Origin of the sequence: Novosphingobium sp. YAF33, assembly GCF_052113265.1 — a bacterium.
Lineage (GTDB): Bacteria > Pseudomonadota > Alphaproteobacteria > Sphingomonadales > Sphingomonadaceae > Novosphingobium.
In genome coordinates this window covers 280,054-394,459 of sequence record NZ_JBFRCW010000007.1, presented here as the reverse complement: position 1 = coordinate 394,459, position 114,406 = coordinate 280,054, and the positions used below count along the sequence as shown (strand labels likewise).

At 66.2% G+C, this 114,406-nt stretch carries 96 protein-coding genes (2 of these 96 running past the window's edge); 55 read left to right on the top strand and 41 right to left on the bottom strand.

Annotation, left to right across the window (positions count from 1 at the left end):
- On the bottom strand, window positions 1-1,312 hold the start of the coding sequence (locus AB4Z00_RS17370; RefSeq protein ID WP_442046716.1) for a valine--tRNA ligase. 1,358 nt of this gene lie to the left of the window's left edge; the window shows 1,312 of its 2,670 coding nt (coding positions 1-1,312); its start codon is at window positions 1,310-1,312; its stop codon lies beyond the left edge, outside the window.
- A 180-nt stretch (window positions 1,313-1,492) separates the two neighbouring features.
- On the opposite strand from AB4Z00_RS17370, the gene AB4Z00_RS17365 reads away from it, so the two are divergent.
- The 5 genes from AB4Z00_RS17365 (at window position 1,493) to AB4Z00_RS17345 (ending at window position 6,011) form a co-directional block, all read left to right on the top strand.
- On the top strand, window positions 1,493-2,608 hold the full coding sequence (locus AB4Z00_RS17365) for an ABC transporter permease (protein WP_132263443.1): 1,116 nt from the start codon (window positions 1,493-1,495) through the stop codon (window positions 2,606-2,608).
- Window positions 2,605-3,534, top strand: a complete 930-nt coding sequence (locus AB4Z00_RS17360) for an ABC transporter ATP-binding protein (RefSeq protein WP_243654090.1) — start codon at window positions 2,605-2,607, stop codon at window positions 3,532-3,534. Before AB4Z00_RS17365 ends, AB4Z00_RS17360 begins: the two co-directional genes overlap by 4 nt.
- Window positions 3,535-3,544: 10 nt before the next feature.
- Window positions 3,545-4,483, top strand: coding sequence for an MlaD family protein (locus AB4Z00_RS17355; protein WP_132263441.1), 939 nt, complete (start codon window positions 3,545-3,547; stop codon window positions 4,481-4,483).
- 32 nt (window positions 4,484-4,515) lie between these two features.
- A complete protein-coding gene (locus AB4Z00_RS17350; protein WP_243840862.1) occupies window positions 4,516-5,163 on the top strand; it encodes an ABC-type transport auxiliary lipoprotein family protein in 648 nt (215 codons plus the stop codon).
- 293 nt (window positions 5,164-5,456) lie between these two features.
- Window positions 5,457-6,011, top strand: a complete 555-nt coding sequence (locus AB4Z00_RS17345; RefSeq protein WP_132263439.1) for an outer membrane protein — start codon at window positions 5,457-5,459, stop codon at window positions 6,009-6,011.
- 99 nt (window positions 6,012-6,110) lie between these two features.
- Here the strand turns inward: AB4Z00_RS17345 and AB4Z00_RS17340 are convergent, their stop codons facing one another.
- The 5 genes from AB4Z00_RS17340 to crcB are packed head-to-tail and all read right to left on the bottom strand — an operon-like array spanning window position 6,111 to window position 9,424.
- A complete protein-coding gene (locus AB4Z00_RS17340; RefSeq protein WP_442046745.1) occupies window positions 6,111-6,806 on the bottom strand; it encodes an ATP12 family chaperone protein in 696 nt (231 codons plus the stop codon).
- On the bottom strand, window positions 6,803-7,012 hold the full coding sequence (locus tag AB4Z00_RS17335; RefSeq protein WP_132263437.1) for a hypothetical protein: 210 nt from the start codon (window positions 7,010-7,012) through the stop codon (window positions 6,803-6,805). The genes AB4Z00_RS17340 and AB4Z00_RS17335 overlap by 4 nt, the downstream gene beginning before the upstream one ends.
- Window positions 7,009-7,659 (bottom strand): HAD-IA family hydrolase, encoded by a 651-nt coding sequence (locus AB4Z00_RS17330; protein ID WP_132264174.1) that lies wholly within the window; start codon window positions 7,657-7,659, stop codon window positions 7,009-7,011. The genes AB4Z00_RS17335 and AB4Z00_RS17330 overlap by 4 nt, the downstream gene beginning before the upstream one ends.
- Window positions 7,660-7,667: 8 nt before the next feature.
- Complete coding sequence (locus AB4Z00_RS17325; RefSeq protein ID WP_442046715.1) at window positions 7,668-9,017, bottom strand: RluA family pseudouridine synthase; 1,350 nt, start codon at window positions 9,015-9,017, stop codon at window positions 7,668-7,670.
- Window positions 9,014-9,424 carry a fluoride efflux transporter CrcB gene (gene crcB, locus AB4Z00_RS17320; RefSeq protein ID WP_442046714.1) on the bottom strand — a complete coding sequence of 137 codons (411 nt, stop codon included), beginning with the start codon at window positions 9,422-9,424 and terminating at the stop codon, window positions 9,014-9,016. Before crcB ends, AB4Z00_RS17325 begins: the two co-directional genes overlap by 4 nt.
- Before the next feature lie 117 nt (window positions 9,425-9,541).
- On the opposite strand from crcB, the gene AB4Z00_RS17315 reads away from it, so the two are divergent.
- The 7 genes from AB4Z00_RS17315 to gatB all read left to right on the top strand — a co-directional run bounded on the left by AB4Z00_RS17315 (window position 9,542) and on the right by gatB (window position 15,595).
- Window positions 9,542-10,192, top strand: coding sequence for a hypothetical protein (locus tag AB4Z00_RS17315; RefSeq protein ID WP_442046713.1), 651 nt, complete (start codon window positions 9,542-9,544; stop codon window positions 10,190-10,192).
- A gap of 236 nt (window positions 10,193-10,428) precedes the next feature.
- The gene (gene rpsU, locus AB4Z00_RS17310) at window positions 10,429-10,635 is read left to right on the top strand and encodes a 30S ribosomal protein S21 (RefSeq protein WP_007688176.1); all 207 of its coding nucleotides are present in this window, start codon (window positions 10,429-10,431) and stop codon (window positions 10,633-10,635) included.
- A 258-nt stretch (window positions 10,636-10,893) separates the two neighbouring features.
- The gene (locus AB4Z00_RS17305) at window positions 10,894-11,463 is read left to right on the top strand and encodes an FKBP-type peptidyl-prolyl cis-trans isomerase (protein ID WP_132263430.1); all 570 of its coding nucleotides are present in this window, start codon (window positions 10,894-10,896) and stop codon (window positions 11,461-11,463) included.
- An 11-nt stretch (window positions 11,464-11,474) separates the two neighbouring features.
- Window positions 11,475-11,978 (top strand): FKBP-type peptidyl-prolyl cis-trans isomerase, encoded by a 504-nt coding sequence (locus tag AB4Z00_RS17300; RefSeq protein WP_132263428.1) that lies wholly within the window; start codon window positions 11,475-11,477, stop codon window positions 11,976-11,978.
- Window positions 11,979-12,113: 135 nt separating this feature from the next.
- Entirely contained in the window at window positions 12,114-12,416 is a 303-nt protein-coding gene (gatC, locus tag AB4Z00_RS17295) for an Asp-tRNA(Asn)/Glu-tRNA(Gln) amidotransferase subunit GatC (RefSeq protein ID WP_134093159.1), read from the top strand.
- Complete coding sequence (gatA, locus tag AB4Z00_RS17290; protein WP_442046712.1) at window positions 12,416-13,915, top strand: Asp-tRNA(Asn)/Glu-tRNA(Gln) amidotransferase subunit GatA; 1,500 nt, start codon at window positions 12,416-12,418, stop codon at window positions 13,913-13,915. The genes gatC and gatA overlap by 1 nt, the downstream gene beginning before the upstream one ends.
- Window positions 13,916-14,092: 177 nt before the next feature.
- Entirely contained in the window at window positions 14,093-15,595 is a 1,503-nt protein-coding gene (gene gatB, locus AB4Z00_RS17285; RefSeq protein ID WP_442046711.1) for an Asp-tRNA(Asn)/Glu-tRNA(Gln) amidotransferase subunit GatB, read from the top strand.
- 179 nt (window positions 15,596-15,774) lie between these two features.
- On the opposite strand, the gene AB4Z00_RS17280 is transcribed toward gatB, so the two are convergent.
- From AB4Z00_RS17280 to AB4Z00_RS17270, 3 genes are all read right to left on the bottom strand, one after another.
- Window positions 15,775-16,077 (bottom strand): hypothetical protein, encoded by a 303-nt coding sequence (locus tag AB4Z00_RS17280; protein WP_132263421.1) that lies wholly within the window; start codon window positions 16,075-16,077, stop codon window positions 15,775-15,777.
- A 14-nt stretch (window positions 16,078-16,091) separates the two neighbouring features.
- Entirely contained in the window at window positions 16,092-19,007 is a 2,916-nt protein-coding gene (locus tag AB4Z00_RS17275) for a M16 family metallopeptidase (protein WP_442046710.1), read from the bottom strand.
- 112 nt (window positions 19,008-19,119) lie between these two features.
- Entirely contained in the window at window positions 19,120-19,575 is a 456-nt protein-coding gene (locus AB4Z00_RS17270) for a nuclear transport factor 2 family protein (RefSeq protein ID WP_134093155.1), read from the bottom strand.
- Window positions 19,576-19,922: 347 nt separating this feature from the next.
- Here AB4Z00_RS17270 and clpB point away from each other — a divergent pair, with 347 nt between their 5' ends.
- The gene (gene clpB, locus AB4Z00_RS17265; RefSeq protein WP_442046709.1) at window positions 19,923-22,502 is read left to right on the top strand and encodes an ATP-dependent chaperone ClpB; all 2,580 of its coding nucleotides are present in this window, start codon (window positions 19,923-19,925) and stop codon (window positions 22,500-22,502) included.
- A gap of 66 nt (window positions 22,503-22,568) precedes the next feature.
- Here clpB and AB4Z00_RS17260 read toward each other — a convergent pair whose 3' ends face one another.
- From AB4Z00_RS17260 to AB4Z00_RS17250, 3 genes are all read right to left on the bottom strand, one after another.
- Complete coding sequence (locus tag AB4Z00_RS17260; RefSeq protein ID WP_442046708.1) at window positions 22,569-23,540, bottom strand: 2OG-Fe(II) oxygenase; 972 nt, start codon at window positions 23,538-23,540, stop codon at window positions 22,569-22,571.
- Window positions 23,541-23,627: 87 nt separating this feature from the next.
- Window positions 23,628-26,801 carry a TonB-dependent receptor domain-containing protein gene (locus tag AB4Z00_RS17255; protein WP_442046707.1) on the bottom strand — a complete coding sequence of 1,058 codons (3,174 nt, stop codon included), beginning with the start codon at window positions 26,799-26,801 and terminating at the stop codon, window positions 23,628-23,630.
- A gap of 378 nt (window positions 26,802-27,179) precedes the next feature.
- Window positions 27,180-27,683 (bottom strand): hypothetical protein, encoded by a 504-nt coding sequence (locus AB4Z00_RS17250; RefSeq protein ID WP_442046706.1) that lies wholly within the window; start codon window positions 27,681-27,683, stop codon window positions 27,180-27,182.
- Window positions 27,684-28,136: 453 nt separating this feature from the next.
- Between AB4Z00_RS17250 and AB4Z00_RS17245 the strand changes: the two genes are divergently transcribed.
- The 8 genes from AB4Z00_RS17245 (at window position 28,137) to mtnP (ending at window position 39,087) form a co-directional block, all read left to right on the top strand.
- Entirely contained in the window at window positions 28,137-31,181 is a 3,045-nt protein-coding gene (locus AB4Z00_RS17245) for a TonB-dependent receptor domain-containing protein (RefSeq protein ID WP_314465854.1), read from the top strand.
- A 99-nt stretch (window positions 31,182-31,280) separates the two neighbouring features.
- The gene (locus tag AB4Z00_RS17240; protein WP_134093151.1) at window positions 31,281-33,368 is read left to right on the top strand and encodes a tetratricopeptide repeat-containing sulfotransferase family protein; all 2,088 of its coding nucleotides are present in this window, start codon (window positions 31,281-31,283) and stop codon (window positions 33,366-33,368) included.
- Between the two features lie 17 nt (window positions 33,369-33,385).
- Entirely contained in the window at window positions 33,386-34,609 is a 1,224-nt protein-coding gene (locus tag AB4Z00_RS17235) for an aspartyl/asparaginyl beta-hydroxylase domain-containing protein (protein ID WP_442046705.1), read from the top strand.
- Complete coding sequence (locus tag AB4Z00_RS17230; RefSeq protein WP_442046704.1) at window positions 34,609-36,090, top strand: 2OG-Fe(II) oxygenase family protein; 1,482 nt, start codon at window positions 34,609-34,611, stop codon at window positions 36,088-36,090. The genes AB4Z00_RS17235 and AB4Z00_RS17230 overlap by 1 nt, the downstream gene beginning before the upstream one ends.
- 82 nt (window positions 36,091-36,172) lie before the next feature.
- On the top strand, window positions 36,173-36,499 hold the full coding sequence (locus AB4Z00_RS17225; protein ID WP_442046703.1) for a hypothetical protein: 327 nt from the start codon (window positions 36,173-36,175) through the stop codon (window positions 36,497-36,499).
- A gap of 248 nt (window positions 36,500-36,747) precedes the next feature.
- Entirely contained in the window at window positions 36,748-37,533 is a 786-nt protein-coding gene (locus AB4Z00_RS17220) for an SDR family oxidoreductase (protein ID WP_442046702.1), read from the top strand.
- Between the two features lie 32 nt (window positions 37,534-37,565).
- Window positions 37,566-38,207 (top strand): TetR family transcriptional regulator, encoded by a 642-nt coding sequence (locus tag AB4Z00_RS17215; protein ID WP_132263401.1) that lies wholly within the window; start codon window positions 37,566-37,568, stop codon window positions 38,205-38,207.
- Entirely contained in the window at window positions 38,197-39,087 is an 891-nt protein-coding gene (gene mtnP / locus AB4Z00_RS17210; protein ID WP_442046701.1) for an S-methyl-5'-thioadenosine phosphorylase, read from the top strand. The genes AB4Z00_RS17215 and mtnP overlap by 11 nt, the downstream gene beginning before the upstream one ends.
- 53 nt (window positions 39,088-39,140) lie before the next feature.
- Here mtnP and AB4Z00_RS17205 read toward each other — a convergent pair whose 3' ends face one another.
- On the bottom strand, window positions 39,141-39,821 hold the full coding sequence (locus AB4Z00_RS17205; RefSeq protein ID WP_134093145.1) for an SDR family NAD(P)-dependent oxidoreductase: 681 nt from the start codon (window positions 39,819-39,821) through the stop codon (window positions 39,141-39,143).
- A 197-nt stretch (window positions 39,822-40,018) separates the two neighbouring features.
- Entirely contained in the window at window positions 40,019-40,498 is a 480-nt protein-coding gene (locus tag AB4Z00_RS17200; protein WP_132263396.1) for a peroxiredoxin, read from the bottom strand.
- Between the two features lie 183 nt (window positions 40,499-40,681).
- On the opposite strand from AB4Z00_RS17200, the gene AB4Z00_RS17195 reads away from it, so the two are divergent.
- Window positions 40,682-41,188, top strand: a complete 507-nt coding sequence (locus AB4Z00_RS17195; protein ID WP_442046700.1) for an S-adenosyl-L-homocysteine hydrolase — start codon at window positions 40,682-40,684, stop codon at window positions 41,186-41,188.
- 257 nt (window positions 41,189-41,445) lie between these two features.
- Window positions 41,446-43,659: a TonB-dependent receptor gene (locus AB4Z00_RS17190; protein ID WP_431566929.1), complete on the top strand. Its 2,214-nt coding sequence runs from the start codon at window positions 41,446-41,448 to the stop codon at window positions 43,657-43,659.
- 149 nt (window positions 43,660-43,808) lie between these two features.
- Here the strand turns inward: AB4Z00_RS17190 and AB4Z00_RS17185 are convergent, their stop codons facing one another.
- Window positions 43,809-44,486, bottom strand: a complete 678-nt coding sequence (locus AB4Z00_RS17185; protein WP_132263391.1) for a TetR/AcrR family transcriptional regulator — start codon at window positions 44,484-44,486, stop codon at window positions 43,809-43,811.
- A gap of 110 nt (window positions 44,487-44,596) precedes the next feature.
- Between AB4Z00_RS17185 and AB4Z00_RS17180 the strand changes: the two genes are divergently transcribed.
- The 3 genes from AB4Z00_RS17180 (at window position 44,597) to AB4Z00_RS17170 (ending at window position 48,753) form a co-directional block, all read left to right on the top strand.
- A complete protein-coding gene (locus AB4Z00_RS17180) occupies window positions 44,597-45,709 on the top strand; it encodes an LLM class flavin-dependent oxidoreductase (protein ID WP_132263389.1) in 1,113 nt (370 codons plus the stop codon).
- Window positions 45,710-45,772: 63 nt separating this feature from the next.
- Entirely contained in the window at window positions 45,773-46,375 is a 603-nt protein-coding gene (locus tag AB4Z00_RS17175) for an NADPH-dependent FMN reductase (protein WP_442046699.1), read from the top strand.
- The gene (locus AB4Z00_RS17170) at window positions 46,372-48,753 is read left to right on the top strand and encodes a glycoside hydrolase family 3 protein (protein WP_442046698.1); all 2,382 of its coding nucleotides are present in this window, start codon (window positions 46,372-46,374) and stop codon (window positions 48,751-48,753) included. The genes AB4Z00_RS17175 and AB4Z00_RS17170 overlap by 4 nt, the downstream gene beginning before the upstream one ends.
- 79 nt (window positions 48,754-48,832) lie before the next feature.
- On the opposite strand, the gene AB4Z00_RS17165 is transcribed toward AB4Z00_RS17170, so the two are convergent.
- The gene (locus tag AB4Z00_RS17165) at window positions 48,833-50,044 is read right to left on the bottom strand and encodes an MFS transporter (protein WP_314465830.1); all 1,212 of its coding nucleotides are present in this window, start codon (window positions 50,042-50,044) and stop codon (window positions 48,833-48,835) included.
- Between the two features lie 154 nt (window positions 50,045-50,198).
- On the opposite strand from AB4Z00_RS17165, the gene AB4Z00_RS17160 reads away from it, so the two are divergent.
- The 6 genes from AB4Z00_RS17160 to AB4Z00_RS17135 all read left to right on the top strand — a co-directional run bounded on the left by AB4Z00_RS17160 (window position 50,199) and on the right by AB4Z00_RS17135 (window position 57,420).
- Window positions 50,199-51,320 carry a Gfo/Idh/MocA family protein gene (locus AB4Z00_RS17160; RefSeq protein WP_442046697.1) on the top strand — a complete coding sequence of 374 codons (1,122 nt, stop codon included), beginning with the start codon at window positions 50,199-50,201 and terminating at the stop codon, window positions 51,318-51,320.
- 17 nt (window positions 51,321-51,337) lie between these two features.
- The gene (locus AB4Z00_RS17155; RefSeq protein ID WP_442046696.1) at window positions 51,338-52,396 is read left to right on the top strand and encodes a sugar phosphate isomerase/epimerase family protein; all 1,059 of its coding nucleotides are present in this window, start codon (window positions 51,338-51,340) and stop codon (window positions 52,394-52,396) included.
- Window positions 52,393-53,025, top strand: coding sequence for a gluconate 2-dehydrogenase subunit 3 family protein (locus AB4Z00_RS17150; RefSeq protein WP_442046695.1), 633 nt, complete (start codon window positions 52,393-52,395; stop codon window positions 53,023-53,025). The genes AB4Z00_RS17155 and AB4Z00_RS17150 overlap by 4 nt, the downstream gene beginning before the upstream one ends.
- 2 nt (window positions 53,026-53,027) lie before the next feature.
- Entirely contained in the window at window positions 53,028-54,752 is a 1,725-nt protein-coding gene (locus AB4Z00_RS17145) for a GMC oxidoreductase (RefSeq protein ID WP_442046694.1), read from the top strand.
- Window positions 54,749-56,176, top strand: coding sequence for an MFS transporter (locus AB4Z00_RS17140; RefSeq protein WP_442046693.1), 1,428 nt, complete (start codon window positions 54,749-54,751; stop codon window positions 56,174-56,176). The genes AB4Z00_RS17145 and AB4Z00_RS17140 overlap by 4 nt, the downstream gene beginning before the upstream one ends.
- 212 nt (window positions 56,177-56,388) lie before the next feature.
- Window positions 56,389-57,420 carry a Rieske 2Fe-2S domain-containing protein gene (locus AB4Z00_RS17135; RefSeq protein ID WP_442046692.1) on the top strand — a complete coding sequence of 344 codons (1,032 nt, stop codon included), beginning with the start codon at window positions 56,389-56,391 and terminating at the stop codon, window positions 57,418-57,420.
- Between the two features lie 48 nt (window positions 57,421-57,468).
- Here AB4Z00_RS17135 and AB4Z00_RS17130 read toward each other — a convergent pair whose 3' ends face one another.
- The 7 genes from AB4Z00_RS17130 to modA all read right to left on the bottom strand — a co-directional run bounded on the left by AB4Z00_RS17130 (window position 57,469) and on the right by modA (window position 63,850).
- The gene (locus tag AB4Z00_RS17130) at window positions 57,469-58,476 is read right to left on the bottom strand and encodes a nucleoside hydrolase (RefSeq protein ID WP_442046691.1); all 1,008 of its coding nucleotides are present in this window, start codon (window positions 58,474-58,476) and stop codon (window positions 57,469-57,471) included.
- A 3-nt stretch (window positions 58,477-58,479) separates the two neighbouring features.
- Entirely contained in the window at window positions 58,480-60,141 is a 1,662-nt protein-coding gene (locus AB4Z00_RS17125) for a family 43 glycosylhydrolase (protein WP_442046690.1), read from the bottom strand.
- Window positions 60,138-60,530 carry a C-glycoside deglycosidase beta subunit domain-containing protein gene (locus AB4Z00_RS17120; RefSeq protein ID WP_314465814.1) on the bottom strand — a complete coding sequence of 131 codons (393 nt, stop codon included), beginning with the start codon at window positions 60,528-60,530 and terminating at the stop codon, window positions 60,138-60,140. The genes AB4Z00_RS17125 and AB4Z00_RS17120 overlap by 4 nt, the downstream gene beginning before the upstream one ends.
- Window positions 60,530-61,534, bottom strand: coding sequence for a sugar phosphate isomerase/epimerase family protein (locus AB4Z00_RS17115; protein WP_442046689.1), 1,005 nt, complete (start codon window positions 61,532-61,534; stop codon window positions 60,530-60,532). Before AB4Z00_RS17115 ends, AB4Z00_RS17120 begins: the two co-directional genes overlap by 1 nt.
- A gap of 184 nt (window positions 61,535-61,718) precedes the next feature.
- Complete coding sequence (locus AB4Z00_RS17110; RefSeq protein ID WP_442046688.1) at window positions 61,719-62,354, bottom strand: molybdenum ABC transporter ATP-binding protein; 636 nt, start codon at window positions 62,352-62,354, stop codon at window positions 61,719-61,721.
- Window positions 62,344-63,060: a molybdate ABC transporter permease subunit gene (gene modB / locus AB4Z00_RS17105; RefSeq protein ID WP_442046687.1), complete on the bottom strand. Its 717-nt coding sequence runs from the start codon at window positions 63,058-63,060 to the stop codon at window positions 62,344-62,346. The genes AB4Z00_RS17110 and modB overlap by 11 nt, the downstream gene beginning before the upstream one ends.
- Window positions 63,061-63,079: 19 nt before the next feature.
- Window positions 63,080-63,850, bottom strand: a complete 771-nt coding sequence (gene modA, locus AB4Z00_RS17100; RefSeq protein ID WP_442046686.1) for a molybdate ABC transporter substrate-binding protein — start codon at window positions 63,848-63,850, stop codon at window positions 63,080-63,082.
- A gap of 268 nt (window positions 63,851-64,118) precedes the next feature.
- Between modA and AB4Z00_RS17095 the strand changes: the two genes are divergently transcribed.
- Window positions 64,119-64,325 carry a hypothetical protein gene (locus tag AB4Z00_RS17095; RefSeq protein ID WP_132263366.1) on the top strand — a complete coding sequence of 69 codons (207 nt, stop codon included), beginning with the start codon at window positions 64,119-64,121 and terminating at the stop codon, window positions 64,323-64,325.
- A 28-nt stretch (window positions 64,326-64,353) separates the two neighbouring features.
- Here the strand turns inward: AB4Z00_RS17095 and AB4Z00_RS17090 are convergent, their stop codons facing one another.
- Entirely contained in the window at window positions 64,354-65,232 is an 879-nt protein-coding gene (locus AB4Z00_RS17090; RefSeq protein WP_134093129.1) for an alpha/beta fold hydrolase, read from the bottom strand.
- A 194-nt stretch (window positions 65,233-65,426) separates the two neighbouring features.
- On the opposite strand from AB4Z00_RS17090, the gene trxB reads away from it, so the two are divergent.
- Window positions 65,427-66,395 carry a thioredoxin-disulfide reductase gene (trxB, locus tag AB4Z00_RS17085; RefSeq protein WP_132263362.1) on the top strand — a complete coding sequence of 323 codons (969 nt, stop codon included), beginning with the start codon at window positions 65,427-65,429 and terminating at the stop codon, window positions 66,393-66,395.
- Window positions 66,396-66,439: 44 nt separating this feature from the next.
- On the opposite strand, the gene AB4Z00_RS17080 is transcribed toward trxB, so the two are convergent.
- The 4 genes from AB4Z00_RS17080 to AB4Z00_RS17065 are packed head-to-tail and all read right to left on the bottom strand — an operon-like array spanning window position 66,440 to window position 69,241.
- On the bottom strand, window positions 66,440-67,219 hold the full coding sequence (locus AB4Z00_RS17080; RefSeq protein WP_442046685.1) for a hydrolase 1, exosortase A system-associated: 780 nt from the start codon (window positions 67,217-67,219) through the stop codon (window positions 66,440-66,442).
- Entirely contained in the window at window positions 67,216-67,887 is a 672-nt protein-coding gene (locus AB4Z00_RS17075) for a hypothetical protein (protein WP_442046684.1), read from the bottom strand. Before AB4Z00_RS17075 ends, AB4Z00_RS17080 begins: the two co-directional genes overlap by 4 nt.
- Before the next feature lie 22 nt (window positions 67,888-67,909).
- On the bottom strand, window positions 67,910-68,173 hold the full coding sequence (locus AB4Z00_RS17070) for a phosphopantetheine-binding protein (RefSeq protein ID WP_132263357.1): 264 nt from the start codon (window positions 68,171-68,173) through the stop codon (window positions 67,910-67,912).
- A gap of 39 nt (window positions 68,174-68,212) precedes the next feature.
- On the bottom strand, window positions 68,213-69,241 hold the full coding sequence (locus AB4Z00_RS17065) for a GNAT family N-acetyltransferase (protein WP_442046683.1): 1,029 nt from the start codon (window positions 69,239-69,241) through the stop codon (window positions 68,213-68,215).
- Window positions 69,242-69,276: 35 nt separating this feature from the next.
- Here AB4Z00_RS17065 and AB4Z00_RS17060 point away from each other — a divergent pair, with 35 nt between their 5' ends.
- The 13 genes from AB4Z00_RS17060 (at window position 69,277) to AB4Z00_RS17000 (ending at window position 87,761) form a co-directional block, all read left to right on the top strand.
- Window positions 69,277-70,815, top strand: coding sequence for an acyl-CoA ligase (AMP-forming), exosortase A system-associated (locus AB4Z00_RS17060; RefSeq protein ID WP_442046682.1), 1,539 nt, complete (start codon window positions 69,277-69,279; stop codon window positions 70,813-70,815).
- Window positions 70,812-72,038, top strand: a complete 1,227-nt coding sequence (locus tag AB4Z00_RS17055) for a pyridoxal-dependent decarboxylase, exosortase A system-associated (protein ID WP_442046681.1) — start codon at window positions 70,812-70,814, stop codon at window positions 72,036-72,038. Before AB4Z00_RS17060 ends, AB4Z00_RS17055 begins: the two co-directional genes overlap by 4 nt.
- A gap of 169 nt (window positions 72,039-72,207) precedes the next feature.
- Complete coding sequence (locus tag AB4Z00_RS17050; protein WP_132263350.1) at window positions 72,208-72,867, top strand: XrtA/PEP-CTERM system exopolysaccharide export protein; 660 nt, start codon at window positions 72,208-72,210, stop codon at window positions 72,865-72,867.
- Between the two features lie 31 nt (window positions 72,868-72,898).
- Complete coding sequence (locus tag AB4Z00_RS17045) at window positions 72,899-74,419, top strand: XrtA system polysaccharide chain length determinant (RefSeq protein WP_132263349.1); 1,521 nt, start codon at window positions 72,899-72,901, stop codon at window positions 74,417-74,419.
- 9 nt (window positions 74,420-74,428) lie between these two features.
- On the top strand, window positions 74,429-75,535 hold the full coding sequence (locus tag AB4Z00_RS17040) for a capsular biosynthesis protein (protein WP_442046680.1): 1,107 nt from the start codon (window positions 74,429-74,431) through the stop codon (window positions 75,533-75,535).
- Complete coding sequence (locus AB4Z00_RS17035) at window positions 75,532-77,250, top strand: preprotein translocase subunit YajC (protein ID WP_442046679.1); 1,719 nt, start codon at window positions 75,532-75,534, stop codon at window positions 77,248-77,250. Before AB4Z00_RS17040 ends, AB4Z00_RS17035 begins: the two co-directional genes overlap by 4 nt.
- Window positions 77,251-77,268: 18 nt before the next feature.
- Entirely contained in the window at window positions 77,269-78,483 is a 1,215-nt protein-coding gene (locus AB4Z00_RS17030; RefSeq protein WP_442046678.1) for an XrtA/PEP-CTERM system-associated ATPase, read from the top strand.
- Window positions 78,484-78,514: 31 nt separating this feature from the next.
- Window positions 78,515-79,438 carry an XrtA system polysaccharide deacetylase gene (locus tag AB4Z00_RS17025; RefSeq protein ID WP_442046677.1) on the top strand — a complete coding sequence of 308 codons (924 nt, stop codon included), beginning with the start codon at window positions 78,515-78,517 and terminating at the stop codon, window positions 79,436-79,438.
- Window positions 79,435-80,511: a FemAB family XrtA/PEP-CTERM system-associated protein gene (locus AB4Z00_RS17020; RefSeq protein WP_442046676.1), complete on the top strand. Its 1,077-nt coding sequence runs from the start codon at window positions 79,435-79,437 to the stop codon at window positions 80,509-80,511. The genes AB4Z00_RS17025 and AB4Z00_RS17020 overlap by 4 nt, the downstream gene beginning before the upstream one ends.
- Window positions 80,511-81,761: a TIGR03087 family PEP-CTERM/XrtA system glycosyltransferase gene (locus AB4Z00_RS17015; RefSeq protein ID WP_442046675.1), complete on the top strand. Its 1,251-nt coding sequence runs from the start codon at window positions 80,511-80,513 to the stop codon at window positions 81,759-81,761. Before AB4Z00_RS17020 ends, AB4Z00_RS17015 begins: the two co-directional genes overlap by 1 nt.
- Window positions 81,751-83,313 carry an exosortase A gene (xrtA, locus tag AB4Z00_RS17010; RefSeq protein ID WP_442046674.1) on the top strand — a complete coding sequence of 521 codons (1,563 nt, stop codon included), beginning with the start codon at window positions 81,751-81,753 and terminating at the stop codon, window positions 83,311-83,313. Before AB4Z00_RS17015 ends, xrtA begins: the two co-directional genes overlap by 11 nt.
- An 11-nt stretch (window positions 83,314-83,324) precedes the next feature.
- Complete coding sequence (locus tag AB4Z00_RS17005; protein ID WP_442046673.1) at window positions 83,325-85,220, top strand: XrtA/PEP-CTERM system amidotransferase; 1,896 nt, start codon at window positions 83,325-83,327, stop codon at window positions 85,218-85,220.
- Between the two features lie 240 nt (window positions 85,221-85,460).
- Complete coding sequence (locus tag AB4Z00_RS17000) at window positions 85,461-87,761, top strand: EAL domain-containing protein (protein ID WP_132263336.1); 2,301 nt, start codon at window positions 85,461-85,463, stop codon at window positions 87,759-87,761.
- A 373-nt stretch (window positions 87,762-88,134) separates the two neighbouring features.
- Here the strand turns inward: AB4Z00_RS17000 and zapE are convergent, their stop codons facing one another.
- The 3 genes from zapE to AB4Z00_RS16985 are packed head-to-tail and all read right to left on the bottom strand — an operon-like array spanning window position 88,135 to window position 90,518.
- A complete protein-coding gene (gene zapE, locus AB4Z00_RS16995) occupies window positions 88,135-89,250 on the bottom strand; it encodes a cell division protein ZapE (RefSeq protein ID WP_442046672.1) in 1,116 nt (371 codons plus the stop codon).
- A complete protein-coding gene (locus tag AB4Z00_RS16990; protein WP_442046671.1) occupies window positions 89,247-89,705 on the bottom strand; it encodes a PaaI family thioesterase in 459 nt (152 codons plus the stop codon). Before AB4Z00_RS16990 ends, zapE begins: the two co-directional genes overlap by 4 nt.
- A 30-nt stretch (window positions 89,706-89,735) precedes the next feature.
- Window positions 89,736-90,518, bottom strand: a complete 783-nt coding sequence (locus AB4Z00_RS16985; protein WP_132263331.1) for a succinate dehydrogenase iron-sulfur subunit — start codon at window positions 90,516-90,518, stop codon at window positions 89,736-89,738.
- A 307-nt stretch (window positions 90,519-90,825) separates the two neighbouring features.
- On the opposite strand from AB4Z00_RS16985, the gene AB4Z00_RS16980 reads away from it, so the two are divergent.
- Complete coding sequence (locus AB4Z00_RS16980) at window positions 90,826-91,110, top strand: DUF4242 domain-containing protein (protein ID WP_442046670.1); 285 nt, start codon at window positions 90,826-90,828, stop codon at window positions 91,108-91,110.
- 99 nt (window positions 91,111-91,209) lie between these two features.
- Here AB4Z00_RS16980 and AB4Z00_RS16975 read toward each other — a convergent pair whose 3' ends face one another.
- The gene (locus AB4Z00_RS16975) at window positions 91,210-94,071 is read right to left on the bottom strand and encodes an Rne/Rng family ribonuclease (RefSeq protein ID WP_442046669.1); all 2,862 of its coding nucleotides are present in this window, start codon (window positions 94,069-94,071) and stop codon (window positions 91,210-91,212) included.
- A 646-nt stretch (window positions 94,072-94,717) separates the two neighbouring features.
- On the opposite strand from AB4Z00_RS16975, the gene AB4Z00_RS16970 reads away from it, so the two are divergent.
- From AB4Z00_RS16970 to AB4Z00_RS16960, 3 genes are all read left to right on the top strand, one after another.
- Complete coding sequence (locus tag AB4Z00_RS16970) at window positions 94,718-95,587, top strand: N-acetylmuramoyl-L-alanine amidase family protein (RefSeq protein ID WP_132263328.1); 870 nt, start codon at window positions 94,718-94,720, stop codon at window positions 95,585-95,587.
- Between the two features lie 208 nt (window positions 95,588-95,795).
- On the top strand, window positions 95,796-98,342 hold the full coding sequence (locus tag AB4Z00_RS16965; RefSeq protein ID WP_442046668.1) for a penicillin-binding protein 1A: 2,547 nt from the start codon (window positions 95,796-95,798) through the stop codon (window positions 98,340-98,342).
- A gap of 85 nt (window positions 98,343-98,427) precedes the next feature.
- A complete protein-coding gene (locus tag AB4Z00_RS16960; protein ID WP_442046667.1) occupies window positions 98,428-99,549 on the top strand; it encodes an alpha/beta hydrolase in 1,122 nt (373 codons plus the stop codon).
- A gap of 93 nt (window positions 99,550-99,642) precedes the next feature.
- On the opposite strand, the gene AB4Z00_RS16955 is transcribed toward AB4Z00_RS16960, so the two are convergent.
- On the bottom strand, window positions 99,643-100,446 hold the full coding sequence (locus tag AB4Z00_RS16955) for a helix-turn-helix domain-containing protein (protein WP_442046666.1): 804 nt from the start codon (window positions 100,444-100,446) through the stop codon (window positions 99,643-99,645).
- Between the two features lie 377 nt (window positions 100,447-100,823).
- Here AB4Z00_RS16955 and AB4Z00_RS16950 point away from each other — a divergent pair, with 377 nt between their 5' ends.
- Entirely contained in the window at window positions 100,824-101,711 is an 888-nt protein-coding gene (locus tag AB4Z00_RS16950) for an enoyl-CoA hydratase/isomerase family protein (protein WP_442046665.1), read from the top strand.
- Here AB4Z00_RS16950 and AB4Z00_RS16945 read toward each other — a convergent pair.
- The 5 genes from AB4Z00_RS16945 to AB4Z00_RS16925 are packed head-to-tail and all read right to left on the bottom strand — an operon-like array spanning window position 101,634 to window position 107,350.
- Window positions 101,634-103,067, bottom strand: coding sequence for an amidohydrolase family protein (locus AB4Z00_RS16945; RefSeq protein ID WP_442046664.1), 1,434 nt, complete (start codon window positions 103,065-103,067; stop codon window positions 101,634-101,636). The genes AB4Z00_RS16950 and AB4Z00_RS16945 overlap by 78 nt on opposite strands.
- The gene (locus AB4Z00_RS16940; protein WP_442046663.1) at window positions 103,061-104,266 is read right to left on the bottom strand and encodes a CoA transferase; all 1,206 of its coding nucleotides are present in this window, start codon (window positions 104,264-104,266) and stop codon (window positions 103,061-103,063) included. The genes AB4Z00_RS16945 and AB4Z00_RS16940 overlap by 7 nt, the downstream gene beginning before the upstream one ends.
- Complete coding sequence (locus AB4Z00_RS16935) at window positions 104,250-105,749, bottom strand: class I adenylate-forming enzyme family protein (protein ID WP_442046662.1); 1,500 nt, start codon at window positions 105,747-105,749, stop codon at window positions 104,250-104,252. Before AB4Z00_RS16935 ends, AB4Z00_RS16940 begins: the two co-directional genes overlap by 17 nt.
- Before the next feature lie 42 nt (window positions 105,750-105,791).
- Window positions 105,792-106,082 (bottom strand): hypothetical protein, encoded by a 291-nt coding sequence (locus tag AB4Z00_RS16930; protein WP_134093109.1) that lies wholly within the window; start codon window positions 106,080-106,082, stop codon window positions 105,792-105,794.
- Window positions 106,083-106,120: 38 nt separating this feature from the next.
- The gene (locus AB4Z00_RS16925) at window positions 106,121-107,350 is read right to left on the bottom strand and encodes a CaiB/BaiF CoA transferase family protein (protein ID WP_442046661.1); all 1,230 of its coding nucleotides are present in this window, start codon (window positions 107,348-107,350) and stop codon (window positions 106,121-106,123) included.
- A 374-nt stretch (window positions 107,351-107,724) separates the two neighbouring features.
- Between AB4Z00_RS16925 and AB4Z00_RS16920 the strand changes: the two genes are divergently transcribed.
- Complete coding sequence (locus AB4Z00_RS16920) at window positions 107,725-108,042, top strand: hypothetical protein (RefSeq protein WP_132263310.1); 318 nt, start codon at window positions 107,725-107,727, stop codon at window positions 108,040-108,042.
- Between the two features lie 95 nt (window positions 108,043-108,137).
- Here the strand turns inward: AB4Z00_RS16920 and AB4Z00_RS16915 are convergent, their stop codons facing one another.
- The gene (locus AB4Z00_RS16915) at window positions 108,138-108,626 is read right to left on the bottom strand and encodes a MarR family winged helix-turn-helix transcriptional regulator (protein WP_132263308.1); all 489 of its coding nucleotides are present in this window, start codon (window positions 108,624-108,626) and stop codon (window positions 108,138-108,140) included.
- A 26-nt stretch (window positions 108,627-108,652) separates the two neighbouring features.
- Window positions 108,653-109,906: an acetyl-CoA C-acetyltransferase gene (locus tag AB4Z00_RS16910; RefSeq protein ID WP_132263306.1), complete on the bottom strand. Its 1,254-nt coding sequence runs from the start codon at window positions 109,904-109,906 to the stop codon at window positions 108,653-108,655.
- Between the two features lie 245 nt (window positions 109,907-110,151).
- Here AB4Z00_RS16910 and AB4Z00_RS16905 point away from each other — a divergent pair, with 245 nt between their 5' ends.
- Window positions 110,152-111,813, top strand: a complete 1,662-nt coding sequence (locus tag AB4Z00_RS16905; RefSeq protein WP_442046660.1) for an MFS transporter — start codon at window positions 110,152-110,154, stop codon at window positions 111,811-111,813.
- An 81-nt stretch (window positions 111,814-111,894) separates the two neighbouring features.
- The gene (locus AB4Z00_RS16900) at window positions 111,895-112,932 is read left to right on the top strand and encodes an NAD(P)H-dependent amine dehydrogenase family protein (protein ID WP_442046659.1); all 1,038 of its coding nucleotides are present in this window, start codon (window positions 111,895-111,897) and stop codon (window positions 112,930-112,932) included.
- A gap of 27 nt (window positions 112,933-112,959) precedes the next feature.
- Here AB4Z00_RS16900 and AB4Z00_RS16895 read toward each other — a convergent pair whose 3' ends face one another.
- Window positions 112,960-114,406: the 3' portion of a putative bifunctional diguanylate cyclase/phosphodiesterase gene (locus AB4Z00_RS16895; RefSeq protein WP_442046658.1), read on the bottom strand. It continues 737 nt past the right edge of the window; 1,447 of the gene's 2,184 nt are visible here — the last part of the coding sequence; the start codon falls outside the window, past its right edge — the gene reads right to left on this strand; the stop codon is at window positions 112,960-112,962.

Below are 114,406 nucleotides of genomic sequence, written 5' to 3'. Positions count from 1 at the left end.
ACGCCGGGATGCGGTGGCCCCACCAGAGCTGGCGGGACACGCACCAGGGCTGGATGTTTTCCATCCAGTTGAAGAAGGTCTTTTCCCAGGTCTTCGGGACGATCTCGATCGCGCCCGAGCGGACGGCTTCCATCGGCGGGCCGGCCAGCGTCTGCGCATCGACGTACCACTGGTCGGTCAGCCAGGGTTCGATGACCACGCCGCTGCGGTCGCCGAACGGGGTCTGGATCACGCGATCCTCGACCTTTTCGAGCAGGCCGTCGTCCTCCAGGAACGCGACGATCGCCTTGCGCGCCTCGAACCGGTCCATGCCGATGAACTGCGCGGGGACGAGGCCGTCCTGCGTCTGGCAGAGCTTGGCATCGGCATCGAGCATGTTGAGCATGTCGCCGGCCTTGAAGCCCGCGCGCTTGCCCACCTCGAAGTCGTTGAAGTCATGGCCGGGCGTGATCTTCACCGCGCCGGAACCCAGTTCGGGATCGGCATGCTCGTCCGCGACGATGGGGATTTCGCGACCGGTGAGCGGCAGGGTGACGGTGGCGCCGCGTGCAAGGAGTTCCTTGTAGCGCGCGTCCTCCGGGTTCACCGCGACGGCCATGTCGGCCAGCATCGTCTCGGGGCGGGTGGTGGCGACGTGGATGTGGCCCGAACCGTCCGAAAGCGGATACTTGATGTGCCAGAAGTGGCCGTTGGTCTCGCGCGTTTCGACCTCAAGGTCGGAAATGGCGGTGCGGAACTTCGGGTCCCAGTTCACCAGGCGCTTGTCGCGATAGATCAGACCCTGCTTGTGCAGATCCACGAAGACCTTGACCACGGCCTTGGTGAAGTGCGGATCCATCGTGAACTGCTCGCGGCTCCAGTCCATCGAGCAGCCCAGACGGCGCAGCTGGCCGGTGATGGTGCCGCCGGATTCGGCCTTCCATTCCCAGACCTTCTCGATGAAGGCTTCGCGCGTGTAGTTGGCGCGCTTGTCCTGCTTGGCCTCCATCTGGCGCTCTACCACCATCTGGGTGGCGATCCCGGCGTGGTCAGTGCCGACCACCCAGAGGGCGTCCTTGCCCTTCAGGCGCTCGTGACGGATCACGATGTCCTGCAGCGTGTTGTCCAGCGCGTGGCCGATGTGGAGCGATCCGGTGACGTTCGGCGGCGGGTTCACGATGGTGAACGGCTGCGCGTCAGAACGCTCGGGGCGGAACAGCCCTTCGCCTTCCCAGTGCTGGTACCACTTCGCCTCGATCTGGGCGGGGTCGAAAGTCTTGTCCAGCGCGGCTTCGGGCGCGGTTTCGGGGGAGGCTTCTGGAGTGTCGGTCATGGCGCCGCGCTTTGCCAGTGCGGGGCGTCATTCGCAAGTGCCGCCAACACGGGATGCCGCCATAGTCGCGGGACGTGCATAAAGGATGGCTCCAATACGGTTGCGATTGCGAAATGAACAATTCGCCGCGCCGGGGGAACCCCTTGCCGGTACAGGCATTTTCCCCCAATACGAGCACACATGCGGGAATGGGCTGAATTCACTCTGTCGGAAAGCGACCAGGACGGCGTCCAGACTGTGGCGCTGAAGGGGCCGTTGCGCGTCCATTCCCTGGGCAATCTTGACCACAAGCTGGCCGCCTTGCACGGCCCGTTCGACCGGATCGACATGTCCGGCGTCACCGATATCGACACCACTGGCGCCTGGCTCGTCTGCCGCTATGCAAGCGAGCATAACCTTGAAGTCGTGGGCGAAAGCGACCAGGCCAAGCACCTGTTCGCGGCGATCGGCCGCGTCCCTGACGAACAGCCGGAGATCGAGCCGGAGCGGCCTCTTCTGGTCCGCACGGTGGGCGAACTCGGCGATCTCGTGGTCGGCTGGGGGCACGGGCTAGTCCGCTCTGTCGGCTTCCTGGGGGAGCTGATCTCCGCGCTCGGCGCGGCGATCCGGCACCCCTCGCGGCTTCGGGGCACGGCGCTGGTGCATCACATGCAGCATGTGGGCGTCAACTCGCTGTGGATCGTCGGGTTGATGAGCTTCCTCATCGGCATCGTCATCGCCCAGCAGGGCGCAGTGCAGCTGGCGCAGTTCGGCGCTGAAATCTACACGATCAACCTCACCGGCCGGCTCGCGATGCGCGAACTGGGCATCCTGATGACCGCGATCATGGTCGCGGGGCGCTCGGGCTCGGCCTTTGCGGCGCAGATCGGCACGATGAAGCTGACCGAGGAGGTGGACGCCATGCGCACCATCGGCGTCTCGCCGATGCAGGCTCTGGTGGTTCCGCGCGTCCTGGCGGCGATGCTGATGATGCCGCTGCTCGGCTTCTATTCCACGGTGCTGGCGATCATCGGCGGCGCCTTCATCGCGAATTTCGCGCTCGATATTCCGTTCTGGACCTTCCTTCAGCGCACTCAGGAAGTCGTGCCGATCACTGACGTTTGGGTGGGCCTGCTCAAGGCTCCCGTGTTTGCGCTGATCGTCGCCCTGGCAGGCTGCTATCAGGGGATGCAGGTGACCTCGAACGCCGAGGAAGTGGGCGCGCGCACCACCCAGGCGGTGGTCACGGCGATCTTCACTGTGATCGTGCTCGACGCCTTCTTCGCGATCTTCTTCACCAAGATCGGCTGGCAATGATCGAAAGCGAAAGCCTTCAGGCGGAACCGGCGGAAACCGCCGCCGATTCCGATGAGAAATTCCCGATCGTGGTCGAGGGGCTGCGCAATGCCTTCGGCGATCACGTCATTCACGAGAATCTCTCGCTCAAGGTCCGCAGGGGTGAGATTCTGGGCGTCGTCGGCGGGTCGGGCACTGGCAAATCGGTGCTGATGCGCTCGATCATCGGGCTCCAGCAGCCGGAATCGGGCGAGATCACCGTGCTCGGTCACCACATGGGCGATTCCACCGATGAGGAAGGCCGCGACTTGCGCTCCCGGTGGGGCGTGCTGTTCCAGGGCGGCGCCTTGTTCTCGACCTTGACCGTGGGTGAGAACGTGGAAGTGCCGCTCAAGCAGTTCTATCCCGAAATCACCGACCAGATGCGCGGCGATATCGCGCGCTTCAAGGTCCGGCTCGCCGGCCTGTCGGAAGAATCCGCTTACAAGTATCCCAACGAGCTTTCGGGCGGCATGCGCAAGCGTGCCGGCCTGGCGCGGGCGCTGGCGCTCGATCCCGAACTTCTGTTTCTGGACGAGCCGACCGCCGGCCTCGACCCGATCGGTGCCGCCGCTTTCGACCGGCTGACGCGCGGGTTGAAGGAGACGCTCGGGCTGACGGTATTCCTCATCACTCATGACCTCGACACGCTTCACGCCATTTGCGATCGCGTGGCGGTGCTGGCGGACAAGCAGGTGATCGCCGTGGGCACGATCCCGGAATTGCTGGCGCTCGATCACCCCTGGATCCAGGAATATTTCAACGGCCCGCGCGGCCGTGCCGCGCTGGGCGCGAAAGACGAGATTTCGATGAACGACGACGCGCTTGTTGCGCAGGACGGTTCCCCTCCCGAAGGACCGGCCGTGGACAGCAGCAACGGGCGCGATATCAACGGACGCGGGGCATAGGGTAATCAGCATGGAAACACGGGCCAATCATATCTGGGTCGGAGCCGTCACGCTGGTCCTTCTGGCGACCCTGGCGGCGTTCATCATCTGGATTGCGCGCCTGAACGATGGTGCGCGCAACGAATACGACATCTTCTTCAAGCAATCGGTGGATGGCCTCGCCAAGGGGTCGGGCGTCGATTACGCGGGGGTGCCGGTAGGGCAGATCAAGGAAATCGAGCTGTGGCCGCAGGATCCCAGCTTCATCCGCGTGCGGGTGAAGGTGGACAAGAAAGTGCCCGTCACCGTCGGCACCACCGCCACGATCCAGGGCAGCTTCACCGGCGTTGCCGATATCCAGCTCGAAGGCGCCGTGAAGGATGCGCCGCTTTTGACCGAGCCGGGTCCGGAAGGCGTGCCGGTCATCCCCACCAAGCGCGGCGGCCTGGGTGAAATCCTGTCGAACGCTCCGCTGTTGCTGGAGCGCCTGGCGACGCTGACCGAAAACCTCAACTTGCTCCTCTCGGAAGAGAACCGCCGGTCGATCACCGGTATTCTCAAGAACACCGACAAGATGACCAAGGATCTTTCGTCGGCGACGCCGCAAGTGAAGCAGACCCTTGCCGAACTCCAGGGTACGCTCAACCAGGCGACCCGCACGCTGACCGCGTTCGAAGGCGTGGCCGGCAAGGCCGACAGTCTCCTGGGCGATCAGGGCAATTCGCTGGCCGAGCAGCTCCGCAACACGCTGGGCGCGGCGCAGAAGTCGATGGAGACGCTGGACCAGACCCTGCAGCATGCGCAGCCGGCTTTCGATCAGGTTTCGCAGCAGACGCTTCCCGCCGCCGAAGCTGCCATCCGCGACTTGCGCGCCACCAGCAAGGCGCTGCGCAACGTGACGGAAAAGATCGACGAGCAGGGCGCTGGCGCACTCATCAAGGGGCAGAAGCTGCCCACTTACAAGCCATGAACGGGCGATCCATGCGCCTGCACGAACCGAGAATGAAGATGGGAACCGCGATGAAGCTCCGGCACAAGACCCCGATCCTCGGCGGCGCGCTTGCAGCCGCGGCAGCCCTGGCGCTTTCGGGCTGCATCAGCCTGGCGCCCAAGGCCCCCGATCTGCTGCTGCGCCTGACGCCGGACCAGACCGCGCCGGCCGGTTCGCAGGCCACCGGGCAGATTTCCGAGGCCATTGTCGTGCTCGATCCCGAAGCCGATCGCAGCCTGGACGTGCTGCGCGTGCCGGTGAGGGTGGACGGATCGACCCTGTCCTATCTCAAGGACGGTTGGTGGATTGAAAAGCCGAGCCGCCAGTTCCGCTCGCTCCTGGCAGAGACCTTGCGGGCCCAGACCGGCCAGCTCGTCGTCGAAGGCGGTGATTTCGAGGTCACCGGCAAGACGCTGATCGGCGGAAGGCTGCTGCAGATGGGCTATGACGTCCCCACGTCGTCGGTGATCGTGCGTTTCGACGCGATCCGCACCGAGCGCAGCGGCCCGCTCGTGACCCGGCGATTCGAGGCGATCGTGCCGGGTGTGAAGGCGGAGGCAGCCTCGGTCGGTCCGGCGCTCAACAAGGCGGCAAATGACGTTGCCAACCAGGTCGCCACCTGGGTGAAAAGCGGCGGGGCGAGCGCTGCGCCTCAATAATCATGACAATTTCTGTAAGTAATTTTCGCATTTAGGTGCAGGGCCGGGGTAAGTAGGAGGCGATCTGGAATTTTAATTCAGACGCCTCTTTTTATTTTTTGTCCCTTATTCTGTTTTCCGGAAATCCGCAGGCGGCCTTCATTCTTGAGGTCGGTGTTGTGGTAAAAACATCACAATGACACTTCTGTGACGTGACTTGTTCAGTGCGCTGTATTGAAAGCATTTTCCTGCGCTGTATTCGGCCCGGACCCCGCGGCCGCAACGGCCGGGTAAAACAGAATGCAGGAGCTACCATGAACAAGTTCGCCCTTCTTGGCGCCGCCGCCCTTTTCGCCGCGCCCGTCGCCGCCAATGCGCAGGCTTATGTCCAGGCTCAGACCGGTCTCGACAGCGTTTCGGTCAATGGCGGTTCGTCGGAAGGCCTGACTTACGGCGTGGCCGCCGGTTATGATTTCCCGGTGCGCGAAGCCTTGTTCTTCGGCATCCAGGCGGGCATTTCGGGCAGCACCACCAAGGAATGCGCAAGCGATCTCCTGGCTACCGGGGACAAGCTTTGCGTTCGCGCCGGCCGCGATCTCTCCGCGATTGCCCGCGTCGGCACCAACGTCGGTGACACGACCAAGCTCTACGTGCTGGGTGGCTACACCAATGCCCGGCTGCGCGTGACGTACAACGACGGCGTCAACAAGGACAGCGACGGCGTCAACCTCGACGGTTTCCGCCTTGGTGCCGGCTTTGAACATGACTTCGGTGGCAACCTGTTCGGCAAGGTCGAATACAACTATTCGAACTACGAACAGGGCTACAGCCGCCACTACGGCCTTGCCGGTCTTGGCGTGAAGTTCTGATCAGAGCGACTTCTGCACGGCGGCTCTGCCGCGTAAGGCTATAAAAAAAAGCCCGCTCCGGTTCGACCGGGGCGGGCTTTTCGGCTTTTTCGTGCAGCTTCAGGCGCGCGCCAGTGCGGCCAGCCGGATCGCCAGCTTGAACGCCTCGAACCTTGCGGCGCGGCGTTCGGCGGCTTCCCAGTCTTCGCCCCAGAGTTCGACCTGCCAGTCCTCTTCGAGGTTGGCCGCGTTCCACAGGGCCTCGGCCTCGGCATCGGACCGAATCGCCGCCATGGCGATCACCAGCGACGCGGCGAGGCTGGAGAGCATCTTCAGCGCCGCCAGCGCAAAGTCGTTCTCGGCGGCGAGGGCGGTTTCCAGCCGCGCCAGCGTTTCGGCCGGCTGAGGCTTGTGGAGCACGCCGGAAATGCGGGCGAAGCGGATGTCGTAGCGCTGTTCGGCTTGCGCCAGCAGGGGCTCCCACACGGCCAGCTGGCGCTGGTAGAGCGCGTCCTCGGGGTCGCCGCGATAGCAGAGCGTGTCGGTTTCGGCATAAGGCAGCACGTCACGCACGGTCTGCGCCCGGTCCTGGGCGACGGCGTCGATCGCGAAGTCGGCCAGGTCGCGCAAGTGGAAGGACTGGGCGTCGATCTGCTCGCCCTGCGCGGCCCATTCGGCGGCCAGCGCTTCGGCCAGCGCGCGGGTGGGAACGATCTGCGCGCGGCCTCCGGCCGTCCTGATGGGGCGGCCGTCCAGCAGCACGCGCCACTGGCCATCGATCTCCTCGACGCCGGCTTCCTTGTAGAAGCGCTTCATCGCGGACTGCGCCATTTGCGGGCGAGGATCTTGGGGACGACGAAGACGTCGACAAGGCCGTTGGCGATCAGCAGGTAGCCGAGCCAGAGCGGCGCGGCGAGCTTGTTGGCGCCGATCGCCATGCCCGCGATCACGCAGGCGACGCCGAACAGGCGCACGAGCTGGATCGTGGCGAAGCGGGCCTTTGCGGGGTCTTTCTCGCTCACGTCAGCAGGTACTCCATGAGTTCGTTCGGTGCTTCGCAGACCTTTTCGGCGCCGGCCTCGATCAGCTCGCGCGGGTGATGATAGCCCCAGTCCACGCCGACGGCGCGGGTCCCGGCGGCCCGGGCCATCTTCATGTCATAGGCCGTGTCACCGATCATCACGGCAGCTTCCGGCATCGCCCCGGCCTCTATCAAGGCTTCCTCCAGCATCGCGGGATGCGGCTTGGAGGGATGGCGGTCGGCGGTCTGGAGCGTGACGAAGAGATCGGAAATCCCGTTCGCCGCCAGGCAATGCGTCAGGCCGCGATCGGACATGCCGGTAGCGACGGCGAGAGTCCAGCCGCGGGCGTGGAGCGTGCGCAGGCAATCCTCGATGCCGGGGAACAGGGGTTGCGACACGCGCCCCTCTTCGCGGGCCTGGCGGAACGACACCTTGTAGGCCTCGGCCATGGCGTCCTGCTGGCGCTCGTCGCTCTCCGGCAGCAGCTGGCGGATCGCCTGCGGCAGCGAGAGGCCCACCGCGCGCCGGATCAGGGCGCGGGAGGGGGCGACCAGGCCGAATTCGGCGAAGCTCGCCTCCATCGCCTCGCAGATCGGCGCCTGGCCATCGACCAGGGTGCCGTCGCAATCGAAGACGGCGAGCTTCACGGACGTGGTCACCGCTTACCTCGCGGCGACGACGGACCACCTGCAGAGGGACGCGCGCCGCCGGGGCGGGCGGCGGGCTTGCCAGAGGGCTTGCCAGAGGGCTTGGAAGCGGGCCTGGAAGCGGGTTTCGCGCCGGGTCCGGCCTTGGCCGCCGGCCTGCCCGCGGGTTTTCCGGCAGGCTTGGCACCCAGCTTGCTGCCGGGCTTGCTGCCGGGCTTGCTGCCGGGCTTGCCCGAAGGCTTGCCGCGCGAACCGGGGCGTTCCGAGCTGCCGTCGCGGCGTGAGCGTCGTTCGCCGCGGCGTTCCTTGCGGTACTGCTTGGCATGGGCCTTGGCCATGCGCTTCTCGTCGTCCTTCCCGGGCGCCGGGGGCGCTTCGGGCAATTCGGCGCCGTCGTTCTCGTCGAAGCCCAGCGAGGCCAGCGAATTGGCGAAATGCTCGGGCAGGGGGGCGGTCACGTCGAGCGGCACGCCGTCCGGGTGATCGATGATCAGGCGGCGCGCATGAAGGTGCATCTTGCGGCTGATCGTGCCCGAGAGGAACGCTTCCTGGCCGCCGTACTTGCCGTCGCCGACGATGGGGTGGCCAATGGCGGCCATGTGGACGCGAAGCTGGTGCGTACGGCCGGTCAGCGGGTGGAGTTCCACCCAGGCGGCGCGGTTGCCGGCGCGATCGAGCACGCGGTAGCGGGTGCGGGCCGACTGGCCGCCTTCCTCATCGACGTGCATCTTCTCGCCGCCGGTGCCTGGCTGCTTGGCGAGCGGCAGCTCGATCATGCCGTCGTTGATGCTCGGCACGCCGACCACCAGCGCCCAGTAGATCTTGCGCGCGGTGCGACCGGAGAACCGCTTGGAGAAGAACGCGGCGCTGCCCGGCGTGCGGGCGACCAGCAGAACGCCCGAGGTGTCCTTGTCGAGGCGGTGGACCAGGCGCGGACGCGGACCCTTTCCGGCATAAGCGTCGAGCAGGCCGTCGACGTGTTCCTTCATGCCCGAACCGCCCTGCGTGGCGAGGCCCGGCGGCTTGTTGAGCACGATGGCGGCGCGGTCCTGCGTGAGGACCATCGCGTCGGCGCGTTCGATCTCTTCCTCGGTCAGTTCGCGGCGCGGGCGCGAGCCGCCCAGGCCGGGCTTGGCCTCGCCGCCCGGCGGTACGCGCAGGACCTGCCCGGGCGTCAGGCGGGTATCGACATCGGCGCGCTTGCCGTCGACGCGGATCTGCCCGGTTCGCGCCCAGCGCGAGACCATGGCGAAGCCCACTTCGGGCAAGTGGCGCTTGAACCAGCGATCGAGACGAACGCCTTCATCGTCGCGGCCTACGGTAAATTGGCGGACAGTGTCCGAATTGTCGCGGCTCATGCGGCGACTCCCTTCATGATGGAAAGACCGGCAAACAGCGCGGCGAAGCCTGCGATCAGCGTGATCGCGACATAGAAAGCCGCAAGACCGACCTGCCCGCGCGAGACGAGGGCAATGGTATCGAGGCTGAACGAGGAAAACGTGGTGAAGCCGCCTAATACGCCGACGCCGATAAGCAGGCGAGCACTCTCGCCCTCGGTGCCGCGCAGCAGTAGCCAGCCGGCCAGCACGCCCATGGCAAGGCTGCCGACGACATTGACGGTCAGGGTGCCATAGGGAAACGCGCCGGCGCGGACAGGTCCGATGGCGGAGGTCCAGGCCAGCCCGGCGAGATACCGGAGCCAGGAGCCTAGACCGCCGCCGAACGCCACGAAGAGCGAGGAGGCAAGAAAGGAAGGTTGGGACATCGCGCCGCCTTAGCCGCGAATGCGCAGTTTTCCAATCGTCGCCGTCCGAACCGTCCGGCAGGGCAGTCGTCTATAAAGGTTCCAGGGTGCGACCCCACTCCGCAAGGAGACATAATAATGCAAATCTCATCGTCGACGAGCGCGCTGAGCGCTCTTTTCAATCCGCGTCAGGACATGGACGACAAGATCTCGACCGCGGTCGGCAATGGATCGATCAGCGATACGGACGCCTCGGCGCTCGAATCGGCCCTCGATTCGATCGACGACGCGCTCGGTACCAGCGGATCGGGCAGCCGGCTCGCGCCTTCGCAGATGAAGGATCGGATCGATTCGCTGATCTCCGACCAGGTGGAGAATGGCACGCTCAGCGAGGACCAGGCGAGTGCCTTGCAGTCGCTGTTCGCGCAAGGCCCGTCGCAAGGCGGCGATGCGGGCGCAGCGGGTGAAGGTGGTTCCGGCGGACCAGGCGGGCCGGGCGGCCCCGGTGGTCCCGGTGGCCCTCGCGGCGCGGGCGGTCCGCCTCCCGGCGGCGGGTCCGTCGAGGAAGCCGACGAGAGCGACGAAACCGAGGCGACGGACGAAACGGATGAAACCGATTCGACCGACGATACCGAAGAGACCGACGAAGCCGACGCGACTCTCGCAGCCGTGCAGGCGTTTTTGGAGAACCTGAAGGCCCAACAGGCCGAGGGAACGACTTATACCGCTTCGGCGGCGACCTCGGCTGCGGTTTCCGCCGCGGGCCTGGTCGTGGATCAACTGGCCTGATCCTTTCTATCGGTGTATAAGTGCTCTCCATCGGGGCTTCGAAACCCGGTGGAGAGCGCATCCGGGCCAAGAAAACGGCCAAGGTTGCTTGCCTTCCGGTGCTGGCAGTGCTAGCGGCCCCCAACTTCGAGCCGACCCCGCCATGGGATTCGGTGCAAATTCGTGTTTTTCTTTCAGGGTACCTTCCGCGTCGGAATGCGGAATTCGTACTTTTGATTTGTGAGGTGTGTCGGTTTATGCAGATTCTCGTCCGCGACAATAACGTCGATCAGGCTCTTCGTGCGCTCAAGAAGAAGCTGCAGCGTGAAGGCGTCTACCGCGAGATGAAGCTGCGCCGTCACTACGAAAAGCCGTCGGAAAAGCGCGCTCGCGAAAAGGCCGCCGCTGTGCGTCGCGCCCGCAAGCTGGAGCGTAAGCGCATGGAGCGTGACGGCGCCAAGTAAGATCGGCGTCGGCCCCGCCCGGTGGGCGGGGTTGCGGCAGCGCATGGTTCCCGTTTCCGAGCGGGCCTCGCGCAAGGATGCCGCTACAGTCAGGATCGTGATGACACGATTGTGATTGGCACATCTTAAATTGCTCGGCTTGCGGCTTGAACGCCGCTCCGGCTTGAGCCATGAGGGCGCGGAAATTTCCATCCGCGCCCTTTGTGCATCTGCCGTGCAGGTGTTCCTGGCGGGCGAACCCGAACGAGGCCCTAGACCATGACTGAGATCACTCGCGTTCCGCTGCAGCCGATTGAAAAGGGCTCGCTGGGCAAGATCTGGCTCGGCGTCGCTGCAATCGCGCTGGCCGCGGGTGGTGTCGCCTATGCTGCCCTGCCGCCGCAGGTCCATGTCAAGACGCTGACCGCCGGCACCGGCGAATCGCCGACCGTGGCGGACGTGGTGCTCATCAACTACAAGGGCACGCTGCCTGACGGTAAGGTCTTCGACCAGGCCCAGCAGGTGCCGATGGCGCTCAACGAAGTGATCCCGGGCTTCTCCAAGGCGCTGGTGAAGATGCAGCGCGGCGGCAAGTACGACGTCGAGATCCCCGCGAAGCTTGCCTACGGCGACAAGGCCGTGGGCCAGATCCCGGCGAACACGGACCTGAACTTCGAGATCGAGCTGCTGGACTTCAAGAGCCGCGCCGAGATCGAACAGCAGCAGCGCCTGATGCAGCAGCTCCAGCAGATGCAGGGCGGCGGTGCTCCTGGCGCACCCGGCGCGGCCATCCCCGGCGGCGCCCTTCCGGGCGGTGTCGTGCCCGGCGCCGAAGGCCCGGCACGCTGATCGCGTCCTTCATGAACCGCAAGATCGGCTCTTCGCTTCTGGCGCTGGCTTTCGTCCTGCCTGCCGCGGCTCCGGCCGCCGCGCAGGAAAAGGCCGCGCCGGCTGTCGGCTCCACGGCTGCCGCGCCGGCCCGCAAGGTCGCCGTCACCACGCTGACCGCTGGGCAGGGCGAAAAGCCCACCCGCGAGGACTATGTGCTGGTGAGCTACAAGGGCATGCTCAAGGACGGCACCGTGTTCGACCAGAACGAGCAGATGCCGATGGCGGTTGGAAGCGTCGTGCCCGGCTTTGCCGACGGTCTCGTGCAGATGCAGCGCGGCGGCAGCTATCGCCTGGAGATCCCTTCGGAGCTGGCCTACGGCGCCGAGGGCGGCGGACCGATTCCGCCGAATTCGGATCTCGTCTTCGAAGTCACCTTGCTGGACTTCAAGACCCAGGCCGAGCTGGACGCGATGATCGCGGCACAACAAGGCCAAGGCCAGGAGCAGGCGCAACCGGGCCAATCCGGCCAGTAACGCGCCTGCCAATAGCGCATCGGGGCGTGCTCCTCGCGGAGGCGTCCCTGCTTGAAGCAAATTCGGCCGGGTGCTAGCTGCCCGGACTGATCTCCCGGCGTGGTGCGCCATGCCGGTCAAACCTGAAGGAAAGCCATGTCGGTCGATACCGCAACCGTTGCGAAGATCGCCAGCCTTGCCCGCATCAAGGTGAGCGAGGCTGAAATCGAGGCGATGGTCCCCGAACTCAACGGCATTCTCGCCTGGGTGGAGCAACTCGGCGAAGTCGATACCTCGAACGTCGAGCCGATGACCGCCGTCATCCCCAACACGCTGCGCCTGCGCGATGACGTGATCGATGCCGATCCGCTGACCGGCGGCAACAAGCGCGATGCCGTTCTGGCCAATGCTCCCGCTGCCGAACACGGCTTCTTCGGCGTGCCCAAGGTGATCGAATAATGCCCGATACTTCAAACTCTCTTACGGAACTCGGCGTCGCGCAGATCCGCGACGGCGTTGCGAACGGCGATTTCTCCGCCGTCGAAGTGGCAGAAGCGTTCAACGCCAATGTCGCCGCTGCGCAGGAAGCGCTGAACGCCTTCATCATCGCCACGCCTGAAAAGGCCATCGAAGCCGCGCAGGCCACCGACGCCAAGCGCGCGCGCGGCGAAGCGCTCGGCAAAATGGGCGGCGTGCCGATCGGCATGAAGGACCTGTTCGCGACCTTCGACGTGCAGACCACGGCCGCCAGCCACATGCTGGAAGGCTTCAAGCCGCAGTACGAATCGACCGTCTCGCAGAAGCTGTGGGATGCCGGCGCGGGCATGCTGGGCAAGCTCAATCTCGACCAGTTCGCCATGGGCTCGTCGAACGAGACCAGCTATTTCGGCAATGTGATCTCGCCGTGGAAGCGCAATGACGGCGGCAATGCCGCGCTGGCTCCGGGCGGTTCCTCGGGCGGTTCGTCGTCGGCACTCGCCGCGCGTCTCTGCCCGGCGGCTACCGGCACGGATACCGGCGGCTCGATCCGCCAGCCCGCCGCTTTCACCGGCACCACCGGCATCAAGCCGACCTATGGCCGCTGCTCGCGCTGGGGCGTGGTCGCTTTCGCCAGTTCGCTCGACCAGGCAGGCCCGATGGCCCGCTCGGTGCAGGACTGCGCGATCATGCTCGAAGCCATGGCCGGTTTCGACGCCAAGGATTCGACCAGCCTCGACCTGCCGGTGCCGAACTGGGAAGCCGCGCTTTCCGGCGACATGAAGGGCAAGAAGGTCGGCATTCCCAAGGAATACCGCGTCGATGGCCTGGATGAAGACGTGTCGAATTCGTGGGACGACGGCATTGCATGGCTGAAGGATGCGGGCGCGGAGATCGTCGAGATCTCGTTGCCGCACACCAAGTACGCCTTGCCGACCTACTACATCATCGCGCCTGCCGAAGCCTCGTCCAACCTCGCGCGCTATGACGGCGTGCGTTATGGCCTGCGCGACCTGCCGGACGGTGCCAACCTTCAGGACATGTACGCCGCCACCCGCGCCGCCGGCTTCGGCCCCGAGGTGAAGCGCCGCATCCTGATCGGCACTTACGTGCTCTCGGCCGGCTTCTACGACGCCTACTACACGCAGGCCCAGAAGGTCCGCGCGCTGATCGCGCAGGACTTCGCAAAGGCTTTCGAGCAGTGCGACGTGATCCTCGCGCCGACCGCGCCCTCGGCCGCTTTCGGCCTGGGCGAGAACGTCGACGATCCGCTGAAGATGTACCTCAACGACGTCTTCGCGGTGCCGGCCTCGCTCGCGGGTCTTCCGGCGATGTCGGTTCCGGCCGGCCTCAACCGTGAAGGTCTGCCGCTGGGTCTTCAGGTCATCGGCAAGGCTTTCGACGAACAGGGCGTGCTGAACGCCGGTCTCGCGCTCGAACAGCGCGCGCAGTTCGCGGCCAAGCCGGAGAAGTGGTGGTAGACTGGTTTACCCTTCTCGACCTGCTGGTAAGTCTCGGGAACCTTGTTCCCGGCAGCAAGCACAAGAGAGGGGACGACCGACCCGCTCGTCGGCGCAAGACGCCGGAGCGGGAAAGGAATGACGGGGAGGGGCAGCGGCACCTGCTGCTGCGTCGCCCCAGGAGTGGACCGAAACACGATGACTGAATCAACCTATCGCATCCAGGGCGCCACCGGTGACTGGGAGGTCGTGATCGGCCTCGAAGTCCACGCGCAGGTCACCTCGAACTCCAAGCTGTTCTCCGGCTCGGCGACGGCTTTCGGCGCGGAGCCGAACAGCCAGGTCTCGCTGATCGACGCGGCGATGCCGGGCATGTTGCCGGTGCTGAACGGTGAATGCATCCGTCAGGCCGTGCGTACCGGCATGGCGATCGAGGCGCAGATCAACAAGTGGTCGCGCTTCGACCGCAAGAACTACTTCTACGCCGATCTTCCGCAGGGCTACCAGATCAGCCAGCTCTATCACCCGATCGTGGGTGAGGGCTCGCTGACCATCGAGGCGGACGAGAAGGCGGGCATCCCGGCCGACAAGGTCATCGGCATTGAGCGCATCCACGTCGAGCAGGACGCGGGCAAGCTGATGCATGACCAGCATCCGACGATGTCCTATGTCGATCTCAACCGCTCGGGCGTGGCGCTGATGGAAATTGTCAGCCGTCCGGACATGGCTTCGCCCGCCGAAGCAGGCGCCTACCTGTCGAAGCTGCGCACGATCCTGCGCTATGTCGGCTCGTGCGACGGCAACATGGACCAGGGCTCGATGCGCGCCGACGTCAACGTCTCGGTGCGGAAGCCCGGTGACGAACTCGGCACCCGTACCGAGACCAAGAACGTCAACTCCGTGCGCTTCGTCATGCAGGCGATCGAGCACGAGGCGAGCCGTCAGGTCGACGTGCTGGAAGCGGGCGGCAAGATCGTGCAGGAAACCCGTCTGTTCGATCCCACCACCGGCTCCACGCGTTCGATGCGCTCGAAGGAAGACGCGCACGACTATCGCTACTTCCCCGATCCGGACCTGTTGCCGCTGGAACTGGACGATGCCTTCCTGGAAGCATGCCGTGCCAGCCTGCCCGAACTGCCGGACGCCAAGCGCGCCCGCTACGAAGGCGAACTGGGGCTTTCGGCCTACAATGCCGCCGTGCTGACCGCCGACGTCGATACCTTCGCCTGGTTCGAGGCGCTGCTGGCGGAAACCGCTTCGGCGCAGGGCAAGCAGCCTGCCGAAGTCGCCAAGCAGGCGGCCAACTGGCTCATCTCCGAGTTCTTCGGCGCGCTCAACAAGCAGGGCAAGAGCCTTGAAGACTCGCCCATCAGCCACGAGCAGGCGGCGGAACTGCTGGCGCTGGTGGGCAAGGGCACGATCTCGGGCTCGATCGCCAAGCAGGTGCTGGAAACGATGTTCGAGACCGGCGACAATGCCGGTGTCATCGTCGAGCGCGAGGGCCTGAAGCAGGAATCGGACACCGGCGCCATCGAGGCCAAGGTGGACGAGATCCTCGCCGCCAATGCCGACAAGGTGGCGCAGTACCGCGAAGGCAAGGTCGCGCTGTTCGGCTTCTTCGTCGGCCAGACGATGAAGGCCATGGCCGGCAAGGGCAACCCGCAGGTGGTGAACGAGATCCTCAAGGCCAAGCTGGGCTGATCTTGCGCCTCAACGAATAGAAAAAGCCCCGGAAAAGCAGAGCGCTTTTCCGGGGCTTTTTCGTTGTGCGGCGTGAAGTCCGCTCGGCAATGACCCGGTGTGCCGGGTCCGGCCATTCCGGAAAACCCGGCGTCAGGCCGGCGCGGGCGGCAGGTCTCATCCCGCCGCCGCACTCCGGATCAGCTCGTTTTCGTGCCCTCCAGCGGCATGGTGCCGAAGAACCCGGCCTTGATAGTGCCGGTCAGCGCGGTGCCGTCGACCGTGGCCTTGCAGTCGAGGTCGATCGGCATGGGCGAAGTCATCTTCATCTTCCAGCTCAGCTGGTTGCCGCTGATGGTGCCGCCGCGCAGCTCCATCGTGCCGAGATCGCCCGTGATCTGGCCGGTGAAAGTGTCACCTTCGGGCACGATGGTCAGCGTGCCCTTCTGGTGGCCCATCGGGGTCTTGGTCGAGCATTCGTAAGTTCCGCCGAGCAGCGACATTCCATTTCTCTCCTTTATTCCTGGCCTTGAGGCGCGGCCGGGGCGGCGCGCACTTCCACGGGCAGGCCCAGGCCTTTGAGTTGCGGTTCCACCAGCTTGCGGTCGCCCACCACCACGAAGGTCAGGCCCTTGGGCTGGAGGTATTGGGTGGCGGCGGCACCGATCGCCTTGGCATCGATGGTGCGGTAGCGCGCGGCGAGCCCGACGTAGTAGTCTTCGGGCCGGCCGAGGCGGTCATTCTTGCGGATCGCGGCCTGCACTGCCGCCCCGGTTTCGAACTGGTTGGGAAGCTGACGGATCGCGCCTTCGGTGACGCGCTGCAGTTCCTCGGCGGTCACCGGCTTGCTGCCCGGGAACGCGCCCATGTCGGCGATGATCGCCTTGATCGCCTCTCCCGTCTTGTCCGACTGGACCGGGGCCGAGACTTGTACCGAGCGCGGTCCGACAGGCTGTGCAACGCCGCTGCGCACGCCGTAACTCCAGCCCTTTTCCTCGCGCAGGTCCTTGTTGAGGCGCGAGAGGAAGCCGCCGCCCATCACGTCGTTGGCGAGCTGCAGTGCTTCGGTATCGGGCGTCCGGCCGGTCATCGGCAGCACGCGGCCGGCCATGATCACCGACTGCGGCGAGCCGGGACGGTCGATCAGGACGATGCGGTTGCCGCCTGCCGCCGGCACGGCGGCGCCGAGCGGCTTGACGGGCTTGGGCGCGGCCGGGGCCTGCCATTGCCCGAAGGCGCGTTCGAGCATCGGCTTCAGTTCGGCCATGGTCACATCGCCGACGACGGTGATGGTGGCGATATCGGGGCGAAGCCACTTGTCGCGCGCGGCCTTGAGCTGCGCCGGGGTCAACGCGGCCAGCGAGGCGGCATCGCCAAGGCCGTCACCGGGCTGGGCATAAGGATGCGTGCCGAAGAGTTCCGCCCCCAGCGAACGCGCGGCGAGAGCGTTCGGCGTGGACAGCGCCTGTGCCAGCTCCGCTTCCGACTGCGCCTTGACCCGGGCGACCTCGGAGGGTGCGAAGGCGGCGTCGCGGACGATCTGCGCGGTGAGATCAAGCGAAGGCGCCAGATTGGCGGACAGCGCCGAGAGCGTCACGCTGCTGGTATCGAGCGAGCCGTCGATCGAGATGCTGGCGCCCAGTCGTTCCTGCGCTTCGGCGATCTGAGTGGCGTCGAGCTTGCTGGTGCCCTGGTCGAGCATGGCCAGCATCAGCCCCTGCGTGCCCGGCGTGTCGAGCGCATCGGCGGCATAGCCGGCATCGAAGTCGAGCGTGAGGACCAGCTTTGGCACGGCAGTGCGGCGCGCGAGCGCCACAGGAATGCCGTTCGACAAGGTGGTGCGCTCGATGGCGGGGAAAGTCAGGGCGCCGATCTGGCCGAGGGGCGGCATATCGCGTTTGGGGCCGGCGGCGAGGGTGGGGGTTTTCCCCTTGGGGGCGGCGCCCTTCGGGTTGGAGCCGGGCGCGGGGTTTTCCGCCTCGTCGCCCCAGCCGCCCATGGCATCGCCGCTTTCCTTGCGCTGGCCGGGCAGGACATCGAGCGCATAGACCGGGCGCGAGAGCCACTTGTTCATGGCCGCCTTGATCTCCGCCGGCGTCAGCGCGGCCATGCGGGCAAGGTCTTCCTTGTATTTTGCCGGATCGTCAGAATAGACCTGGCCCTCGGCCAGGGTCGCGCCCTTACCGCTGAAGCCGCCGACGCGTTCCAGCCCGCCGATCTCGCCGGAGAGCGTGCTGACGACGGCGCGGCGCACTTCGTCTTCCGTCGGCCCGTCGCGCAAGTAGTCCGCCAGCACCTTGTCGAAAGCGGCATCGGCCTTGGCGCGGTCCACGCCGGGCTTCACGTCCATCGCCATGGTCAGGAAGCTGAGCTGCTGGAAGACCTGCGAATAGGCGGTTACCGCCACGGCCAGCTGCTGTCCGCGGACCAGTTCGTTATCGAGCCGCGAGCTGGCGAGGCCGCCGAGGATGTGCATGCCCATTTGCAGGGCGAGCGTCTCGCGGTCGTTGAGGCCGGGCGCGGTCCAGTTGCGGGTGAGGCGCAGGACCGGCACCTGATCGACGATCTCGCGCTTCACCGGCGCGCCCAGCGTCAGCGGTTCCGCAGTTACCGGCTTGATGTCCGGGCCGCGCGGGATGTCGCCGAACCACTTCTCCACTTTGGGCCGCGCGGTGGCGGCGTCGATGTCGCCCGAGAGCACGAGCACCACGTTGTTCGGGCCATAGTGATCGGTGAACCACTTGCGCACATCGGTGAGGGTGGCGGCGTCGAGATCGGCCATCGAGCCGATCGTCGAGTGGCGATAGGGGTGGCCGACGGGCAGCAGGCCTTCGCTCTGCGCATATTCGAACAGGCCGTAAGGCTGGTTGTCGCCCTGGCGTTTCTCGTTCTGGACGACGCCCCGCTGCTTGTCGAGCTTGTCCTGGGTCACCGCGGGCAGCAGGTGGCCCATGCGGTCGCTCTCCATGAACAGGGCCACGTCGAGCGCGCCGGTGGGCACGGTTTCCACGTAGTTGGTGCGATCGTACCAGGTCGAGCCGTTCGTGGGGGTGGAGCCTGCCGCTTCCAGTGGGATATCGAAGTCCGGCACGTTGGCCGAGCCGCCGAAGAACAAGTGCTCGTACAGGTGCGCGAAGCCGGTCTTGCCGCGCGGTTCGTTCTTGGAGCCGACCTTGTAATAGGCCGTCACGCCGACGATCGGGGCCTTGCGGTCGGTATGGACGATCGTGGTGAGGCCGTTGGCCAGCACGAACTTCTCGTAGGGAATGTCAACTTTGGCCACGAGTTCGGCCGGGGAGGCGGGGGCCGGACCCGCCTTGTCGGCAGGCGCGGCAGGCGCCGCGGCGAGGTCCGCTGTCGGGGCGCTGGCGCAGGCGGAGAGGAGCAGAGCGGCGGCGAGCGCGATGGCGCTGGAACGAGGAGCAAGTCGCATGGCCGAAGGTCTAGCACGTTGTTCGGCAAGGGCCAGCGGCAATGGTGCGGCGCCGGGATCGGCGGAACGCCGTCGCCCCGGATCCAGTCCGGGACGACGGATCCCTGATCCCTCAGCCCCGCTTGAAGATCTGCCCCGAATCGAAGCGGGTGATCCGCCATTCGCCGTCCGGATCGCGGCGGCATTCCATCGTCACGTCGGCAACGGCCAGCGGATCGCAATACTTGTCGAAGGGGCCGTCGCCCAGCGCGGCGAAGAAGACCAGGAGGTAGCCGACTTTCGCCTGGTCGGCGCCGTCGAACGAGACGCGCAGCGAGGTGATGATGTGGCGCATGGTCATCAGGCCCGCGCCCGCGCGCATGGCCTCGGCCCGGCCCTTGTAGAAGGCTTCCACTTCTGCCAGCCCTTCACGCCAGGCGCCGCCGACGTTGTAGGAGACGTCTTCGGCCAGCACGTCGGTCTTGCGCATTTCGAGGCCGTTGTGAATGTCCAGTTCGTCGCCCCATTCGTAGACGACCTGCTTGATCGCAAGCACGTCCGCTGCCTGCTGGGGAGTGAATTTCGCCACGTCTGATGCCTCTTCCCGTTGTTTTTCCGGTCTGGTTGGCGGAAGCTAGGCAAGGCGGCGTGCGGCGCCAAGCGAATGCGGCCGGATCGCCGCGTTCAACGCCCGGGCGACGTTTGGAAGCGGCCTGACCGAAAACCCGCGGAAAATCCTGCCCGATCTCAGGTGATTTTGGGGTGGCATTCGGCGCTGTGGTTCCCATCTTGTAGCCAGCCGGTTCCGGCTCTTGAGAATCCACGCTTTCTTCCCATCTGCGGCCGGAAATGACCGCGGCGCGAAAAATGTCACGGCATGCCTTGTGTTGTAAATATGCAACACTATATGGTCGAGATCAGGAGGCAATTCATACCATGAATCTCGAAAAATTCACTGACCGGGCCAAGGGGTTCCTTCAGGCGGCGCAGACCGTTGCGATCCGCATGAACCACCAGCGCATCAGCCCCGACCATGTCCTCAAGGCCCTTCTCGAGGATAGCGAGGGCATGGCGTCCGGTCTCATCCAGCGCGCGGGCGGCAACCCGGCCTTCGCCGTGCAGGAGGTCGACAAGGCGCTGGGCAAGATTCCCACCGTCTCGGGCAGCGGCGCGCAAGGCGCGCCCGGCCTGGACAATGACGCGGTGCGCGTGCTCGATCAGGCTGAGCAGCTCGCCGCCAAGTCCGGCGACAGCTTCGTCACCGTGGAGCGCATGTTGCTGGCGCTGGCGCTTGCCACCATCACTTCGGCCGGGCAGGCGCTCAAGGCCGCCAACCTCACGCCCCAGGCACTGGAGGCGGCGATTTCCGAGCTGCGCGGCGGCCGCAATGCCGACAGCGCCTCGGCCGAGAACGCCTATGACGCGATGAAGAAGTACGCGCGCGACCTCACCCAGGCCGCGCGGGACGGGAAGCTCGATCCGGTGATCGGCCGAGACGAGGAAATCCGCCGCACCGTGCAGATCCTCGCCCGTCGCACCAAGAACAACCCCGTCCTCATCGGCGATCCCGGCGTCGGCAAGACCGCCATCGCCGAGGGTCTGGCGCTGCGCATCGCCAATGGCGACGTGCCCGACAGCCTCAAGGACCGCAGCCTCATGGCGCTCGACATGGGCTCGCTGATCGCGGGCGCCAAGTATCGGGGCGAGTTCGAGGAGCGGTTGAAGGCCGTGCTCGACGAAGTGAAGGGCGCGGACGGGCAGATCATCCTGTTCATCGACGAGATGCACACGCTGATCGGCGCGGGCGCTTCCGAAGGCTCGATGGACGCGGGCAACCTGCTGAAGCCTGCGCTGGCACGCGGCGAACTGCACTGCATCGGCGCGACCACGCTCGACGAATACCAGAAGTATGTCGAGAAGGACGCCGCCTTGCAGCGCCGCTTCCAGCCGGTCTTCGTGGGCGAGCCGACGGTCGAGGACACCATCTCGATCCTGCGCGGGCTCAAGGAAAAGTACGAGCTGCACCACGGCGTGCGCATCACCGATGCGGCGCTGGTGGCCGCGGCGACGCTCTCCAACCGCTACATCACTAACCGCTTCCTGCCGGACAAGGCGATCGACCTCATGGACGAGGCCGCCAGCCGCATCCGCATGGAAGTGGAAAGCAAGCCCGAGGAGATCGAGAAGCTCGACCGCCGGATCATCCAGCTCAAGATCGAGGAAATGGCCCTCGCCAAGGAGACCGACGAGGCTTCCCGGGACCGCCTCGTCGCTCTGCGCGAGGAACTGGCCAATCTGGAGCAGCAGTCGAGCGAGTTGACCACCCGCTGGCAGAACGAGCGCGACAAGATCGCCGCCGAGGGCCGGATCAAGGAGCAGCTCGACGCCGCGCGCAGCGAACTCGATCAGGCCCAGCGGCTTGGCGATCTCGCCAAGGCGGGCGAGCTGTCCTACGGCACGATCCCCTCGCTGGAGCGCAAGCTGACCGAAGCGCAGGCCCAGGCGGGCAACGCTCTTTTGCGTGAAGAGGTCACGGAGGATGACATCGCCGGTGTCGTCAGCCGCTGGACCGGCGTGCCGGTGGACAAGATGCTGGAAGGCGAGCGCGAGAAGCTCCTCAAGATGGAGGAGATGATCGGCGCGCGCGTGATCGGCCAGAAGGACGCGGTTTCGGCGGTGTCCAAGGCGGTGCGGCGTGCCCGCGCCGGGCTTCAGGATCCGAACCGGCCCTTGGGCTCGTTCCTGTTCCTCGGCCCCACGGGCGTCGGCAAGACCGAACTGACCAAGGCACTGGCCGGCTTCCTGTTCGACGACGACAGCGCGATGGTGCGCATCGACATGTCGGAGTTCATGGAAAAGCACGCGGTTTCCCGCCTGATCGGCGCGCCTCCGGGCTATGTCGGTTACGATGAAGGCGGCGTGCTGACCGAAGCCGTGCGGCGCCGTCCTTATCAGGTCGTGCTGTTCGACGAAGTCGAGAAGGCGCATCCGGACGTGTTCAACGTGCTGCTGCAAGTGCTCGACGATGGCCGCCTGACTGACGGACAGGGCAGGGTGGTGGACTTCACCAACACCCTTATCATCCTGACCAGCAACCTCGGCAGCCAGTACCTGACGCAGCTCGACGAGGATCAGGACGTGGACAGCGTGGAGCCGCAAGTGATGGAAGTGGTGCGCGGGCATTTCCGGCCCGAGTTCCTCAACCGTCTGGACGAAATCGTGCTGTTCCACCGCCTTGGCCAGGAACACATGGGCCCGATCGTCGATATCCAGGTCGCGCGCGTGCAGAAGCTGCTCAAGGACCGCAAGATCACGCTGGACCTCACCGAGGCCGCGAAGCGCTGGCTCGGCCGGGTAGGGTATGATCCGGTCTACGGCGCGCGGCCGCTGAAGCGCGCGGTGCAGCGCTACTTGCAGGACCCGCTGGCGGAGAAGCTGCTTGCCGGCGAAGTCCCCGACGGCTCGCATTTGCGGATCGACGATGGCGACGGCGCACTGGCGATCGTGGTGGAGTGATCGCGACCGTCTCGAACGGAAAAAGGCCTCGGCATTGCCGGGGCCTTTTTGTCACGGCGTCACCGCTCAGCCCTGGTCCCACACGTCGAAGGGCTGCGCCCGGATCCAGCGCGTGGCGGCCCACTTGGCGCCTTGCCGGACCGGCGCGCCGGCATGACGGCTGCGGGGGTCCGGCGAACCGTCGGGGAGTGTATTGTCGAAGGCGACCATGTCGCCGCCGCCGCCCGCAACCGAGAGGTTCTGCTCGGGAAAGCAGGTTTCGCCGCCGAGATAACCGGTGTTGAGATAGAGCAGCGCCGTCACCTTACGCTGGTTGGTGACGTGCGGCAGAGTATCCATGTGAGCGCGGTATTCCTGCCCGGGCGCATAGTGCAGGACGTTGAGCGGTTCGCCCTGTTCCACGCGCGTGCCGGTGGCTGCGGCCAGCCGCCGCATGATGGCCTGGAGCGGCAGGGACTCGCGGGTCGGACCGACCACGGCAGCAGATGACGTGCGGATCGGATGCGGTATGGCGCGGCCGGTGCGGGGATCCGCGACGATCGAGGGCGCCAGCAGGTCGCGCACGGACATGGCGAGATGCGCGCATTCCTCGGGAGTCACAAACTGCCGCCAGCGCCTGACCTCATAGCCCCGGCCCAGCCGCTCGGGTTCGGGCAGAGCGAGGGGATAGCCGTCCGCGTCGATCTCCATCCGCGCGAGCAGGTCCAGGTCTTGCGCGGCGGTGCCGCCGTAACGCTCCGCGGTCTCCTGCAGGATGGCCGTGGCGCCTGCCCAGTCCTGAGGGGCGCCGGTACCGTTGGCGGTGAGAGCGGCCTCCATCAGCGCGGCATCTTCGCTGCCGGCGGACGTGGCCGCACGCAGCAGACGGCGCGCTTCGCCGAGGTCGCGAGGCAGGGGACTACCGATCAGCCGCCACCGCGCGAGCATGGCGAGACATTCGGCGTCCCCCCGAGCGCCGGCTTCCTGCGCGATCTCCACGGCGTCCTGCTGCCGCCCGCTGTCCAGCGCATTGCGGGCACGTTCACTGGCTTGAGTCATGGCGCCTTTCTTGAACGCTCGAACGGCCAAAGAAAAGGGGCGGCAGGATAACCCGCCGCCCCCGAAGAGTGGTTATGATCGAAAAGATCAGAACTTGGCAGTGATGCCGGTGTAGAAGTAGCGACCCATGTTCGGGTACACACCCGAGCCATCGCCCACGCCAGTCAGGCCGTAAGGCGGCATCTTGTTGAAGACGTTGTCAACGCCAAAATAGAGCGTGTACTTATCATCGACGTCGTACGAAGCGCGAATGTCGTGGTAGAATACATCCGGGTACTTCTTGATCGGCGCGTAGTCTTCGTTCTGCGGTGGAACGCCGTTGACCGAGTTATAGTCCTCGTACTCGTTCAGATACATGCCACCGAGCCAGCGCAGCTGGTAGCCGAGCTTGAAGGCGCCAGTCTGGAACGAGGCGTTCATGGTCACCGCGTCCGACGGATAGTTCAACTCATCGAGGAGAGTATCCTTGTAGGACGGGTTGGTCGGATCCATGAACTGGTCGTTCTGGAAGTAGTGCGTCCAGTAGGCCGTCAGCGACAGACGACCGAAGTCAAACGCATGATCGTAGTTGATCTGGGTGTCGAGGCCGCGAACCTTGAGCTTCGCGTAGTTGAGTGAGCTCTGCAAGAGCGAACCCTCGAGGATCTGATAAGGCTGTTCACCGGTACCGGCACCGCCAGCGCCTGCACGCTGGAACAACCCGCAGAACACGTTGTCGAGACTCGGCGAATCATAGCATTGGTCGACGATCGTCTGTGCATCGACAGAGGCGATAACGTTGTTGACCTTGATGTTCCAGTAATCGACCGAGATGGACAGTCCGGGGATCCAGCGCGGCTGGATCAGGGTGCCAACCGTGAAGGAGTCGGACGTTTCCGCGCGAAGGTCGGGGTTGCCGCCACTCACGATTTCCAGCGACGACGAGTAGTTGTAGTCGTAGCTGGCCGGAATACCTGCCGCAGCGCAATTACCGGCGCGATAGGTCGTGCCGTTGTTGATATTGCGCGACGAGCAGGGGTCGGTGAAGTTCGGAGCGTAGTTCTGGCCTGCTGCGGAGTACAGTTCAACCAGGTTCGGCGCGCGGACCGAACGCGAGTAGGTGCCACGGAACGTGACATCGCGCACCGGACTCCAGACCAGTTCGCCACCATAAGCATAGACCGTGCCGGCCGACCCCTTGTAGTCCGAAATACGGCCGTTGCCGCGCAGACTCAGGTTTTCGAAGAACGGCTTGTCCTTGAGGATCGGGAACAGCAGTTCGCCATACACTTCCTTCACCTCAAACGCCGGAGCCGTGAAGGCGGGGATGGCGTTGTAGAAAGCGTAACCTTCCTGGGTCAGGTCGTCGAGGTCGTAGCGAACCGTTTCGCGACGGTATTCGCCGCCGACCGAGAAGGCCACCGGGCCGCCGGGGAGATTGAAGAACTGGCTCGTGTCGCCGGATACGTAACCCAGGATATCCCATTGGGTCATCTTGCCGGTAGCAAGGCTGTTGGTGAGGATGTAATCCTTGGCAGCTTGCGAGGTTGAGCCCTGGCCGAACGGATTGAGCGGAACGCAGGCCGCGATATCGCCGGCGAGGCGAGGATCTGAGGCAACGCCCTCTCCGGTAAGGTACGAGAAGGCGGCGCTGGGATCGACTTGCGAACGACAGACAATATTACCGTTTGCATCCGTGGTAGAGTCAAGAGCCAGCAGATAACGCTGAACATTGACGTTGCCGCGAATCAGGTTGCGTTCTTTGTGCTGGCCGTAATTGACCGACAGTTCGTACTTCCAGTCGTCGTTGAAATCGCCCTTGAGGCCGCCGACAATGCGGAAGGTCTCGCGCTTGATCTCTTCGTCGCGCACGCCGAAGTCGGTCCAGTTGCGGCGCAGGCTGAACTGGTAGGAGCCGTCGGCAATTCCGCTCAACTGGGTGGCGAGGCCGGCGTCGCCTGCCGCGTTGTTGGCATAAACGGCACCAGTGTTCGGATTGATGCGACCGGCTGACGCTGCGAGGAACGAGTTCGTCAGGGTCTGGCGAGCATCATCATTCAGGTACGGGTTGTCGAGACGAACGCGCTCACGCGAGTCGCCAAGGGTAGCGCCTTGCGAGAAGAACGGCCCGCTCTGCGAGCCGCGTGCGTCCGTGCGGCTGTACTTCGCTTCGAAGAAGGGCACGAGAGCCGGAGTGATCTCGTAGTGACCCGTAAGGTTGACGGTATAGCGCTTCAAGTCCGGCGAAAGGGCCAGAAGACGGTCTTCGCGGTTGTTGTTGCCGTTACCACCTTGGAAGCTGCCGTTAGGACCGATGCCAATACGCTCGCCGGTCTGGGAAATGAGCGAACCGTCGGGCTGGAACAGATAGTTGCAGGTGAAAGCACGACCATTGCTGCCGCTGCCGCAGTTGCCGCCGCCATAAGCTGCGACCATGCCGCCGAGCGAAATCGTTGCCGAGCGAATGTCGTTATAGAACGTGCGATCGGGAATGCCGTTGGAACCGTTCACAATGGTGCCCGTCGCATCGGCATCCGTTACGACGAAGCCACGATTGTTGCGCAAGCCCGGACGGTCGGAGGCGTAGAAGTCATCCGAGTGTGAATATTCGGCGGCCAGCGTAATGTTGCCGCGGCCTTCGGAGAAGTTCTTGCCGACGACAACCGAGGCGAATTGCTTGCCGGCATCCTTATAGTTGGAAATGCCGTTCTGACCGCGGAAGCTGATGCCGTCGTAGTCTTCTTTGAGGATAAAATTCACGACGCCGGCAATGGCGTCTGAACCGTAGACGGCCGAAGCGCCGCCCGTCACGACATCCACGCGCTCGATCAGGTCGGCGGGGATCGTGTTGACGTCAACCGAGACGGCATTGACGAGGACGTCACTGCCAACGTGCCGGCGGCCATTGACCAGAACGAGAGTACGCGCGGTGCCCAGACCACGAAGGTCGAGCAAGTTCAGGCCTCGGGTGCCGAGGGACGCAGTTGAATTGGCCTGGCTGAAGGAGCTGCGCAGCTGCGGCAGTTCGTTCAGCTGGTCGCCCACCGAGAGGTTGCCGCTGCTGAACACCTGCTCGCCGGTCAGGATGGCGACCGGGTTGGCCGATTCCAGATTCGGCGTCGAAATGCGCGAACCGGTGACGACGATGGCGGGGGCGCTGGCCGAATCGTCGGCGTCGGCTGCGGCCTGGTCTTGCGCGTATGCGCTCGTAGCGAAGGCCAGAGCGAATACGGGCAGGCTGGCTGCGCTACGCAGCGCCGCCTTCTTCAGAGAGTTTTGCACGTTGTTGTGTCCCTTGTTGCTTTCGTGCGCACAGCTGGAAGCGTGACCAGACCCACCGTGCACCCGGATGCAGCAATCTTCGTGCGTGAACGCGGAAGATTGCCATGAGGGGATTTCTCGCGCCGAGGGCGTTCGCTTTCAATCGTAAACGCCGCCCTCGGCCGAATTGCAGCTACGGTTGTGACAAAGCTGCAACAGCAAAACTCCGCATTTTCAGGGAGATTTCCGTCAATAACTCAGAGTAGTTGTGATCGGATTGTCACAAAAATCTAATGTCTAGGCAATATCGAGACGAAATATGTCGTGCGCGACCCATGATGAAGAATTTTAGTTGCTCGCGGCTTTTTCGTGCCGATCGTCATGGTCGTGAAGCAAACGTCACTTCACGCGGCGCATTTTGATCGGTCTTTGACCATTCACCGAGACGGTGAACGTTCCAAGCACGCCGCGTGCTATTTCTGCTTTGTTGCCGATCTTGGGGGAGAGCACGAAGTCGCGCGTGTCGTTCTGCTCCCAGGTGCTGCCGTCCTCGAAATCGATCAGCCAGCCCGCACCGGTCCTTCTTACGCCGGCGACGGTCGTCGAGACTGCCTTCAACTCCTCGGCTGCATCCTCATTGCCTCCAAAGCCCATGAGTTTCGCGACCGGCGTTGCAAATCCGAACAGGCCGCGCTTGGCGGTTTCGACAGCCTTCTTGTCGGCGATGACGATTTCGTGCCGGCTGGTGGCCTGGTCGAGCGCGGCAACCTGTTTGTCGTAGCAGGCCAGGCGCGCGGCAGCGTCGGCGATTTCACGGCAGGCGACGAGTTGCCGGTAGGGTTCGGGTTGATCGGTGGGGGTCTTGTCGGCGGCCAGCGCCGCCTGGGAAGCCAGCAGCGCCATGGCCGCCGCTGACAGATATGCCTTGTTCAATGCCCGTTCCCTTCGCTGCCGGATATGTCCGGTTTGGTAGCAAGCCAAACCGTGCGGCAGCAAGCGAACTGATCGAGCGGCAGAATATGGGGTCTTCTGCTGTGCTTTCGCAGCATTAACGCTCTTGATGGACGCGTCCGTGAAATGATGTTGCGGCAATGTCACGACATGGAACAGAAATTTGCGGACTGAGCTGAACGGGATTCGCTGTAAAACCCGCTCGTCTAATTCGCCTTTGTTGCGGATTTGTCACAAGGATCCGCGAATGTTGCGGGGCAACCGTCAAAGCCCTTTGAGCAAGTCCTGCTTTGCGTAATGAAAGCCTATCTTCCGCCGCGCGAAATATCCTTACAGGGGGGTCGCGTGTCGGAAAATTCAAGGGGCGGCGTCACACCGTGCCTTAGAAAAAAGGGACACACACACGTGAACAAGCAAACTCTCACCGCGCTGAAGGCTGGCGCAGCACCTCTGGTGCTCGGCTTCGCCCTGCTCAGCAGCGGCGCCCAGGCGCAGGACGCGGCCGACGACACCGCCAGCGGTCCGGCGATCGTCGTTACCGGCAGCCGCATCGTAGCACCGAACCAGGCTTCGATCGCGCCGATCACCACCGTGACGTCGCAGGACATCCAGCTGCAGGGCACGACCCGCACGGAAGACCTGCTGAACTCGCTGCCGCAGGTTGTTGCCGGCCAGAGCTCGGGCCTCGCCAACGGCGCCACCGGCACCGCCACGGTCGACCTTCGCGGCCTCGGCCCGTCGCGTACGCTCGTGCTGATCAACGGTCGCCGTCTGATGACCGGTGACCCGAACAGCACCACTTCGGCGGCTGACCTTAACTTCATCCCGGCTGCGCTGGTGAAGCGCGTCGACGTGCTGACCGGCGGTGCTTCGGCGACCTACGGCGCGGACGCCGTGGCCGGCGTCGTCAACTTCGTGATGGATACCGAGTTCGAAGGCTTCAAGATCGACGCCAACTACGGTCTCTACACCCACAAGAACAAGAACGGCTTCATCGGCGACCTGCTCGATGCCAAGGCGGGCGATCCGGCTTATGCCTACCCGCGCGGCAGCAATGCCGACGGTGGCCAGTACGACCTGACCGCGGCCTTCGGCACCAGCTTCGACGACGGCCGTGGCCACGCCACTGCCTATGTCGGCTATCGCCGTGCCACCCCGGTTCTTCAGCGCAAGCGTGACTACTCGTCGTGCTCGATCGGCACGAACGCTGCCGGAACCTTCGCTTGCGGCGGTTCGGCAACGGCTGCACCGGGCAACGTCCTGTACTACGATCCGGCCAACACCAGCTCGTCGACGATCGGTGCTCTTGGCGCCGGCACGATCACGCAGGGCCGCCAGAACATCTACAACTTCGCGCCGCTGAACTATTATCAGCGTCCGGACGAACGTTACACGGCTGGCGTCTTCGCCGACTACGAAATCAACACCGCGATCCATCCCTACATGGAATTCATGTTCATGGATGACCGCACCGTCGCGCAGATCGCGCCGTCGGGCGATTTCGGCAACACGCTGACCATCAACTGCGACAACCCGCTGATGTCGGCCGCCCAGCGCACCGAAATCTGCCAGCCGAGCAACCTGATCAACGGCTTCCTCGGAAACTTCCCGCTGGCAGCTGGTGCGAACTACAACACCAACCCCAACGCCGCTCCGGTCAACTTCACCGATCCCACGACCGGTGCGACCTACAACAAGGCGTTCATGCAGCTCCTGCGTCGTAACGTCGAAGGCGGCGCTCGCCAGAGCGATCTCCAGCACACCTCGTTCCGTACCGTCATCGGTTCGCGCGGCGAGCTGGGCAAGGCCTGGTCCTACGACGCCTACTACCAGTATGGCCGCACCAACTATACGCAGGTCTACTCGAACGAGTTCTCGGCTGCCCGCCTTGCCAACGCGCTCGACGTTGTCCAGACGGCAAATGGCCCGGCTTGCCGCGTCACGGTCACCGGCCAAGACCCGAACTGCTCGCCCTATGACGTGTTCAGCGGCAACATCTCGCAGGCTTCGCTCGACTATCTGACGGCGACCGGCTTCATGAAGGGCCAGACCTCGCAGCAGGTGGCAAGCGCCAGCTTCACCGGCATGCTCGGCGAATACGGCATCAAGTCGCCGTGGTCGTCGGACGGCGTCAATGTGGCGCTTGGTGTGGAATACCGCCGCGACTCGCTCGAACTGCGGACCGACAACGCCTTCACCACCGGCGATCTCACCGGCCAGGGCGCTCCGACGCTCGACACCGACGGCGCCTACAAGGTCACCGAGTTCTTCGGCGAAATCGATATTCCGATCGTCCAGGACAGCTTCATCCAGAGCCTGTCGTTCAATGGCGGCTATCGCTACTCGCACTACAGCATCTCGAACGGCCGTACCTTCAACACCAACACCTACAAGCTGGGTGTCGATCTTGCCCCGGTCTCGGACATCCGTCTGCGCGCCGGCTACAACCGCGCCGTCCGCGTGCCGAACATCCAGGAACTGTTCGCTCCGCAGATCGTCGCGCTTGACGGCACGACCGATCCTTGCGCCGGTCAGGACGTGCTCACGCCCGTCTGCGCCGCACAGGGCGTCAGCGGTGGTACCTCGCTTAACCCGGCCGGCCAGTACAACGGCCTGATCGGTGGCAACCCCGACCTCAATCCGGAAAAGTCGACCACCAAGACCCTTGGTGTCGTTCTTCAGCCGCGTTGGGTTCCGGGTCTGACCGCCAGCGTCGACTGGTTCGACATCAAGGTGAAGCAGGCCATCCAGCAGTACGGCGCGGACGCGATCCTCGCGGCCTGCGGCACGGGCAACAATGACGCTTGCGACCTGGTCAACCGCGATCCCTCGGGCTCGCTGTGGCTGACTTCGGGCGGCTACGTGGTCGACATCTACCACAATGTGGGCGGCGTGAAGACGCGCGGCTTCGAGTTCAACGGCAACTATTCGACCGAGATCGGCAATGCCGGCCGCGTGTCGCTTAGCTTCGTGGGCACCTGGCTGAACAATTACATCGTCGACAATGGTCTGACCGAGTCGTACAACTGTGCAGGCTACTACGGTCCGACTTGCGGCACTCCGCTGCCCAAGTGGCGCCATAAGGCCCGCGTCAGCTACACTATGTCGAACGGCGTAGGACTTTCGTTGCAGTGGCGTCACCTCTCGTCGGCTACTGTCGAGTTTGCCAATGAATCGTCGACCTTGGCGACTTCGGCATCGCGCGCCGCTCGCAACCTGAACTCGCTTGACGACAAGCTGAAGGCGATGGACTACTTCGACCTGACGCTGACCGCCGACCTCGGCAAGAACCTGACCTGGCGTCTGGGTGCGACCAACCTGCTGGACAAGGATCCGCCGCTGGTCACCTCGAACGCATGCGCCAGCGTCGTCTGCAACGGCAACGCCTATCCGGGTACGTACGACGTTCTGGGTCGCTACGTGTTCACGGGCATCAGCATGAACTTCTAATCGTTCCCACGAACGGTTAGTCTTTGGCGGCGGTCTTCCCCGGAGGGCCGCCGCTTCTGTTTCCGGCGGACGCGTCCGCCAAGCAATTCGGACCCCTGCATGACCACGACCGCCAAGCCATCGGAAAAGCCCAATCCCTCGGATGAGCTTCGCCGGATTGCCGGATTGGCGCGCATGGGGCGGCTCGACGAAGCGGCGCAGGCCGTCGTCGCGGCCGTGGCAGCCGAGCCCGAAGATCCCGCGCTGGCCGCTCTCGGCGGTGCGGTTGAGTTCCACCGCGGCGATTTTGCGCGTGCTGCGACATATCTGGAGCGCGCCCATTCCCTGCGACCGCAGGACCTGGTCGTGCGCACCAATCTGGCCGAATCCTATTTGCGGACCGATCGCAAGGACGAGGCCCTGGCGCTCTGCGATGAAGCCTGCGCTTTCGCTGAACCGAGCCTGCGCCTTGCCCGGCTCGGTGCGCATCTGGCGCAGGAGGCCGGAGATTTTGCCAAGGCCGCACGGCTTTATCGCCATGTCCTGGCGAGGCAGCCGGACGATTGGTCGCTGCTGAACAATCTCGGCAACACCCTCAGCGAGCAGGGAGAGGCGGCGGAAGCCATCGAGGTGCTGCAGCGCGCGATGGCGCTGGCTCCCGATTCCCCGCCGATCCGCGTCAATCTGGGGACGGCCTTGCTCCTCGCGGAACGTGTGGAGGAAGGGGAGACCGTGCTGCGCGATGCGGCGCGCGATTTCCCGGACGATCATGTGCCGATGCTGACTCTGGCGCGTTTTTACCACGATAACGGTATCGAGGATCGCCAGTACGAAGCCATCGCCGAGGCAGCGCGGCGCGAGCCCGGCAATGCCGCGTTGCAATCCGATTACGGTCAGGAAGCCGCCCGGCGTAACGACTATGCCATCGCCGAAGGCCAGTTCGAGGCCGCTCTTGTCATCGAGCCGGCACTGGGCCCGTCCTTCGTCGGGCTTGCTGCCGTCTATGAACGCAGCAACCGCGAGGCGGAGCTGGAACCCTTGCGTGAGCGCGCCCTTGCCAGCGGAACCGATGCGCAATCGCTGGCCTATATCGATGCCCTGCGTTTCAAGCGGGCCGAGGACTTCGGGCCGGCATTCGAGGCGCTGGAGCAGTCGGGCGAGGTCGTCGTGGCCAATCGCCGCCATCAGCTTCGCGGCATCATGCTCGACCGCATGGAACGCTATGACGAGGCTTTCGGCGAATTCGCCGCCATGAACGCCAGTCATCTCGACGAGCCGTCGCAGCCTGCCGTTCGCGCCGAGCGATTCCGCGGCGATCTCGCGCGGGATCGGGCGCTCGTGACGCCGCAGTGGCTGGGCGGCTGGAGCGAGACCCCGCCTGCCGATCGTGCCTCTCCGGTCATTCTGCTGGGCTTTCCTCGTTCAGGCACGACGTTGCTCGATACGATGCTGATGACGGCGCCGAACACCCTGGTGCTGGAAGAGGAACCTTTCTTCGGAGAAATCGAGACGCAGCTTGGCGGCGTGAACGCTTTGGCAGGGCTGGATGCCGCGGCCATCGTTGCCGCGCGGGCCCGTTACTTCGAGCGCGTATCCCAGCATGCGCCGCTGGGGCCGGATAGGTTGGCGCCAGACACGCTGATCATCGACAAGCACCCGCTGCACCTGGGCAAAGTCCCGGTGATCCGCCGCCTGTTCCCCGATGCCCGCTTCGTRCTGGCGCTGCGGCACCCCTGCGACGTCATCCTCAGCTGCTTCATCACCAACTTCCGCCCCAACAATGCCATGAGCAATTTCCTGGATCTGGAGACAGCGGCGCGGTTCTACGATCTCACCTTCTCTTATTGGGAGCAGGCGCGGGAGGTGTTCGACCTGCCGGTTCGCACGGTCGTTTACGAAAGGCTGGTTGCAGACCAGGCGCGCGAGCTGGCACCGCTGTTCGACTGGCTGGACCTGCCGTGGGCCGGCGAGGCGTTCGACCACCGCGAAGCCGCACGTGCGCGCGGCGTGGTGCGCACGGCCAGCTACGCCCAGGTCACCGAGGCGATCTATACCCGCGCGGCCGGGCGTTGGCGGCGGTACGAGAAGCATCTCGAACCGGTGCTGGATATCCTGCGGCCCTGGGTGGAACGCTTCGGTTATTCGCTTGAGGACGACCGGGTGCCGGCCTGGGGCGGCCCGCCGGACCTCGACATCGATCCGGTCTGAACACGCTCGGGGGGGCAATGAACTCAGGGACTACGACTTTCGCGCAAGTGGACCGGCTGACGGCGGCGGGCAATCTCCCGGCCGCGGCGCAGGCCCTGCAGATATTGCTGGAGAGCGCCGGATCGGAATCGGGTTCGCCCGATTTCGAACTGCCGTCGCTCGATGTGCCGGCGCTCATGGCGCAATGGCTCAAGCTGGCGGGTCTGCGCCGGGCCTTGCGGCAGCCGCACAAGGCGCTGGAGGCCGTCCACCGCGCGCTGGAACTGGCGCCGCTCGATTTCATGGCGCTTGTCATGCGGGCCGGGCTGCTGGAACGGATCGGCGATGCCCAGGCGGGCGCGGCCTGGGGCGAAGCCCTGGCGCAGCTGCCGGAGGGCCCCATGCCGTCGCCGCTCGAAGCTGCCGTAGCGGCGGGGAGGGCGTTTCATGCCAACTGGCTGGAAGAGCGCGGCCAGCACCTGGAGCAAGTCGCGCGGACGGCGGGCCAAGAGGCCGAGACTATCGAGGCCGATGCCGATGCCGATCTGGACTGGCGGATGGCGCGGTTCCGCGACAATATCCTGCGCAAGACGCGGGTCTATCACAGCGAACCCACGCATTTCCATTATCCCGGCCTGGTTGAGCGGGAGTTCCATCCCCGCCATGTGACACCGTGGCTGGCGGAAGTGGAGGCCGGTTTCGAGGCGATCCGTGCGGAGATGCTGGCGCTGATGCAGTCCGAGCGCGCCGAGCTGGAACCCTACATCCAATATGAGGACCGCGAGAACCTGGCGCAGTGGCGGCCGCTGAACCGCAGCCGCGACTGGAGCGCGATCCATCTGCTGCGACACGGCAGGGAAGTGACGCACAACGCCGCGCAGGCGCCGCGCACGATGGAGATCCTCTCGCGCCTGCCACAGCCGCAAGTCGCCGGCGCCTCTCCTAACGCGATGTTTTCGCTGCTGGCGCCGCAAACCGCGATCCCGCCTCATGTCGGCGTCGACAATACGCGGCTGGTCTGCCACCTGCCGCTCGTCGTCCCGCCGGGTTGCTGGTTCCGCGTTGGCGCCGAGACGCGGGAATGGCGGGAAGGCGCGGCTTTCGCGTTCGACGATACGATCGAGCACGAGGCGATGAATCCCACCGATGTCCTCAGGATCGTGCTGATTTTCGACGTCTGGCATTACGGCCTTGCCGAAACCGAGCGCGGGGCGGTGGCGGCGACGATTGCCGCGGCGGGCCGCGACGTGGACGGGCGCTAGTGTCCGTGCCCGGAGACGAGAGGCAGGCGCTGGCCGAACTGGCGGAACAGGCGCTCGCCCGCGGCGACGAGGAACAGGCCGAAGCGCGGCTGACGGCCTGGCTGGCCCGAAATCCGTCCCGCCATCCCGCCGATGTCACCATCCTCCATTGGACCGCGATGCTGCGCCGCGCGCTCGACCGCCGTGACGGTGCCGTTGCCGCGCTGGAGGCGGCGCAGCGGTTGGCGCCGGGCAATGGCGGTGTGGTCCATGCGCTGGCGCATGTCTCGCTGGAGGCGGGGCGCCCTTCGGCGCGGCTGTTCGAGCAGGCGACCGTGTTGGCCCCCGCGAAAGGCGAGATCCGGCTGGGGCTCGCCTCGGCGCGGCTTGCCGAAGGGGAAGGGCCGCGCGGCCTGGCCGAACTGGAAGCGATGCTCGCGGCCAATCCCGGCTGGATGGAAGGACATCGCCAGTTCGCCCAGTTGTCCGTCATGGTTGGGCAGGAGGGCCGGCTGCTGGCCAGCATCGAGGCGGCCTTGCAGCGCTTCCCCCAGAGCGATGGCTTGCGGGCGCTCGCCATCGAACTGCTGCTTTCCGGCGAGCGCCATGCCGAAGTCCTGGCCGCAGCGGACCGCGCGATCGCTGTTCACGGGCCGGTTCGCACGTTCCTCCTGTCGCGGGCGGCTGCGCTAGACGAACTGGGACGGGGCGAGGAAGCGGCCGCCGCATTCGCCGCTCTGGGTGCCGCGACCGATCAGGGCCATGCGGTCTGGCGCCTGCGCCATCTGCTGCGACGGGGGGACGCCGCGCAGGCCGTCTCGGAAATGGAGCCTCTTCTCGCCGGGGAGGGCGCGGAAGCGATCTGGCCTTATGCGGCCCTGGCCTGGCGCCTGGCTGGCGATCCGCGGTCTGCCTGGTTGGAGGCGGAGGGGCTTGTCCGCGTGATCGACCTCGATCCTGCCGAGATCGGGCTGGACGCGCTCGTGCCGATGCTGCGCGGTCTCCATGCGCGATCCGGTCGGTTCCTCGATCAGTCCGTTCGCGGGGGGACTCAGACGGACGGGGTCTTGCTGGCGCGATGCGAACCGGAAATCACGCGCATCCGCGAAGCCCTGCGCGGCGAAATCGCAAAATTCGAAGACAGCCTTCTGCCGGTCGATGCCGCCCACCCCACACTGGCGCGGAAGCGAGGCCGGCGCCCGCGGTTTGCCGGTAGCTGGTCGGTACGGCTGGCCGGCGCGGGCTTTCATGCGCCGCATCATCACCCGCAAGGCTGGATCAGCTCGGCGCTCTATCTCGCTGTTCCGCAAGACCTTCCTCCCGGTGAGGGATGGCTCGATCTGGGCGGTGCGCCCGCAGGACTGGGCGATCTTGCCCCGCGCGTTTCGGTGGAGCCGAAGCCGGCGCGGCTCGTGCTGTTCCCGTCCTGGATGTGGCATGGGACCCGGCCTTTCGCCGCGGGCGAGCGCATGACGCTCGCCTTCGACGTAGCGCGCACTTGAAGTGCGATACGTCCCGATTTACCTTCGTTTCATCCAGTCTTTCGGCGCGCGAACCCAAAGGTCGGCGCCACGGAGTTACACGATGCACATGATCACACGAGTTGCCGTCGCTGCCTGCGTCCTGGCAGCCACCCCCGCGCTGGCAAGCGACCCGGCGCCGCAGGTAACGGGCCAAACGACGGCGCAGACTGCACCGGTCGCGCCGGCCGCGGTTCCGGCCACGTCCGTCGCCAAGAACGACATCGAGAAGAAGGACCCGATGATCTGCCAGCGGGTGGAGGAAATCGGTTCGCGTCTGCGCGCGAAGAAGATCTGCATGAGCAAGAGCCAGTGGGAAGAACAGCGCCGCGGCGATCGTTCGAACATCGAGCGTTCGCAGATCCAGCGCGGCATGGACCCGGTAGGCTGATTCAGCGCGCCATCCTGCTCACGGAGCGGGCCCCCGCGCCGGGGCCCCCGCCGGCCGACGACGCCAGGCGACGACGGCGGGCCATGACGCCGGGGCGCGATTTCACTCTGCCCGATTGACCTGCCGGTTTCAGCTGCTTAACCGGTTGATTAAATCGTCGGGCCTGAATCATCAGGTCCAGGTCATCGGGCATGCCTGCCCTCGCCGTTCGGTGGGGCTGGCCTGCGCGGGCAGGAAGGGGAAGCAGCATGAAACTGGACAGCAGCCTTGCCGCCGTCGTTACCGGCGCGGCATCGGGCCTGGGCGCAGCCACGGCGCGCGCGCTGGCGGAGCAGGGTGTGAAGGTCGCCGTGTTCGACCTTAACGTCGATGCCGGAGAAGCCATTGCGGCAGAGATCGGCGGCGTGTTCTGCCTGGTCGACGTGACTGACGATGCCAGCGTCGATGCCGGCTTCGCCAAGGCCCGCGCCGCTCATGGGCAGGAGCGGGTGCTGGTCAATTGCGCCGGCATCGCGCCTGCTTCCAGGACCGTCGGCCGGAACCGCGAGACCGGCGCGCCGCGCGCGCACGACATGGCCCTGTTCGAGAAGGCCATCGGCATCAATCTCATCGGCACTTTCCGCTGCATCAGCAAGGCGGCGGCGGGAATGGTCACGCTCGATCCCGTCGATGACGCCGGGGCGCGGGGCGCCATCGTCAACACGGCCTCGATCGCGGCGCAGGACGGGCAGATCGGGCAGGCGGCCTATGCGGCGTCGAAAGGCGGCGTGCTGGCGATGACCCTGCCGATCGCGCGCGACCTCATGAGTGAGGGAATCCGCGTGAACACGATCCTCCCCGGCATTTTCGAGACACCGATGATGACCGGCATGCCGCAGCAGGTACAGGATTCGCTGGCCGCCATGGTCCCGTTCCCCAAGCGCCTGGGCAAGCCGGACGAATATGCGAAGCTCGCTCTCTTCATGCTGGAGCATGACTATATGAACGGCGAATCCGTCCGGCTCGACGGCGCGATCCGCATGGGCCCGAAGTAAGCGTTTCGGGGAACAGGGGCGGAAACCGGGACATGGCGCAAGGCAATTCCACAAGCGAGACCGGCGCGCCGCCGCCCGGCGCCCGCGCCCAGTTGCTCGAGACGGCGAGCGCCATCATGCGTGACGGCGACGTGATCGACATCTCGCTGTCCGAACTGTCGCTACGCTCGGGCCTCAATTCGGCGCTGGTAAAGTACTACTTCGGCAACAAGGCCGGGCTGCTCAAGGCGCTGCTCGACCGCGACTGGCAATCGATCGTCACCAGCGTCGACGCGCTGGTGGCCAAGGACGGCTGGTCGCCCGAGGCCAAGTTGCGGCGCCATCTCTGGAAGGTCGTCGATACCTTCTACGAGGTTCCCTATCTGAACCGCCTGACCATGCGCATGGTGCGCGAAAGCGACGATACCGAGGCGCGCCGCATTGCCGACTGCTATCTCTCGCCGATCTACCGCGCCTATGAACAGCTCATTGGCGACGGCGTGCGGGCAGGGGTGTTCCGTGAAATCGATCCGCAACTTTTCTACTTCACGGTGACCGGGGCGGTGGACCGATTCTTCTCGGCGCGGCTGGTGCTGAAGCATTGCTTCGACCAGGACACGTTGACCGAGGAACTGCGCGACCGCTACCGCGAACACACGATCGACATCATCATGGCAGGTATCCTTGCGCGCTGAAAAAAGCAGCTTCTGGCACATCGGCATTCTGGGCGGATCGGGTCTTGCCGCCGGCATCGAACTGGACGAGGCGCAGGAGATCACGGTCTCCAGCCCCTTCGGCGCGCCTTCCGGCCCGGTGACCACCGGCTGGCTTGGCGGTGTGCGCTTCACGTTCATGGCACGCCACGGCGCGGGTCACGCCATTCCGCCATCCGCCGTGAATTATCGGGCCAATATCGACGTGCTCAAGCGCTGCGGCGCTACCGACGTGCTGGCGCTTTCCGCGATCGGCTCGCTGCGCGAGGAGATGGCGCCGGGGCACATGGTCATGGTCGACCAGTTCATCGATCGGACCACGGGGCGTACGGGCAGCTTCTTCGGCACGGGGCTGGTCGCGCATGTCAGCCTGGCCGATCCCGTCTGCCCGCGCTTTTCCGCAATGGCAGGGGCTGCGGCCGAAGCGGCGGGAGCCAGGGTCCATCGCGCCGGCTGCTACCTGGCGATGGAAGGGCCGCAGTTCTCGACCCGCGCGGAAAGCCGGATGTATCGGAACTGGGGCGCCGACGTGATCGGCATGACCGGCATGCCCGAAGCGAAGCTCGCGCGGGAGGCGGAGCTTCCTTACGCCATGCTGGGCATGGTCACCGACTATGATTCCTGGCGCGAGGAAGAGGCCGGCGTCGAAGTCAGCCATGTCCTGGAAGTCATGCATGCCAATGCAAAAGTCGCGCGCGACATGCTGCGGAGCCTGGCGGCCAGCCTACCGCCGGAACGCGCACCCAGCCCCATCGACCGGGCGCTCGATCATGCCTTGATAACCGCGCCCGATGCGCGCGACCCGGCACTGGTGGCGCGGCTCGATGCCGTGGCCTGCCGCCTGTTCGGCGAGCGGGACTGATCTTTAGGGACAGGCGCGGGCCGGGCTGAGGCCCGTCATGCCCGCCTTTCGCCTTAGCCTCCGCGCGTGACCGGGATCAGTGCTCCGGTAACGGCGCGGCCGGCGTCGGAGGCGAGGAAGGCGATCACGTCCGCTATCGCTTCGGGTTGGACCCAGGTGGCGAAGTCCGCATCCGGCATGTCCGCCCGGTTGGTCGGCGTGTCGATGATGCTGGGCAGGATGGCGTTGACGGTGACGCGGGTGCCGGCGAGTTCTTCGGCAAGCGCCTCGGTCAGGCGGTGGACGCCTGACTTGGAAGCGGCGTAGGCGCCCATGCCCATGCCGGCCTTTACCGCCGCTCCGGCGCCGATGCTGATGACCCGGCCCGCCGCCGATGCCTTGAGTTGGGGCAGCGCAAGCTGGGTGATCGTGGCCGCCGTCGTCAGGTTCATGGCCTGCATGCGCGCCCAGCTCGCCAGCGATCCGCCTTCCAGCGTTTCCCAGGTGAAGCCGCCCGCGACATTGACCAGCACGTCGATCCCGCCATGCGCAGCGGCAACCCGGTCGAGCGCGGACTGGGTGGCGGCGGCGTCGGTCAGGTCCACGCCGCCGATGTCGAGTGCGCCGACCAGCGGGTCACGGGCCTCGGGCGCGAAGTCGATACGGGCGACCTTGTCGCCGGTGCGGGCGAATGCAGCGGCCACTGCCGCGCCGAGAATGCCGAAACCACCGGTGACGATAACCGAACGTGCCATGAAAACTCCTCGCTTTGGCGCGAGGCTAGCCATCCGTCCGGGTCGCGGCAAGGCGCCATGGGCCTGGACGGAAAGCCAACGCCCCGTCGATGCCGCTAGGGCAAAGGAAAGGGGGGCCGTCCCGCAGGAAGGCCGCCCCTTGGTCCGGGCGAAAGGCCATTTCGGCCAGTTCGCCCGGGGCGCCTTTCACATGCAGGTCAGAGCTGGCCGAGCATGTGGTCCGCGGAGCTGACTTCGAAGGCGCCGGGCGCCTCGACGTTGATCTGCTCCACCACGCCGTCGTTCACGACCATCGAGAAGCGCTGGCCGCGGTGGCCCATGCCGAAGCCGGTGCCGTCCATCACCAGGTCCATGGCCTTCACGAAGTCGCCATTGCCGTCGGACAGCATGGTGACATCGGCAGAGCCCGAGGCCTTGCCCCAGGCGCCCATCACGAAGGCGTCGTTGACGGCGGTGCAGGCGATCTCGTCGACGCCCTTGGCCTTCAGTTCGGCGGCCTTGTCCACGAAGCCAGGCAGGTGCTTGGCCGAGCAGGTCGGGGTGAAGGCGCCGGGAACCGAGAACAGCGCGACCTTGCGGCCGGCGAAGAACGCCGCGCTCTGCACGGGTTCGGGGCCGCTTTCGCCGGCCTTGATCAGCTTCACGTCAGGCAGCTTGTCTCCAACGGCGATGGTCATCGTGTAAATCCTTCTGATGCAAGTCGATTGCGACGGTGCAGATATAGAGTGCCGGCGCGCTCCGGCAATGTCGCGGCCGGAGATTGCACGCCTCGTCACCGGCTTTAGGCGATGTTAACCAACTCGTGTAAACTCTTGCCCTGGGACGGGACGAAAACCCGCCATTGGAGGAGGAGCACGAAGATGAGCAACAAGCCTGAAACGCGCGTAAGCAAAAGCCGATCCTTCCTGGCGATCGCCGGCGCGGTGGCCGCGCTGGCAGCGCTCCCGGCAGCAGCCGCACCGAAACCGGCGGCGATCGGCGATGACGGATCGGAACGCGTGCAGCGTCTGGACGCGATGCTGAAAGTCACGGCCATGCGCTGCGAGAGCCGGGGCGAGGGCTTCGATACCGATTACCACACGTTCAGCCGGCAGCATCGCGGCGATCTCGACACGGCGGCGCGGCACATGCGCAGCGCCTATCTCCATGCCTATGGCGCGAAGAACGGCCAGCGCGCGCTGGAGCGGATGAACCTGGGGATGGCGAACCAGTACGGCGCCGGTCATCCCTGGCTGGATTGCGGACAGCTGCGGCAAGTGACGCAGGGCCTCGCCATCGCCATCGGGCGTGAGCCTCTGGTCGAGACCGCCGGGCAGCTGCTGGGCTATCGTCCGGTGCAGACCATACCGGCGCTGGCCATCCGCTAGGGACATCCGCAAAGGCGGCTGACGGCCAGGTTCGAGGCCTATTCCGCCGTCCGAACCACCCCCCGAAAAACCATCGCATCGCACCGAAGGCGGCGCGTTTCCGGCTCTTGAGCCCAGGAAACGCGCCGCCTTTCGCGTGTGCTTCACGAAGGCGCTCTGCTGCCTTGACGGGTGCCGATTCGTGATCTAATTAGAATAAGCATTCCGGTTTTATAAAGGCGCCCGATCGCAAAGCGGCGCCGACTAGGGAGAGTTTGATGAGACTGGCATTCGTGCTTCTTTCCACGTCCGCGCTGGCCGTTCCGATGACCGCCATGGCCCAGACGGAATCCGCGCCGCAGCCTGCCGGCGAAACCGCGGCGCAGGAACAGCCCACCGGCCTTGGCGACATCATCGTCACTGCCAACCGCACGGCTTCGAGCGCGCAGGACACGCCGACCGCGCTCAACGTCTATTCGGGTGATGCACTGCGCGATGCCGGCATCGCTTCGGTGCGCGACCTTGCGTCGATCGACGCCAGCGTGAACATCTCTCCGTCGGCCGGTGCAGCTTATGTCGCGGTGCGCGGCATTGCCTCGACCGACGTGACGGAAATCGGCGACCCGTCCGTTCCCGTGTCGCGCGACGGTTTCTACACCAACCGTTCTTTCTCGCTGAACTCGTCGATGTACGATCTGGCGCGCATCGAAGTGCTGAAGGGCCCGCAGGGCACGCTCAACGGCCGTAACTCGACCGGCGGCCTGGTGAGCATCATCACCAATCGCCCGCAGTTCGTGAACGGCGGCTACAGCGCGGTCGAAGTGGGCAACTTCGGCGCGTTCACCGGTGAGATGGGCGCGAACCTGGCAGTGAGCGATACGTTCGCGATCCGCGCCTCGGGCACGTACCTGACCCACAAGGGCTATCGCAAGATCGACGGACCGACCACCTCCGGGGACGACGAGGACTTCGCCTCGGGCCGCATCCAGGCGATGTACAAGTCGGGCGGTCTTTCGGCGTGGGTGTCCTACCAACACGATTCCCGCACCGTGAACGGCGATGCCATCCTGCGCGGCACGCTGGGCGGGCCGAAGCCCAGCTTCAAGGACCTGGGCGCCTTCCCGGGCGATGCTGCGCAGAAGACCACGCTGGAGGGTGACCGCGTCCGCTGGGAGCTGGCCTACTCGACCGACAGCAATCTCAACTTCATCTATGCCGGCGGCTACGACAGCCAGAACTGGCACAACGTTCTCGACGCCACCGGCCCGGAATATCCTGCCAACCGCCAGTTCCGCCAGAACGAGCGCCCGAAGACCTGGAACCACGAATTCCGGGTGAGCAACGACAGCGCATCGAAGCTGTTCTTCCAGGCCGGCTATTTCCGGTTCAGCGAGAACAACACGGTCGATTCCGGCCTGTTCAACCTCGACATGACCGGCCTGTTCGCGGACGGCGGTCCCCTGGCAGCGCTCGGCCAGCCGGACCAGTACGGCATCAAGTTCGACTACAAGATCAAGACGCGCTCTCAGGCCGTGTTCGCCCAGGTCGACTACGACCTGACCGACCAGCTCGAACTCAGCCTTGGCGGCCGCTACACCTGGGACAAGAAAGTGCGCAGCGGGCAGGCGTTCCTGGACCTGCAGGCCCTGTCCAGCCCCTTCGCGCCGGCCTTGAGCTTCCCGGTGGCGGGCGACGGCAGGCTGAGCGACGGGCAGCCGACCTGGCATGTCGGCCTGAACTATCGTCCCATGCCTGACACGCTGATCTATGCGAAGTATGACCGCGGCTACAAGTCCGGCGGCTTCAATTCGAATGGCAGTTCCGCTTCGGTGCCTTACGATCCCGAGCAGCTCGACGCGTTCGAGATCGGCACCAAGAACTCGCTGATGGGCAACAAGCTGCAGCTCAATGGCGACGTGTTCTACTCGAACTACCGTGGCTACCAGGCCTCGCAGACCTCGGACGTGCTCCAGGGCAGCGGCATCTTCAACGTCGGTTCGGCGAAGATCTTCGGCGTCGAAGGCGAAGTGAAGGCGCTCCTGGGCGAAACCACCCGGATCGGCATCAATGCGGCCTACCTGCACACCAAGTTCGGGGACGGCATCATCGTCGACGACGGCGATGGCAATCCGCAGGACATCAGCGGCAATCGCCTGCCCAATGCCCCGTCGTTCACCGTCACCGGTTCGATCGACCAGGACTTCGTCGTGGGTGCCGGCAAGGTCACTGCCCATGCCGACGCGAAGTTCTCGTCGAAGTACTACTTCTCGGCCTTCAACGTCGACGACATCTCGACCGACGATTTCGTGGTCGCCAATGCCTCGCTCGGCTACGAGCCGGACGTAGGCGGCTGGAAGGTGATCGCCTTCGTGCGCAACATCTTCGACAAGAACGTGCTGGCCTATGCGCAGCAGAACTTCGTCTCGCACACCAACAACTACCAGTTCCAGCCCCCGCGTACTTACGGCGTGCGGGCGAGCGTCAACTTCTGACGCCGGATACCGTCTTCGCGGGCCTGCAATTCTCCTCCGCGGGCCCGCGGCAAACTGCCCCACGCAAAATGGGGAGGGGCGTGGCATCGCTGCCGCGCCCCTTATTTTGTGCGGCCGGGATCAGCCGGCCGCGAACCTCGGGCCTCTGTTCAGAAGTCGGTCTTGAGATAGGCCAGGCACATCCGGCCCAGCTCGATCTTCAGTTCCTTCCAGTCCTGCGGATGGACCGATTCTCCGGTGGAACCGAGGCTCAACTGGCGGGCGAGCGTGGCGAAGATGATCTGGTAGGCGGCATTGGCCTTGCGCTCGTGATCGCTGCCGCCGAACTGGTCGCTGTAGTTCAGCATGGCACCGATCCCCAGGGCGGCGGCACGGTTGGCGCTCTGGCGGCCGGGACCGGCGACCAGTGGGTCGAAAGCGGCGCGGGCCATGCTCTGGCGCAGCAGCGGCGCTTCCTCGCGCAGCAGTTCGGCGTAGTTCTCGACGAAGGCCGGAACGACGGTGACCAGCGAGTCGGACTGCTCATGCACGCGGGCCATCATCTCGTCCTCGCGCACTTCCATGCGCTTGAGATGATTGCCGATGACGGCGCGGACGAGGTTCTCCTTGCTTTCGAACCGCAAGTAGATGGACCCGATCGAGACGCTGCCTTCCTGGCTCACTTCCTGGAGGGTGAACTCTTCGCTTCCGCGTTCGAGCATGAGTTTTTCGGCCGCCGCGACCATGCGTTCGAGCGACGCCTTGCTGCGCCCCTGCTGGGGCTTGCGGCTGACGGAATCGACGGCGAGCTTTTTTTCAGCCGAGCGGGGCTTTGCGCGTGTTGACATGGCAGCAACAAACAGCCTATCGAAATCAGAACGTCAATTCTAATTCACATTTATTTCACACCGGCACGCACGCCATCGCGGCGGCGGCAATGACCCCAAGGGAGGGGAAGATGCGTTTTTCCGTATTTCTGAACGCCCGATCGCTCGGTCCCGAACAGGATCGCAGGCTGATGAAGGACCTTGAGGGGCACGCGAAACTGGCGGCCGACCTCGATTACGATGCCATCTTCCTGCCGGACCATCACTTCAACGGCTACATGCCGGTGGCCAGCGACAGCTTCATCTTCGCCGCCTATCTCGCCGCGCAGATGCCGAAGATGCATTTCGGCTTTTCGGTCGTCTCCGTGCCGCTGCACCACCCGGTGCGCCTTGCCGAGCGGATCAACATCCTGGACCAGCTGACCGACGGCAAGCTGCTGGTGGGCGTCGGTTCGGGCACCACGCCGGAAGAAATGATCGGCTTCGCGGTGGACTACCGGGATGCCGGTTCGATCGCGGAGAACAACCTGGCGCTGGCGGAACAGCTCTGGGCCAAGGGCATGGAAGACCCCGCCGTCGTGATCGACAACGGGCCTTACAAGGGCCGCGTGCTCCAGCGCATTACGCCCGCGCCTTATACGCCGGGTCATGCACGCCTGATGCCGGTGGCGATGAAGGAAGCCAGCGCGCGCCGTGCGGCGGAAAACGGCTGGCCGGCGTTCATCCCTGCCTTCACCCCGCCCAGGATCGGCGGCACCGAGCCCTTCGTCCACGTCAAGAAGTGGTTCGACATCTACAAGGGCTTCCTGCTCGATGCCGGGCATGACGATGCCGTGGTGAAGTCCGCGCTCGACTGGACGACGCACACTTATCAGGTGGTCCATGTGGCCGAGAGCGACGACCAGGCGCGCGAGGAACTGGAAGTGATCCTGCGCAGCTACCAGGAAGCGATCGAGCGCGAGGCCGAATTCAACGCCCGCGCCGAGAGCGACGATGCCAACAAGAAGACCGACAGGACGCCCGACGCCCTCAGCGACGACTGGATCGGCACCTGGTGCCTCTACGGTTCGCCCGAGACGGTGCAGGCGCATCTGGCGCCTTATGCCGAACTCGGCATCGGCAACGTGCTCTGCGGCACGACCACCGGCCCGCTGACCGAGCAGCGCCTCGCCTATGGCGACCAGACGCTGCGCCTGATGGCGGAGAAGGTGATGCCGGCGTTCAAGGCCGCGGTGCCGGCCTGAGGCTTTCGATACCGACATGACGGCGCGGCCCGCAAGAAGGCCGCGCCGGTTTAGGAGAATGCGATGACCGTGATTTCGCCCGCCGCTCCCCGGCGGATCGTGGGCCTCGGCGGAACGTTCCGCCAGGCCTCCTCCAGCGAGCGGATCGTGCGCGCCGTGCTGGCCGAATGCGCGGCACTGGGCGCCGAGACAGTGATGTTCGACGGGCCCGCGCTTGCGGGCCTGCCGCATTTCAACCCCGAGAAACCCGACCGCACGCCGGAGGAACAGGCGCTGGTGGAGGCCGTGCGCGGCGCCGACGGTATCGTCATCGGCAGCCCCGGCTATCACGGCGGCTATTCGGGCCTCGTCAAGAATGCCGTCGACCTGCTGGAAGACTTGCGCGGCGATCGGCGCGTCTATTTCGACGGGCGGCCGGTGGGCCTGGTGGTCACGGCGGCGGGCTGGCAGGCCTGCGGCACCACGCTTTCCGCCTTGCGCGACGTGGTCCATGCGATGCGCGGCTGGCCGACGCCGGTGGGCGTTGCGGTCAACTCGGTGGAGCAGAAGCCTTTCGCGGCGGACGGAACGCTGGCCGACGCAGGCATTGCCCGCGCCGTGCGTGCCCAGGCCGAGCAGATCATGGGCTTTCGCATGGCGCCGAGCCCGGTGGAGGTTGCCGCATGAGCGATGTGACTTTGGCGCAATCCTGCGCGCTCACGGCCGGCGGGTCGATGTGGTCGACACTGGCCGTGCCGGAAGCGGGGATCCCGTCTTTCACCATGTCCGATGGCCCGCTCGGCATCGCCAGCGGCAAAGTGGATGAGCGCGACATCGCCTTGCTCAGCCCTTGTTCGACCCTGCTGGGCGCCACCTGGGACCGCGACCTCACCCGCCGTATCGGCGCCCTGGTGGGCAGCGAGGCCGTGGCGCGCGGCGTGGATGCGGTGCTGGCGCCCAATCTGAACCTCGCGCGCAGTCCGCTGGCGGGCCGGGCCTTCGAGTATTTCTCCGAGGATCCGGTGCTGACCGGCGTGCTCGGCGCGGAATGGGTCCGGGGCCTGCAGTCGACCGGCACTGGCTCGGTCGCCAAGCACCTGGTCTGCAACGACAGCGAAACCGCGCGGGACGAAGTGGATGTGCGCCTGGACGCGCGCACCTTGCGCGAAGTCTACCTGCTGCCGTTCCAATACGCGGTGGAGGCGGGCTGCGTGGGCCTGCTGGCCGCGTACAACAAGGTCAATGGCGCCTGGTGCTCTGAGCAGGGCCATGTGCTGACCGGCGTGGTCAAGCAGGACTGGGGCTTCGATGGGCTCATCATGAGCGACTGGTTCGGCACTCATTCCAGCGAGGGCACGATCAATGCCGGCCTCGATCTGGAAATGCCGGGGCCGGCCCGGTTCATGGGGGGCAAGCTGGAGGCGGCGGTATCCGCAGGGGCGGTCGATCCGGCGCGCATCGAGGATGCGGCATCGCGCGTGGCCTCGGTCGCGCGCCGGGTCACTGCGAACAAGGCGCCGCCAATCCCCGCAGCCGAGGCCGAAGCGCTGCTGGTGGAGGCGGCAGCGGCCGGCTTCACCCTGCTGCGCAACGAGAGGGGCATGCTCCCGCTCTCGCCGGGATCGGTGAAGACGCTGGCGGTGATCGGCCCCAATGCCTGGGCGCCGTGCTTCCAGGGCGGGACATTCGCGAAGATCTCGATCTCGCCCGATGCGCCGACCCCGGTGGACGCGCTGCGCGAGACTTACGGCGAGTCCTGCGAGATCCTGTTCGCGCCGGGCGTCGATCCGCAGCCGCGCCTGCCGAACATGCGCGTGACGCCCGCGATCGACATCGGCGACGGCTGCACGCGCGGCATGACGCTGGAATACTTCGCCGCGCCGGAATGCGCGGGCGAAGTGCTCACCCGCGAGACGCGCGATACCAATTCGCTGGTCTGGTTCGTGGGCGTGCATGAGCAGGCGCGCTTCATGGAGCCCGGCTCGGTGCGCGCCAGCGGCCGCTACACCGCGAAGCGCAGCGGCGAGCACAAGCTGCACCTCGGTTCGACCGGCGCGGCACGCATCCTCGTCGATGGCAGGGAAGTGCTGCGCGCAGGCGGCGAGGTTCCTGCGGGCGATGTGATGGGCGTGCTGAAGCGCGGCGATTCCGATGCCGTCAGCCTGGATCTTGCCGAAGGGCAGGACGTGGTGATCACGGTCGAGTTCTCGTGGACCGGCGGGCGCGTGCAAGGCCTCTGGTATGGCCTGCGCAGCCCCGGCAGCGCCGAGGAAATGCTTCAGGCCGCCGTCGATGCTGCACAGGCAGCGGATGCCGTGTTCCTCATCGTGGGGGAAACCTCCGATTCCAGCGTGGAAAGCAAGGACCGGCCGGACACGCTGCTTCCCGCCGAGCAGCTTCGCCTGATCGAGGCGGTGACGGCGGCCAATCCGCGCACGGCGGTGATCGTCAATGTCGGCCATGCCTTCGACAGCGCGTGGGAGGAGAAGGCGGCGGCGCTGCTTTCCGTCTGGTATCCGGGCGAGGGCTTTGCCCGGGCGCTGGCGGATGTGCTCTCCGGCGCGCGCGAGCCTGGCGGCCGTCTGCCGGTGACGTTCGCGGCAAGCGAGGCGGACTATCCGGCTTTCGCGCTCCAGCCTGCGGRGGACGGTTCGCTGACTTACGCGGAAGGCACCTTGCTGGGCTATCGCGGCCTTGCCGCCAGCGGCAAGGCCGCGCGTCACCCCTTCGGTTCGGGCATGGGCTATGCGCGCTTTGCATGGGCCGATGCTGCGGTGGAGGGCAACATGCTGCACGTCACCGTGGCCAATCTGTCGGACCGCGCGGGCAGCGATGTCGTGCAGGTCTATCGCGATCATCCCGAACGCGCGCTGGTGGGTTTCGCCCGCGTCGTTCTGGCTTCCGGCGAGCGCCGCCGCATCGCCGTGCCGCTGGAACCCCGCGCGCTCCAGCGCTGGGGGACAGAGGGCTGGGAGCCGGTTGCTGACCGGCTGACGCTGCGGCTTGCGCGGCACTGCGAGGATACCGGACTGGCCGTCGAAATGGAGATTGCTGCGCTGACCTGAAGCGCACCATTTGCGGAAAAGGAAAGGCCCGCCGGGATCGCTCCCGGCGGGCCTTTCTGCTTTTGCTCTGCCTGACAGATCAGGCCATCAGCGGGGTTCGGCCGCGGGTCATGCCCATCGTCAGCGCGCCGATGGCGACCACCAGCGAGACCACGCCGGCCGTGACGAAAGCGCCCTGCATGGAGCCGGTCGCGCCGCTGGCCTGATGCACCAGCACGGGCGAAATGAACTGGCCGAAGAAGAACGAGCCGGTCCAGATGCCCATGCCCCGGCCGCGATGCTCGAAGGGGAACTTGGTCTGGGCCCAGGCGATCAGCGAGGGAACCGCCATGCCCGCGCCGGTCTGCTGGATGGCCAGGCCGGCGATCATCTCGGCCGGATTGCGGGCGAGGCCGATCACCGCGAGGCCGGTGCCGAGAATGGCGAGGAAGGCCCCGAGCTGCACGCCGTTGGAACGGCCCGACAGGATGCGGAACAGCAGCGCGCCCAGGATCACGAACAGGCTGGGCAGGAAGCTCATCTTGGCGACGGCGCCCGGATCGGTCACCCCCACTTCACCGAAGGCGATGCTGCCATTGACGATGAAGACGTAGTACTGCGCGGCGGAGAACAGCGTCAGCGCGGCGACGCCAAGCGCGGCACCCAGCGGGAAGCGGGCTTTGTCGCCGGTGGCTTCCGCAGGTGCGTCGTCATGCGCGGCGCGGCCCTTGGGCTCGTAGAGGAAGGCCAGCATCGCGAAGTAGATCGGGAAGGCGACGAGGTAGACGAGGAAGCCTCCGTTCCACTTCATCGAAGCGACCAGGCCCGACATCAGGATCACGCCGGAAGCCAGGAACGGGCCCACCACGCCTTGCAGGAACAGCCAGTTGCGGCGGCTTTCATTGTCCCAGTAGTCGCCGATCAGGGTGTTGACGATGGTCAGGATGCCCGCCTCGCAAATGCCCAGCGCCAGGCGGCTGGCGAAGATCTGGTTCAGGTCGTCCAGGAAGAAGGGCAGGGTGCCGAACAGTCCGTAGAAGAACGTGCAGATCAGCAGCAGCCGGCGGCGGCCGAACTTGTCCACGAACCAGCCTGCGAACGGGGCGAGGATGGCGATGGTCAGACCCGGCGCCGTGACCATCAGCGGCACCTTGGCGGCGGCGTTCGGGTCCGTATGGAAGTGCGCGATCATCGACGCCACGATCGGGAACATCGACACGATCGCGAAGATCGGAAGGAAAGCCGCGATGACGATCGTCATGCCCTGCGGCTTCATGGTGAGCTTGCTGAAGAATCGGGAAACCGGGTTCATGCCTCTCCGCCCGCGCCGCTGACCGGCGCTATATTAGAATTGCTATTCTCTTTTTGTTATCGGTGATTTTGATCGCGGTCAATGCCATCGAGGGCCTTGACCGATGGGCTTCGATAAAATTAGAACCACCATTACAAATCATACGAGAGGAAGCATGACGAAAGCGCGCCTGCGAATGGGCATGGTGGGCGGAGGGCCGGGGTCCTTCATCGGCCCGGTGCACCGAATCGCTGCCGAACTGGACCGCGAGATCGAACTGGTGGCGGGTGCCTTCAGCAGCGATGCCGCGCGTTCGCGGCAGGCGGGCGAGAGCTACCGGATCGATCCCGCGCGGGCTTATCCCGATCTCGACACGATGCTGGGCGAAGAGGCGGCGCGGGAGGACGGGATCGATTTCGTGGCGGTGACGACGCCCAACTTCCATCACCTGCCTGCCGTGAAAGCCGCGCTTGCGGCCGGTATCCCGGTGATCTGCGACAAGCCTGCCACCGCCACCCTGGCCGAAGCCGAGGAGATGGCGGCGCTGGTGGCGGCTGCGGGATTGCCCTTCGCGCTGACTTACACTTACTCCGGCTATCCGCTGGTGCGCGAGGCCCGCGCCCGCGTCGCCGCCGGAGCGCTGGGCGCGATCCGCAAGGTCGTGGTCGAATATCCGCAAGGCTGGCTTGCCGCCGAGGCAGAGGGCAAGCAGGCCGAATGGCGGGTCGATCCTGCGCGCGCGGGCGCTGGCGGCTGCATTGCCGATATCGGCGTCCATGCCTTCCAGCTTGCCGAGTTCGTCACCGGCCTGCGCGTCACCCGCATCTTCTCGGACCTTGGCGCGGTGGTGCCGGGCCGGGTGCTCGACGACGATTGCCAGATCCTGCTGCGCTTCGAGAACGGCGCGCGCGGGGCCCTGCTCGCCAGCCAGATTGCGGTGGGCGAGCGCAATGGCCTGAGCTTGCGCATCTACGGCGAGAAGGGCGGGCTTTGCTGGCGACAGGAAAGCCCGAACGAACTGTGCCTCCATCACCTCAATGGCCGCACCGAACTGGTGCAGGCGGGCGATCCCGGCCTTGGTCTCGATGCCGTAGCGGCCAGCCGGACGCCGGGCGGACATCCCGAGGGTTACCTCGAAGCCTTCGCCAACCTCTACCGCGATTTCGCCAGAATGCTGCGCGGTGAGCCCGGCGCACTGGTTCCGGGCATGGCCGAGGGCCTGCGCGGAATGCGCCTGATCGACCTGGCCGTGCGCGCCAGCCGCGATGACCTCGGCTGGGTCCAGTTTCCCGCCTGATCGGAACGAGAAAGACCATGAGAACCATCAAGGGCCCCGCCATCTTCCTCGCCCAGTTCGCAGGCGACGAAGCGCCGTTCAACACGTTGGAGAGCATGGCCGACTGGGCTGCGGGTCTGGGCTACAAGGGCCTGCAGGTCCCCAGCGGAGACGCGCGGCTGTTCGATCTGGAAAAGGCCGCCGAGAGCCAGACCTACTGCGACGAAGTGACCGGCATGCTGGCCGACAAGGGCCTTTGCATCACCGAACTTTCGACACATCTTCAGGGCCAGCTCGTGGCGGTCCATCCCGCCTACAACGTGCAGTTCGACGGTTTTGCTGCGCCGCATGTGCGCGGCAATCCGAAAGCGCGGCAGGCCTGGGCGGTCGAGCAGATGAAGCTGGCGGCCAAGGCCAGTCGCCGCCTCGGCCTCACTACGCAGGCCAGTTTCTCCGGCGCGCTCGCCTGGCCCTATTTCTACGCCTGGCCTCAGCGCCCCGCGGGGTTGGTCGAGGATGCCTTCGACGAACTGGCCCGGCGCTGGAAGCCGATCCTCGACGTGTTCGACGAGAACGGCGTCGACATCGGTTTCGAACTTCACCCCGGCGAGGACCTGCACGACGGCGCGACGTTCGAGATGTTCCTGGACCGCGTGGGCAACCACCCGCGCGCGAACATCCTCTACGATCCTTCGCACTTCGTGCTGCAACAGCTGGACTACCTGGCGTTCCTCGACATCTACCACAGCCGGGTGAAGTGCTTCCATGTGAAGGATGCCGAGTTCCGCCCGAATGGACGGGTCGGGGTCTATGGCGGCTATCAGAACTGGGCGGACCGCCCCGGCCGCTTCCGCTCGCTGGGCGATGGGCAGGTGGATTTCGGGCAGATATTCTCGAAGCTGGCGCAGTACGATTTCGCCGGCTGGGCCGTGCTCGAATGGGAATGCGCCCTCAAGCATCCCGAGCAGGGCGCGGCGGAAGGCGCGCCGTTCATCGAGCGGCACATCATCCGCGTCACCGATCGGGCCTTCGACGACTTCGCCGGCAGCGGCAGTGACCGCATGCTCAATGCCCGCCTGATGGGAATCGGCGAATGAGCGGCGCGAAGAACGGCTGGAACCGCCGCGAATTCACGGCGGGCGCGGCACTGCTGGCGCTGGCTCTGGGGATCCCGGCGGCGGGCGTGAAGCTGACCGATCTCGACGCGGCGGACCTGCCCAGCGACCGCCAGCGCCGACTGATCGCGGATGTCTCGGACCTGGTGATTCCGCGCACTGATACGCCGGGCGCACGCGACGTGGGCGTTGGCGACTTCGTGGTTCTGGCCCTCGCGCACGGGCTTGCGGGAACCGGCGCGCCGATGGCGTCGGAAACGATAACGGCCGCCGTCGCCCCGTTCCGCCGCCGCAACGGTTCGCTGCGCCATCTGCCCTGGCTGGAGCATAGGCTCGACCGCGCGGCGGGCGGCGACTTCCTGCGGCACGATCTTGCCGAGCGGACGCGCCTGTTGGCCGCGCTTGATGCCGAGGCTTTCGCGCAAGGCGCCCCGCCTTCGCCGTGGACCGCGCTGAAGGGCCTGATCCTCACCGGCTATTACACCAGCGAAGCGGGCGGATCGCAGGAGCTTCGCTACGAACTCGTGCCCGGCAAATGGGAGTGGGACATCCCCCTCCAGCCCGGGATGCGCGCATTTTCCAGCGACTGGACCGCAGTGGATTTCGGCTGACCATGACAAACAACACGCAATTCGATGCGCCCCGGTTCGACGCGCCCCAGTTCGACGCGATCGTCGTCGGCTCGGGCATTACCGGCGGCTGGGCGGCCAAGGAACTGACCGAGGCGGGCCTCACCGTCCTGATGGTGGAGCGCGGCCGCAATATCGAGCATCAGACCGGCTACGACACCGAACTCAAGGCCCCTTGGGAAATGCCGTTTCGCGGGCAGGGCGATGCCGAGCTTTATGCGCGGGAATACCCGGTGCAGATGCTCAACCGGCACTTCAACGAGTTCACCGAAGGCCACTTCGTCAACGATGCCGATCAGCCCTACCAGAAGGCGCCCGGCAAGGACTTCGACTGGTTCCGCTCCTACCAGCTCGGCGGTCGCTCGCTGACCTGGGGGCGGCAGTGCTATCGCTGGTCGGACTACGACTTCGGCGCCAACAAGCGCGATGGGTTCGGGACCGACTGGCCGATCCGCTATGCCGACCTGGCGCCGTGGTACGACAAAGTGGAGGACTTCGTCGGCGTCTCGGGCGCGGCGGAGGGGCTGCCGCAGCTTCCCGACGGGCGCTTTTTGCCGCCGATGGAACTGAACTGCGTAGAATCCGCGATGCGGGAGCGAATCCGGGCGAAATACCCGGACCGCGTCATGACCATCGGCCGCACCGCAAACCTCACCGAAGCGCGGCCCGAGCAAGGCCGGGGGCATTGTCAGTATCGCAGCATCTGCGCGCGGGGCTGCTCCTACGGCGCCTATTTCTCGACGCAGTCGGCGACGCTGCCCGCCGCGCAGAAGACGGGCCGGCTCAAGGTCGTCACCGACGCACAAGTACACAAGGTGGACTACGATCCGAAGACCGGCCGCGTCACCGGCGTGCGCTGGATCGACACCAGGACCGGCGAGCACAAAGTGGCATACGCCCGCGTCGTGTTCCTGAATGCAGGCGCGTTCAACTCGGTCCACCTGATGCTGAACTCGGCCAGCGAGGCGATGCCGCAGGGCCTCGCCAATTCCAGCGGCGTGCTGGGCACGCATATCATGGACCATGCCAATACGATGGCGGCCATGGCAGTGGTGCCCGGTTTCGAAGGGCGGACGAGTTTCGGGAACCGGCCGACCGGCATCGTCATCCCGCGCTTCCGCAATCTCGATAAGCTGGACGGCGAGGGCTTCACGCGCGGCTATTCGTTCCAGGGCGGCGCGCTGCAAGGCACCTGGACGCGCGGCAAGCGGATGGGCGGCATCGGCAAGGACTACAAGGAAGAGCTGCACCAGATCGGCGCCTGGACGATGGTCCTGGTGGTCTTCGCGGATTCGATGCCGCGCGCCAGCAACCGCCTGACCCTCAGCAGGCGCACCGACCCGCGCGGCGTGCGCCAGCTTGAGATCGCCTTCGCGCATGGCAAAGAGGAAATGGCCGCGCTTGCCGATGCCCACCGCGAGGCGACGGCGATGCTCACCGATGCCGGCGGCCATGTCGTCATGGGATTCGACAAGCCCGGCCACGGCGGCACTTCCATCCACGAGATGGGCGGCGCGCGCATGGGCTGGGATCCGAAAACCTCGGTGCTCAACCGGCACAGCCAGGCGCACGACATCCCGAATCTCTTCGTCACCGACGGCGCGCAGATGAGTTCGTCGGCCTGCCAGAACCCCTCGCTCACGTACATGGCGCTTACCGCGCGCGCCTGTGCGACGGCGGTTTCGATGCTGAAGGAAGGCGTGATTTGACGGCGCTTGCGGCGCCGGCGCTTGCCGTGAACCTGACCGAGCGGCAGAAGTCGCTCGCCTATCTGACGCTGATGGTGGCGCTGGTCCTCGAGATCGTGGACGTCACCATCGTCAACACCGCGCTGCCGGTGATCGAGCAGGATTTCGGCGCGGCGGCGGCGCAGGCGCAATGGGTGGCGGCGGGCTATTCGCTGGCCTTTGCGCTGCTGCTCATGCTGGGCGGGCGGCTGGGCGATGCCTTCGGCTACAACCGCCTGTTCATCGGCGGCGTGGCCGGGTTCACTTTCGCCTCATTGCTCTGCGGAATGTCCGCCAGCCCGGACCAGCTGATTGCCGCGCGCGTGCTGCAGGGCGCGGCGGGGGCGATGATGGCGCCGCAGGTCATGGCGCTGATCCAGGTGCTGTTCGAGCCGCTGGAGCGTGTGGCGAAGCTGGCCTGGGTGGGCGTGATCGGCGGACTTTCGGCGATCTGCGGACCGATCATCGGCGGCGTGCTGATCCATGCGAACCTGTTCGATCTCGGCTGGCGAAGCGTGTTCCTGATCAATGTGCCGGTGGGCGTAGTAGCGGTCATGGTCGCGCGGCGGCTGCTTCCGGACGCCCGGTCGCCGCTCGCGCGCGGAATCGACGGGGGCGGGACCATGCTGTTCGCCGCGTCGATGGCGGCGCTGCTCTATCCCCTGGTGCGCGGGCATGATCTGGGCTGGCAGCCGTGGCATCTGGCGCTGCTGATCGCCGCGCCGGTGATGATGGCGCTTGTCTGGCGCCGGACGCTGCGCCGCCGTCGAAGGGGCGAGCCAACCTTGTTCGCGCCCGAATTGTTCCACCAGCGACAGTTCTCGTTCGGTCTTGCCATCGCTCTCTGCTTCGGGGCGGCGACGGGGGGATTCCTGTTCGTCTTCGCTTTCGGCGCGCAGAAATTGCTGGGCTTCTCGCCGCTCCAGACCGGCCTGCTGCACATACCGTTCAGCGCCGGGGTGATGCTCGGTATCGCATTCCTCGGCCGCAAGCTGGTGACCAGCCACGGCAAATGGGTGCTGGTCGGCGGGATCTCGCTGATGGCATTGTTCGCGGGTGGGACCTTGCTGTGGATCGAGAGCGGCGTGCCGTTCTGGTGGGCGCTGCCCTGTCTCGCACTGGCCGGGACCGGCATGGGCATGACCAGCGGGCCGCTGACGCCGGTGATCCTCGCCCGCGTCGATCGCAGCCATGCCGGCGCCGCAAGCGGTTTGATCAAGACCGTGCAGGAACTGGGAATGGCGCTGGGCATAGCGGTGGTCGGCACCGCCTTTTTTGCCGGGGGAGCGGCAGGCGCAGTGGGCGCCGTCCTGCCCGCGGTGGCGGCGATCGAGGGCCTCATGCTGATCTGCTTCGTGCTGGCGCTCCAGCTTCCGGCGCCGCTCTTTCCCGAGCAGGATGCTTGACTGGAATTCGCGTTCTATTTAAAACCAAGCCCAGCCTGGTAGCGGAGTCTCTCCGCTTGGGAAGTCGGCGCCGCTGCTAGAGCCGCGCCTTCATGCTGCGGGCCGCTTTGTCCTTCGGGACGACCCTTTCGGGGGTGGCGGCGCAGCATGTGAGCAGCACGATATCTGCGCACATCGTCCCGGCACTCTCCGAAAATCACTGGGAGAAGACGATGTCCGATTACGTGCGCAATCTCTGGTATCTCGGCGCGTGGGACCACGAAGTGCCCGAAGGCGGCATGCTGTCTCGCACATTGCTGGACGAGAAGTGGCTGATCGCCAGCCTGTCCGACGGGACATATGCGATGCTGGCAGACCGCTGCCCGCACCGCTTCGTGCCGCTGAGCAAGGGCCGGTTGGAGCAGGATGTGATCCATTGCCCCTACCACGGGCTCGGCTTCGATCGCACCGGGGCCTGCGTGCACAATCCCTTTCCGGCGCCGCCGCCGGCGCATGCCCGCGCGCGGACCATGCCGGTCGTCCATCGCCATCGCGGACTGTGTTTCTGGCCCGGCGATCCCGAGCAGGCCGATCCCGCGTCGATCCCGGACTTCGCGTTCGTCGACCGGGAGGACATGCAGCGCAGCCGCCTCGTCATCCAGGGGCATTACGAGCTGGTGACGGACAACCTGATGGACCTGACGCATGCCGAGTTTCTCCACGTCGCCAGTTTCGGCGTGAACGGCTCGATCTTCTCGGGCCGGCAATCGGTCGTCACCGACGAGAGCGGGGCGATCTGGAACAACTGGGACATGGAGGCGGTCACCCCGCCGATGTGGGCCGCGCCGATGCTGGGTGAGGGGGACCGGGTGGACCAGTGGCTGCACATGCGCTGGCACGCGCCCGCGGCGATGGCGCTGGCGGTCGGACTGGCCCGCGCGGGGACGGGGCGTCAGGACATGGTCGTGCCGCAGATGCTCAACCCGCACATCATCACGCCGGAGACGCGCACCAGCAGCCACTACTTCTACGATCACGAGGCAACGCCCGAGGCCGAGGCCCTGGCGCGCCAGGTCTTCGTGGAGGAGGACGAACCGATGATCGAGGCGGCGCAGCAGGCGCTGGGCGAGCAGGACTTCTGGGCGGCGCGTCCGGCGATCCTGGAAACCGATGCCGCCGCGATCCGCGCGCGGCGCCGGCTGATGCAGCTGCGGCGGGCCGAGGCGGGAGCGGAAGAGAAAGGCATCCTTGCCGAAGCGGGGTGAGGATCGGGAGCGGCGGCACAGTGCGCTGCCGCTCCGTCGATCTGCGTCCTACCTGGCGTGATGCTCCTGGGCGTTCAGCATCATCAGCGCCAGGAAATCGTCGAAAGCGAGGCGGGCGTCGATCCTCGTGCAGACCCTCAGGTTGCGTCCGGCGATTTCGGCTCCGTAAGTGCCGTCTGCGTTGACGGCACGCGCCGTGACCGTCTCCAACCGGCTGCTCTCCGGCGTGAGCGTGCCCAGGACGACCGTGGGTGTATCGCCCATGGGCCAGGCACCACCGATATCGACGAAGTCGGGCGGCGAGGTGAAGCGGTCGTAGAGCCACTGCGTGAAAGGCGAGATCGGCCGCAGCCGCGCCGCCATGTCCGCGATCGACATCTGCATCTGGCGATAGGTCGATTGCGGTACCTGGATCAGTTCCAGCGCCGGATCGCCGAGAACCCGGCGCGCGGCGGGAAGGTCGGCCATGAGATTGTATTCCCAGCCGCCCGCCGGTCCGCTGGCTGCTGCCCCAGTGCCTGACGAATAGTCTCCGCCGCCGATCCAGATCGCTTTCATGCGGCCGGCGATGCGCGGCTCCAGTTGCAGCGCGGCGGCAAGGTTGGTGAGCGGGCCGCCGCAAGTGAAGACGAGCGGCAGCTTGTCCTCGCGCATGGCCTCGGCCACGATGGCCCTGGCGGCGGAGGAGGGCGTCAGCTCGCCCAGGTTCTCGGTGCCGGCGACTGTCGGAACCGCCGCGATCCCCAGGCGCTCCGCCAGTTCCACCGCAACCGCGGCGCCAAGCCGGGCCGTCCGGTCGGCAGGGCCTTGCCCGGGGAACTTGCGATCCAGTGCCGAGGATGTGACGAGCACGGTGCGCGCCTTGGGGCTGAGCAACTGATGGGCCAGCGCGACCAGCGAGTCCGGGTCGCCGGCATAGTCGTTGTCGGCAATCACGCGAACCGAGGCGCGCTGGGGGATCCGTTTGAAGTCGGCTGCGGCCAGGGGACCGTGCAGGACAAGCGCGCTGCCCGCGCCGATCATGCCTGCCACGGCGCTGCGACGGTCTGTCATCATGGTTCAGCCTCCCTCGAAAGCACGGTAGCGATAGTCGCGGAAGCGAGCCAGGCCATTGCCGCTGGCGAAGAGGGCCGGGCGAAGGCTGGCGAGATCGTCCATCGTATTGGCATGGTAGCCGGAGACTTCGCTGCGCACGGCATGGCGGATCCAGTCGCCGCCGGGCACGCGGTGGTACATGGTCACGATCTGCCGTGCATTGACGATCCGCAGGTCGATCCGGCTGCCTTTCGCCACGGGCTCCTGCCAATAGCTCGGCTTGCCGCCGCGGTAGCTGACCATCCGGGTGCCGTCATAGCCCATGCCCAGGAACAGGCGATCGTTGAAGAACAGCAGCAGCCCCGCTTCGGCCCCGCCTTCCAGTTCCAGCGAGACGGTGCATTCGTAGGCATGGTCGCCGACAAGATGGGTAAGCGGGGAGCAGTCCTGCGGCCCGGCTCCCTTGGCGGCGAGCGCCAGCGCGCCGCCGCCGACCACGGCGCGCGTGCTTTCGCTGGGCGCCTGGTTGTAGAACCGCCAGCGCGTGCCCAGCGCGGCGCGCGAGAAATCGTCGGACCAGGCCATTCCCTGCGGAAGATCCCGCGGGGCCGAGACGCTGCCGGTCTGGCGGCGAGCGGCGGGCTTGGGCAGGGGGCGGGAGAGATCGGCGCCCATGGCGCGGGGCCAGCCGTCCTTGTCCCACTGGATCGGTTCGAGCAGCGTCTGGCGGCCCAGCGTGTAGAAGCCGTTTTCATAGCCGTGATAGACGGCCCACCAGTCTCCGCCCGGCCCTTCCACCAGACTGGCATGCCCGCGCGAGAGCCACTTGTCCGCCGGGTTCCAGGTGCGGATGATCGGATTGTGCGGGCAGTCCTGCCAGGGGCCGTTGATCGAGCGGGCGCGGGCCACCGTCACCATGTGACCCGTGGGCGGACCGGCCGTGCCGCCCACCGCGGTCACCAGGTAGAACCAGTCGCCGCGGCGGAACAGCTTGGGGCCTTCCAGCGAATAGGCCTCGGTCACCCAGTCGTCGGGGTACTTCCAGCCATCGTAGACTTTCTCCACCGGCCCGTCGGTGGCGAGGCCGTCGTCCGTGAGGCGCACGCGGTTGACGCCCGAGAGGAACAGGTAGCGCTTGCCGTCTTCGCCGACGACATGGCCGGGGTCGATCAAGCCGCCGATGCCAAGGTCGATCGGGTCGCTCCAGGGGCCGCGAATGTCGTCGGCGTGGATGACGAAGATATTGGCAAAGCTCTTGAGGCCCTGAGACCAGGGCGCCTGCATGAACGGGATGTAGATGTAGTAGCGCCCCTCGTGCTTCACGAGATCGACCGCGAAGACAGTGCCGAGAGGCTTGTCCAGCGCGGGGCCGATGGGCGTCCAGTTCACCAGATCGCGCGAGTGCCAGATCAGCAGGCCCGGCGCCGCTTCGAAGGAGGAATGGGTGAGGTAATAGTCCTCACCGTCCTTGAGGATGGTCGGGTCCGGGAAATCGCCGGCCAGCGCGGGATTGAGATAAGTCCCGTCGCCGCGATCCGCCCGCCGCTGGCCCTCGATGCCGGGCAGGGCAGAGGCCGTGGCCGGTGCGGCGCGGCCCGCGCTCCAGGCCGCGCCCGAGCCCGCGGCGAGGCCCGCGCCCAGGCCCGTGAGGGAACCCAGGCGCAAGGCGTCACGCCGGTCGATCATCCGGCGAGCGAGACGCGCTTGGCGTCGCTGTTGACCGAGGGGAAGGGCAGGTAGGAGACGCGCAGCTGCTGGAGCAGCGAAAGCTCGTGCTCGCCTTCGGGGAAGCCACCGGCATGGTCCACCAGGATGGTCGCCGGCGCGCCGAAGGGCCAGCGGCGATCGTAGGCCACTTCCATTTCGTCCAGGCTGAGCGGGCCTTTGCCTTCGTCGAAACGGACGGCTTCGCGGGGCAGGGCGGCGCCGTCGATCGAGACGTCCAGCTTCTCGACCATCGAGAGGCCGAGGCCGCGATAATAGCCCAGCCGGGCCTCGAAGGCGAAGCCGGTCGGTGCATCGGCCGGGCCGGTGTTGCGCAGGGTGGCGGCGTCGATCAGGTACTTGTCGAACATCAGGCGATCTCCCGTTCCGCTTCGGCTTTTGCAATGAGGCGTTCGAACATGACGTGCTGGCGGCGGACCTGTTCGCGGCTGTCGACCGGCGAGACGTCCTGGATCCAGCGGTTGCCCTCGTATTCGCTGGAGAGCGTGCCTTCCCAGCCGCACTTCACCAGTTCGGGGATCACTTCGTCATAAGCGATCGTGGGATCGGTGCAGTCCTCGCTCATGCCGTAGAACTTGGCCTGGATATGGCGGAAATAGGGGGCATAGTCGCCGATCCGCCGGGGGTTGGCATAAGGCGCGTGGCGCAGGGTCTCGGCCATGGCGATTTCCGCCTTGTTGCCGCCCATCTTCACGGCGACTTCGTAGATCGTGTATTCGCACATGATCTTCTGTTCGTGCTGGTCGACGATGAACTGCGTCACTTCCGGCCGGGCGCCCTGCCGTTCGAAGCGGGCGCGGAATTCGGGCGGGTAATGCTTCATGAAGATGCCCATGTCGGGAAGAATGCCGAGATGCTTCGTGCCCAGCCGATCCGCTTCCTCGATGGTGCGCAGGATCCAGGCATGTTCGAGGTGCCAGGGCGCGTGGACTTCGACGCCCATGTGGACGTCCAGTTCCTCGGCATAAGGCACGCACTGCGCCAGGATATCGGGCCGCACGAAGACCAGCACGCGCATGTTGCGGATGCCCAGGCGGTTGCAGAGCACCAGATCGCGCCGGATGCTCTCCACCTGCTCGGCATCGGAGATCAGTTCGCCCTTGCGCAGCTTGGTGTCGAGAAACATGTCGTAGCAGGTGAAATGCGCGCCGTGGCGGGCGAGCATCTCATGCCAGCGGGCCACTTCGGCATCGTCGATATGCGGGAAGGCCGGCATGTTCTGCTCGGGCAGGATTTCGATGCCCGTCGCGCCGATCGACGCGCCGAAGGCGATGCAGTCCTCGACCGACATCTGCCCCAGGAACATCTCTTCCTGGAAGCTGTAGAGGCTGACGCCCCGCTGGATTTTCGACATGTACCCCATCTCCCGGGCCTGCCTGTGCAGTGCCTTAGTGTATTAGAATTACAATTCATGTTTGGGCGATGCGCGCGAGGCTGTCAATCGGGGGAGAGCGCAATTATTCGGTGTCGGATCGGCTTAAGAGGTCAGCCGCGATCTTTGGCCCCAGATCGTCGGCCCAGATATTCGGGCAAGCGCTTCAGCCTCGAGCCGGGATGTCGATCACGCGGTCGGCCAGCCGGTCCACTTCCGCGCGGTCGTGGCTGACATAGAGGATCGGCAGGGCGAGTTCGTCGCGGATGCGTTCGATCACGGTGAGGATTTCCTCGCGTCTTTCGGCATCGACCGAGGCCAGCGGCTCGTCCATCAACAGGAAGCGGGGGCCGGAGAGCAAGGCGCGGCCGATCGCCACGCGCTGGGCTTCGCCGCCGGACAGCGTGGCCGGGCTCCGGTCGAGCAAGTGGCCGATGCCCAGGAAGCCGAGCGCGGTGTCGAGATCCATCCAGCGCTGCGCCGGCGGCGCCAGGCGCCAGCCGTAGAGCAGGTTGTCCCGCACGGAGCGGTGCGGAAACAGGCGAAGATCCTGGAATACGTAGCCGCAGCGGCGCTGCTCGGGCCGCAGGTCGATGCGCCGGGCCTTGTCGAACAGTATCGTGTCCTCGACGAGGATGTGGCCGGCGCTGGGCCGCGCGAGCCCGGCGATGGCGTCGAGCAGGGAGGTCTTGCCCGCGCCCGAAGGCCCGAACAGCGCGGTCAGGCCGCCTTTTTCGGTCCGGAAGGCATAGTCCAGCCGCAGCTTGCCGCGCTTCAGGAAGATCGCCAGGTCAAAGGGCATGATGCGCTGCCCCCGCCTGGCCGTATCGGGCGCCGCTGCGCCGCGCGAGCCATTCGGACGCCACCAGGGCGAAGAGCGAGACGAGGATCGACAGCACGGCGAGGCGCGTCACCTGCCACTCCGAACCGGGCATCTGCAAGGCGCTGTAGATGGCGAGCGGCAGGGTCTGCGTCTCGCCCGGAATGTTGGAGGCGAATGTGATGGTCGCGCCGAATTCGCCGATCGAGCGGGCGAGGCCGAGCACGAGTCCGGCCAGGACGCCGGGCATGGCAAGCGGCAGGGTGATCGTCGCGAAAGTGCGCCAGCGCCCGGCGCCGAGCGTGCGGGCGGCGCTTTCGAGGCGGCGATCGACCGCCTCGATCGAGAGGCGCATGGCGCGGACCATGAGCGGCAGCGCCATGACCGCGGCGGCCAGCGCGGCGCCGGTCCAGCGGAAGATGAACGTCAGTCCGAAGCCTTCCGCGAAGAAGCGGCCCAGCGGACCGGCCGGGCCGAAGGCGATCAGCAGGAGCCAGCCGGTGACGACAGGCGGCAGGACCAGCGGCAGGTGCACCAGCGCATCGAGCAGGACCTTGCCGGGAAAGCGCCAGCGAGCGATTACCCAGGCGAGCGCAAAGGCGACCGGCAGGATCGCGGCCATGGCGACGCCGCTGACCTTCAGCGACAGGAGCAGGACCTGCCATTCTTCCGGGGAGAGCGCCGTCACGCCAGCGGGTCGTGCAGGATCAGCGCGCGCCGAAGCCGAAACGGCGGAACACGGCCTTGCCCTCGGCGGAGATCAGGTAGCGGCGGAAGCCTTCCGCGTCCTTGTGGCGCGAGGATGCCAGCACGGCCACCGGGTAGCTGATGGGGTCGTGCGAACTGGCGGGGAAAGTGCCTACCACTTGCACGCCGGGTTCGGCGCGGGCGTCGGTGCCGTAGACCACGCCCAGCGGCGCGGCGCCCCGGCTGACGAGCGCCAGCGCGGCGCGCACGTTTTCGGCGGGCGCCAGCTTGCCCTGCACCGAAGGCCAGACCTTGAGCCGGGTCAGCGCCTGCTTGGCATAGATTCCGGCAGGCACGGCGTTGGGGTCTGCCACGGCCAGTCGGTTCGGGCCAAGCGCGGCCGCAAGCGGGAAACCGGGGCGAATCGTCAGGCGCTTCGCCTTGCCCGCGGGCCCGATCAGCACCAGGGTATTGGTCAGGAACGACACGCGGGTCTTGGGGCGCAGCAGGCCCTTGGACTGCACTTCGTCCATCCAGGGTTCGTCGGCGGAGACGAAGACGTCTGCCGGGGCGCCCGATTCGATCTGGCGCGCGAGGGCGGACGATCCGGCAAAGGAGATCTTCGGGCGCGGATGCCCCTTGGCCGCCCAGGCGTCGGCCGCGGCATTCATCGATTCCTGCAGGCTGGCCGCCGCCAGCACCAGGGGTCCCGACTGCTGGGCAACGGCAGGTGCGACCGCCAGGGCGAAGACCGCGAACAGCGATGTCAGGAAGGCGAGCAGCCGGCGCATGGTGGAAGGTCTCCGAAAGGACTGGGCTATATTCCGTCGTATATGGCTGGATGCATGCATTGCAAGGCGTTGATGCGGCGCGACGCGGAGTGGCCTGGATGGTGTGGGCCCGATGGTATGGGCCTGATGGTATGGGCCTGATGGTATGGGCAAGCCCGGAGGAAGATGTTAGCATCCCGATTCTGCGGGAAGGTTCGGGACGTCACGCCAAAAGGCGGACGGCATCGGACCGGCGGGCAAAACCGCCACGCATTAGGGGATGTTGTGAATGAACGTCGTGAACGAAGGTATCTTTCAGTTCGAACGCCGTCCGGAAGGTTTCGCCGGACTCCATCACGGGATCAGTTCAAGCCTGGTCTATGCCGCCCAGAGCGGCAAGTTGGGCAATCCGGAACATGACGCGCGCGGGTTGATGATCGCCGTCGCGCTCTGTGCCTGCTGCTGGCTGGGCCTCGGTTACTTCCTGCTCACCTGACGCGGCGGCCCCGGCCGGGGCCGTCCCCTCAGTCTGCCAGGAATGCCTTCACATCGCCCATGAAGCGATCGAACTGGTCATGGTGCAGCCAATGGCCGGCGTTTTCGTATTCGATCAGGCGGGCGTTCGGGAAGTGGTCGATCCGGCCGTCTTCGGCAGGGCTCTGCGCAAAGCTGTTCTGGCCCCAGAGCATGAGCATCGGGCAGGTGATCGCCTGCCACAGCGCGACGATGTCCGAAGTCGGCAGGTCCGATACCGACCAGACGTTGACGTAGTTGTCGAACTTCCAGCTCCAGGTGCCGTCCTCGTTGCGGCTGGCGCCATGGATGGTGAGGTGGCGGGCCTGCTCCTCGGTGAGGAAGGTGTTCTCCTCCTTCATGCGCTGGTAGGCATCCTTGCGGGTGGCGTATTTGCGCGGCAGGCGGCCGGCGGCGCGGCGCTTGTCCTCGATCCACTGCTTCAGCCGCTCTCCCGGGCCGCGTTCCTCCATCTGCCGGCGGATCTGAGGCGGCGGGCCGAGCCCTTCGATATTGACGAACTTCGCCACTTTCTCGGGGAACAGCCCGGTGAAGCGCGTGGCGATATTGCCGCCGAGCGAATGGGCGACGATCGTCACTTTCTCGTGCCCGAGCGTATGCACCAGTTGCGCGAAATCGTAGACGAAGGCGTCCATCCCGTAGTGACCTTCGGGCGACCATTCGGAATCGCCGTGGCCGCGAAGGTCCGGGCAGATGACGTTCCAGTCGTGCCGCAGTTCCTCCGCCACCCAGTCCCAACTGCGGCAATGGTCCCGCCCGCCGTGCTGGAGAATCAGCGGCGGCGCGTCCGGGTTGCCCCAGTCAACGTAGTTGAGGCGCAGGCGCTGCGAGATGAAGCGGTTCGAAGTGGGACCAAGCTGGCTTTTCATGACGAAACCGTGATCCCGGCCCGCGCCGAGGTCAATGGGGAGAGGCGCGTTCTGCCCGCCGGACAAGGGGCATCAAGCGCCGATTTGCGGGGATCAAGTATTTCCTTACAGCGTGCGGCGCTTGGCAAACCGGGGTGCTTGGCCCTATCTCGCGCCCCAACGATATTCGACACATTCACGCCGGAGACTTTCACATGGCGACGACGCACAAGACCCGCATGCTCATCATCGGCTCCGGCCCGGCCGGACTCTCGGCCGCGATCTACGGCGCGCGCGCCGGGATGGAACCGATCGTGGTGCAGGGTCTGCAGCCCGGCGGCCAGCTTACCATCACCACCGATGTCGAGAACTACCCCGGCTTCCGCGAAGTGATCCAGGGCCCCTGGCTGATGCAGGAAATGGAGGCCCAGGCCGTCCACGTCGGCACCCGCATGATGTACGACATCATCACCTCGGTGGACCTGAACGGGCCGATCTTCACTGCCATCGGCGATTCGGGCGACATCTACGAGGGCGACACCCTGGTGATCGCCACCGGCGCGCAGGCGCAGTGGCTGGGCGTTCCGGGCGAGCAGGAACTCTCGGGCAAGGGCGTTTCGGCCTGCGCCACTTGCGACGGCTTCTTCTATCGCGGCAAGAAGGTCGTCGTGATCGGCGGCGGCAACACCGCCGTCGAGGAAGCGCTCTACCTCACCAACCATTCCGACGAAGTGACCCTGATCCACCGCCGCGACAGCCTGCGCGCCGAGAAAATCCTCCAGGACCGCCTCTTCGCCAATCCCAAGATCAATGTCGTCTGGGACAAGCGCGTAGAGCGCTTCATGGAAGGCGAGAACGGCGAACTTCGCGCCCTGGCGCTGATCGACACCAAAACCGGCGAGCAGAGCGAAATCCTGACCGACGGTGCCTTCGTGGCCATCGGGCACGCACCTGCGACCGAACTGTTCAAGGGCAAGCTGGCCATGGACGAGACCGGCTATCTGCTGGTCCAGCCGGGCACGCCGAAGACCGACATCGCCGGCGTCTTCGCTTGCGGCGACGTGATGGACCACGTCTATCGCCAGGCGATCACCGCTGCGGGCACCGGCTGCATGGCCGCGCTCGACGCCGAGCGCTATCTTGCCGCGCGGGACTTTGCCGAAGCGGCGAAAGTCGAGGCCTGAGGGTTTGCGTAAGGGGTTCGGGAATTTCCTCGAACCCCTTACGCCTAATCTGCGGCCAGCACGTCCAGCACTTGCGCAAGCAGCCAGTCCTGCGCGTCCGGCTCGACGTAGCTATGAGTCGCACCGGCACAGCGCCGCACCCGGTGATCCGCCTTCTGCCAGTGCGCCATGAAGGCAAGGCCAGTGCGATCCCGCTCGGCCACGAGCAGGCGGACGGGGCCTGAAAAGCCGGCGATGCCTGCCGCGATTTCCTGCGCGAGACCGACGGGCTGGGCCCGGGCCGGACGCGCGGCCGCCACCAGGCTGCGGACCAGCTTGCCTACCGCCACCTGGCCGGTCAGCAGGCGCTTGATGGCAGCCGGATCGGCCAGCCGGCGCCGATAGTGGTCGCGCACGACTTCGGCCGGGGCCTCCGCGGCGGTGTCCTCGATGGTCCAGGGATTGGAAAGCACCAGCCCGTCCAGCCCCGCCCCTTTCGCAAGCATCAGCGCGCTGGCGGCGTCGCAGTTTCCGAAGCCGATCACGCGGCGAACGCCCGGGCATTCCGCGCGGAAGGCTTTCAGGGCGGCGCGGATATCGGGGGCGCTTGACCGGAATTCGCCGTTCTCACCCTCGCTGTCGCCCACGCCGCGGCGATCGAAGCGCAGCACGGGGTATCCTTCCGCCGCGATGCGCGCCGCGAAGCGGGCCTGGCCGTTCCAGGCACCGGCGCGCACTTCGTTGCCGCCGGAGACCAGCAGGAGACCGGTCTCGCCCGGTATCCCGTCGAGCGTGGCGACGAGGCGGGCGCCTTCGCAGGAAAACGTGAAATGCCGCCGCGTCATGGCTGCATGGCCTCCACCAGAAGCGCGGCGAGGGCATCGGCCTGCGCCGCGTCCTCGTCCGGCTCGGCGCGGAGCCAAAGGCCGCTGCCGCCGATCCGGTCCTGCGCGATGACGCTTGCCCCGATCGTAGGCTCCAGGCGCTCCAGGTCGCGAAAAAGCGCGCTGCCGAGTGGATATCCCGCCAGCACGAGACCATCCTCGCGGGCGGCGACCGTCAGGGCCTCGCGGTGTTCCTCCAGCCCGGCCTCGCGACTGGCCAGCATGCGTGCGCGAAGCATGCCGCGCAGGATCTGCGCGCCCTTCACCGGGGCATAGTGGAACACGGGGAGGGGCGGCGTGAATAGGCAGCCGCCGCGCAGGCCCAGCGCATGGGTCGCACTGAAGTGCCGCGCCGCGGCACCCATGGCGTCCTGCCAGTGCCGGGCATCTTGCGCTGGCAGGCCGGAGAGGCTCTCGTTCGTGCCGGGAAGATCGGGCAGCACACTGTCCATACCCGCACGGTCGAGCCGCCGCATGACTTCCACGGTGAAGCGGCGCAGGCGATTGCCCTCGTCGAACAGCGCGGGCACGATCAGCAGGCGGCAGGCGCGTCCGCTGTCGAAAGCGAGCGCCTGTTCCTCTTGGGAGCCTCCGTCGGGAAGCGGGCAGAGCCAGGTCGCGGGGGTCATCGGGCGATACCCCCCGCGCGGGTCATGCCGCGGTGCGCTTGGCTTTCGCGAAGTCCAGCAGGCCGCCGAAAGTCTCCAGCATCTCGCCGTCGATCTCGTCGTCCTCGATGATGATGTCCAGCCGGTCTTCCAGCTCGGTCAGCAGGCCGGCCACGGCCATCGAATCCAGCTCGGGCAAATGCCCGAACAGGCCGGTGTCGGCATCGAACGTTTCTGCCTGCCCCTGCTTGAGGCCCAGTACGTCCGTCAGGATGCGGCGCAGCAGCAGGTCGGTGTCGTCTTGCATGGCCCCTCTCTTCGGGCATTGTCTTTAGTCTCCGCGCCTCTAGCCGCGCTTCGCGGTTGCGGCAAGGTACTGTGCACCTGCCCCCAGAATGCCGCGGGCGAATTCGCGGCCGAAATGCGGCCAGTTCAGCGGCGACCAGGGGCGGAACATGTCCAGCCGATATCGCGGCCGCACAATTTCCATCCAGTCGCGCTTGTAGGGATCGTCGCCGGTGCCGAAATCGACGAGATTCACCCGGTCCATGTCGATGACGTGGCGGAACAGCGCAGCGCTGAGCACCGAACCCGGCGAAAGCGGCTTCGCGGCCTCGCGGTGGGCCAGCTTGTGAATCCAGGCGGTGCCGTGCTCGACGGTCCACATCTGCGCGGCGACGGGCTCGCCATCCGCCAGCGCGAGGCCAAGCCGCAGCCGCCCGGCCCGGCCTTCGGCCTCGGCAAATGCGCGCAGGAAGGCGGGACTGCCTTCGTGGGGCTTCCAGCTTTCGGCATAGATCGATTCGTAAGCGCGCCAGACATCCGCATCGAAGCGGTCGAGCACCCGGGTTTCCACTTTGCCGGACTTGCGCTTGAGCGTGGTGCGCAGCTTGCCGGGACGGGAAACGAGGTATTCCGCGTAATTGCGGCCATCCACCGGCAGGACATGGTTGGTGTCGCAGGCTTCGCGGCGGACGCGCCAACCGGCATTTCGAAATGCCGTTTCGAGGCGCGTGGCGCTGCGATCCTCGTCAGGCAAGCCGCCCAGCGTGATCCCCCGCGCCTTGCCCGCAAGGTCTGCCGCCAGCGCCTGGAGCAGCCCGTCACTGCGCGAGGCGAGGGGGCGATAGCGGAAGGTGTACCAGTTCGACAGCGCGTGGAGGTGGCCTCCGGTGCCCTGCAGCGGCAGCACCGCCAGGTCGTCCTCCTCGCGCGCAACGGCGATCAGCGGAGCAAGGCTGCAATGCTCGGCCAGTCCCTGGAACCAGGCGAACCGGTCGAACGGCGCGCGCTGGTTGCTCTCGGAAAGCCAGGCAGCTAGCTGGCCATCCGATTGCACTTGCTTAAGATCGCGGTGATAATCGACCTTTATCACGTCCCGTTCGAACCCCTGCGGAGCCTATCCCCGTCATGACCGGCAGTACCGAAAATCCGATCCTGCCGCTCGACCATCTCGCCCTGCGCGGGGAGGATTCGGCCGAGGCGCTCGTGCTGCGCGGAGAGGTACTGGACTACAAGGCATTAAGAACGCGTGTCTCCCGCCTTGCGGCGTGGCTGGCGCGCGTGGTGCCGGAAAAGGGGGCGCGCGTGGCCTCGTGGGCGGCGAAGGGCGAACTGACCTGCCTGCTGCCGCTGGCCACGGCCCGCGCCGGTCTGGTCCATGTTCCGGTGAACCCGCTGCTAAAGCATGCGCAGGTCGCCCATATCCTGGCCGACAGCGGCGCGCTCGTGCTGATCGGCACGCCCTCGCGCCTGGCATCGCTGGGCGAGGGCGATGTCCCGCCGGCCTGCCGCATCATCGAGGAAGGCGCTGCGCTGGCCGAAGCCGCGGAGCAGGGCGGAGAACTGCCGCCCTCCGCGGCCGATCCCGACGAACTGGCCGCGATCCTCTATACCAGTGGCTCCACCGGCCGCCCGAAAGGCGTCATGCTCAGCCATGCCAACATGTGGCTGGGGGCAGAGAGCGTGGCCGAATACCTGGGCCTCGCGGCCGACGATCGCACGCTCGCGGTGCTGCCGCTGTCCTTCGATTACGGGCAGAACCAGCTGCTTTCAACCTGGTATGCCGGGGGCTGCGTGGTGCCGCTGGACTACCTCATGCCGCGCGACGTGGTGAAGGCCGTGGACCGCCATGCCATCACCACTTTGGCCGCCGTGCCGCCGCTCTGGGTGCAGGTTTGCGAGCTGGACTGGCCTGCCGACGTGGCAGCGAACCTGCGCCGTCTCACCAATAGCGGGGGCGCGTTGACGGTCGATCTCGTGCGCCGCATGCGCGCCCTGTTCCCGCAGGCGCGGCTCTTCGCGATGTATGGCCTGACCGAAGCCTTCCGCTCCACGTACCTCGACCCCGCGCTGATCGACACGCATCCCACCTCGATGGGCAAGGCGATTCCCCATGCTGAAGTGCTGGTCGTGACGGAAGCCGGCAGGATTGCCGCGGACGGAGAGGAAGGGGAACTGGTCCATTGCGGCCCGCTGGTCGCCCAGGGCTACTGGCAGGACCGGGAGCGCACGGCGGAACGCTACAAGCCCGCACCCGCCGGATCGCGCTACGGTGGCATGGCGGTATGGTCGGGAGACCGCGTGAGGCGCGATGCGGAGGGCCTGCTCTACTTCGTCGGCCGCCGCGACGCCATGATCAAGAGCGCCGGCAACCGCATCAGCCCGCAGGAAGTGGAAGAGGCCGCGCTGGCGACCGGGCTCGTCGCCGAGGCGGTGGCCCTGGGGCTGGCGGATGCGCGGCTGGGGCAGGCGGTCCATCTCGTGGTCCGCGCGGCGCCCGGCGCTTCAGGCGCAGAGGAAGAATTGCCCCGTAAACTCATGCAGGAACTGCCGAATTTCATGCAGCCCAAAGTGATCCACTGGCGCACGGCGTTGCCGATCGGGCCGAACGGCAAGATCGACCGCACCGCCCTTGCCGCCGCGCTTGCCGTGGAGACCCTGGCATGAAGGCGCTCGGTCCGATCCCCGCCGGGTTCGCGGCGATCGACGGCGTTCTGGCGGTCGGCGGCAAGCCGGTGACGCAGTGGGCGGCGCAAGCGGGCGACACGCCGCTGTTCCTCTACGAAGCGGACCGCGTGCGCCGCCGCGTGGCTGAACTGCGCGCGGCCATGCCCGAGCGGCTGGCACTGCACTATGCCGTTAAGGCCAATCCGTTCCCGCCGCTGCTGGCCTTGATGGACGGACTGGTGGACGGGTTCGACATCGCCTCGGGCGGGGAACTCGAGATCGTGCGGGGCGCGGGGATCGACCTTGCCGCCGTCAGCTTTGCCGGCCCCGGCAAGCGCGACCGCGAGTTGGAAGCGGCGATTCGCGCGGGCGTGACGCTCAATGTCGAATCGGAAGCCGAGGCCCGGCGCGCCATTCGCATCGGCGAATCGCTGTGCCTGACGCCGCGCCTTGCCATTCGCGTGAATCCGGATTTCGACCTCAAGGGATCTGGGATGAAGATGGGCGGCGGTGCCAAGCCCTTCGGCGTGGATGCCGCGCGGGTCCCGGAACTCGTGCGCGAGGTCCTGACCAGCGGCGCGGACTGGCAAGGCTTCCACATCTTCGCCGGAAGCCAGGCGCTCGATGCCGAGGCCATTGCCGAAACGCAGGGTCAGACGCTCGACCTGGCTGCGCGGCTGGCGCTGCAGAGCGGTGCGGTGCCGCCCCGCTGCAATCTCGGTGGCGGCCTTGGCATTCCCTATTTCCCGGGCGACACGCCGGTCGATCTGGCACTGGTGGGCGCGCGGCTGGCGGAGCGCTTCGAGCGGCTGCCCGAGGTCTTGCAGGGCACGGCGTTCTGCATCGAACTCGGCCGCTATCTCGTTGGCGAATCGGGCATTTACATCGCGCGCGTGATCGACCGGAAGGAGAGCCACGGCGAAGTGTTCCTCGTCACCGATGGGGGCTTGCATCACCAGCTTGCCGCCTCGGGCAACTTCGGCACGGTGGTGCGACGCAACTACCCCTCCGCCATCGCCACCCGCTTCGGCGCCGATGTGGAAGAGGAGGCCTCGATCGTCGGCTGTCTGTGCACGCCGCTTGACAAGCTGGCCGACAAGGGCGGTTTTCCAAGGGCCGATGTGGGCGATCTGATCGCGGTGTTCTGCGCCGGGGCCTACGGCGCTTCGGCCAGCCCGGCGAACTTCCTCGGCCAGGGTCCGGCGCTGGAAATGCTGGTCTGACCCGGCGTTAGCGATTGGCGCCATGTTGTCCCATAGCGGGACCGCATGGGAATCGCGCTGTCAGGGCTAACGCAATGTTCACCCTTTTAAGCGATAGGCGAGACTGGAAATTTGCCCGGTCCGCCAGTCCCGTACTTGCGGAGAAGCGGGCGCCTTGAGGGATTAGCCTATGCCGCATCGTCGCCCCATCGGACTTCTGGCCGGCCCTGCGCTCGCCGGGATGTCGCTTGCCGGCATGTTGCTTTCGGGCTGTGCCAATGCCGCGCCGAAGCCTGAGCTTCCGCCTGCGCAGTTCGTGGCGATGCAGGAAGGGCCGAGCGAGGAATACGTGATCGGTCCGCTGGACCAGCTTACCGTGTTCGTCTGGCGCAATCCCGAGCTTGGCGCCAAAGTGCAGGTGCGGCCCGACGGGCGGATCACCACGCCGCTGATCTCCGACATGCCCGCCGTCGGCAAGACCCCTGCCATGTTGGCCGAGGACATCCGCCTCCAGCTTTCGCAATATATCCAGGACCCGCTGGTTTCGGTGATCGTCGACGGCTTTTCCGGCACGTACAGCCAGCAGATCCGCGTCGTGGGCGCGACTGAGAAGCCGGCTTCGATCCCCTATCGCGCCAACATGACCGTGCTCGATGCGATGATCGCGGTGGGCGGTCTCTCGGAATATGCCGCCGGCAACCGTGCGCGGCTGATCCGCTTCGACAAGGCGAGCGGCAAGCAGACCGAATATGCGCTGCGGCTGAGCGACTTGCTGAAGAAGGGCAAGAGCAAGGCCAACGTCATGCTGAAGCCGGGCGACGTGATCATCATCCCGGAAAGCATGTTCTGAGGATCGGACCTGACGGGAACGGATTGGCGCAATGAACGGCCTCTACGAAGAACTGCTCGCAGCCCTGCATAGCGTCTGGCATCGGCGCTGGATCGCTCTGGCGGCTGCCTGGGCGATCTGCCTGTTGGGCTGGCTGGTCGTGGCGCTGATCCCGAACACCTACGAATCGCGCGCGCGCATTTTCATCCAGCTCGACGATGCCCTGGCCGAACAGGTCGGCATCGGCGTGGCCGACAAGAAGCGCGATATCGAGCGTATCCGCCAGACGCTGACGAGCGCCGTGAACCTGGAGAAGGTCGTGCGCGGCACGCGGCTTGGCGACACGATCCAGTCGCCCAAGCAGATGGAATCCGCCGTCCTGGGCCTGGGCAAGAACGTCTCGGTCGTGGCGCAACAGGACAACCTGTTCGAAATCACCGCGACCGCCAACTACGCCTCGTTCTCGGATGCCGAGAATGCGCAACTGGCCCGCGAAGTGGCGCAGAAGCTGATCGACATCTTCCGCGAGGAAAACCTCTCGGGCGACCGTGGCGACATGGTCGAGACGCTGGAATTCGTGAACCAGCAGCTTCGCAGCCGCGAGAAGGAACTGGAAAGCGCCGAGCAGCGTCGCACCGCCTTCGAGGCCGAGCATCCCGAAATGGTGCTGGGCGGCGCCGCCGTGGCGCAGCGGCTGGAAAGCTCGCGCACTCAGTTGCGTGACCTTGAGGCGGACCTCTCCGCCGCGCAGAGTTCGCTGGCGGCCATCGACGGCCAGCTCGCCGGAACGCCGCGCACCGTCGCCGGCGGCGGCGCTGGCGGGGCCGCGGGTGCGCTTGCCGCCGCCCAGGCCGAGCTTTCGGCCATGCGCGCGCGGGGCCTGACCGATAACCATCCCGACGTGATCGTGGCGCGCAACCAGGTTGCCGCACTGCGCGGACCGGCCGCGCAGGAAGCGGCCAATGGCGGCGGCACACCTAACCCCGCCTACAGTTCGCTCCAGTCGATCCGTGCCGAGCGTCTCGCCAATGTCCAGGCGCTGACTTCGCGCAAGGCGGCCCTGCAGTCCGACGTGGCCTCGCTCACGGCATCCGCGATCCAGGACCCTGAACTCGCCACCGAGGCCCAGCGCATCAACCGCGACTATGACGTGCTTCGCCAGCAGTACGACAAGCTCCTGCAGGACCGCGAGGAACTGCGCCTGCGCGGCGAAGTGAAGACCGAGCGCGAGGCCGTGAAGTTCCAGGTGGTCGACCCGCCGACGACGCCGCGCAAGCCCGTCGCGCCGAATCGTCCGCTCCTGCTCGTGGGCGTGCTCATGGCCGGGATCGTCGGCGGCTGTGCCGGTGCCTTCGCCCTCGGCAAGGTCCGGTCGGTCTTCGCGACCACGGCCGGGCTGGAGCGGGCCATCGGCCTGCCGGTGCTCGGTGCGATCTCGCAGAACGTCACGGATCATGTGCGCCAGCTTCGCCGCCGCCGGCTCAAGTATTTCTTTGGTGCGGGCGCGGCGCTTTGCGCGCTCTGCGTGGTGCTGCTCGCGGTCGAGTTCATCCAGCGCGGCATGGTGGCCTGAGGAACGGCGATGACGGAACACAGCAAGATCCCGCTTTCCGGGCATGAAGACGCGGCGCACGAAGCCGAAAGCCAGCCTCAAAAGCAGGCGCCGACCGGGCGCACCCGCGGCCCCGGCGAATCGCTGATCGAGCGCGCCGCCGGTCGCTTCGATTTCAACGCGATCATCGCGCGTCCCGGCCCGCTGCCGGTCGAACCGGCGCGCAAGGCGCCGGCTCCGGCCGCCCCGACTGACGCCCCGACTGCCGCCGCGCCTGCCGCCCCGACCGCCTCTGGCGCGCCTGCCTCTGTGCCGCCGCCATTCGCCGCCCCCTTGGCTGCCGAACACGAACCCGTGCCGCCCCTGGCCGCGCTGCCCTTTGCCGCGCCGATCGCCTTCAGCGACGACCATCATCCGATCGACCGCGAGCACTTGCGTGAGCAAGGCCTGATCGTCCCCGAAGGCACCGTCACCGCGCTGCTCGAAGAGTTTCGCATCGTGAAGCGCCAGCTCCTGGTCCAGGCCGCCGATTTGCGCCGCCAGGGCGCGGGCGCTGCCTCGCAGCGCATCCTGATCAGTTCGCCCCATCCCGGCGAAGGCAAGACTTACTGCGCGCTCAACCTCGCCCTGTCGATCGCGGCCGAGAAGGAGAGCGAAGTCCTGCTGGTCGATGCCGACTTCGCCAAGCCCTCGATCCTCTCCGCACTCGGCCTGCCGGGCGGTCCCGGGCTGATGGATGCGCTGATGGACGAGACCATCGATCCTGCCGCTTGCGTGCTCGGCACCGATATTCCGGGCCTCTGGATCATGCCGGCGGGCGATGCGACGATCAACGACAGCGAATACCTCGCCTCCTCGCGCACGGCCGAGGTGCTGGAGCGGCTGACCGAGAACGCGCCGCGCCGCATGGTGATCTTCGATTCGCCGCCCGCGCTGGCAGCGTCGCCCGCCGCGGAACTGGCGAAGTACGTCGGCCAGACGGTGGTGATCGTGCGCGCCGACCGCACCGGGCAGGGCGCGCTGGAGGATGCCATCTCGCTGCTGGGCGCCTGCCCCAACGTCCAGCTCCTGCTCAACGACGCGCAGTTCAGCCCGAGCGGTCGCCGCTTCGGCTCTTATTACGGATACAAGGGATGAAGTCGGCTTCCTGGACCTCGCTGGGGCTGGCCGCCTTGACGGCCGTGGCCGCCCTGCCCGTGCAGGCGCAGACCATGGGCTACGACCAGGTCGGGGCCGGCTCCGACGAGGCAGCTTCGCCAGCCGACAGCCCGTCCGGCGGCGGCAAGCCGGGACGCGGCGAACGCGGCAAGGGCACGCGCCGGCTGGAAGTGACGCCTTATATCGAGATCGACCAGATCGTCGACGCGCAGCTCTCGCCGGGCAATGACGTGCTTACATATACCCAGCTGGCGGCGGGCGTGGATCTGGGCATCTCCGGGCGCAACAATGCCGCCTCGGCCTCGGTGCGCTACGAGCGCTACATCGGCTGGGGCCGGAAGGCACAGGACGGCGACGCCATCAGCGGCATCGTGCGCGGCTATGCCACCATCACGCCCGGCCTGACGCTGGAAGCGGGCGCGCTCGCCACCCAGGCGCGCGTCCAGAACGGCGGATCGGCGCTTTCCGCCGGCCTGACCAATGACGGGACGCGGACCAACATCTATTCGGTCTACGGCGGCCCGTCTTTCAAGACGCGCGCCGGCGATGTGGACTTCTCCGCAAACTACCGCGCCGGTTTCACCAAAGTGGAGCAGCCCGATGCCTATGTCGCCGTACCCGGCGGCGCGGCGGGCGATCTGTTCGACAAGAGCGTGACGCAAGTGGCCGATGTCGAGGCCGGGGTCGCGCCGCATGTCGTCGCGCCGGTCGGCCTGGGCGTGGCGGGCAGCATCTATCAGGAGGACGTCTCCAACCTCGACCAGCGCGTGCGCGACATGCAGGCGCGGGCATTGGTGACCGTTCCCGTCAGCCGCACCGTGCAGGTGGTGGGCGCGCTCGGCTACGAGGATGTGGAAGTCTCCAGTCGCGACGCGGTGCGCGATGCCGACGGCAATCCCGTGGTCGGCCGCGACGGACGCTATGTGACGGACAAGAGCGCCCCGCGCGAACTGGCCTACGATGTCAGCGGACTGCTCTGGGACGTGGCCGTGATGTGGCGCCCCAGCCGCCGCACCTCGCTTTCGGCCCATATCGGCCGCCGCTACGGCTCCACCAGCTTCGGCGGCACCCTGGCCTATGCGCCGGACGACCGCAGCCAGTTGAGCGTGGGCGTATACGACAGTGTCAGCGGTTTCGGCGGACAGCTTGGCCGCGCGCTCGATCAACTGCCCGACGATTTCGTGGCCGTGCGCGATCCGGTCACGGGCGAGCTGCGCGGCTGCGTCATCTCGCTCGATGGTAACAACTGCGTTTCCGGCGCGCTGGGTTCGGTGCGCTCGGCGGTCTACCGGGGCCGCGGCATCGCCGCGAGCTATTCGCGCGAGATCGGGCGTCTCAACGCCGGGATCGGCGCGGGCTACGACCGCCGCGACTTCATCGCCGGACGGAACACCGTCCTGGCCGCCGCGGACGGCGTGATCGACGAGAACTGGTGGATCGCCGCCTATGTCAGCGGCCAGCTCGGCCGCGATGCAGGCTGGTCGGCCAATGTCTACGCCAACTGGCTGACCAGCACCGATGCCCTGACCGGCAATGTCGAGGGCTACGGCGCCACGCTCGGCTATTACCGCATGCTGGCCCGCCGCCTCCGCGCGACGATGGCCCTCGGGATCGACGGGGTGACCCGGAACGATCCGCTATATGACGACTACTGGACCGCGTCCGCCCTTGCCGGCGTGCGCTACAGCTTCTGATTGCGAAGGAGAGCAGGGATGTTCGAACAATTCTACGGGTTCGAGGGCCGGCCTTTCCAGCTCACACCCGATCCGGCCTTCTATTTCGAGAGCGCGACGCACCGCAAGGCGCTCTCCTACCTTGGCTACGGCCTGGCGCAGGGCGAGGGCTTCGTGGTGATCACGGGCGAAGTGGGCGCGGGCAAGTCCACGCTCGTCTCGCACCTCATGGCCACGATCGACCCGGCGCGCCTGACGGCCGCCTGCGTCGTCACCAGCGCGCTGGACGGGGAAGAGATCGTCCATGTCGTGGCGCAGGCCTTCGGGCTGCAGGTGTCCGGGCATGACAAGGCCTCGGCGCTCGGCGCGATCGAGACGTTCCTCCATTCGGAAGCCCGCGCGGGCCGCCGCTGCCTGCTGATCGTGGACGAGGCGCAGAACCTCTCGGTCGATGCGATCGAGGAGCTGCGCATGCTCTCGAACTTCCAGCTCGGCTCGCATCCGCTGCTTCAGACCCTGCTGCTGGGCCAGCCCGAATTCCGCACGACCCTGCTGGAGAGCAACCAGCTCGAACAGCTGCGCCAGCGGGTGATCGCGACTCATCATCTTACGGCGATGGAGCCGCGCGAAGTGCAGGCTTACGTCGAGCACCGCCTGAACTGCGTCGGCTGGAAGGGCAATCCGGGCTTCGACAACCGCGTCTTCGCCGAAGTGCACGAGGCCACCGGCGGCATTCCGCGCCGGATCAACCAGATCGTCAACCGCCTGCTGCTGCTGGGCGCGGTCGAGCAGCGCGCGCTGGTCGATCTCGAGATGCTGGCAGATGTCCTGGCCGAACTGGACGAGGACGGCGCCCGCGCGCTGGTCAGCCAGCAGGCGCCTGTCGCCGAGGCGGCCGGATCGGTGGCGGGCGCAAGCCAGGCGGCGCCCGCGCCGGTGCTTCACCCCGACGCGCTGGATGCGGCGGCGGCCATCGCGCTGATCGAATCGGCGCTGGCGAGTCGCGATTCGCAGATCGACGAGCTTCAGCATGCGGTGCTGGAACTCGCGGCCAATGTGGAACGCCAGAAGGAGGCACCCGCTTCCGGCGGCGAAGCCCAGATCGCCGCGCTTCAGGAGCAACTGGCCCAGGCCGCGGCGCATAGCGCGCGCCTGGAAGCCCGCCTGGAAGAGCAGGAGCGCACCCTTCGCCACACGTTCACCATGCTGATCGAGTGGTTCGAAGGCGGCGAAGGCCAGCGGCAGGCAGCCTGAATTTCGAGCCGGTTCCGTAAGGATAGACGCCATGGATGAAGCCAGAGCCTCCAGCGGCCCCGTCAACGGGCTATCGGTCGATGTCGAGGACTGGTTCCAGGTCGGCGCTTTCGAAACCGTGATCGACCGCAGCGACTGGCCCGCCATTCGCACCCGGGTCGAGCGCAATTGCGACAAGATTCTGGCGCTGTTCGATGCGGCCGGGGTGAAAGGCACGTTCTTCACGCTCGGCTGGGTGGCGGTGCGCCATCCGCGGCTGCTGCGCCGCATTGCCGAAGCGGGGCACGAAATGGCCAGCCACGGCTGGGATCACGAGCGGGTGTTCCGCATGGACGCCGCCACTTTCGGACGCGACCTCGACATGAGCCGCAAGGCCATCGAGGATGCTGCCGGGGTCAAAGTGAGCGGCTACCGCGCGCCCAGCTTCTCCATCGATGCGCGTACGCCCTGGGCCTTCGACGTGCTGGCCGAGCAGGGTTATGCCTATAGCTCCAGCGTCGCGCCGATCGCGCACGACCACTATGGCTGGCGCGAAGCGCCGCGTTTCGCCTTCCATCCGCTTGCCGACAGTCCCCTGGTGGAGATCCCGGTGACCACCGCGACATTCGCCGGCCGCCGTCTGGCCGCGGGCGGCGGCGGGTTCTTCCGCGTGCTGCCTTACGGGTTCTCCCGTTGGGCGATCCGCCAGGTCAATGCCGAAGGGCGACCGGCGGTGTTCTACTTCCACCCCTGGGAGATCGACCCCGACCAGCCGCGCGTGCCCAATGCGCCGCTGCGCTCGCGTCTGCGGCACTACACCAATCTCGGCATGATGGCTGGAAAGCTGCGGCAGTTGATCGGCGACTTCCAGTGGGGCCGGATGGACGAACTCGCTGTGCGCGAAGCGGAACGCGCGCCCACGCTGGTCATGGGGCCGGGTGGAACCCTGGCGCCGGCCGGGGCGCTGGCTGCATGAACGCGCCGTTCGCTCCCGTCACGGGCGCGGTGAGGCTGGTCGATCTCGCCGATCCCGGCGAAGTCGCGCGGCTGGAGCTGTTCACCGCCAGCCACCCGCTGGCGACGCCGTTCCACCGCCCGGCCTGGTTCGTCTCCGTGGCCCGGGCGACGGGCAATCACGCCCTGGCGCTGGTCGAAGAGCGACAGGGCGAAATCGTGGCTTTCCTGCCGCTCGACGCCATTCATTCGCCGGTGTTCGGCCGGCTGCTGGCCTCGTCCGGCTTCGCGGTGGGCGGCGGTCTGCTGACGCGCGAGGGTGCGGATAGCGGAGCGATCTTCGCGGCGCTGGAGGAACTCGCGCTGCGCCGTTCCTGCCCGGCCATCGAACTGCGCGGCGGCGTACTGCCCGAGGCGGGACGGGGCTGGACGCTCAAGACCGAGAGCCACTGCAATTTCGCCCGCCCGCTCGCGGCCGATGACGAGGCGCAGCTTCTGGACGTGCCGCGCAAGCAGCGCGCCGAAGTGCGCAAGGCGCTGGCGAACGATCTCGACGTGGAGGTCGGCACGAGCGCGCGAGACCGCGCCGCCCACTACGCCGTCTTTGCCGAAAGCTACCGCAATCTCGGCACGCCGGTGTTCCCGCAGAGGCTCCTCGGCAGCGTGCTCGATGCGTTCGGCGACGATGCCGACGTGCTGACCGTGCGCCACCAGGGCCGGGCGGTGGCCAGCGTCATCACCCTTTACCACCGCGGCGCGGCCATGCCCTACTGGGGCGGGGGCACTCAGGAAGCGCGCCGGCTTCGCGCCAACGACCGGATGTATTTCGAACTGATGCTCCATGCGCGCCGGCGAGGCTGCACGGTGTTCGACTTCGGTCGCTCCAAGACCGGCAGCGGGGCCTATCACTTCAAGCGCAACTGGGGCTTCGAGCCGGAGCCGCTGACTTATGCCGCCTGGACCGCGCCGGGCGCGGCGCGGCGCGAAGCCGATCCCACCAGCAGCAAGCTCTCGCTCCAGATCAGGCTGTGGCAGCGTCTGCCGCTGGCCGTGGCCAATCGGCTCGGACCCTTGATCGCGCGCGGCATCGGCTGATGGGCGAGATCCTGTTCCTGGCCCACCGCATTCCTTTCCCGCCTGACCGGGGGGACAAGATCCGCTCGCACAATCTGTTCAAAGCTCTGGCGCGGCTGGCCCCGGTCCACCTCGGCTGCTTCGCGGACGATGCCGCCGATCGTGCCTGCGAGCAGGAGATGGCCGCGCTGGCGGCCAGCCATATTCTGCTCGACCGCGGGAAAACCCTGCCGATCGCCGGGTTGCAGGCGCTGGCGAAAAGGCAGCCGCTCAGCCTCACGGCCTTCCACGACCGGCGCATGGCGGGTTGGGTGAACAAAGTGCTGCGCAGCCGCCCGATCGAGACGATCTTCGTCTTTTCCGGCCAGATGGCGCAATATGTCCCAGAGGACTTTCGCGGTCGGCTGATCGTCGATCTGGTCGATGTCGATTCGGCGAAGTTCGAGGCTTACGGCGCCAGGGGAAGCGGTTTTCGCAGCTGGATGGAGCGCCGGGAAGGGCGCCTCCTGCGCGCCGAGGAAGCGCGGATCGCCTGGCGTGCAGACCGCACCCTGCTGGTGAGCAAGGCCGAGGCGGCGCTCTTCGCCGCGCGGCTGGAGGAGGCCATGCCCGGCCGCTCGACCTGCCGGGTCGAGGCCGTGGGCAACGGCATCGACAGCGTACTTTTCGATCCCGCCCGGACCCTGCCGGAGCCGCGCCTGGCCGTGAAGGAGGGCGCTGGGGGGCCGCGCATCGTGTTCACCGGGCAGATGGACTACGCGCCGAACATCGCGGCGGTGGAGCGGGCGATCACGCGCATCCTGCCGCGGATTCGCGCCCGCCTGCCCAGGGCCAGCCTGCACGTCGTCGGCCGGAACCCGCCGCCGTCGCTGCTGTCCCGTCATGGGCGCGATGGCGTTCACATATGGGGCCGGGTCGAGGATATTCGCCCCTGGCTTGCCGCCGCGGACATGGCGCTCGTGCCTCTGGAGATCGCGCGCGGAGTGCAGAACAAGGTGCTGGAGGCGATGGCCATGGAACTGCCCGTGGTGCTCTCGCCCGGCGCGGCCACGGGTATCGAAGCCGAACATGGCCGCCATTTCTTCGTGGCCGAAAGCGACGAGGCGCTGGCGAATGCCGTCGTCCTCCTGGCCGAAGACCCCCAAAGCGCTCGCGCCATGGGACTGGCCGCACGCGAATGGATCCTCGCTCATGCAAGCTGGCAGGCGGCGCTTGCCAGCTTGCCGCGCATGATCGGCCTGCAGACGGAAAACCTGATCGATGCCGCCTGAGACCCTGGCCGTGAATTCTTCCCTGCAGGGGCGCTGGCAGGACGTTCCGGCGCGCTGGCGCCCGGCGCTCGTTCGCTGCGGCGCCGCCATGCTGGCGCTGCTCCTCCTGTTCTTCGGAGACTGGGCGGCGATGGCGCGGCAGTGGTGGGATATCTCCACTTACAACCACATCGTCCTGATCCCGCCGATTCTGGGCTGGCTGGTCTGGCAGCGCCGGGCGGAACTGGCGAAGCTCGAACCGCTCTGCTGGTGGCCCGGCCTTATCCTCATGGCGGGAGCTGCCTTCCTCTGGCTGCTCGGCGCGCTCTCCGGTCTCGACCTTGCGCGGCAGGCCGGGGCGGTGGCGATGCTCGGCTCTGCCGTCCCCTTGCTGCTGGGCCCGCGGGTGACGGCGGGCGTGCTGTTCCCGCTCTGCTACATGGCGTTCCTGGTGCCGGTGGGCGAGGAACTGGTCGAAGTGCTCCAGACGATCACGGCGAAGATCACCGTGGCGCTCACGCATTTCAGCGGCATTCCCGCCACGGTCGACGGCGTCTTCATCGACACGCCGGCCGGGCTGTTCGAAGTGGCGGAAGCCTGCTCGGGCGTGAAGTTCCTGATCGCGATGATCGCCTTCGGCCTGCTGGCTGCCAATGTCTGCTTCATCAGTTGGCGCCGCCGGGCGGCGATGATGCTCGCGTGCCTCGTGGTGCCGATCCTGGCCAACGGCGTGCGCGCCTGGGGCACGATCTTCGCCGCGCAGTTCGTGGGCGTCGAGAAGGCCGCCGGGTTCGACCACATCGTCTACGGCTGGATCTTCTTCGCCGTGGTGCTGGCGGTCGTCATCGCGGGTGCCTGGCGCTTCTTCGATCGTCCGCTCGACGCGCCGATGATCGATGTCTCCGCGATCGTGCGCTCGCCTTTCCTGTCGCGGCTGGAAGCGGGCAGGGCTTCTGCCGTTGTGACGCTTGCCGGCATCGCGTTGCTGGTCGTGGCCGCCAAGGGCTGGGCGCTGGGCGCCGAGAGCCTCTCCGCGCCCCTGCCGGACCGGATCGACCTTCCGCAAGTCGCCCGCTGGAGCCGGGCCGACTATGCCCCGGCAATCTGGTGGGAGCCGCGCGCCGAGGGCGCCGATCACCGGCTGCTGGGCCGCTACACCGACGGACAGGGGCATAGCGTCGATGTCTTCCTGGCGCTCTATGCCGGACAAGGCGAAGGCCGCGAGGCGGGCGGCTTCGGGCAGGGCGCGCTGACGCCGGGCAGCGCCTGGTCGTGGCAGTCGCCGGGGCCTGCCTTCGCGCAAGGCCGCAGCGAACGGCTCCTGGGCAATGGCAGGACCGAACGGCTGGCCGTCACCTGGTATCGTACCGGGGACATGCTCACAGGGAGCAATGCCCACCTCAAGCTGGCGGTCATCGGTGACAACCTGCTGCTGCGCGCCCGTCCCACCACGATGCTGATTCTCTCGTCCGAGGACAGCCCAGGCGCTGCTGCGGCCGATTCCATTGCCCGTTTCCTGACGGCGTCCGGCCCCCCGGATGCGTGGATGGACCGCGTGACCAAGCTCCGCTAGGCCCTTCGCATATGTGTGGCATCGCCGGTATCTACCATCTCGAGACGCCCAAGCCGGTAGACCCGCTGCGCGTGGAAGCCATGTGCGATGCGCTGGCGCATCGCGGGCCGGACGGGAGCGGGGTCTGGACCGCGCCCGGCGTCGCGCTGGGCCACCGCCGCCTCTCGATCATCGACGTCGCCGGTTCCCCGCAGCCCATGGCATCGCCGGACGGGCGGGCGATGCTGGTGTTCAATGGCGAGATCTACAACTACCGCGAACTGCGCCGCGAACTGCGTGAGACCGGCGCCGAATTCCGTACCGATGGCGACAGCGAGGTCATCCTCGCCGCCTGGCAGCGCTGGGGACCGGACTGCGTTTCGCGCCTCCACGGCATGTTCGCCTTCGCGATATATGACCTGGAGGCGCGCAGCCTCTTCCTCGCGCGCGACCGGCTGGGCGTGAAGCCGCTGTTCCTGGCACCGCTCAGCGACGGCAGCCTGGCCTTCGGGTCCGAACTGAAAGCCTTGCTCGCGCATCCGCTGCTGCGCCGCGAGATCGATCCGCTCGCGGTCGAGGACTATCTCGCCTGGGGCTATGTTCCCGATAGCCGCGCGATCCTGAAGGGTGTGACCAAGCTGCCCGCGGGGCATTCACTGCTGCTGCGCCATGGCGCGCCGCTGCCGCGCCCGGTGCAATGGTGGGACATTTCCTTTGCCGAGCGCCGCCGGGGCCGAGTCGCCGATCTGGAGGCGGAACTGCTGCACCTCCTGCGCGAGGCGGTGTCGTCGCGCATGGTCGCGGACGTGCCGCTCGGCGCTTTCCTGTCGGGCGGCGTGGACAGCTCCAGCGTGGTCGCGCTCATGGCGGAGAACAGCGGGCAGCCGGTCAAGACATGTTCGATCGGTTTCGACGTCGCTGCGCTTGACGAGAGCGACTATGCCGCGGAAATCGCCCGACGTTTCGGCACCGACCATCGCGCCCGCCAGGTTTCGCCCGACGATTTCGAGGCGATCGACGGCCTCGCCGCGATGTTCGACGAGCCTTTCGCCGATGCTTCTGCCCTGCCAACCTGGCGCGTCTGCCAGCTGGCGCGCGAATCGGTGACAGTCGCCTTGTCCGGCGACGGCGCGGACGAGGCGTTCGCGGGCTATCGCCGCCATCTGTTCCAGCGGAGCGAGGACCGCGTCCGCGGGCTCATCCCACAGGCGATTCGCGGACCGCTGTTCGGCACGCTGGGCGGGCTCTATCCGAAAGCCGACTGGGCGCCGCGTCCGCTGCGCGCCAAATCGACGCTACTCTCGCTCGCGGCGGACAGTGCCGAAGGCTATGCCCGGTCCATCGGTTTCACACCTCCGGAACTGCGCGACAGGCTCTATTCCGACGATTTTCGCCGCCTTCGCGGTGATTACCGCGCGGAACGGTCCGTTCAGGACCTGATGCGCGCTGCGCCGGCGCGATCCGGCCTCGATCGCGCCCAGTATGCCGATCTCAAGCACTGGCTGCCGGGCGACATCCTGACGAAAGTGGACCGCGCAAGCATGGCGGTCAGCCTGGAAGCGCGCGAGCCGCTGCTCGACCATCGCCTGATCGAATTCGCCGCGAGTCTTCCCGAACACATGCGGGTGCGCGGCGGGCAGGGGAAGTGGCTGATGAAGCGCACCATGCGGCGTTTTCTGCCGGACCAGATTCTCTATCGGCCCAAGCAGGGCTTCGTCACGCCCATCGCCCAGTGGTTCCGTGGCCCCCTGGCGCAGCCGGCCCGGCAGATCGCCTCCAGCGCCACTCTGGCCCGCACCGGCTGGTTCGACGCCCCGCGCCTCGGCGCCCTGGTGGAAGACCATATTGCGGGACGAAGCGACCACTCGCGCCTGCTCTGGCAACTGCTCATGCTCGACCGCTCCCTAACCCATTTGGGGATCTCCTGAATTTTCCCCCTTTCGCCGGGGAATTGCCGGGTTAACAACGGCCTGCGAAATTTATCGTGAAGGCGAGTTAACCTAACTTCTTCTTAGGACCTTTGCTCTAACCCCGGCAGCGACAACGTCATCGCAGGGTGTGCATGAAGTTAGCAGCGCATCAGTACACGATTGAATTGCGGACGCTTTCCGACGAGGAAAGCCATGTCCTGCGTGAGGGCGTAGAGGGGAATGATTTGCGAGGCCATCATGTCTGACCTCGGCGCAAGGGCCGCGAAGATCTGGAAGAGCGCCAGATTCCGGATCGTCTTCTGGGCCGCACTCACGGGCGTCATCCTGGGCGTGACCGGAGCCGCGCTGCCGCTGGAGGACGTGCTCGTGAACGGGCGTACCTGGCTGCGGCTTCACCCGTCCAACGGCGAGATCGTCATGGTCTTGCAGGACGGCAAGACGCTGGAAGAGTTGGAAGTCCTGGACGTTTCGCGCCTGGACGACGCTACGGTTATTCGCCGGATACTCGAGGCAGGCGGCAAGAGAATTTTTGTCGACCGTTCCTTGAACGACGATGGAAAGACACCCGGCCGCGAGCAGTTCGTGGAAACCTTGAAGGCTTTCCCAGATCGCGTTTTCCTGGGCGCTATGCCGGCCAAGGATGGGCCTCGCGGGAATTATGCTGCGGTGGTGCCTTCACGGGCATTCCTTGAAAATGCTCGCGCCGTTTCGCTGCTTGCGCTCGATCATCCGTTCAACCTGAGCCTCAGCTTGCCATTTTCGTCCGACAGTCCGATCGGCGTCATTCCGAGCATGGCGGCGAGAATCGCCGGCGTGTCCCGCCCTAGCGACCGCGTTTTCCGTCCTGACTACGCTATCGATTACACCACCATCCCGACCGTCAGCTATGTCGACATATTGAAGGGGCGGTTCGACCCCGCAGTGGTGCGCGGCAAGGACATCATCATCGCCCCGAGCGCGGAAGTCTATCATGACCTCCATACTCTACCTGCGCAGGGCTATGCGCCCGGAGCGTTCTTCCACGCCATCGCGGCGGAGACGTTGAAGGACGGCGTTCCGATTGAGCTTGGCTGGTCGCCAGCGTTTCTGGTGGTGCTGGGTGTGGTGCTTTCGGGACTTGGCCGAGGCAGGGTGCTCGATATCTATCGTTTCACGGGCTTGGTTGCGGTGCTCATTGTGGCGCCTCTGGCCCTCGATCATTTCCGCATTCAGGTGGATATCGTACCTGCCATCGCCGTGGCGGCCGTAGCGGTATTCCGCATGCGGAACCTCGACCGCGTCGAGGTGGCAGGAGAAACCAATTCGGGATCGGGCCTGCCCAGCGTCCAGGTCCTGCGCAAGTACGAGGCGGTTTCGAGCCGTATCCTGGTCGCGCTTCAGATCCGGAACTATGGCGCGATCATCGGCAGCTTCGCCGAGCATGTCGAGGGGCAAGTCGCCAACGAGATCGTCCGCCGCATCCGCATCAGCGACAGCGAAGTGGTCGTCTATCACGAAGGCGGCATGTTCATGTGGCTCTCGACCATCCGCAGCACGTTCGACTTGTTCGAGAACCTCGAAGGACTGCACCGGATCGTCCAGAATGGCATCCAGGTCGGCGGTCTGGACATCGACCTTTCGTTCAACTGCGGGATCGATTCGGAGTTCGACCGGCCGGTATCCAGCCGCGTCGCCAGCGCCATGCAGTCGGCCGAGGAGGCAGTGCGCAACGACGAACTCGTCTACAAGTTCGACAGCCGCAAGCACGAGGCGCAGTGGGAAATCTCGCTGCTGACCCAGCTCGACCGTGCCATCGACAATGGCGAGGTCTGGGTGGCCTATCAGCCCAAGCTCGATGTCGCGAGCAACCGGATTATGGGCGCAGAAGCTCTCGTACGCTGGACGCATCCGGAGCGCGGTCCGATCAGCCCGGACAAGTTCATCCGCATCGCGGAAGAATTCCACCGGATCGAGCGCATTACGCGCTTCGTGATCGACGATGCCGTTCGCTCTGCCGTGGAACTGCGCCGCCAGGGCCTCGACATGACAGTGTCGGTGAACATCTCCGCGCAGCTTCTGCGCAATCCCGGCCTGCCGGTGATGATCGCCGAAATTCTCGATGCCTACGGACTGCCCGCCGACCAGCTGATTCTCGAGATCACCGAGACCGACCGACTCGATCGTAGCTCCCGAACCTTCCAGATGCTGCAGAAGCTGGTTCAGTCGGGCATCCGGCTGTCGATCGACGATTTCGGAACGGGTAACGCGACGATCGACTACTTGCGCTATCTTCCGGCCACCGAGGTCAAGATCGACAAGGTCTTCGTCCAGGCGATGGAAGGCAACAAGGAAGACCTCCTGCTCGTCCAGTCGATCATCGAAATGGCTCATTCGCAGGATCGCACGGTTGTGGCCGAAGGCGTCGAGACGCAGGCGGCTCTGGAGATCCTGCGCGCCATGCAGTGCGACGCCATTCAGGGGTACTATGTCAGCCGCCCAGTCCCATTCCGGGATCTCCTGACGCAGATCGTGGGAAGAGAGTCTCGGCGAACTGGTTAAAAAAGTCTTGATGACTTCTTAACCCATTGTTATCCATGTCCTCAGCCGCAAAATAGCGGCGGATCACATGGGGTAATGTTATGTACAGCTGGAACTGGGGCAGCCTCGGCCGCTAATAACCAATTGGGYGCGGCGCTTCGAAAGAAGCGCCGCACTTTTCCGTTGGGGCTCGGTGAAATTGGCCGAATTCCTTGGGTTTTTACTACCAGCATGACACGCACCAAGTATTCCGACGCCCTTTCCAAGCATGGAGTGGGGCGTTTTTTATTGGTGGGAATGCCTGCAGAGGCAAACGAATCGGACGAGCATCACCGCTCGCGAAAGCCGCCCGGGGGCTTCGCGTTAACGACCGATTCGCAAATCGTTAACGATTTCAGTCTTCGCCGTGACCCATGGCGAGATAGTCGGCGCTCTGCATCTCGTTGAGACGGCTTACCGTGCGCTCGAATTCGAAGCGGCCATCGCCGGCCTGATAGAGGTCTTCCGGCGAGGCATCGGCCGCAGCGATGAGCTTTACCTTGTTCTCGTAGAGCGCGTCGATCAGCGTCACGAAACGCGCCGCCTCGTTGCGGCGGTCGGGACCCATCTTGGGAATCCCCACGAGAATGACCGTGTGATAGGCGCGGGAGATCGCCAGGTAGTCGGCCGCCCCGCGGGCTTCGCCGCAGAGCCGCTTGAAACTGAACACGCCCACGCCCTTGAGGCTCTTGGGAACGTGAAGCATGCGCCCGCCGCCGACGTCGAGGTCGGCTGAAGGGACATGGTCGCTGTCCTCGGGCGGATAGTCGGTAAGGCGGTAGAAGGCCTCGCGGGCCTGCTCGGTGGCTTCCTCGCCCAGCGGGTAGTGCCAGGTGGCCATGCCGCCCAGGCGATGGAGCCGGTAATCCGTCGGCCCGTTCAGCGTCAGCACGTCCAGTTCCTTCTCGATCAGGTCGATGAAGGGCAGGAAATGTTCGCGGTTCAGGCCGTTCTTGTAGAGGTCTTTCGGCGCACGGTTCGATGTGGTGACGATGGTCACGCCTTCATCGAGGATCAGATGCGTGAACAGCCGGCTCATGATCATGGCATCGGCGGAATTGTTCACCACCATCTCGTCGAAGGCGAGAACGCGCACGTTGCGCGCGATCGTGGCGGCGACGGGCGGAATGGGATCGCCGCTTTCCTTGCGGCGTTCCTCGCGCAGCAGCGCGTGGACTTCCAGCATGAAGGCGTGAAAATGGATCCGGCGCTTTTCCTCGATGTCGAGCGTCTGATGGAACAGGTCCATCAGCATCGACTTGCCGCGCCCGACACCGCCCCACATGTAGAGACCGCGGGGTGAGGGGGCTTTCTTGCCCAGCAGCTTGCCGAAGAGGCCGGTCGAAGTCCGCGCCTTGTAGATCTCGCGCTGGAGCTGGTTGAGCCGCTCGGCAGCGGCGGCCTGCTCCGGGTCGGATCGCAGTTCGCCGGTGGCCACCAGAGCCTCGTAGCGTTCGAGCATCGCGGTCATCGCACGCTCGGCTTGCGAAGAGTGCCGAGGAAGCTGGACACGAGACGGTCTCCCTGCTCGACGGAGCCGCGAAGGAACACGAGACGGCCCGTTTCGCGCATCACTTCGCACAGCACGTCCATCGGTTCGCCGATTTGCCCCGCGCCTATGAACTGGTTGTGCAGGTCCAGCGTCACCGAGCCGGACACCTGGGCGCCGAGCACGCTGAACATTGTCGCGAACATGGCCACGTCCACGAAGGCGAGGGTGACGCCGCCGTGGACATTGCCGTGCATGTTGCTGTGGCGGCGTTCCAGATCGAGCAGGCGGACGCGGGCACTGCGCGCGCCTTCCCGCCTGATGATCATCGGTCCCAGCCCGACCGCGTTGAAGCGGGTATCGTCGTCGAGCGTCCAGGTGAACCAGCCCGGATGACCCGGGGCCGGTTCGTGGATGAATTCCGCGTCAGGCTGCACGACGAAGGGTCCGCGATCCGATCCTGCGGATCAGACCTGGCGCTCTGCCTGCATTTTCTTGATTTCTGCGATGGCGCGTGCCGGCGAGAGGCCCTTGGGGCAGACGTTGGCGCAGTTCATGATGGTGTGGCAGCGATAGAGACGGAAGGGATCTTCCAGCTCGTCCAGGCGCTCACCGGTCATTTCGTCGCGGCTGTCGGCCAGCCAGCGATAGGCTTGGAGCAGGATCGCCGGGCCCAGGAACTTGTCGGAATTCCACCAGTAGCTGGGGCACGAGGTCGAGCAGCAGGCGCACAGGATGCACTCGTAGAGGCCGTCCAGCTTCTCGCGCTGTTCCGGGCTCTGGAGACGTTCCTTGCCCGAAGGCGTGGTCGAAACGGTCTGCAGCCAGGGACGGATCGAGGCGTACTGCGCGTAGAAGTGCGTGAAATCGGGGACGAGGTCCTTGATCACTTCCATGTGCGGCAGCGGCGTGATGCGAATGTCGCCCTTGAGGTCTTCGATCGCCGTGGTGCAAGCGAGACCGTTAGAGCCGTTCATGTTCATCGCGCAGGAACCGCAGATGCCTTCGCGGCAGGAGCGGCGGAAGGTCAGCGTCGAATCCAGCTCGTTCTTGATCTTGATGATCGCGTCGAGGACCATCGGACCGCAATTGTCGAGGTCGATCTCGAAGGTGTCGTAGCGCGGGTTCTCGCCCGAATCCGGGTCGTAGCGATAGACGGTGAACTTCTTGACGCGCGCGGCGCCCTCGGCCTTGTGAACCTTGCCCTGCTTCTTGATCTTGCTGTTGGCCGGGAGGGTGAAGCTCGCCATGAAGAAATCCCCGTGATCTTGCACTGCGGCACGAACCGCGACTGAATGTCCCCTTAGCGATTCAGCCGCGCGGGGCAAGGGCCAGAGTGCGGCTGAGAGCGGTTTCGTGGCCTCATGGTGTTGCAAATCGGTCCCGCGGGATTGCGGCAGGCGAACGAATCCGGCCGATTCGGAAGGCTTCGATCGTCGAATGGCCCGGCGTTCGGGGCTATGGTCGGTCGGTGGCGGCGGCGTGCGAGGGCATTCCGGACGAAGGCACAGATCGGATTGCCAATCGGGCGCTCGCCCTGTTTTCAGGAGAGCGAGCATGATGAAGCGCTATGTGATCGAACGCGATCTGCCGGGGGTAGGCGCGATGAGCGACGCGGAGCTGGGCGGAGCCACGCGCACCTCGAATGCCGCTCTGGCCAGGATAGCAGGCATCCAGTGGGAGCATTCCTACGTGGCGGGCGACAAGACCTTCTGCATCTATCTGGCGGAGAACGAGGATCTGATCCGCAAGCATGCCGAGCTTTCGGGCTTTCCGGCCAGTCGCATCACCGAAGTCACCGCGATCATCGATCCCACCACCGAGCGCACTTGCGCTGTGTGAGGGGGCTGCGTGCCAAAGAAAAAGGCCCCGCACGATCCCGTGCGAGGCCCTTTGTCCTGGAGTGTGTGAAGGGCCGCGCAGGCCGCCCTTCACATATCCTCAGTTGCCGAAAGTACGCTGCCACCAGCCGCGACGCGGCGAGGACGGGTCTTCGGCCGAGTCGTTCGCGCTGTCGCCATCGGCGGGCGCTGCGGCTGCAGGCTCTTCCACCTTGGCGGCTTCGACGGCGGGCGTCTCGGCAGCAGGTTCGGCGGCCGCTTCGACGGTTTCCACCTTCTTGCGGCGCGTCCGCTTCGGCTTGACCGGAGCCTCTTCGGCCGCCGGTGCTTCCACGGGTGCAGGGGCCTCCGATACGGCGTCCACGGCATCCGCCTTCTTGCGGCGGGTGCGCTTCGGCTTGGCAGGAGCTTCCTCTGCCACCGGAGCTTCGACCGGCGCTTCCGTCACGGCTTCGACCGGTGCTTCCACGACATCCGCCTTCTTGCGGCGGGTGCGCTTCGGCTTGGCAGGGGCTTCTTCGGCTGCCGGGGCTTCGACGGGCGCTTCTGCCGGCGCTTCCGCTACGGCTTCCACGGCATCCGCCTTCTTGCGGCGGGTGCGCTTCGGCTTGGCAGGAGCTTCCTCCACCGCGACGACCGGCTCCGCGGCGACCACGACTTCGGCAACCACTTCCACCGGTTCCTCGGCTTCGGTGCCAGCTTCGTCGGCGGCATCTTCGCCGGCTTCGTCGCCAGCGTGCTCGCCGTTTTCACCGTTTTCGCCGTTCTCACCGTTGCGACGACCGCGACGGCGACGACCGCCACGGCGGCGACGCTTGCGGGGGGCATCCGAATCGTCGCCTTCACCGGCGGGCGCGAAGTCTTCTTCGCCAGCCTCGGCATCGCCTTCGGTTTCGCCTGCTTCGTCACCGGACTCTTCGCCTTCGGCTTCGAACTCGCCCTCGGCGCCCTGGTCGTCACGCTGGTCGCGGTTGCGGCCACGGCGGCGCTTGCGGCGCTTGCGCCGCGAACCGCCTTCGCCGTCCTCGTCACGACCTTCACCACGGCCACGCGATTCCTCGCGGGCTTCTTCTTCGAACTCGTCCTCTTCGTCGATGAAGTCATCCTCGACGTCTTCGGCGATCGGTTCGAAGCGCGGCACGAAGTCGTTGCGCGGGCCGGAAGAGACGACGCGCATCTTCGCGCCTTCGTTCTCGCCCTCGGGGATCACTTCGACGTTGACGCCGTAACGATCCTCGATGTCGGCCAGGTCGGTGCGCTTGGCGTTGAGCAGGTAGATCGCCGCTTCGGTCGACGCGAAGAGCGACACCACGACGCCCTTGCCCTTGGCCGCTTCGTCTTCGATGAGACGCAGCGCCGAGAGGCCCGCCGAACTGGCGGTGCGGACGAGGCCGGTGCCGTCGCAGTGCGGGCAGGAGCGGGTGGTCGCTTCCAGGACGCCGGTGCGCAGGCGCTGACGGCTCATTTCCATCAGGCCGAAGCTGGAAATGCGGCCGACCTGGATGCGGGCGCGATCGTTCTTGAGCGCTTCCTTGACGGCCTTCTCGACCTTGCGGACGTTCGAGCCGTACTCCATGTCGATGAAGTCGATCACGACGAGGCCGGCCATGTCGCGCAGGCGAAGCTGGCGGGCGATTTCCTGCGCGGCTTCGAGGTTGGTGGCGACCGCCGTCTGCTCGATGCCGTGCTCCTTGGTGGCGCGGCCCGAGTTGATGTCGATCGAGACGAGCGCCTCGGTCGGGTTGATGACGATGTAGCCGCCCGAACGCAGCTGCACGACGGGGTCGTACATCGCCGTCAGCTGGTCTTCTGCGCCGAAGCGCTGGAACAGCGGGACCGGATCGGCGTAAGGCTTAACCTTGCGGCCGTGGCTGGGCATCAGGAGCTTCATGAAGTCCTTTGCCGCGCGGTAGCCTTCCTCGCCCTCGACGATCACTTCCTCGATGTCGCGATTGTAGATGTCGCGGATGGCGCGCTTGATCAGGTCGCTGTCCGAATGGATCAGCGCCGGAGCGGCCGAACGCATCGTCATCTCGCGCAGTTCGTCCCAGAGGCGGGCGAGGTAGTCGAAATCGCGCTTGATCTCGGTCTTGGTGCGCTGGAGGCCGGCGGTGCGCACGATGCAGCCCATCGAACGCGGCAGGTCCATTTCGGCGATGATCGACTTCAGGCGCTTGCGGTCCGACGCCGAGCTGATCTTGCGGCTGATGCCGCCGCCGTGGCTGGAATTCGGCATGAGCACGCAGTAGCGGCCCGCCAGGCTGAGGTAGGTGGTGAGGGCGGCGCCCTTGTTGCCGCGTTCTTCCTTGACGACCTGGACCAGCAGCACCTGGCGGCGGTGGATCACGTCCTGGATCTTGTAGCGGCGGCGCAGCGCCATGCGCTTGGCGCGCAGTTCGTCGGCTTCCTTGGAGCGGCCACCATTACGGCCACCCTGGCGGCGACCGCGTCCGCGGCGTCCACGACCCGAGGATTCTTCTTCCGAAGCGTCTTCGTCCGAAGTCTCGAAGCCGTTCTCGACGTTGCCGTCCTCGATCGTGGCGACATGGTCCTTTTCGGATGTGTCGACTTCGGTCAGGCCGCCGTCCTGGAAGTCTTCGCCTTCGTAGCCTTCGCCGCCTTCTTCGTCCTCGTCATCGCCTTCCGAAGCGCGCAGGGCGGCTTCTTCCTCGGCATGCGCGGCTTCTTCCGCCAGCAGGGCCTCGCGGTCCTCCTTGGGGATCTGGTAGTAGTCGGGGTGGATTTCGCTGAAGGCAAGGAAGCCGTGGCGATTACCGCCGAAGTCGACGAACGCCGCCTGGAGCGAAGGTTCCACGCGGGTGACCTTCGCCAGGTAGATGTTGCCCTTTATCTGCTTCTTGTCGGCCGATTCGAAATCGAACTCTTCAATGCGATTTCCCTTGAGTACCGCCACCCGTGTTTCTTCCGGGTGGCGCGCATCGATGAGCATGCGCGTTGCCATTGTATATTCTCCGTACGCGCTCTGCCCCGGCCGGATCAGCCAGGGCGGCGCGTGTCTGTTCGATGGTGCCCGCCGCGAGAAGGTCGGGCCTGCCGGATGCGGCAAGGCCAGCCTCGAAACGGGCGGAGGTAAAGTTGGAAACGGGGCAATCCAGCGCCCCGAGTGCGACTGTTTTCTTGTCTGTCGCGGCAGAGGCCGCGATGGTGCCCGCTGTCTTCCGGCGGATTGCCAGGAGACGGGCGGGCGTGTCTGCGAGCGGAAGTGCGCGTGGCGAGTTCGGACACGCGAAGAATTGCGCCCACACCGCCACCGCCCTCTCGGGCGTCGGCTGGCAAGGCGGCAATTGGCTTCTCATCTCTCGCGTCAACCTGTTCGATCCGGAACGAATTTTCCGGTTTTTGACGGCCGGGATTTGGCTTGGTCGGCCCTGTCCGGCACCATCCTAGTGGTGTCTGTCCGGATTTCGAAGGCCGAAGCTTCTTGGGCCCGGGTCGAAACGGCCTAGCATTCAAGACACTGCACGGCAAGTTCATTGCCGAACAGTGAGCGTTATCGCCGTGCGGATTGCCGCCAGGCGCGTGAAATCGGGGGAAAAGCGCTGTTCGGCGGGATTGCGGCGAGCGTTGGGCGATCCTAGTCAAACGGGATGTCGCGCAGCACGCAGCTCGTCATGATCCTTTCCGCGCCCCTGGCGCTGGCGATCGCATTGTGGGTGCTCTGGCCGCGTTTCTTCCCCTCGCAGCGTGATCTTGACTATGTCGTGCGCTTCGATCTGCCCGAGGTGGGCATGCCGGTGGACCTGCCGCGGATCGACGGGCCCGGCGATGCCAGCCGGCCGCTGGTGGTGATCGACGCGGGTCACGGCGGTTTCGATCCCGGCGCCGGGCAGGGCGATGCCAAGGAAAAGACGGTCGCACTCAGGATCGCCCTGGCGCTGCGCAACCGGCTGCTGGAGGACGGCGGCATTCGCGTGGCGCTGACCCGCGATGCCGATCGCTTCATCGCATTGCCGGACCGGCCGGACATGGCGCGGCGGCTTGGCGCCGACCTTTTCGTGTCGATCCATGCCGATAGCGCGGACAGCGACGCCGCGCGCGGGGCCAGCGTCTATGTCCTGTCCGAAAAGGGCTCCAGCGAGGCTGCCGAGCGCTTCGCCGCGCGGGAAAACGCAGCGGGGCGGGTCAATGGCGTCGCCCTGGCGCAGACCAGCCAGACGGTGGGCGCGATCCTGCTCGATCTGTCGCAGCGGGGCACCCAGGCCGGCTCCACGCAAGTCGGCGAACTCGTGCTGCGCGAGATGCGCGGCGCCAACCTCGGCCTCCACCGGGACCAGGTGCAGACCGCGGCGCTGGCCGTGCTCAAGGCGCCGGATATCCCCTCGATCCTGTTCGAGACCGGCTATATCAACAATGAGGCGGACGCTCAGCTGCTGACATCCCGCGCGGGGCAGCAGGCTCTGGCGGATGCCGCGGCCAGGGCCATCCGCGCCTATTTCGCCCGGAAAGTCGGCGTCTGACCGTCTCCTCTGCGCGCAGGAGCGGTTCGAGCAGAACGGTCGCTGCGACGAAAAGAGCACGCCGCATCTGGCCTTGCGCAAAAAGCCCGTGCTAGAGCCCGAGCCGCTGAACCGGGGCGTAGCAGTTTCCGATCCATCTTTGTTGCGGCATTTTTCCGGGTCCTCAGGTGTTTCCACCTGACCTGAAAATGCTCTAGAGGCAGTCGAAATGACCGACGAGATCATCGACAACGGCTCCGAGCAGCCGCCCGAGGACGCCCACTATCGCATCAGCCGTGGTGCCGGCCGTCGTTTCGGCCGACCCTTCGCTGCATTTGGGGGCGCCTGGCGCGAACGCAAGTGGCTGCGCCGCTTCACTTATGCCGCGGGAACCGGCCTCGTCGCGCTCGGCGGGCTCTGGATTGCCTTCACCCACGATCTTCCCGACGCCAGCAAGCTGTTGGAATATCAGCCGCCTTTGCCCACCATGGTGCGCGGCGTCGATGGCCAGATCGTCTACAGTTATGCCCGCGAGCGCCGCGTCCAGCTGCGCTACGTCGATTTCCCGAGGCCGCTGGTCGACGCTTTCCTCTCGGCCGAGGACAAGACGTTCTGGACCCACGGCGGCGTCGATGTCACCGGGCTTGCCGGCGCGGTGGTGGACTATGCCTCCAAGCTCGGCACCGGGGGCCGCGCGCGCGGCGGTTCGACGATCACCCAGCAGGTGGCCAAGAACATCCTGATCGGCGACGAATACTCCGTCACGCGCAAGCTCAAGGAAATGGTGGTCGCCCGCCGTATCGAGAGCGTGCTGAACAAGCCGCAGATTCTGGAACTCTACCTCAACGAGATTCCGCTGGGCCGCCAGAGCTTCGGCGTCCAGGCTGCTGCCCGGGCCTATTTCGGCAAGGATGTCGACCAGCTCCAGCTCCACGAAGCCGCGTTCCTGGCGATCCTGCCCAAGGCGCCGGAGCGTTACGGCCGCAAGCAGTACGAGGGCATGGCGGTCGAGCGCCGCAACTGGGTGCTCGATCAGATGGTGACCAACGGCTGGGCGACGCGCGCCGATGCCGACGCCGCCAAGGCCCAGCCGCTCGGCCTGATCGCCCGCCGCGTCGAGACTTATCCTTCCGGCAACGGCTACTTCATCGAGGAAGTGCGCCGCCGCCTGATCGACCAGTACGGCGAAAAGGCCGAGGACGGGCCGAACAGCGTCTATGCCGGCGGCCTCTGGGTGCGCACTTCGCTCGATGCGCAGATGCAGGGCGCCGTGCGCGATGCCCTGCGCGCGGGTCTGCTGCGCTATCAGGGCGGGCGGGCCTGGGCCCATCCGATCGCGCATATCGACGACATGAGCACCTGGCAGTCCCAGCTGATCGTTTCCAACAAGACGATCGACTACAAGGACTGGCGCGTCGGCGTGATCGTCGATCGCAGCGGCTCGACCGGCCGGATCGGATTCTCCGACGGCAATATATCGACGCTCACCAATATCTCGGACCTGGCCAAAGTGGGTGACCTCGTCGCCGCGGCGCCGGTTTCCTCGGATACGTACGCAGTTCGCACCATTCCCGAGGTTTCGGGCGGCATGGTGATCGAGCAGCCGGGCACCGGCCGTATCATGGCGATGCAGGGCGGGTTCGATTCCGGGCTCGATTCCTTCAACCGCGCCGTGCAGGCCGAACGTCAGCCTGGCTCCACCATCAAGCCCTTCGTCTACGCCACCGGCCTGCAATACGGCATGACGCCGGCGACCCAGGTGCTCGACGGTACGTTCTGCGTCTATCAGGGCGGGGCGCTGGGCAACAAATGCTTCCGCAACTTCGGCGGCGAAGGCGGTTCCGGCAGCCACACCATGCGTTGGGGCCTGGAACAGTCCCGCAACCTGATGACCATCCGCATCGCCAACGACACCGGCATGAAGCGCGTGGTGAAGACCTTCAAGACCGTCGGCATCGGGGACTACAAGCCCTACTTATCCTTCGCGCTCGGCGCGGGCGAAACCACGGTTTCGCGCATGGTCAATGCCTACTCCGCCCTGGCGAACAATGGCGTGCAGTTCGCGTCCTCGCCGATCGATTACGTGCAGGACCGCAATGGCAAGGTGATCTGGAAGCCGGACAACCGCCGCTGCGATACCTGCAACATGCCCGAATGGGACGGCAAGCCGATGCCGCGCGTCGTGCGCCGGGGCAAGCAGGTGATCGATTCCGGCACTGCCTACCAGGTGGTCCACATGCTCGAAGGCGTGGTGACCCGCGGCACCGCCGTGGTCCTGCGCGACCTTGGCATGCCGATGTTCGGCAAGACCGGCACCACCAACGGCCCGACCGACGTCTGGTTCGTCGGCGGCACGCAGGACTATGTCGGCGGCGTCTACCTCGGGTACGATACGCCGCGCTCGCTCGGTGGCTATGCGCAAGGTGGCCGTATTTCCGCGCCGATCTTCAAGCAGGTGGTCCAGGCCACGCGCGAGCGCTGGGGCACGCAGCCGTTCGTCGCGCCTGCGGGGATCCGCATGGTCCGCATCGATCGCGTCAGCGGCAAGCAGGTCATGGGCGTTGAGCCGGGCAACGACCCGAAGGCGGCCGTGATCTGGGAAGCCTTCAAGCCCGATACCGAGCCGCGCCAGTATTCGCCTGAAGACGAATTCGCGCGCCGCCGCGATGCGCTTGTCGCCGAGATTCGCGGCGTGCGCGAAGCCCGCCAGGCCGCGATCACCGCCAGTTCCGGCGAGCAGCAGGACTTCGCCGAACAACAGGGTGGCGTTTATTGAGCCTGCGAGGCGGGCGGGAGGTCTCTCTCGCTCGCCAAGCGTGAATTGCAGCCATACAACGGGCCTCTCTAACAGGGAGGATTGGATGCAATTCGTGATCGGTACGAAGAAAAGAACTTCGACTCTCGCACATTTCGGGCTGGGAATGACGGCGCTGGCCGTCGCTTTCGCGCCCTTTGGCCTTGCCGCGAAGGAAGCGGCTGCGGTCTCGGCGCCCGCACCGGCGTCAGGAGCCACGGCGTCGCCTTATGTGCGGCCGGACGTGGCGGCCTATCTCAAGGCGTCGAACGCGCATCCGATGCCGCCGCTGACGGCCGAAGTGATCGCGCAGATCCGCAAGCTGCCGCCGTCGGCCATGCCGTCCCGCGACCTTCCCGTCGGCGATCTCGCGGTGATGAAGGACCTGACCATGCCGGGGCCGGGCGGATCGATCCCCCTGCGCCTGTTCGATACGCGGGCAGAGCGCGGACCGGGACCGGTGGTGGTGTTCTATCACGGCGGTGGCTACGTGCTGGGCAGCATCGATACCCATGCCGCGCTGGCCGCCGAAATCTCGCGCCAACTCGACTTGCCGGTGGTCTCGGTCGAATATCGCCTGGCGCCGGAGCATCCCTGGCCCGCCGCTCCCGATGACGGAGAGGCTGCCGCGCGCTGGGTGGCCGCGAACGGCAAGGCATTGGGCCGCGATGTCACGGGACTGGTTCTCAGCGGCGATAGCGCCGGCGGCAATCTCACCCTGATCGCGGCGGCGGCCCTGCGCGACAAGCCGGCGGCCGTGCCGGTGATCCTGCAAGTGCCGATCTATCCCGCGGCCGATTTCACCCGCAGCTATCCTTCGGCTCAACAGTTCGCCAAGGGCTACGGCCTCGACGACAGCATGACCGCGCTGTTCCAGAAGCACTATGCAGCCGATCCCAAGAGCCCGCGCAGCTCCCCGATCCTGGGCAGCCTGACCGGCCTGCCGCCCACGGTTCTGGTCACGGCGGGGCTCGATCCGCTGCGCGATCAGGGCCGCGCTTATGCAGCCAAGCTCGTCGAGGCGGGCGTGCCGACGGCTTTCTATGAAGGCCGCGGACTGGTCCACGGTTTCGCGACCTTCCGGCAGGCGATCCCGTCCGCCCAGACGGATACGGCGAACTTCCTCAAGATCGCCCGCACCATGCTGGACGAGATCCAGGCCGGCGAGAAGCAGGCCGGACAGAAATAAGCGCTCCAAAGGAAAAGGCCTCGCGGTCATGCCGCGAGGCCTTTTTTCCGTTGCCGGTTCCGGTGGCGGTTCTCGCCCCCGGTCAGGCGGTCTTCAAGCCGCGTGCGAGAGCAGTTCCGGCTCGGGCATCGGCGTGGGATCGGGCAGGCACTTGCGCAYCGCGTCACCCAGGGAGTGCAGCAGCGCCTCGGGATTGACCTTGTCGTCCTTGCCGTAGATCAGGCTGATGACCAGCGGGTGACCCTCGGGCTGGCGCGGGACGAGACCGGAAAGGGCCTCGGCGCCGCTGCCGAAACCGGCCGGGCCGAACACATGGCGCGGGTCGCGGCAGGTATCGATGCGGTTCATCATGTCGGCGAACTGGAACTTGCCCTGCTCGTCGGCTTCGGCATTGAGACGGCGGACCATGCCCTCGCAGCGCTGGCGTGCGATGGTGGACAGCATGAGCCAGCCGGCTCCGTTCTGGGCGAGGGGTTCCTTGATCCCGCCGGCCAGTTCGCGCGTTGCGGCAAGGGCACGCGGGCCATGGCGCCAGTTCACGATCTGCACGTCCAGCCCGACCATCGAGGTGAGCGCGACCGAAAGGCCGGTCTGGGCGACCAGGCGGTCCATCAGGCGGACGATCCGGCCGTCGCGGACCAGTTCGGGCTGGCCCGAAGTGCCGATCAACGCGGCGCGGGGCGTGAGGCTATAGGCGCGGGAATAGGGATCCTTGTGAAGCAGGCCGAGTTCCACGAGGCTCGAAAGCAGTTCCGACGTGCTCGACTGCGGCCGATTGTAGCGGCGCACGATGTCCATGACGGTCGCTTCGCGGTGGGAATCGTCGAAATATTCGAGCACTTCGATGACGCGGCGAGCAATCTTCGCCTTGTTCGATGAGGTCGTCTTTCCAGGCATGAGGTCTCTCCTCCCTCCGGGTGGTGATGGAAACTCACTTCTCTCCTCGAGTCGGTCTCTATAAAAACTGAGCCTGACTCGTTTTTTGCTAAACCGGGTTAGCATCATGGCGATGCTGCTTCAATAGGCTTCGCGCATGCGATGATGTCGAAATGGAGGTAGTGCCAAGGAACTGGCGGATTTCTGCCATTTTATGCCCGAAACAATGCGTTGGAGCGCAAGTTTGCTGCGGCGGGTTGGCCTTGGCGAAAAGGGATGGGCATGTTTCAAGCAGCACAGGGAATTGACCGGAAAGGTAATGCACTGCGGTGACTCCAGACGACGTGACCCTCTCCCTGCAGGACCTGGCCGCCCCCGGTAGCTATCCGGATTGGCCGATGGCCTTCGTCGATCTGGGAAAAGGGGCCCGGGACGCCCCCGGATTTCGGCTGCCGCCTTATCCGGTGATCGGCCTGGGTCCTTGCGATCATCCGCTGGCAGCGCGACTCGACGCCTGCCTCGAACCGCGCTTCACGCCCGAGGCCTTGCTGGAGGCTGTGCGTGACCAGCCGAGCGCGGCGGCGGTGGTGACGCAGTTGCTGCGCATTCTGGACCATTTACCCGATGAGGAAGCGCTCGTCGCCGAGTCGCTGGCCTATGCAGTGCTGCAGGGCAGCGACGCGCATCGGCGCTGGATCGCCGCGCGGCGCCCGGCGCACGCCGCGCTTCGCGAAGGGCGGGTAACGCTTGCGCGCGAAAGGGACATCCTGACCGTCACGCTGGATCGGCCGGAAGCGGGCAACGCCATCGATCGGACCATGCGCGACGCGCTTCATGAGGCCTTCGCGCTGGCCAATGCCGACCGGACCATCGAGCGGGTCCGCCTGCGGGCGGGGGGGCGCAGCTTCAGCCTGGGCGCGGACCTTGCCGAGTTCGGCACCACGACCGATCCGGCCACGGCCCATGCGATCCGCTGTGTCACGCTCCCCGCCAGCGAGGCGCTGATGTGTGCGGACCGCATGGATGTGCACATCGACGGGGCCTGCATCGGCGCCGGGCTCGAACTGGCGGCTTGCGCGGCGCGGATCACGGCGAGCCGCCGCGCGTGGTTTCAGTTGCCCGAACTGGCGATGGGCATATTGCCCGGGGCCGGGGGCTGCGTGTCGCTCAGCCGGCGGATCGGCCGCCAGCGCACGTTGCTGATGGTGTTAAGCGGCCGCCGTCTCGGCGCTCGCGAGGCGTTGGCCTGGGGACTGGTCGATGCGCTGGTGGACGACCCGACCTGACGCGATCGTCATGCGTACATCCCCGCTGTCCAGACGGCCGCGCGCTTCCTGCCAGGTTCGGTCGAGCAGGCACAAGTCGGCTTGTTCGCCCACGGCGATGCGGCGCTGGCGTGAGAGGTCGAGCGGATCGGAAAGAAAGAGTGCCAGCGCTTGCTCCGGCGTCAGGGCCTCTTCCGGCGTAAACGGGACGCCCGCGGCGGTGCGGCGCTGGACGGCAGCGCGCATGCCGGCCCAGGGGTCCGTGCTGCCGTAAGGCGCGTCGCTTCCTCCGGCGAGGCAGATCCCGGCGTCCTGCAGGCTGCGCAGACGGTACAAGTCGGGATGATGCCGGGTTTCGACTTCGGCAAGATAGCGGTCGCCATGCCCAGCAACGAACTGCGGTTGCACGCAGGCCTTGAGGTTCAGGTCAGCGAGGCGCGCCGCAAGTTCGGGCGAAACGACCGAGGCATGTTCGATCCGGTCACCGTCCAGGCTTCCCGCGGCCTCCAGCAGGGCGAGGGTGAAGACCAGCTCCACTTCGGTGACGCAGTGGACCGCCACGCCGCGGCCCTGGTCGTGCGCCTGGGTGATCCAGGCGCTCGTCTGCTCGAAATCCGGCAAGGCGCTTTCGTGCAAGTGGAGTTTGGCGGGGCCGAGGCGCCAGCCGTCCTGCTGCTGCGCGGACGCGAGCGACAGGGCGCCGCCCAGAACCACCGACTGTTTCAAAGCGCCGCCCGCGCGCTGCGCAGAAAAATGGCGGGCCATTGCCGGATCGTTGCGCGGTGACAGATCGGTAATGCCGGTTATGCCCGAGGCCGCCAGGCGGCTGCTGGTCGCGGCAAAGTCCGGTGGTGTGCTGCCCAGGGCCTGCTGCAGCCAGCGGTCCTCGTCGAACAGCCTGCCGGTGAAGTGCCCGTTCTCGCGCTCCAGGCCGGGCGGGGCGGGGCCCCGGTCGAGGAGTTCGGCAAGCGCCAAGCTGTTGAGGAACCACATGCGGCCTGTCCTGTGCTGCATGCGCAGCGGCCGCGAGGGGACGATCGTGTCGAGCATGCGGGCATCGGGCAGCGTGCCGCCCAGAATGCTTTCGCAGAAACCTGTGCCGCGCAGCCAAGCCTCGCCGGGCTGGGATAGCGCGCCGATCAACGCGTCGCGGTCGGACACTTGCGGCGGCCCGCAAAAGACCGAGGCCTCGCGCACCGCCAGCGCGGCAAGATGGAGATGATGGTCGTGAAGGCCCGGCAGCAAGGCGCCACCGCGAGCGAGGATGACTGGCTCTCCCGCGCGGGGCTGGAGCGTGCCGATGGCTGTGACGAGCCGCCCCTCCAGGCGCAAGTCGGCCGTGCCCTGGCCGTGGATCTCGGCATCGCGGATCAGCATGCGAGCGCCGCGGCAAGGTAACGTTCGGTATCGGCGCCGAGCGGACGGACGGGCGCGCTCGGAACCCGCGGGGCAAGAGCGGGAAAGGGATGGCCGACTGCCTGGCCCCAGCTGCGAAGTTCGCAGTCGAGCGCGGCGCGGTCGAAGGCGCGTTCCTCGGCCAGCGCCATGGCGACGATCGCGCTCATCGACAGGCCGATCCGCCTGGCACCCCCTTGCTGCAACGCACGAAGCACTTCGCGCGCGCCGACGATGCCGGTCAGCGGATCGGCGATGGCATCGCCCACATATCCGATTTCGCCGGTGACTTCGGCAAGGGCGCGGGACAAGCCCCCGGCCACGCCGCAATCGTTGCCGATCCCGACCCAGTTGGCCGGCTCCCCGCGCGCGCCGTGGCCGGTCACGGTCAGCCAGACCAGCCCCGGAATCTCGCGCACAAGCGCGTCGGCATCGATGCCGAGATGGCGCAGCGCCCTGGGGCGCGAGCTTTCGATGACCACGTCGGCGCTGCGAATGAGGCCGATCAGACGCGCTTTCTGTTCGGCGCTGGCGAAATCGACGAGCAGGCTCGCCTTGCCCTGGTTGATGCGGTCAAACGTGGCGGGATCGTCGCGTCGGATCAGGTCCGGACGCGTAAGGCTTTCCACTTTTACGACTTCCATGCCGGCTTGCCATAGCAAGTGACCCGCCAGCGGCCCCGCCCAGATGGCCGAGAGATCCACCACCAGCGGACGATGTCCAGCGGTGCGCCTGCGCTTGTCTCCGCGTTCCAGGATTTCGACCGGAGCGGATACCGGTTCCTCGTCGGCGCTCGCCACGGGCAATCCCAGCATGCGCCCGCGCTCCAGCAGATCGGCGCAGTCATGCCGGAGGGCGGCTGCGGCGATGGCGGCATGATCGAAGACCGCCAACGCCTCGTCCTGGAACAGGGCGGGCAGGAGTTCGCGGTCGACATCGCGGATCAGGGTGAGTGCGAACCAGCGGCCGTCGCGGGTCGGCAGGAGGCGGCTGCCACCAAGTCCGGCGGAAATGCGGCCGCCGATGCGGTAGCCGCCATGGGCGCCGCGTTCGCCAAGCAGGGCGGCGCCGTGGAGGCGGGGCAGGCCATGGTCGCGCGCGAGCGCCGCCAGTTGCCGGTCGGCCCAGCGCGCCAGCGGGATTGCGGGCCCCTTGGCCTCTGCGTCAGCCGGCAAGGACATCCTTGACCTTGCGGCGCAGGAGCTTGCCCATTTCGTTGTATGGAAGCTCCGACAAGAACACGATTTTTTCGGGCACGCGCGAGGAGCGCAGCCGTGCGCGGACAAGATCCTTGAGGTCCGGCTCGGCAGGCATTTCGTGTCCGTCACGCAGCACGATGGCGACGCCCACGGCTTCGCCCCATTCCACCGAGGGGATCGCGCAGGCGCAGGCATCGGCCACGGCAGGATGGGTCAGCAGCACGTCCTCGATCTCGCCGGGGGACATGTTCTCGCCGCCGCGCACGATCACGTCGTCGGCGCGGCCGGACAGGAAGAGGTAGCCGTGTTCGTCCATGTAGCCGGCATCGCGGGTGGGGAACCAGCCTTGCGCGTCGAGCGCGCTCTTTTCCTTGTATTCTCCCGAGACCTGTTCGCCGCGGACATAGATTTCGCCGGGCTGTCCGGGGCCAAGGGTCTCGCCGTCTTCGCCGCGAATCTCGATCTCCACCGTGGGGATCGGCTTGCCAAGCGAGGTCAGCCGCGCGCGGATCGCGGGGTCCTGGGAGGCGAGCGCCTCGCGGTGATCGTCCGGGCCGAGCAGGGCGACGGTGGAGCTGGTTTCGGTGAGGCCGTAGGCATTGGTGAAGCCCGCTTCGGGGAACAGCTCCAGGGCCTTGCGGATCACTTCGAGTGGCATCTTGCCGCCACCATAAGCGATAGCGCGTAGGCTGGATATGCCTGCCGCGCCGGCCCGCTCCATCGCTTCGATGATGCGCGCGAGCATGGTCGGGACGACGAAGGCGTTGGACACCTGTTCGTCCGCGACGAGCGAGAGCCAGCCTTCGGGCGAGAAGGCGGGAAGCATGACGATCCGCCGCAGCGAATAGATCGAGGAGAGCAGGGCGGAAATGCCGGCGATGTGATAAGGCGGCACGACCACGAGCGCGGCATCGCCCTCATCGGCGGTGCCGAATTCCACGGTGCCGAAGATGTACCCCAGCAGGTTGGAATGGCGCAGGATCGCCGCTTTCGGCGCTGCGGTGGTGCCGCTGGTGAAGAGCTGGATCGCCACCCCTTCGCCGGGATCGTATTCGCGGGCATCCTCGGCTGGGACGGTTTCCTGAGCCTTCAGTGAGAACTCTTCTCTGGAAAGCACCGTATGGCCCTGGTCCGCGGCAAGGCGGGTGATGCGCTCCTCGTCGCCGATCACCAGCGCCGGGGCTATGCGGCCGAGCAGGGCGGCAAGATCGGCATCGGGCAGGCGGTAGTTGAGCGGGCAATAGGGCACGCCCGCCAGCGCGGCGCCGAACACGGCGATCACCGCCGCCTCGCTGCTTTCATCGAGCAGCGCGACATATTGAGCATCGCTTTGCCGGATCAGTTCGAAGGCGCCCCGTGCTGCGGCCAGCAGGTCGCCGTAAGTCCACCGCTTGCCCTCGCAGACGAGGCCGACGCGGTCGGGCGCGGCTTCTGCCGCCATTTCGAGGAGGAGGGCGATGTTCATCGGTGAGCGGGGCCTTGCAGCGCTTGCGGGAGAATGCCGGGATCAGTCGGAGGCGGGAAGCGGCTTGGCGTCCTTGACCACCAGCGCCACGCCGTCGACCGAGAGCGAACCCTTCCCGGGCTTCACGCAAAGCAGTTCGTACCTGCCGTCCGCATCGACATAGCGTTTCCCCATGAGCGTGCCGGCGGAGAAGTCGGCCGCCAGCGGAGCGGCATCGGCGGGCTTGGCTTCGTCCATCGGTGCGCCGCCGCATTCGATCGTGCCGTCAGCAGCGCGGATCACCATGACTTCGGTGTCGCAGGCAGCGCTCTTGAGACGGGTTCCAGGCTTCATCTTCTAGGTTCCTTGCAGTCGAATTGTCGGGAGCGGGATCAGGCGATCGCGCCCTTGGACTTGAGATCCTCGATCCGGTCCCAGTCCACGCCCATCTCCATGAGCACGATTTCGGTATGTTCCGAGGCCTGGGGCGAGCGCGTGGTTTCCACCGCCTCGCCATTGAACTGGACGGGGCCGCGCACCAGCTTCAGCGGCTCTCCGCCGTCGGCGCCCTCGACCTCGATCAGCATGTCGTTGGCGAGCGCCTGCTCGTCGCTGGCCAGTTCGAGCAAGTTGAGGATCGGCGCCCACTGGCCCTTCAGCGTCTTCAGATGCTCGCGCCAATAGGCGAAGGGCTTCTCGGCGAAAGCGGCGACCAGGATGTCGCTGGCGGCCTTGGAGTGCTCGATCAGGCTGAGCACGTCCTGGAAGCGCGGATCGTCCGCGGCTTCGGGCCGGCCGACATGTTCGAAGGTGTCGCGAATGAGCCCGGTCGGGCTGACCATGCACAAGTTGATGGTGCGATTGTCGGACGTCCAGAAATTGCCCATGAAGGGATTCTTGGCGCCGCCGCCCGAACTGGGCATCGCGTTCTTGGTGATCACGCCGGTCTCGACGGCCTGCGCGATGTTCGCGCCCGAGGCCCAGGCCGCGGTGCTCATCAGCGAGACGTCGAGTTCGGCGGCCTCGCCGGTCTTCTCGCGGTGGAAGAGTGCGGCGGAGATGCCGCCGGCAATGAACATGCCGCCGATCGAATCGCCGAAGGCAGGCATCCCCTGAGAGAGCGGACCGGGCAGTTCGGGCGGGGTCATGCAATCGGCAATGCCGCTGCGCGACCAGAAGGCGGTGCCGTCGAAGCCGCCTTTTTCGCGCTCGGGTCCCTTGTCGCCCCAGGCACTGCCGCGCGCATAGATGATGTTCGGATTGGCGGCGCGGATGTGCTCGACGTCGAAGCGGTTCTTCTGGCGCACCTGCGGAAGGTAGTTGGTGAGAAACACGTCGCAGTGCTTCGCCATTTCGTAGAGCAGTTCCTGGCCTTCCGCGGTCGAGAGGTCGATGCCGACGCTGCGCTTGCCGCGATTGGGATGCTCGAACAGCGTATGGCGCAAGGGATCGAGCTGGACGCCGCCCATGTTGAGGAAGCCGCGCTGGGTATCGCCGCGCACGGGATGCTCGATCTTGATGACGTCCGCGCCCCAGTCGGCCAGGATCGCTCCGGCGGCCGGTGTGAATGTGAACTGCGCCACTTCGAGGACGCGCACCCCCTGCATCACCTTAGTTGCCATCGTCTGCCTGTCCCCGCTCATCGCTGAAAATTCTGTTATCGCTATGAAATCTTCGGCGAAGAGTGCCCGAGAGGCCCGGATTTCCGCCTCCGCCGAGGCTTCATTCGATTTGAGCGCAAAGGTGGGGGCTGGCAACCCGCGCCTCATCGTGCCCACGATCAAGCCTGCCAATTGCTGCGCCCTCCGCCGGTGCGATGCCTTCCTGCGCTGCATTGCAGCATGATCCGGCTGGCGGATGGATCGCCGTGTGCAGTTGCAAAAAAGTTTTGATTGGTGCTGAAAATGCAATTGACTATCTGTTCAACAACTCCTAACCTAGGTTAGTAAGTTGAGAAAACCTCGACACCAACCTCGATTTTTTGGAGATGCCTGAGATGAACAAGTTCGTTGCCCTTGCCGCTGCTGCCGCTGTCGCCACCTTCGGCATCGTTCCGGCCGCTTTCGCCGAAACCACCCAGTCGGTTCGTGCTGTCACCGAAGAGGCCGCCGCGCCGCTCGACCTGACTGCCGGCAAGATGCTCTATGGTGCCAATGGCTACCGTCTCGCGCCGATCTACCGCGTTGCCGCAGACGGCAATCCGCAGGTCATCCTGAACGGCCGCCTCGTCACGGTCCCTGCCGCCAGCCTGACGGCCGTCGACGGCAAGCTGACCACCTCGCTGTCGAAGAAGGACATTGCCGCGGCCAAGTAAGCCGGGCGCAATAGCCAAGAAAAAAGGGCGGCTCCTGCGAGCCGCCCTTTTTTGTACCTGCCGTATTGATCGGTCCGGCCTGACGAAATGGCCGCTCAGTCGCGGCTGATATTGTCGTAGATGCGGTTCATGTAGCTGCGCAGCTGCTCGATCTCGCTTTCCGAAAAGCCCTGGAACATGCGTTCCTCGCGCTCATTGGCGATCTCCCCCAGCTGGTCGAGCAGGGGCTTTGCCTCGTCGGTCAGGTAGACCGCGCGTGCCCGGCGATCGTCGGCGCGGTCGCGGCGCTCCAGCAGGCCTTCCGCGCAGAGCCGGTCGATCAGTCGTCCGGCGGAGGCTTCCGACATTTCCAGATATTCGGCGATGATGCGCTGCGTCGAGCCGGGATGGCGCGAAACCACCGCGATCATCGCCCATTGCGAGCGGGTCACGTTGAGAACGGCCACCTTGCGGTCGAAATTGCTGCGCTGAAGCCGGGAAATCACCGTCATGCGCAGGCCGACCTGGCGACGGGGACTGATGTCGGGGTCGTTGAAAGCCTCGCCCAGTCTGCCGGTCAGCTTTTCTTCCGCGTCGGTTGCCACTCAATACTCCTGCTTCGTTCCGGCGTTCAGACGCGCTCTATGACGATCGCCGGCGCCATGCCGCCCGCAGCGCACATGGTGATGAGGCCATAGCGGCCCCCGGTGCGCTCCAGTTCGTCAAGCGCCGTGCCGATAAGGATCGCCCCGGTCCCGGCGATGGGATGGCCCAGCGCGATCGAACCTCCATTCGGATTGACCTTCGCGCGGTCCAGGTCAAGGTCGCGGATGAATTTCTCGACCACCACGGCGAAGGCTTCGTTCACTTCCCAGACGTCGATCTGGTCCTTGGTCAGCCCGGCTTTTGCCAGCACCTTGTTGGCCGCCGGCACGGGGCCGTTGAGCATGAGGGTAGGGCAGTCTCCCGTCTCGGCCATGGCGACGATGCGCGCACGCGGCTTGAGGCCGTGCTTCTCGGCATAGTCCTTTGACGCCAGCAGGATCGCCGAGGCGCCGTCCACGACGCCGGACGATATGCCCACATGGTGAATCGGCTTGACGTCGAGATCGGGATAGACCTGCCTGATCAGTTCCACATAAGTCTTGCCCCCCGGCACGGAAGGCATGTCGAAGAACATCTCGAAGGCGGGCTTGAGCTGGGCGAGGCTTTCGGCCGTGGTGTCCGGGCGCGGGTATTCCTCATGGTCCAGGATGACATTGCCCTGATCGTCGCGGACCACGATGGTGGACTTGTCGAACCGGCCCTCTGCGATGGCCTGCGCGGCGCGGCGCTGGCTCTCGACGCCGAGCGCTTCCAGTTCCGCGCGGCCGATGCCTTCCATCGCCGCGATCGCATCGGCGGCGACGCCCTGGTTGGTCTGCGGATGCCTGGCCTGAAGCCGCGGATTGCCAGCGCCCATGCCCGCGCTGCCCAGCCCGGCCTCGCGCAACTTCATGCCGTGGGCATTGGCGTAGGAGAGCATGTCCATCCCGCCGGCCACCATGAGATCCGACATGCCCGACATGATCATTGCGGAGGCGAGGCTGGTCGCGGTGAGGCTGGAGCCGCAGAAGCGGTTGAGCGTGACGCCGCCGGCCCGGATGTCGTAGCCGGCATCGAGCGCGGCCATGCGGCCGATGTCGCCGCCCTGAAGGCCGATGGCCGCCGAAACACCCCAGATCACGTCGTCCACATCGGCCGTGTCGATGCCGTTGCGGTCCTTCAGCGCAGCCAGCACCGTGGCGGACAAGTGTTCCGGGTGCATGGCGGACAGCGCGCCCTTGCCCATCTTGCCGATGCTGCGCGGGGTGCGGACGGCGTCGATGATATAGGCGTCGGTCACGGTCTGCTCTCCTCGAAAATCCGCGCGGATCGGGCTTACCTGCGCGCTTTGTCCGGGGTGATGCTGGCCCGGCCGGGGAATTGCAATTGGCGGCCCGGCTCCTATCGCCTTGGCGATTGCCGCTGCGCCCAAGCATATCGTGGGGGCGGGGCCGGGTGCGAGGAAGGGGCCTGTTCGGTCAGCCGCCTTGACGCTGCGGCCACCCTCGCCATCATCTCCAGACAGAAAAATGCGAAAGGGCGGGCATGACGGGATTGGAACGGGCGGAGCAATCGGGGGGCGCCTTCGCACCTTTGCGCGAACCCACGTTCCGGCGGATCTGGACGGCCAGCCTGTTCTCGAATTTCGGACAGCTCTTCCTGGGCGTCGGCGCGGCCTGGGAAATGACGCGGCTCAGTAATTCGCCGAGCATGGTCGCGCTGGTGCAATCGGCGATGATGTTGCCGCTCGTCCTGGTGACGCTGCCTGCGGGCGCCATCGCCGACATGTTCGACCGTCGCCGCATCGCCATGACCGGCCTGACGTTCAGTGCGATCTGCGCGGCGGTGCTGGCGGTGGTGGCATTCCTCGGCCTGATCACGCCGTGGCTGCTGCTGCTGTTCTGCGCGCTGATCGGGGGAGGGGTCGCGCTCTATTCGCCGTCCTGGCAGGCGTCGATTCCCGAGCAGGTGTCGCGCGCGCATCTGCCTGCGGCGGTGGCTCTGGGGACGATCAGCTACAATGTCGCGCGCAGCTTCGGACCGGCCCTCGGCGGCCTGATCGTGGTGATCTACGGGGCCAAGGCTGTTTTCGGCATGACCTCGCTGCTCTATCTGCCGCTGCTGTTCGCCTTCTTCCTCTGGCGCCGCCGCCATGCACCTTCGCGGCTGCCGCCCGAGCGGATGGACCGCGCGATCATCGGCGGCGTTCGCTATGCGCTCCACGCCCCGGCGATCCGCACGGCGCTGGTGCGCGTGCTGGTCTTCGGCCTGAGCACGGCGACGGCCTCTGCCCTGGCGCCGCTGATCGCGCGGGACCTGCTGCACGGCGATGCGTCCACGTTCGGTGTGCTGCTCGGCGCGCAAGGCGTGGGCGCTGTGGCCGGCGCGCTGTTCGTCAGCCGCATCCGCGAGGCGATCTCGACCGAGCTGGCCGTGCGGATCTTCGCCATCGGGACCGGGTTGGCGCTTGTTGCGATCGGCATGAGCCATGACATCGTGGTGACCTGCGCGGCGTTCCTGATCGTGGGCGCCTGCAATATCCTGACCGTTGCCATGCTCAACGTGACCGTGCAGCTTTCCGCGCCGCGCTGGGTGACGGCGCGGGCGCTCTCGCTGTTTTCCTCGGCCATCACCGCCGGAATCGGGCTGGGCGCCTGGGCCTGGGGCGAAGTGGCGGCGGGGCGGAGCGTGGCCTTTGCGCTGGTGGCTTCGGGCATTGCCGTTGGCGCGACCGCGCTGCTCGGACTGCTCATGCCCATCGGCGGCGACCAGGCCGATACCGAGGAAGTGCCGCTGGGCCACGAGCCCGCCGTGGGCATGGCCCTGACTTTGCGGTCCGGGCCAGTGGTGATCGAGGTGGACTACGACGTCGATCCCGAACGCGCGCGAGACTTCTATGCAGTGATGATGAAAATGCAGTCGATGCGCAAACGCAACGGCGGCTTCGAATGGTCGCTTGCGCGGGACATCGCCGATCCCGCGCTCTGGACGGAGCGCTACCACTGCCCGACCTGGGGCGACTACTTGCGCCTGCGCGACCGCTTCACCCAGGCCGATATCGAGCTTCAGACCCAGGCCGATGCGTTCAACCGCTCCCATCAGGGCAACCGGGTGCGGCGCCGGCTGGAGCGGCCGTTCGGTTCGGTGCGATGGAAAGCCGATTCGCCCGACCCCCAGCAGGATACCGTCAGCTGGATGGCGCCCTGAACCCGCCGTTCCCATCCGGGGATTGCGGGAGTTCATGACCAGCGGCCAAGTCCGCACGAGACAAGAAACGGGAGAGAAGCGATGGAAGGCCGAAACTGGCGCGTCATCCAGTGGGCGACGGGCAATGTGGGCAGCCGCGCCTTGCGCACGGTGATCGAGCATCCCCGCATGGACCTTGTGGGGCTCTGGGTCAGCTCGCCCGAAAAGGTGGGCAAGGATGCAGGCGACCTTTGCGGATTGCCGCCCACGGGCGTGAAGGCCACCAATTCGCTGGACGAACTCGCGGCGCTCCATGCGGACTGCGTGCTCTATATGCGCCAGGGCACCGACTGGGACGAGATCTGCACACTGCTCGCATCGGGCAAGAACGTGGTCACCACGCGCGGCGACTTCCACAATCCCGCGCGGATGGACCCTGCACTTCGCGCGCGGGTGGAGGAGGCCTGCCGCTCGGGCCAGACCTCGATCTACAGCACCGGATCGAGCCCCGGCTTCGTGACGGAAGCCCTGGCGATCCCGCTCCTGTCGCTCCAGCGCACGCACGGGCTGCTGACCATCGACGAATATGCCGACGTCTCCAGCCGCAATTCGCCCGAGATGCTGTTCCAGGTGATGGGTTTCGCAGCGCCGATGGCACCATTCGACCAGCGCCGGGCCGAGCATCTCAAGGGCGATTTCGGCAGCTCGCTCTCGCAGATTGCCGATGCCGTGGGCCTCAAGGTGGACGAGATCGAGGCGGTGGGCGAACTCTCGCCGACCCTCAAGGACCTGACGATCGCGGCGGGCACGGTCCCGGCCGGCACCGTCGGCGCGATGCGCACCACGATCACCTGCAAGAGCGGCGGCCGCCCGGTCATGCGGTTCCGCGCGAACTGGTATGTGACGACCGAGATCGAGCACGAGTGGGACCTGCGCGAATCCGGATGGCGGATCACCACCGAGGGGGACACGCCGGTGAAGGTGGACATCACGTTCCCGGTCGCGGAGGAAGACTATGCCGCCTACACGCCGGGGTTGACGGCGCACCGGCCGGTCAATGCCATTCCCGCCGTATGCGCCGCACCGCCGGGTATCCGCACGACGTCCGACTTGCCGCAGATCCTGCCGATCTACGGTTAGGGTCAAGGATCGCCGATGCGTGCCTGATCACACGGCCGAGAAGGCGCGGTTGCGGAACAGCGCGACCGCGTCCTTCGCGGACATCGGCCGTCCATAGTAATAGCCCTGGATCTTGCGGCAGCCGAGCTTGCGGATCATCTCGACTTCCTTTTCGGTCTCAGCGCCTTCCGCGGTCGTCGACATGTCGAGGCTGTCGGCCATGGCGACCACGGCGCGGATGATCGCCAGGCTTTCGGCATTGCCGGTGGCCGCGCCCTGCACGAAGGAGCGGTCGATCTTGATGGTCGAAAACCGCAACTTGCGCAGGTAGCCGAGCGAAGAATAGCCGGTGCCGAAATCGTCGAGCGCCACCTTACAGCCCAGCGCCATGATCTTTTCGAGCGCGGAACGGGCAAGGGTGGCATCGCGCAGGAAGATGCTTTCGGTCACTTCCAGTTCGAGGCGCGCGGCCGGAAGACCGCTTTCGGTGAGGGCGGAGACGACGCTGGTCACGAAATTCGGGTCGAGCAGTTGCTCGCCCGAGACATTCGCGGCCACGCGCACATGGTCCGGCCAGTTCATCGCTTCCCGGCAGGCTTCGCGCAGCACCCATTCGCCGATCGGGATGATAAGCCGGGTATCCTCGGCGAGGGGGATGAACTTCACCGGGCTCACCGCGCCGTGTTCCTTGCTGTTCCAGCGCAGCAGGGCCTCGAAGCTGACGACGGTTTCGTTCTGGGTATCCACCACGGGCTGGAAGTTGAGCGTGAACTCCTTGCGTTCCAGCGCCGAGCGCATGGACGATTCCAGCTTGCGGCGTTCCTCGGCGCGGGTGTGAAGCGCGGGTTCGTAGGTGAAGTGGGCGTTGCCGCCTTCGTCTTTCGAGCGGTAGAGCGCAAGATCGGCATTGCGCATCAGCGTTTCCACTGCATCGCCGTCGCGCGGGCCGATGGCCGAGCCGATCGAGGCGCCCACGAACAGCGTATGGTGATCGACCTGGTAGGGCTGCGAGAGGCTCTGGATCACGCGCTGCGCCACGCGCTTGACGTAGTCTAGATCGGTGGCATCGCGGATGACGATCGCGAATTCGTCACCGCCCAGACGGCCGCAGACCTCGCGTTCCGTCATCTGTTCCTTCAGGCGTTCCGCCACGCGGGCCAGAAGCTGGTCGCCGACGTGGTGCCCCAGGGTGTCGTTGATCGCCTTGAAGCGATCGAGGTCGATCATCAGGAACGCGCAGCGCATGCGCCACTGCGAGGCGTGGGAGAGCGCTTCGCCGAGGGCTTCGCCCAGCATCAGGCGATTAGGCATGCCGGTCAGCGGGTCGTACCGCGCGAGCCAGGCGATCTTGTCGGAGTTCTCGCGTGCTTCGGTCACATCGGAGCCGACGCCGTGGAACCCGTCGAACTGGCCGGTTTCGTCCACGTTCGGCGTTCCGGACAGCTCCCACCAGCGCGCCTTGCCTGACAGGGTGACGCGGATGAGCAAGTTGGAG

Excerpts from the sequence above, each read along its gene's own strand:
- AB4Z00_RS17180 (WP_132263389.1), top strand. The coding sequence starts at position 44,597 with ATGCGTTTTTCCGTATTTCTGAACGCCCGATCGCTCGGTCCCGAACAG.
- rpsU (WP_007688176.1), top strand. The coding sequence starts at position 10,429 with ATGCAGATTCTCGTCCGCGACAATAACGTCGATCAGGCTCTTCGTGCG.
- AB4Z00_RS16970 (WP_132263328.1), top strand. The coding sequence starts at position 94,718 with ATGTCGCGCAGCACGCAGCTCGTCATGATCCTTTCCGCGCCCCTGGCG.
- AB4Z00_RS17350 (WP_243840862.1), top strand. The coding sequence starts at position 4,516 with ATGAAGATGGGAACCGCGATGAAGCTCCGGCACAAGACCCCGATCCTC.
- AB4Z00_RS17215 (WP_132263401.1), top strand. The coding sequence starts at position 37,566 with ATGGCGCAAGGCAATTCCACAAGCGAGACCGGCGCGCCGCCGCCCGGC.
- AB4Z00_RS17360 (WP_243654090.1), top strand. The coding sequence starts at position 2,605 with ATGATCGAAAGCGAAAGCCTTCAGGCGGAACCGGCGGAAACCGCCGCC.
- AB4Z00_RS17280 (WP_132263421.1), bottom strand. The coding sequence starts at position 16,077 with ATGTCGCTGCTCGGCGGAACTTACGAATGCTCGACCAAGACCCCGATG.
- AB4Z00_RS17005 (WP_442046673.1), top strand. The coding sequence starts at position 83,325 with ATGTGTGGCATCGCCGGTATCTACCATCTCGAGACGCCCAAGCCGGTA.
- AB4Z00_RS17185 (WP_132263391.1), bottom strand. The coding sequence starts at position 44,486 with ATGTCAACACGCGCAAAGCCCCGCTCGGCTGAAAAAAAGCTCGCCGTC.
- AB4Z00_RS17020 (WP_442046676.1), top strand. The coding sequence starts at position 79,435 with ATGAACGCGCCGTTCGCTCCCGTCACGGGCGCGGTGAGGCTGGTCGAT.
- gatA (WP_442046712.1), top strand. The coding sequence starts at position 12,416 with ATGCCCGATACTTCAAACTCTCTTACGGAACTCGGCGTCGCGCAGATC.
- AB4Z00_RS17055 (WP_442046681.1), top strand. The coding sequence starts at position 70,812 with ATGAAGGCGCTCGGTCCGATCCCCGCCGGGTTCGCGGCGATCGACGGC.
- gatC (WP_134093159.1), top strand. The coding sequence starts at position 12,114 with ATGTCGGTCGATACCGCAACCGTTGCGAAGATCGCCAGCCTTGCCCGC.
- AB4Z00_RS17015 (WP_442046675.1), top strand. The coding sequence starts at position 80,511 with ATGGGCGAGATCCTGTTCCTGGCCCACCGCATTCCTTTCCCGCCTGAC.
- AB4Z00_RS17130 (WP_442046691.1), bottom strand. The coding sequence starts at position 58,476 with ATGATGACAGACCGTCGCAGCGCCGTGGCAGGCATGATCGGCGCGGGC.
- AB4Z00_RS17000 (WP_132263336.1), top strand. The coding sequence starts at position 85,461 with ATGTCTGACCTCGGCGCAAGGGCCGCGAAGATCTGGAAGAGCGCCAGA.
- AB4Z00_RS17090 (WP_134093129.1), bottom strand. The coding sequence starts at position 65,232 with ATGAAAAGCCAGCTTGGTCCCACTTCGAACCGCTTCATCTCGCAGCGC.
- trxB (WP_132263362.1), top strand. The coding sequence starts at position 65,427 with ATGGCGACGACGCACAAGACCCGCATGCTCATCATCGGCTCCGGCCCG.
- AB4Z00_RS17260 (WP_442046708.1), bottom strand. The coding sequence starts at position 23,540 with ATGACTCAAGCCAGTGAACGTGCCCGCAATGCGCTGGACAGCGGGCGG.
- AB4Z00_RS17060 (WP_442046682.1), top strand. The coding sequence starts at position 69,277 with ATGACCGGCAGTACCGAAAATCCGATCCTGCCGCTCGACCATCTCGCC.
- AB4Z00_RS17300 (WP_132263428.1), top strand. The coding sequence starts at position 11,475 with ATGAACCGCAAGATCGGCTCTTCGCTTCTGGCGCTGGCTTTCGTCCTG.
- AB4Z00_RS17305 (WP_132263430.1), top strand. The coding sequence starts at position 10,894 with ATGACTGAGATCACTCGCGTTCCGCTGCAGCCGATTGAAAAGGGCTCG.
- AB4Z00_RS16925 (WP_442046661.1), bottom strand. The coding sequence starts at position 107,350 with ATGGCAACTAAGGTGATGCAGGGGGTGCGCGTCCTCGAAGTGGCGCAG.
- AB4Z00_RS17150 (WP_442046695.1), top strand. The coding sequence starts at position 52,393 with ATGAGCGGCGCGAAGAACGGCTGGAACCGCCGCGAATTCACGGCGGGC.
- AB4Z00_RS16985 (WP_132263331.1), bottom strand. The coding sequence starts at position 90,518 with ATGGCGAGCTTCACCCTCCCGGCCAACAGCAAGATCAAGAAGCAGGGC.
- AB4Z00_RS17165 (WP_314465830.1), bottom strand. The coding sequence starts at position 50,044 with ATGAACCCGGTTTCCCGATTCTTCAGCAAGCTCACCATGAAGCCGCAG.
- AB4Z00_RS17030 (WP_442046678.1), top strand. The coding sequence starts at position 77,269 with ATGTTCGAACAATTCTACGGGTTCGAGGGCCGGCCTTTCCAGCTCACA.
- AB4Z00_RS16930 (WP_134093109.1), bottom strand. The coding sequence starts at position 106,082 with ATGAAGCCTGGAACCCGTCTCAAGAGCGCTGCCTGCGACACCGAAGTC.
- AB4Z00_RS17120 (WP_314465814.1), bottom strand. The coding sequence starts at position 60,530 with ATGTTCGACAAGTACCTGATCGACGCCGCCACCCTGCGCAACACCGGC.
- AB4Z00_RS17175 (WP_442046699.1), top strand. The coding sequence starts at position 45,773 with ATGACCGTGATTTCGCCCGCCGCTCCCCGGCGGATCGTGGGCCTCGGC.
- AB4Z00_RS17095 (WP_132263366.1), top strand. The coding sequence starts at position 64,119 with ATGAACGTCGTGAACGAAGGTATCTTTCAGTTCGAACGCCGTCCGGAA.
- AB4Z00_RS17025 (WP_442046677.1), top strand. The coding sequence starts at position 78,515 with ATGGATGAAGCCAGAGCCTCCAGCGGCCCCGTCAACGGGCTATCGGTC.
- AB4Z00_RS16935 (WP_442046662.1), bottom strand. The coding sequence starts at position 105,749 with ATGAACATCGCCCTCCTCCTCGAAATGGCGGCAGAAGCCGCGCCCGAC.
- AB4Z00_RS17200 (WP_132263396.1), bottom strand. The coding sequence starts at position 40,498 with ATGACCATCGCCGTTGGAGACAAGCTGCCTGACGTGAAGCTGATCAAG.
- AB4Z00_RS17070 (WP_132263357.1), bottom strand. The coding sequence starts at position 68,173 with ATGCAAGACGACACCGACCTGCTGCTGCGCCGCATCCTGACGGACGTA.
- AB4Z00_RS17235 (WP_442046705.1), top strand. The coding sequence starts at position 33,386 with ATGAACTCAGGGACTACGACTTTCGCGCAAGTGGACCGGCTGACGGCG.
- AB4Z00_RS17365 (WP_132263443.1), top strand. The coding sequence starts at position 1,493 with ATGCGGGAATGGGCTGAATTCACTCTGTCGGAAAGCGACCAGGACGGC.
- AB4Z00_RS17225 (WP_442046703.1), top strand. The coding sequence starts at position 36,173 with ATGCACATGATCACACGAGTTGCCGTCGCTGCCTGCGTCCTGGCAGCC.
- AB4Z00_RS17080 (WP_442046685.1), bottom strand. The coding sequence starts at position 67,219 with ATGACGCGGCGGCATTTCACGTTTTCCTGCGAAGGCGCCCGCCTCGTC.
- AB4Z00_RS17190 (WP_431566929.1), top strand. The coding sequence starts at position 41,446 with ATGAGACTGGCATTCGTGCTTCTTTCCACGTCCGCGCTGGCCGTTCCG.
- AB4Z00_RS17315 (WP_442046713.1), top strand. The coding sequence starts at position 9,542 with ATGCAAATCTCATCGTCGACGAGCGCGCTGAGCGCTCTTTTCAATCCG.
- AB4Z00_RS16960 (WP_442046667.1), top strand. The coding sequence starts at position 98,428 with ATGCAATTCGTGATCGGTACGAAGAAAAGAACTTCGACTCTCGCACAT.
- AB4Z00_RS16905 (WP_442046660.1), top strand. The coding sequence starts at position 110,152 with ATGACGGGATTGGAACGGGCGGAGCAATCGGGGGGCGCCTTCGCACCT.
- modA (WP_442046686.1), bottom strand. The coding sequence starts at position 63,850 with ATGCGCCGGCTGCTCGCCTTCCTGACATCGCTGTTCGCGGTCTTCGCC.
- AB4Z00_RS17250 (WP_442046706.1), bottom strand. The coding sequence starts at position 27,683 with ATGGCGCTGCTGGCTTCCCAGGCGGCGCTGGCCGCCGACAAGACCCCC.
- AB4Z00_RS17040 (WP_442046680.1), top strand. The coding sequence starts at position 74,429 with ATGACGGAACACAGCAAGATCCCGCTTTCCGGGCATGAAGACGCGGCG.
- xrtA (WP_442046674.1), top strand. The coding sequence starts at position 81,751 with ATGCCGCCTGAGACCCTGGCCGTGAATTCTTCCCTGCAGGGGCGCTGG.
- AB4Z00_RS16940 (WP_442046663.1), bottom strand. The coding sequence starts at position 104,266 with ATGTCCTTGCCGGCTGACGCAGAGGCCAAGGGGCCCGCAATCCCGCTG.
- AB4Z00_RS17045 (WP_132263349.1), top strand. The coding sequence starts at position 72,899 with ATGAACGGCCTCTACGAAGAACTGCTCGCAGCCCTGCATAGCGTCTGG.
- AB4Z00_RS17275 (WP_442046710.1), bottom strand. The coding sequence starts at position 19,007 with ATGCGACTTGCTCCTCGTTCCAGCGCCATCGCGCTCGCCGCCGCTCTG.
- AB4Z00_RS16950 (WP_442046665.1), top strand. The coding sequence starts at position 100,824 with ATGGCCTTCGTCGATCTGGGAAAAGGGGCCCGGGACGCCCCCGGATTT.
- AB4Z00_RS17220 (WP_442046702.1), top strand. The coding sequence starts at position 36,748 with ATGAAACTGGACAGCAGCCTTGCCGCCGTCGTTACCGGCGCGGCATCG.
- AB4Z00_RS16980 (WP_442046670.1), top strand. The coding sequence starts at position 90,826 with ATGATGAAGCGCTATGTGATCGAACGCGATCTGCCGGGGGTAGGCGCG.
- AB4Z00_RS16975 (WP_442046669.1), bottom strand. The coding sequence starts at position 94,071 with ATGGCAACGCGCATGCTCATCGATGCGCGCCACCCGGAAGAAACACGG.
- AB4Z00_RS16965 (WP_442046668.1), top strand. The coding sequence starts at position 95,796 with ATGACCGACGAGATCATCGACAACGGCTCCGAGCAGCCGCCCGAGGAC.
- AB4Z00_RS17160 (WP_442046697.1), top strand. The coding sequence starts at position 50,199 with ATGACGAAAGCGCGCCTGCGAATGGGCATGGTGGGCGGAGGGCCGGGG.
- AB4Z00_RS17050 (WP_132263350.1), top strand. The coding sequence starts at position 72,208 with ATGCCGCATCGTCGCCCCATCGGACTTCTGGCCGGCCCTGCGCTCGCC.
- AB4Z00_RS17325 (WP_442046715.1), bottom strand. The coding sequence starts at position 9,017 with ATGAGCCGCGACAATTCGGACACTGTCCGCCAATTTACCGTAGGCCGC.
- AB4Z00_RS17110 (WP_442046688.1), bottom strand. The coding sequence starts at position 62,354 with ATGCCCTTTGACCTGGCGATCTTCCTGAAGCGCGGCAAGCTGCGGCTG.
- AB4Z00_RS17155 (WP_442046696.1), top strand. The coding sequence starts at position 51,338 with ATGAGAACCATCAAGGGCCCCGCCATCTTCCTCGCCCAGTTCGCAGGC.
- AB4Z00_RS17195 (WP_442046700.1), top strand. The coding sequence starts at position 40,682 with ATGAGCAACAAGCCTGAAACGCGCGTAAGCAAAAGCCGATCCTTCCTG.
- AB4Z00_RS16920 (WP_132263310.1), top strand. The coding sequence starts at position 107,725 with ATGAACAAGTTCGTTGCCCTTGCCGCTGCTGCCGCTGTCGCCACCTTC.
- AB4Z00_RS17345 (WP_132263439.1), top strand. The coding sequence starts at position 5,457 with ATGAACAAGTTCGCCCTTCTTGGCGCCGCCGCCCTTTTCGCCGCGCCC.
- crcB (WP_442046714.1), bottom strand. The coding sequence starts at position 9,424 with ATGTCCCAACCTTCCTTTCTTGCCTCCTCGCTCTTCGTGGCGTTCGGC.
- zapE (WP_442046672.1), bottom strand. The coding sequence starts at position 89,250 with ATGACCGCGATGCTCGAACGCTACGAGGCTCTGGTGGCCACCGGCGAA.
- AB4Z00_RS17355 (WP_132263441.1), top strand. The coding sequence starts at position 3,545 with ATGGAAACACGGGCCAATCATATCTGGGTCGGAGCCGTCACGCTGGTC.
- AB4Z00_RS17075 (WP_442046684.1), bottom strand. The coding sequence starts at position 67,887 with ATGACCCCCGCGACCTGGCTCTGCCCGCTTCCCGACGGAGGCTCCCAA.
- gatB (WP_442046711.1), top strand. The coding sequence starts at position 14,093 with ATGACTGAATCAACCTATCGCATCCAGGGCGCCACCGGTGACTGGGAG.
- AB4Z00_RS17340 (WP_442046745.1), bottom strand. The coding sequence starts at position 6,806 with ATGAAGCGCTTCTACAAGGAAGCCGGCGTCGAGGAGATCGATGGCCAG.
- AB4Z00_RS16900 (WP_442046659.1), top strand. The coding sequence starts at position 111,895 with ATGGAAGGCCGAAACTGGCGCGTCATCCAGTGGGCGACGGGCAATGTG.
- AB4Z00_RS17135 (WP_442046692.1), top strand. The coding sequence starts at position 56,389 with ATGTCCGATTACGTGCGCAATCTCTGGTATCTCGGCGCGTGGGACCAC.
- AB4Z00_RS17035 (WP_442046679.1), top strand. The coding sequence starts at position 75,532 with ATGAAGTCGGCTTCCTGGACCTCGCTGGGGCTGGCCGCCTTGACGGCC.
- AB4Z00_RS17125 (WP_442046690.1), bottom strand. The coding sequence starts at position 60,141 with ATGATCGACCGGCGTGACGCCTTGCGCCTGGGTTCCCTCACGGGCCTG.
- clpB (WP_442046709.1), top strand. The coding sequence starts at position 19,923 with ATGAATCTCGAAAAATTCACTGACCGGGCCAAGGGGTTCCTTCAGGCG.
- AB4Z00_RS17115 (WP_442046689.1), bottom strand. The coding sequence starts at position 61,534 with ATGTCGAAAATCCAGCGGGGCGTCAGCCTCTACAGCTTCCAGGAAGAG.
- AB4Z00_RS17145 (WP_442046694.1), top strand. The coding sequence starts at position 53,028 with ATGACAAACAACACGCAATTCGATGCGCCCCGGTTCGACGCGCCCCAG.
- AB4Z00_RS16945 (WP_442046664.1), bottom strand. The coding sequence starts at position 103,067 with ATGCTGATCCGCGATGCCGAGATCCACGGCCAGGGCACGGCCGACTTG.
- AB4Z00_RS17205 (WP_134093145.1), bottom strand. The coding sequence starts at position 39,821 with ATGGCACGTTCGGTTATCGTCACCGGTGGTTTCGGCATTCTCGGCGCG.